Source organism: Mesorhizobium sp. B2-3-13, assembly GCF_006442195.1.
GTDB lineage: Bacteria > Pseudomonadota > Alphaproteobacteria > Rhizobiales > Rhizobiaceae > Mesorhizobium > Mesorhizobium salmacidum.
The window spans coordinates 267501-379712 of record NZ_VFVQ01000002.1; the positions used below are offsets into that span (position 1 = coordinate 267501).

A 112212-nucleotide genomic window follows, 5' to 3' on the forward strand; every position below is an offset into this window, starting at 1 on the left:
GAGTTGATCGTCAACGGCACCAAGGTCGATTCGATGCGCGTGCGTCTGCCGGTCGGCAAGGTGCTGAAGGGCGACGATCTCGTCGCCTTCAAGCGCGAGCGCGAGCGCATCGACGATCTGCTGAAACAGGAAGACGGCAATTCGCTGAAGGTCGCCAGCGCCAAGATCGAAGGCTGAGTCAGTCGCGCGAATTCTCCGTTTGCGCCGGCCAGGGCGACGCTTGCCCAGGCACCGTAATCCAGGCGACGATCGCCGACAGCAGGCAAAGGAGCGCCGTGACCACGGCAACCGCCGCAAAAGCCGAATCGCCGGCGGCAACCCTTATTGCATTGATATCCGCTGCAAGCCCGGCCGGCGGCGGCTCGCCGAAACCGGGGATTCCGGACGCGTGGCCCACGCCCAGCGCATAAACCCAAGCGGCGAGCGAGCCCATCGCCGCCACCGCGATCAGGCCGCCGACGCGCGAGACGGCGTTGTTGATGCCGGACGCGGCACCCGTATCCTTATCCTCGACCGAAGTCATGATCGCTGTCGACAGCGGCGACACGACCAGCGCCATGCCAAGCCCCATCACCGCCATAAGCGGAAAGGTGCCGGTCCAGAAATTGTGGAAGCCGGCATAGGTAAACAGCGCAAGGCCGGCAAAAGCGATGGCGACGACGAGACTGCCGGCGGCGATCGGAAAGCGGGGGCCGATCCGGTCCGACCACTGCCCGACCGGCCCTGACAGCAGCGCGATCAAAGCCGACAGCGGTAGGAAGATGAAACCGACCTCGGCCGAACTCAGCCCCCAGCCGGCGATCAAGAGCATCGGCAGGTAGAACAAATTGGCAGACAGCGCGAAATAGAGGAAGAAGGTCGCCAGGTTGGCGCCGGCGAAAGCCTTGACGCGAAACAGGCTGAGATCGATCATCGGCTCGCGCTGCCAGCGCTCGTAGAGGATGAAGACGACAAGCAGCATCACGCCGGCAACGATCGCCGGGCCCGACATCAGGCCGCCCCCCTCGGCGCTCATCGCCGTCAGCCCGTAGGCCAGCGATCCGAAGGCCAGTGTCGCGAGCCCAGCGCCGCCGAGATCCAGGTTGCGCTTTTCGGCTGGCTGGTCCGCCGGGATCTTGGCCAACAGCAGATAGATCGAAACCAGCCCGAGCGGCAGATTGATGGCGAAGATGGCGCGCCAGACGCCGTTGCCGAAGGTCGAAAGCACGAAACCGCCCAGCACCGGGCCAAGCGCCGTCGTCAGCGCCGAGGCCGCCGCCCAGATGCCGATCGCGCGGCCGCGTTCCTTCTTCGGATAGGCCTTGGCGATGATGGCGAGACTGCCTGGCACCATGATCGCGGCACCGATGCCCTGGAGAGCGCGAAACGCGATAAGCACGACAGCGTTCGGCGCCAGCGCACAGGCAAGCGAGGTGGCGACGAACAGGCCAATGCCGGCCACGAACGCACGGCGCAGCCCGAACCGGTCGCCCGCGGCACCGCCGGCGAGGATCAGCGCCGAGAGCGTCAGCGCGTAGGCATTGGAAATCCACTGCGCTTCCGCCAGGCTGGCGCCAAGATCGGCGCGCAACGCCGGCATGGCGATCGCCAGGACGGAACCGTCGATGAAGCCGAGCGCCGAAGCCAGTATCGCCGCGATCAGCACGTACCTGCGCTGCGACTGCGGACAGAACGTACCGTTCGCGGCCGGAGCGGTCAGCGGAACGGCGGCGGCTTCATTTGGCGAATGCATGCCACCTGAGTTAGACCGCCGACGCGCCGGCAACAACCAGCCAGAAGCTGTTGTCCTTGAAACCAGCCATATTGTTAGGGATCGCATCTGCCCCGATGCAAACCGCCGCAGTCATGCTAGATTTCCCAAGAGCCGCAGGCGGGAGAAATCGATGAAGCGTCCACTCGAAGCATCGGTTGAGGGGCGCGGCCGTATCGTCGGTATCACCGATGGCGTGTTCGCCATCGCACTCACCCTGATCGTGCTCGAGATCAGGGTGCCGGTACATGAGGCCATCCATTCCGAACACGATCTTCTCGTCGCGGTCGCGGCACTGGCGCCCCGCTTTCTTACCTATGCCTTGAGTTTCCTGACCCTGACCATCTTCTGGTTCGGCCAGCAGGCGCAGCATGGTTTGATCGCCAAATCCGACAGACGGCTGGCTACGCTGAACCTCTGCTTTCTCGCCTTCATCGCGCTCTTGCCGTTCTCAACCGACCTTCTGGCCGACTTCCTCGAGTTCAGGACCGCGGTGCTGGTTTACTGGCTCAACCTGTTGATGCTCGGCATCGCGCTGTTCGCCAGCTGGCGTTATGCGGAGAAGAGCGGCTTTGTCGCGGAGGACGTCGACGCGCAAACGAAGCGCACCGTCTACCTGCGCATCGTCAAGGCGCAGATCCTGTGGGCTGTCGGTGCCGCACTTTGCCTGATCACCCCGCTGCTGAGCGTCGGCTTCATTCTGGTGATGCAGTTGATCTATGCGGCAACGCCGAATGTGAAGTGGGTGCGCAGGATCATTGGTTGAAATTTGGCGAAGCTGACTTGGGATGCGTTGAGATTCAGGTCAGGCCGAGTCGAAGATGGTTGATACCGAGAACCGGAGCGGAGCGTATTTTCGGGTACGTGGACACCGGAAGTGCGGCCGGCATCACCTGACTATCGACATACCCTATTCGACGAACTCCACCGGCACGCCCGGCGAGACCAGTTTGGCGAGCTCCCGTGCATCCCAATTGGTCAACCGCACGCAGCCATGGCTTTCGGTCTTGCCGATCTTCGACGGCTCCGGCGTGCCGTGGATACCGTAGGTCGGCTTGTCCAGGGCGATCCACACCGATCCGACCGGACCATTGGGCCCAGGCGGAATGGTCAGGATCTTGTTGTTCTCGCCTTGCTTGAAGTTGATGTTGGGATTGTAAGTGTAGTTCGGATCGAGCGCGACACGCGACACGGCATGGATGCCGGTCGGGGACGGCGTGTCCGATGAGCCGATGGTAGCGGGATAGGCCGCGACCAGCTTGCCCGACGCGTCATAGGCGAAGACTTCCTTCTTGCCCTTGTCGGCAACGATGCGGGCAACCGGCGTCGAGACCAGTCTGCCGAAATTCGCGACCTTGACGATCGTCCCGGGACGATTGAAGTTGGCGTCCGGATTGAGCGCCTTGAGATAGTTCTCGTCCATGTGGAAGCGCTCGGCCAGCGCCTCGGTCACTGACGTATAGCCCATGCGGTCGAGCTGCGCCTTCTGGCTGTAGTCTTCCGGGATGGAGGCGACATAGGGACCGGCTGCGTCCTCCGCCGTGATGGTGTAGTTGGCGAACGCGTCGCCGCCGGATTGCGAGAGTGCTGACTGGATGCCGACCGCATCGGTCGATTTGAGGCTGCTGTCGTTGATCTGGTTGTAGGCCGCCAGCGCCTTGTCGACATTCGAACCAAAGCGCCCGTCGATGACGCCCGGCGAAGCCCCGCCCCGATCGAGGAGCACCTGCAGTGCTGCCACATCCTGGCGTGCGCCCAGCGAAAGCGACGGATCGAACGACGTCTTGCCGCCAGCATTTGGCGGCAGTGCCGCCTGGCCGGAGGGCGCCCCCTCTTCCGTCGGGATTGTCGGCTGGACGGGGTCTATCGACGCCTCGTTCAGCGGCTGGCGCTGAATCGTACGCGGCTCTGCCGGCGGCGGCGCGTCGGGATAATTGTCGTAACTGCCATCGTCCTGCGGCGCCGGCGGATAGGCATCGACGGAATTGTTATTGTCGGGATCATATTCATCGGCTGGCGGCGGAATGACCCGTCCTTCCTCTTCCAGCTGCTTGCGGCGGAAGCGGGCCATGTCCTGGGGATCGTCGAGATAGTAGCGGTCGTCGTCGGCGGGGACACGGCCTAGTTGACGCAGTCTTGTCTCGCGGCGTAGCGCGCGTCGGTCAAGCCGTGTCTGCGGCGGCTGGATGGCGATCACCTTGCCGGTATCCGCATCGACGATGACGCGATTGCCCCTGGCATCGTAATAAATATCGAGATTGCCGTCCTGGGCGAGCAGAATGCCGCCGCTCCCGGCCGCGCGGACAGGCTGGGCTGCGCCGTCACGCGTCGGCGCCGCGAACGCGTTGGAAAACACCAGTCCCGCAACAAGCGCCGAAAGGGTGAAGATAGTGCGCAGCATAGTGGCGAAACTCTCCGGTCCGTATGTGCCGCCGCCCGGCATTGTCCAGTTCGGCGAACCCCTTCGCCAGCAAACCAGTTACCCACCATATGGTTCCGATATGAACCGGGCATGAAGATGGCGGTTTTCCGGCGCCTCGAGGAATATTGGCTAGCCTGCGCCAAGCCCCAATTCCTTGCGCGCCTGCTTCGTCAGCTTCAGGGCAACCAGGCGGTGGCTCTCGCGCAGATAATCCTTCAGCGCACCATCATCCATGCTCTGGCTTGTCTGACGCTGGATCCACTTCATGCCGCGCGAGGCAAGATAGGGTGCGGGCCGCAGGCCCGGCTGCTCCTTGAGCACGTCATAGGCGATGTCGGAACATTTGAAGGTGACGAAGAGCTGCTGGCCCTGATCCCAGCCACCGATCGCAAACACCTTGGTCCCGACCTTCCAGACATGGGCGCCGCCCCATTGCACCACGTGGTTCGTTGCAGGCAGCGAGGCGCAGAAGCCGTTGTAATCGTCCAGCGTCAATCCTGCCCCCCCAACTTCTCATAGAAACGCCGCGCATCCGGAACGGACGCGCGGCACTCCAAAGCGCGGCGCGCTTCAGATCTTTGTCTTGTGCATGTCGTTGTCCCAAAACCGTGGTCACTTTTGGGCGACATGCATCGATCAGGCCGCCACCTCGGCCGCCACGATCGTCGGCTTGGAGCGGAAATTCAGCCGGTCGGAACCGGCCGTGACCTTGACCGTCGAGCCGTCCAGGATCTCGCCGAGCAGGATCTTTTCCGCCAACGGATCCTGCAGTTCCTTCTGCATCACCCGCTTCAGTGGCCTCGCACCATAAGCGGGGTCGTAACCCTTGGCGGCCAGCCACTCGATCGCCTCGGGATCCAGCGACAGCGTGATCTTGCGATCGGTCAGCAGGCTCTCCAGCCGCTTGAGCTGGATCTCGACGATACGGTCCATGTCCTTGCGGCGCAGCCGGTGGAACAGGATCACCTCGTCGACGCGATTGAGGAACTCCGGCCGGAACGACGCCCTGACCACGCCCATCACTTCGTCTCGCACGGCATCGACATCCTGGTCCTCGCCGAGATTGACCAGATATTCGGCGCCGAGATTGGACGTCATGATGATCAGCGTGTTGCGGAAATCGACGGTGCGGCCCTGCCCGTCGGTGAGCCGGCCGTCATCGAGCACCTGCAACAGAACGTTGAACACATCGGGATGTGCCTTTTCGATCTCGTCGAACAGCACGACCTGATAGGGCCGGCGCCGCACCGCTTCGGTCAGCGCGCCGCCTTCCTCATAGCCGACATAGCCGGGAGGCGCGCCGATCAGCCGGGCGACGGAGTGCTTCTCCATGTACTCGGACATGTCGAGGCGCACCAGCGCCGTCTCATCGTCGAACAGGAAGTTGGCCAAAGCCTTGGTGAGCTCCGTTTTGCCGACGCCGGTCGGGCCAAGGAACATGAACGAGCCGATCGGCCGGTTCGGATCCTGCAGGCCCGCACGCGCGCGCCGCACCGCCTTGGAAACCGCCTGCACCGCCTCGCCCTGGCCGACGACACGCTTGCCGATCTCGTCTTCCATGCGCAACAGCTTGTCGCGCTCGCCCTGCAGCATCTTGTCGACCGGAATGCCGGTCCAGCGCGACACGATATGGGCGACGTGGTCGGGCGTGACCACTTCCTCGACCATGCCGGCCTTGCCGTCCTGGGCCTCGGCCTCCTTCAGCTTCTTTTCCAGTTCCGGGATCTTGCCGTAGGCAAGCTCCCCGGCGCGCTGGAACTCACCCTTGCGCTGGGCAATGGCAAGGTCGTTGCGCGCCTCGTCGAGCTGCTTCTTCAAGTCGGCGGCAAGCCCAAGCTTCTGCTTCTCGGCCTGCCACTTCGAAGTAATCTCGGTCGATTCCTCCTCCAGGCCGACAAGTTCCTTTTCCAGCCGGGCGAGCCGGTCCTTCGAGGCTTCGTCCGTCTCGACCTTCAGCGCTTCCCGCTCGATCTTGAGCTGCATGATGCGGCGGTCGATCTCGTCCAGCGCCTCAGGCTTGGAATCGACCTGCATCCTGAGCCGCGAGGCGGCTTCGTCGACGAGGTCGATCGCCTTGTCAGGCAGGAAGCGGTCGGCAATGTAGCGGTTGGACAGCGTCGCCGCCGCCACCAGCGCCGAATCGGAGATACGCACCTTGTGGTGCTGCTCATATTTCTCCTTCAGGCCGCGCAGGATCGAGACCGTGTCCTCCACCGTCGGCTCGTCGACGAAGACCGGCTGGAAGCGGCGGGCGAGTGCGGCATCCTTCTCGACATGCTTCCTGTATTCATCGAGCGTGGTGGCGCCGACGCAGTGCAGTTCGCCGCGCGCCAGGGCCGGTTTCAGAAGGTTCGACGCATCCATGGCGCCGTCCGCCTTGCCGGCACCGACCAGCGTGTGCATCTCGTCGATGAACAGGATGATGTTGCCACTTGCCGAGGTGACTTCGGAGAGCACGGCCTTCAGCCGCTCCTCGAACTCGCCGCGATATTTGGCGCCAGCGATCAATGCGCCCATGTCGAGCGCCATCAGCTGCTTGTCCTTCAGCGATTCCGGCACGTCGCCATTGACGATGCGCAGCGCCAGGCCTTCGGCGATCGCCGTCTTGCCGACGCCCGGCTCGCCGATCAGCACCGGGTTGTTCTTGGTGCGGCGCGACAGCACCTGGATGGTGCGGCGGATCTCGTCGTCGCGGCCGATGACCGGATCGAGCTTGCCCGCGCGTGCGTCAGCAGTGAGGTCGCGTGCATATTTCTTCAGCGCGTCATAGCCTTGTTCGGCACTCGCCGAATCGGCGGTGCGGCCCTTGCGGACGTCGTTGATGACCTGGTTCAGCGCCTGTGCGGTGACACCGGCCTTGGCCAGGATTTCGGCCGTCTTTGCCGATTTTTCCATGGCAAGCGCCTGCAGCAGCCGCTCGACGGTGACAAAGCTGTCGCCGGCCTTCTTGGCCAGGTCCTCGGCGGTCGAGAACACCTTGGCCAGCGGCTGCGCCAGATAGAGCTGGCCATTGCCTCCCTCCACCTTGGGCATCGCCTCGAGCGCCGTCTCGACGCCGAGCTTGACGTCGCGGACACTGCCGCTGGCACGCTCGATCAGCGACGCGGCCAGGCCCTCGTCATCGTCGACGAGGACTTTCAGAATGTGTTCGGGAGTGAATTGCTGGTGGTTCCGGGAGAGCGCCATCGTCTGCGCGGACTGGATAAAGCCGCGCACGCGCTCGGAGTATTTCTCGAGGTTCATATTTGTCTCCTTCCATCACCGGCCCGCTTTGCGGCACCGGATCAGATTGCGGTGACGGACCCGCCCATTCGAGCCGGATCCTGTTCAGGCCAGATATGGTGCACGGACCCTGGCCCCTCAAGACGTCGCGACATGGCAGGCACATAATATTCCACGTCAGCCCAAACGAAAACGGCGGAGATTTCTCTCCGCCGTCCAATGTATTGAAATGCCGTTCGCTCAATTGTCGATGTCGGAAACCACGGGTTCGGCACTGCCGCTGTCGACCGGAGCCGCCGCTGTTTCGCCCGCAGCCCCATTTTCGCTGCCGCTCTCGACCTGATCGGCATTGGTGCGCGGACGGCGCGGACGCCGTGGGCGGCGGGCAGCACCGCTCTCGGCGGCCGCCTCATTGAGTTCGGCCTGGGCGGCCAGACCTGCCGGTGAAAAATTCTCGAACCGTGAAGCCGGCTCGGCTGCCGCGACAGTCTCGGACGGCGAAGCGGGCTCTGCCTGAACTTCTGTCTGCCCCGGGGCCTCGTTGCGCTGCTGCTGGCCGCCTTGTTCGGCTGAAGAAGCATGATCGCGCTGGCCGCTCTGGCCGTAGCCGCCGTTAGGGCGGCGATCGCGATGACGCCCGCCATTGTTGTCGCGGCCGCTATTGTTGCGCCCGCCACTGTCGCGGTTGTCACGACCGCTTTCCCGGTTCAGCGTAACTTCCGCTGGCATGCCCTCGATCACTGGCTGAGGGCCGGCGCCATGGTTGACCACCGGAATCTGCGCATCGGAACCGGCATTGCCGCTGCTATTGCCTGCCCCGCTGTTGCCTGCCCCGCTGTTGACGGCCCCGCTGTTGACGGCATTGTCAAACTCGTCGCGATCCTCATCGCCGTCCTCGTCGAACTCGTCGCGCGACTGCTGGACGTTCTGGATCGGCATCTGCGCCTGCGCGGCGGCGATGATGCGGTTGTAGTGTTCGGCGTGCTGGAGATAGTTCTCCGCCATCACCCGGTCGCCGGAGCTGTGCGCGTCACGGGCAAGGGTGGCGTATTTTTCGGCGATCTGCTGAGCCGATCCACGGATTTTCACGTCCGGGCCGTTGCTCTCGTAATTGCGCGTTAGCGGATTCGGGCCCTTGCGGTTGTTGTTATTGCTATTGTTATTGTTGTTCCCACCGCCGCCGCCATTGTTGTTGCGACCGCGCATGCGCCTGTTCTGCTGTTGTGGCCTCATTCGACTCTCTTCATCTTGAAATTTTCGAAAAACTCTTCACGAACGGAGGCGCTCATGCAGCCGACCGTTTCGTCTCTTCACCGGCGTTCGCCCGCATCGATTGCGTTGGCGCCACGTGTCATCCTGTTCCGGTTACATCACTTGCCGGACGATTCCCGCACGAAGCTTGGGCGTCGTTTGCGCAAGAAGGCAGCTATTTCCAAGGAAACCGAATCGCTAAGAGCACTGCCTGCTTCGTCTCATCCGGTAAGGCGACCCTAGCCGCATTCCCCGGTATTGCCAAGCGCTTTTTTTGCACTGCGTCAAGACGTTGCCCGTTGAAAAACAAGAACCCTGTCGTTTCCGCCGAGATCGCCAAACACCTCGCCGCCCGTGTAACCGGCCGCGCGAAATATATCGATGACGTCGTTGCTTTGTGTGTGGCCGATCTCGACCGCAATCCTGCCTTCGGCTTCCAGAAACCTTGCCGCCTCGGCGGCGATGATCCTGTAGGGGTTCAGCCCATCCACGCCGCCATCCAAGGCAATACGCGGGTCGAAATCGCGGACTTCGTCCTGCAGATTTCCAATCTCTTGAGTTGGTATATAGGGAGGGTTTGCGGCAATTACATGGTACCGGCCGGAAACTTTTTCGAACCAGTCCGATTGAACCGTCGTGAACCGGCCGCCGAGCCCGAATTGCCCGGCATTGCGGGCTGCCATTGCCAGCGCGCCGGCGGAAATGTCGACACCGGTGGCGGTCGCGGCCGGCACGACGCTCAGCAGCGCCAGGGCGATCGCGCCGGTCCCGGTGCCGAGATCGAGGATGCGGCATGCCCCCTTCCGCGCGACCATTGCCTTGACGAAAGGCAGCACCGCCTCGACCAGCGTTTCGGTGTCCGGCCGCGGCTCCAGCGTCTCCGGCGACAGCGACAGGCGCAAACCGTAGAATTCGCGATAGCCGAGGATGCGATGCACCGGTTCGCCACCGGCTCGCCGTCTCAGGGCGCCGTGGATCGCGGCGATGGCGTCGCCGTCGATCTTGCGCCCGGGGTCGGCAATGGCCTGGGTGCGCGTCGTGCCGGAATAGTGCTCGACGATCAGCCGCGCATCGAGCGCGGGATCATCGATACCGGCTGCGGCAAGCCGGGTCCGCGCTTCCCGCAGCAGTGGCCCCAGCGCCTCGGGCAGATGGTCAGCCATCGAGGCCGATATCGGCCATCAGCTTCGACTGGTGATCGGCGATCAGCGCGTCGACGATTTCGTCGAGTTCACCCATCATCACCCGGTCGAGCTTGTAGAGCGTCAGGTTGATGCGATGGTCGGTGACGCGGCCTTGCGGAAAATTGTAGGTGCGGATGCGCTCCGAACGGTCGCCCGAACCGACCTGCGACTTGCGCGATTCGGAACGCTCCTCGTCCGCCTTGCTGCGCTCCATGTCGTAGAGCCGGGCACGCAGGATCTGCATGGCCTTGGCCCGGTTCTGGTGCTGCGACTTCTCCGCCTGAACCACCATGATGCCGGTCGGCAAATGGGTGATGCGGACCGCGGAATCGGTGGTGTTGACGTGCTGGCCGCCGGAGCCGGAGGCGCGCATGGTGTCGATGCGGATGTCCTCGGCCTTGATGTCGATGTCGACCTCTTCCGCTTCCGGCAGCACGGCGACGGTGGCGGCGGACGTGTGGATGCGCCCGCTGGCCTCGGTTGCCGGCACACGCTGGACGCGATGCACCCCGGACTCGAATTTCAGATGGGCGAATACACCCTTGCCTGAAATCGTGGCGATGATTTCCTTGAAGCCGCCTGCATCGCCGTCGCTCGCCGATACCGTTTCGAACCGCCAGCCGCGTTCGGCGGCGTAGCGCTCATACATGCGAAACAGGTCGCCGGCGAAGAGTGCTGCCTCATCGCCACCGGTGCCGGCGCGAATTTCGAGGATGGCGTTCTTGTCGTCGGCGGCATCCCTGGGCAGGAGCAGGATCTGGATGTCCTTCTGCAGCGCCTCGATGCGCTCCTCGACGCCGGGCAGATCGGCTTCGGCGAGCGCCCGCATCTCGACGTCGGTGCCCTTGTCGGCGAGCATCGCTTCGAGATCGGCCTGCTCATGCTCGGCCGAGCGCAATTCCCTGACCTTCGCCACCATCTCCTGCAACTCGGCATATTCGGATGCCATCTTCACATAGGCATCCGGCGCCGGTCCGGCCGACATCTGCGCTTCGAGCATCTCGAAACGCTTGACGACTTGATCCATACGATCGCGGGGCAAATTGACCATGATGAGGGTGCTACAACGGGATCGAGCGGTCGTCGGCGAAGGCCTGCAGCAGCGCCCGCATCGGCAGCCCTTGCGCCGGCGCCATCAGATTGTCGTCGAAGAAAGCCTCCAACTCCTCCAGCGGCAGCTCCGTCAGCATCGCCTTGACCGGACCGATCGAGGCTGGCGACATCGAGATCGAGCGGAAACCAAGCCCGATCAGCGCCATCGCCGAAATCGGCTTGCCGGCGAGTTCACCGCACAGGGTGACGGGCGTATGATTGCGAACGCCGGCGTCGGCGATCTGCTTAAGCACGCGCAGGAACGGCGCCGACAACGTATCGAAGCGGTTGGCCAGTTGCGTGTTGCCGCGGTCGACCGCCATGACGAACTGGAACAGATCGTTCGACCCGACCGAGACGAAGTCGACCGCCTTCATCAATTCGTCGAGCTGGAACAGGAGCGACGGCACTTCCAGCATGGCGCCCAGTTTGAGACTGGTCGGCAGATGATGGGCGAAGCGTGAGAGGTGCCGCACCTCCCGGTCGATGATTTCGCGCGCCTGGGCGATTTCGCCAAGCTCGGTCACCATCGGCAGCATCAGCTTGAGCTCGCGCCCGCCGCTGGCCTTGAGCAAGGCGCGGATCTGGGTGCGCAGCAAGCCCGGCCGGTCGAGCGTCAGGCGGATCGCCCGCCAGCCGAGCGCCGGATTCTCTTCCTGGATCGCGCCCTTGAAGTAGGGCAGCACCTTGTCGCCACCAATGTCGATGGTGCGGAAGGTGACCGGCTTGCCGCGTGCGGCCTCGAGCACGTCGCGATAGAGCTTTTCCTGGGCTTCGGCGCGTGGAAAGGTCGAGGCGACCATGAACTGCAGTTCCGTGCGAAACAGGCCAATGCCGGCAGCGCCCGCCTCCGCCAACTGCGGCAGGTCGACGGCCAGCCCGGCATTCATCAGCAGGTCGACCTGGACACCGTCCCTGGTCGTCGATGGCTTCTTGCGCAGCTCGCGGTAGACCTCCTGCCGGCGCGCCCTGAACCGCACTTTTTCGGCATAGGCGGCTTCGAGATCGGATTGCGGCCGCAGATGGATCGCGCCTTCCTCGCCGTCGACGATGATGGCATCGCCGTTTTCCGCCATGGAAACGGCGCCCTTCATCTGGCCGGCGACGGGAATGCCCATGGCGCGCGCGACGATGACGACATGACTGGTCGCCGCGCCATCCTCGAGCACCAGGCCACGCAGCTTGTCGCGGGGATAGTCCAGCAGTTCAGCGGCGCCCATCGAGCGGGCGACGATGATGGCGTCCTTCGGCAGCGAGGCCGCGACATCCTCGGGTCCGCGTCCCATCAGCTGGCGCAACAGCCGGTTGGCGAGATCGTCGAAATCGCTCATCCGCTCACGCAGGTAGGGATCGGTCATGTGCAGCATGCGGGCGCGCATGTCGCTCTGCACCTTTTCCACCGCCGCTTCCGCTGTCAGGCCGTTGCGGACCGCCTCTTCCAACCGCCGGACCCAGCCGCGGTCGTTGGCGAACATGCGGTAGGCTTCCAGCACCTGGCGATGCTCGCCCTCGAAGGCGACATCGCGGCGCTCCAGCATGTCGTCGATCGAGAGCCTGAGCGAACCAAGCGAGGCTTCGAGCCGCCGCACCTCTTCCTCGCTGTCCTCGTTGAACAAATTGGTGACGACGATGCGCGGCTCGTGCAGCACGACATGGCCAAGCCCGACGCCGTCGTTGAACGACAGGCCGGTGAAGCTGACAGGCCGGCGCAGGTCGAGTTCGAGACCAGGCCGGGTCAGCCGCGCCAGATCGCCGGTGGCGATCATCTCGGCGATGACCATGGCCGTGGTTTCCAGCGCCTCGACCTCGTCGTCGCGGTAGTGGCGCATGGTCTTGTTCTGCACAACCAGGACGCCCAGCGTGCGCCCTGCCCTGAGCACCGGCACGCCGAGGAAGGAATTGTAGATCTCCTCCCCGGTCTCCGGCAGGTAGGCGAAGGCCGGGTGTTCCTGTGCGTTGGACAGGTTGAGCGGCCTGGCACTCGCCGCGATCGTGCCGACCAGGCCTTGCCCCAGCCGCAACTGCGCCAGGTGGACGGCGTTCGGGTTCAGACCTTCGGTGGCGTAGAGTTCGAGCACCGAATCGGCGCGCAGCACATAGAGCGAGCAGACTTCGGCGACCATGTTGGAGGCGATGTCGCGCACGATCCGGTCAAGCCGCTCCTGCGGCTCCAGCGGCTCCTGCATGAGCTCGCGGAGCCGTTTCAGCAAAACGCGCGGGCCGCTGGCCTGGTCACGCATCGCGGCTTCTTCTCCAATAAACTTCTTGCCGGCGCAGTTTCCGCCGCGGCCGGCATGCACGCAACAACTGATTCAGTCTTGCTACTGCTTATCCAGACCGTAGACGGAATGCAAAGTGCGAACCGCAAGTTCCGTATACGGACCGTCGATCAGTATCGAAATCTTGATCTCGGAGGTGGTGATGGCGCGGATGTTGATTGCCTTGTCAGCCAGAGCCTTGAAGGCGGTGGCGGCAACACCCGCATGGCTCCTCATGCCGATGCCGATGACCGAAACCTTCGACATGCCGGCTTCCGACTGCACGACATCATAGCCGATCTCGGCTTTCAGCCGGTCGAGCACGGCCAGTGCCTTGTCGACATCGCCCGACGGCACGGTGAAGGTCATGTCGGTCAGCTTGCCGTCCTCGGAGATGTTCTGGACGATCATGTCGACATTGATGTTGGCTTCGGCCAGGGGACCGAAGATGCCGGCGGCGACGCCTGGCCGGTCGCCGACACGGCGCAGCGAAATCTGCGCTTCGTCCTTGGCGTAGGCAATTCCGGTGACGACCTGCTGTTCCACGATCTCTTCCTCGTCGCAAATGAGCGTTCCCGGAGGATTGAGCAAATCCCCCATTCCGGGCGCATCGGGATCGTCGAAGGACGATCGCACGAAGGTACGCACCCTGTGCACCATGGCAAGCTCGACCGAACGCACCTGCAGAACCTTGGCGCCGAGCGAGGCCATTTCAAGCATTTCCTCGAACGATATCTTGGCCAGCCGCCGCGCCTTGGGCTCGATGCGCGGATCGGTGGTGTAGACCCCGTCGACGTCGGTGTAGATGTCGCAGCGGTCAGCTTTGACCGCGGCGGCGATCGCCACGGCGCTGGTGTCGGAGCCGCCGCGGCCAAGCGTTGCGATGCGGTTGTCCGGCCCGATGCCCTGGAAACCGGCGATGACAGCCACCTGCCCCTCGCCGAAGCGCTTGACCAGGAAGGCACCGTCGATGTCGAGAATGCGCGCCGCGCCATGCGCGTTGTCGGTCTTGATCGGGATCTGCCAGCCTTGCCAGGAGCGCGCATGCACGCCCATGTTCTGCAAGGTGATGGCGAGCAGGCCAGCCGTGACCTGTTCGCCGGAAGCGACGACCGCGTCATATTCGCGTGCGTCGTGCATCGGCGAGGCTTCGCGCGTCCAACCGACCAGTTCATTGGTCTTGCCGGCCATCGCTGAAACCACCACCGCCACTTCGTGGCCGGCGTCGACTTCGCGTTTGACGTGACGCGCCACATTGCGGATGCGGGCGATGTCGGCGACGGAGGTTCCGCCGAATTTCATCACGATACGCGCCATGGAAGCGAAATGCCTTTGACTGGAGCCGGCCCGAGGCCGAAAACGGAAGAAAAGCGCCCGGCTGGCGCCGGCCGCTCAATGCGCGGCCTCCTTAACCAAATGAGCAAGGTTTCGCAAGACTGACGGCGGATTGCGTAACAACACGACATATTGCCTTCCAGGCCGGTGCCGCTTACCAAATGCTGCCCGCGGGAATTCCTCTTGGTTCGGCATAACAGATGATTGCTCGTCTTCGGCGCGCCATGCGACTGCAACCGCTCCCGATTATCGCCGGCTTCGCCGCATTGGCGCTGATCGTCGGCGCCCGTGCCGTGCTCGTCGAGAGCCAGAGGGCCAATCGTGCCGCCGCGCGCGAGACAATTGAATACCAGGAGCAGCTTTCCGGGCTGCTTTCACTGGCGCAAGACGCCGAGAGTGGTCAGCGCGGCTACCTGCTGACAGGTGAAAAATCCTATCTGGAGCCTTATCGGAAGGCCATCGAGGCAATTCCTGGACAACTGGCGCGGATCGAGAGCGCGGCCGCTCCCGATGATCAGATCATCCAGCAGATCAGCCACATCAAGGCAGCGCTTTCGCAACAGCAGGCCGAACTGGCCGAGACCATAGCTCTCTACGATCGAGGCGACGCGGCAAAGGCCCTGCAACTGGTCCGCGGCGGCCAGGGCAAGTCAGCCATGGACGAAATCCGCGCCAGCATGGATACGATCCGGCGTATCGGCGCCGCTGCGGTGGCCGCGCGCGACGAGCATACCGATCGGGTCGAGGCCTGGTTGCGCATCGGCTCGCTGGCTGCGTTGTTGGGGATTTTCCTGCTTGGTGTCTACACTATCCGTCAATCCCGCCGCCGCTTCCGCGAGGTGCTCGTCGCCCAGGAAGAGCTGATGCGCAAGAACATCGAGCTCGGCAATGAGATCCAGACGCGTGAAAATGCCGAATCCCAGATACGCCAGATGCAGAAGATGGAAGCCGTCGGGCAGTTGACCGGTGGAATCGCCCACGACTTCAACAACATGCTGGCGGTCATCCTCAGCGCCATGAACCTTGCCCAGCGCAAGCTGAAGCGGGGCGAACATGACATTGAAAAGCTCGTCGAGGCCGCGACGGACGCGGCCAGCCGTGCGGCCAATCTGACCTCCCGCCTGCTTGCCTTCTCCCGTCTGCAGCCTCTGGCGCCGCAGGTTGTCGACACCAACCGGCTGTTGACCGGCATGTCCGATCTTCTGCGCCGTGCCCTGGGTGAAGGCATTCGCATCGAAACCGTGCTGGCGGGCGGCCTGTGGAAAATCCACGCCGATCCCAACCAGCTCGAGAACGCGATTCTCAATCTGGCCGTCAATGCCCGTGATGCCATGGACAATGACGGCAAGCTGACCATCGAGACCGTCAACAGCCACCTCGACGAGGCCTATGCATTGACGCACGCTGACGTCGCGCCTGGCCAATACGTGATGATCGCGGTTACCGACACCGGTGCGGGTATGTCGCCTGAGATCATCACCAGGGCCTTCGAGCCCTTCTTCACGACCAAGCCGGCCGATAAGGGCACGGGGCTTGGGCTGAGCCAGGTGTTCGGCTTCGTCAAACAGTCGGGCGGCCACGTCAAGATCTACTCCGAGCCCGGCGAAGGCACGACGATCAAGATCTATCTGCCCCGACTTTTCGGACCTGAGGAGCCGGCGGTTCCAGCCGGGCGCGACAAGGGCGCCGCCACTGTCACCGAGACGATCCTCGTCGTCGAGGACGACGCCCGCGTGCGGGCTTCCACGACGGACGTCATGCGCGAACTCGGCTACACCGTCATCCACGCGGCAGGCGGACAGGAGGCCCTTCAGAAGCTCGCCGCGACACCCGGCATCGCCCTGCTTTTCACCGACATCGTCATGCCGGTGATGAACGGCCGCAAGCTTGCCGAGGAAGCGCTCGCGCGCCAGCCCGGGCTGAAAGTCGTCTTCACCACCGGCTTCACAAGGAACGCCGTGGTCCACAACGGCGTGCTCGACCATGACGTGCACTTCCTGGCCAAGCCGTTCACCATCGATCAACTGGCAGCGAAGCTGCGTGACGTGCTGGACACGAAATAGGCGGCGCCGGAACTCGCATCATCCTGACGCAGTCACGCTTGTCCATAGGCCGGGGTAGTCGACAACAAAGCCGTGCGGCGAGACGCCGAGGATTTCGTCATAGCCGAATAAGGGCGCGGCGTAGGCGTAGCGCGTCTCATCAAGACGCCGATAGGTCTGTTCGGGACGCACCAGTTCCAGTCTGGGAAAGGTCAGGTAAGCAGCCGGAGCGGGCGTCGTTGCGCCGATGCCAAGATCGAACCGGCGGATCGCAAGCAGATTCGACGCGGGCGTGAAATCGAGGTCGATGTCGAGAAGACCGGTCACATCATGCTGCGGTTCGCCGTTCAGCATCCACCGGCCGTCGGAATCCCGTTCGATCGCGTTGTGCAGCCTGTTTCCGCCCAGAAAGCCGTTGACGCGCGCCGACTGAGTACGCCAACCGGTATCGCAGTCTACCCGATAGGCAAGGCAGCATGGCTTGTCGTCCTGGATGAAGATGGCCTGCCCCTCGAGGCTGTGACGGCTATCGGTCCGCGAAAGCAGGCATCCGTCATGCCCTTCGAGGTCAAGCCTCCGCCAAAGGATCGAAACCGGCGTCGCTGTCATCGCTCACTCCTCTGGTTCAAAACGATGCTTCTCATTCGTCCGCGAGCCGATCGTGTTTCATGGCGATGCTCGGCAGCTGACATGGCCTGACATGGAGCGCCGCGATGTCAGCAGGGGAAAATGTTGCCTTGACATTCGATGCCTCACGCCCGACTTCCTAGCGTCCGAGGAGACCAACCGATGCCTGAGCCCCGACGATCGACGATCGATGCCGGAGAAGTGGAACGCTTTTCCGCCCTTGCCGCCGAATGGTGGAACCCGAACGGCAAGTTTCGTCCGCTGCACAAATTCAACCCAATCCGGCTTTCCTATATCCGCGACCAGATCGCGGCGCGCTTCGGCCGCGACCCGCGCGCGGCGCGGCCGTTCGAGGGCCTGCGTATCCTCGACATCGGCTGCGGCGGCGGTCTTTTGTGCGAGCCGATGGCGCGGCTCGGTGCCGAGGTGGTCGGAGCGGACGCCTCCGAAACAAACATAGAAGTGGCGAAACTGCATGCCGCCGAAGGCAATGTGAACATCGACTATCGCGCCACGACGGCAGAAGATCTCGCCGAGGCCGGCGAGAAATTCGATGTCGTCCTCAACATGGAAGTGGTCGAACATGTCGCCGACATCGACCTGTTCGTCGCCAAATGCGGCGAGATGGTCAAGCCCGGCGGCATCATGTTCGTGGCCACCATCAACCGCACGCTGAAGGCGCTCGGCCTGGCCATCATCGGCGCCGAATATGTGTTGCGCTGGCTGCCGCGCGGTACCCATCAGTTCGGCAAGCTGGTGCGCCCGGAAGAGCTGGAAAAGGCGCTGGGCGGCGCCGGCCTGACCATCATCGACCGAACCGGCGTCACCTACAATCCGCTTGCCGACCGCTGGTCGCGTTCGAAGGACATGGACGTCAACTACATGGTGCTGGCGGAAAAGGGAGGATCGGTCTGAACAGCCAATCCTCAGCCTCAGCCGCCGCCGATACCCACAGCCCGAGCCCGGCGGCGACGCCGGCGAAATAAGCCCGAACCCCTCAGGCTTTCTGGCTCTGCGCCTTTGTGGTGATGAACACGCCGGCGGTGATGATGACGGCGCCGATCCAGGTCAGCAGCTGATAGTGTTCGCCAAGGAAGATCGTACCGGCAAACAGCCCGACGGCCGCCGCGACATAGCCGATCTGGCTGAGATAGACCGGACCGCCCACCGCCTGCAGCCGGAAGAAGAAAGCAAACATCGCCGATGCCGAGGCCATCTGCGCCACCACGGTGAGCTGCACGGTGCCGAGCTGGATGAAGGCCTTGTCGCCAAGCAAGATCAGGATGCCGACAAGCAGCATCGTCGCGGACGCCAGATGGCTGCCGACCGCGAGTTCGATAGGACCGGTTCCTTCCGGCCAGTCGATAGTGCGGTAGATGTTGCCGGCAGCGAGACTGACAGGAATGAGCAGGCCCAGGACGACCCAGAAGATTTCGGCCGGCTGGCCGGCCTCGCCGCGCGTCACCGCCACCATGATCGCGCCGACGAAGCCGACGGCGATGCCGATGATGCCCAGCATGTTGGGGCGCCGCACACCGAGCAGGATTGAAAACACCAGCGTGACGACCGGCGACAGCGTGAACATGATGCCGGTGTAGCCGGCGCCCAGATGCGGAATGGCCGAAAACATCAGGAGATTGGGGACGGCATAAGACACCGCGGCGGTGACGAAGAAATAGCGCAGTTTGTGCCCGGTGAGCCGGATGTGCTGGCCGCGCAGCAGCAATACGACGAGAAGCACACCGCCGGCGCCAAGCGATATGACGAAGGCCCAGACCATGGCTGGCACGCCGGCCGCCGTGGCGACCTTGCCGAAAGGCAGCGTCAGGCCAAGCAGGCCGCCGGTGACGACCAGCAGGCCGAGCGCCGAATCCCAGAGAAGCTTCATCGTCGAGTCCTGTAGCGTGCCGCCCTTGGCCGGCATTACATCTTCGGGTAAGATATCGGAAAGATTCTTAGCGTCAAGATACATTACGGTGAGATAGATGGACCGTGCAGGGAAAGCCATCGAGCAATGGCAGCGGGAACGACCGGACCTAGACGTGTCGCCGATGGCGGTGATCGGGCGCTTGAATGAGGTCTCCGCGCTGATCGCGCGCGAGCGCCTTGCGCCGCTCTTTGCCCGCTTCGGACTGCAGGCGGGAGAGTTCGATGTGCTAGCAACGCTGCGCCGCTCCGGCTCACCTTACGCGCTGAACCCGACAGCGCTTTACGAGGCGACGATGGTGACCTCCGGGGCCATGACCAACAGGCTGGATCGGCTCGAAACATCCGGATTGATCCAGCGCGGGCCACACCCCAACGACCGGCGCGGCATCGTCGTGCGGTTGACCGAAAAGGGGCTCGCCTTGATCGACGAAGCTGTTGCCGCCCACGTGGCCAATGAGCACCAGATCCTGTCCGGCCTGACACAGACCGAACGAGAAACACTTTCGCGTCTGCTGGAAAAACTGATCGGCAGCGTAAGCTAATTGCTAGCTAGTTCCGGTCGTCCGGAAACACCGGGATCGGCATGAAATCGACGCCGTCCTCGGCTAGGCCCTTGGCCTCTTCCAGCGTCGCCTCGCCATAGATGCCGCGGGCATCGGTTTCGCCGAAATGGATCTTGCGCGCTTCCTCGGCGAACTTGTCGCCGACATAGTCCGCATTCTCGCGCACCTTCTCGGCCATCGCCTTCAGTTGTGCCATGGCCTGCTTCTGCGCCTCGCCCATGGCAAGTGCTATGGTTTCCTGCTTGCGGGCCGTGGAAACGGCGGGCGCCATCAGGGCCTTCTCGACCTTGTGCGAGCCACAGCTGGGGCAATCGACAAAGCCGCGCTTCTTCTGCGTGTCGAAATCGTCATTGCTGCGAAACCAGCCCTCGAACTCGTGCTCGTTTTCGCAGATGAGGGAAAAGCGGATCAAGAGGCGGCACCCCTGAAACGCGGCGCCTCGCCGGCGTTGATGGTGAAATCCCGCGCATTTTTCAAATTGGGGATCTTCTTGCGCGCGGCAATCGACTGCGCCGGGTCGATCTCGGCAACGATCACGTCAGGTTCGTCATGCGCGGCTTCCGCGATGATGCGGCCCCACGGGTCGACGATCAGCGAATGCCCATAGGTCTCGCGGCCGTCCTCGTGCAGACCGCCTTGCGCGGCGGCTACGACAAAGGCGCCGTTCTCGATGGCGCGTGCTCTGAGTAGCACATGCCAGTGCGCCTCGCCGGTCTGGCGGGTGAAGGCGGCCGGCACGGAAAGCAGGTCGGCGCCGGCCATCGCCTCGGCGCGGAACAGTTGCGGAAAACGCAGATCGTAGCAGACGGCAAAGCCGAGCTTGGCACCCCCGATCCCGGTGACAACGGCCTCTGTGCCGGGCTCGTAGGCGGCCGATTCACGCCAGCTCTCGCCATTGTCGAGATCGACGTCGAACATGTGGACCTTGTCGTAGGTGGCGAGCGTCGCGCCATCGGGTCCGAACAGGAGCGCGCGGTTGGCAAGCTTGCCGTCGGCGCGCAGGATGGCGGTCGAGCCGATATGCAGGTACACGCCGAGTTCGCGCGCCAGCCTGCGCGCCGTCGAGACGATGATGTCCTTGTCCTCGGAGGTGAAGGAGGCGGCACGCGCCTGCTTGTCGCGGATCAGCGCGCCGGTCATCTCCGGCGTCTGGATATAGGTCGCGCCCTGGACTGCCGCCTCGCGCACCATCCGCTCCATATCGGCCGCATTGCGCTCGGGGCTCTCGCCTGAACGCATCTGCACTGCCGCTGCCTTGAAGACACCCATTGTCACCCCCTCAAATCGACGCGCCGTTGGCGAGCAGTTTGTCCAGCCGGCCTTCCGCCTCCAGTTCATGGAGGTCGTCGCAGCCGCCGACATGCGTGTCGCCGATGAAAATCTGCGGAAAGGTCGTGCGCCCGTGAGCCCGCGACATCATCTCCTGGCGCAGTTCCGGTGAGAAGGACGCGTCGTGCTCGGTATAGGCGACGCCTTTGCGCTCCAGCAGCCGCTTGGCCGCCGTGCAGTAGCCGCACATCATGCGCGTATAGATCGTGACATCGACCATGACGAATTCCGCTTCCGTTGCCGACTTATATAGTCGCGGACTCGTCCGCCCGGAAGTCCCCCGGCAACACGCGGGCAAAGGTCAGCACGTCGACGGCGGCAGCGCCTCCCTTTTTCAGCGCCTTGGTGGCGGCACGCACGGTTGCGCCCGTGGTGTAGACATCGTCGATCAGAAGCACCCTGCGGCCGGCAATCTCGATCTCGGCCTCGGCGGGCACGCGAAAGGCGGCGCGCACGTTCTCCTCGCGCTCGTGCCGCTCCAGCCCGACCTGCTGGCGGGTGAGTTTCACGCGATGCATGGCGGAAGGCGCGAAAGATAGCCCGCTCAGCTCGCAAACCGCGCGCGCCAGTTCCGCCGACTGGTTGAACCGCCGCCTGAAAAAACGGCGCCAATGCAGCGGCACAGGCACCACCACATCCGCGTCGGCGATGAGGTCGGCGCCCACGCGGACCATCCAGCGCGCCATCCAGGGAGCGAGATCGGTGCGATCCTGGTATTTCAGCCCTTGCACCATCTGGCGGGCGACGCCGGAATAGGCGACCGCTGCCCGCGCCCGCTCGAAGGGCGGCGGATCGGCGATCGCCTCCGCCGACAGGAAACCCTCGCCCATGTGATGGGTGAACGGCGTACCCATTATCGGGCACCAGGGCCGCTCCAAGAGCCGCAGCTTCGGCCAGCAGGCGCCGCACAGCACGCCGGGCTGCGAGACCTGCCGGCGGCAACCGGCGCAGACCGGCGGAAACAGGATACGCGCCGGCCAGCCAAGAGCCGACCGGGCTGCCGACCCGGCCAGCTTGCTGATCTCGTCGGACTTGATCTTGGGCATCGGATCGGCCACGTGGTTGGTTTCTCGTCGCCACCATACGAACCATATCAGGGCGCGGATATACAAGGACCCATCCCTTGCAACCTATAATGGATACCTCCCTGTGGCTGGCGCACAAGCGGCGTGCGCTCATCCATCCGGTTAACGGTGCCGACTTCCTCATGCATCGCGCCGCCGAGGACCTTGCCGACCGGCTGGGCGCCGTCGAGCGCAGGTTCGCCAAGGCGGCGGTGCTGTTTTGCCAGACCTCGGCCGCGGCCGACGTCCTTGCGAGGAGCGGCAAGGTAGCCGACATCGCCCGTGTCGAGGCGGATGCGGCTTTCCTGAATGGCGCCGCCGGCCTGATTGCGCCGCTGGAGACCGTGCCGTTCGAGCCGCAAGGTCTCGATCTGGTGGTGTCGCTTTTGTCGCTGCAGACGATGAACGACATTCCGGGCATGCTGATCCAGATCCGCCGCGCCCTGCGGCCGGACGGACTTTTCCTTGGCGCCTTCGCAGGCGCCGGCACGCTTGCGGAACTGCGCGAAAGCCTGCTTGCCGCGGAAACCGAACTCTACGGTGGCGCCAGCCCGCGCGTCATCCCGTTCACCGATGTGCGCGATGCCGGCGCACTGCTGCAGCGCGCCGGTTTCGCACTGCCGGTCGCCGACGTCGAGACGGTGACCGTGCGCTATGCCGACCTTTTTGCGCTGATGGCCGATCTGCGTGCCATGGGCGAAACCATCGCGCTTACCGACCGCAGCCGGCGGCCGGGGTCACGAAGGCTGTTTGCCCGCGCCTCGGAAATCTACGCCGAACGCTTTTCCGACTCCGATGGTCGCATCAGGGCAAGCTTCTCCATTGTCTGGATGTCCGGCTGGGCGCCCGACGCGTCGCAGCAAAAGCCGCTGAAGCCCGGTTCCGCCAAGGTTTCGCTAAAGACGATATTAGAGAAGCCTGAAGGACACTGACCCGTTCGCGGGCATCAGCCCCAGAGCAATCCAGGGAAACTGCGTAGCGGTTTTCCCCGGGAAAACGCGTAGCGGTTTCCCTTGCGGAATTGCGTGAAACAGGAGTTAGAGCGGTTCAGCGGTTCTATCAAACAATGACCGCCCTACTGGGCGAAGGCGTTGGCAAGTCTACTGGAATTGTCGCTGAACAACCAAGTGATCGCGTTGAAGACCTGACTGATGCCGCCGACGATCGTAAGCGACAGCACGGCAATGATCAGACCATATTCGATGGCCGTGGCCCCGTTTTCGTCCTTCAGAAAGCGTAGCAGCACTGTTTTCATCACGTTCATCCCTCTTGCCGCAACCCTACCGCCGACCTGTTAAGAAAGGTTAACGGCACAGGCTTAACAGGCGATGAAATCGCCGCCTTTCGGAAATGTCTTAACCTTGTCAGCAGTCGCCACTGCTTTTGCCATCGGAGCGGATAATGCAGACCCCGCCGGGCTCGGCCTGCAGCACGCTGCGGCGCACTGTATAGGTGCTGCGATGGCTGATCGAACCCGTAGCCGTCATGTCGAGGCCGGGGAAATCTTCGCGGGCCGATTGCGAGCGCGTCTGACTGTCGAGGAAGGGGGTCGCGATCAGCGCCAGCGCCACCGCGGCCGATCCGAACAGCAACGTGATCCGCAGGACGCCCATGCCGGCATCGGCGGCACGAAAACCGCGGTCGGGCCGGATCGTATCCCAATCCCTGTCCAGGCTCATTCTATCGCTCCCCAGCGCATGGCGGCGGCCGTACCAGAACGGCCATCCATCAATTTTCCATGATGAGATAAATCTTCCATTAATGCTGGCTGACATGGACCGTGGTCCAATCAGCTCTCAGAGGAGATCGATCAGGAACGGGATCAATGGCGCGTCGGCCGGCGGCATCGGATAGTCGCGCATCTGTTTCGGCCGCACCCATTTCAGCGCCTGGCCTTCCCTCGGCTGGGCGATGCCGCGGAAGCGGCGGCAGACAAACAGCGGCATCAGCAGATGGAAGTCGTCATAGGAGTGGCTGGCGAAGGTCAGCGGCGCCAGGCATGGGATCTCGGTTTCGATGCCGATCTCCTCATGCAGTTCACGGATGAGGCATTGTTCCGGCGTCTCTCCGGCTTCGACCTTGCCGCCGGGAAACTCCCAGAGGCCGGCAAGTTGCTTGCCTTGCGGCCGCTGCGCCAGCAGCACGCGACCGTCGGCATCGACCAGCGCGCAAGCGGCGACCAGGAGCATGCGCTTGCCGCTGGATATCACATCATTCATGTCCGGGCGGCCGGCGGTAATGATAGCGATAGACTTCCTCGAAGCCGAGCGCGCGGTAGAGCGCCAGCGCCGGCGCGTTACCCGCCTCGACCTGCAGCCAGGCTTCCCGCGCGCCGCGCAGTCTCGCCCATTTCAGCGCCGACAGGATCAGGTTGCGGCCGTGGCCCTTGTTGCGCGCCGCCTTGTCGGTGGCAACCTCGAACAGGCCGGCTAGATCGCCGTCATGTACGCAGATCAGCGTCGCCAGCGGCTCCGCCCCATCCTCGAGCGCAAACAGCCCGGCCTCGGGCTGGATAGCGCCGATGATCTCCGACAGGCCCGGCCGCAGCGATACGTCAGAGCCGCTGACCTTAAGCAATGCGACGATGAAGCGGCTAATGTCCTTGAGCGGTATCTGGTCCATGGCCGCGTCGAGATGCGCGTCGGCCAACGGCAGCCGCATGACGAGCGATTCGTCGAACCGGCTCCAGCCCTCCTTGTCGAGATGGCTGGCAAGATCGGGGCCGGAGAGTGGCGACATGCGGAACGTCAACGGCCGGCCATAGGCATCGAAACGGCGGCTCGCCCGACCGATGCGGTCGGCGATGTGCTGGATGTCGCCGGGATCGAGCGGATTGACCGAGTTCAGCCGCTTGGCCGGATGGCCGGCGGTCAGGCGCACCACCCATGTGCCGTCATAATGGACGGCGGCCGCGGGCCAGGCGCGAAAGCCGGCCGCCTCGTAGCGGCGCACTGTCGCGAGCATGCTTGCAGGATGACGCGAAGCCAAGGCGATCAGCTCCGGTAGTCGCCGTTGATGGCGACATATTCCTTGGTGAGATCGCAGGTCCAAACCGTCGCCTTGCCACGGCCGATGCCGATATCGGCGCGGATGCGGATGTCGTCGCGTTTCATGTAGGCCGAGGTCGCTTCTTCCGAATAGCCGGGGTCGCGCTCGCCCTCATGCGCCAGCCGGTTGTCGCCGAACCAGATCGACAACCGGTCGCGATCCGCGGGCTCGCCGGCCTTGCCGACGGCCATGACGACGCGGCCCCAATTGGCGTCCTCGCCGGCGACCGCCGTCTTCACCAGCGGCGAATTGGCGATCGACAGCGCGATGCGCTTGGCCGAGCGGGCCGATTTGGCCCCGGTGACGGTGACCTCGACCTGCTTGCGGGCGCCCTCGCCGTCGCGCACCACCTGCAGCGCCAGCGACTTCAGCACCTTGCCGAGCGCCCGGCGGAACTGGCCAAGGCGGGCATCTCTGGGATCGGTGATTTCAGGCGCGCCGCGCTTTGCCGCCTTGCCGGTGGCGAACAACAGCAGCGTGTCGCTGGTCGAGGTGTCGCTGTCGACGGTCACCGCGTTGAACGTCTTGGCCGTGCCGCGCGACAACAGGTCCTGCAGGACCGGTGCCGCGATCGGCGCGTCGGTGGCGATGAAGGACAGCATCGTCGCCATGTCGGGCGCGATCATACCGGCGCCCTTCGAAATGCCGTTGATGGTGACATCGGCGTCGCCGAGCTTGACCGTCTGCGTCGCCACCTTCGGATAGGTATCGGTGGTCATGATGGCCCTTGCCGCCTCGGTCCACAGGTCCGGCTTGCCGTCGCTGACCAGCCCGGCGAGCAGATGGCTGAACTTGGTTGTGTCGAGCGGCTCGCCGATGACACCGGTCGAGGCGAGGAAAACCTCAGCCGCCGTGCAGCCGGCCGCCTTGGCCGCAGCTTCGCCCGTCATCGCGGTCGATTCGCGGCCTTTCTTGCCGGTGAAGGCGTTGGCGTTGCCCGAATTGACGACCAGCACCCGGGCCTTGCCGGTGCCAAGGTTCTGCCGGCAGAAATCGACCGGCGCCGAGGGACATTTCGACTTGGTGAACACGCCGGCGACCGCGGTACCGGCGTCGAACACCATGGCCAGGAGATCCGTACGGTTCTTGTACTTTATTCCCGCTTCGGCGGTGGCGATGCGCACCCCTTCGATTTCCGGCATTTTGGGGTATTTCTTTGGCGCGAGCGGCGAAATCGTCGTGGACATGGGACCTCGGGCGGGAAAATCGCAAGGGGAAGGCCGGTTTGCCCGATACGGCGCGCCGGTGCAAGCGCCGTTTTCGTCGCTCCCGCCAGGGCAAACACGTTCAGGATTAAGCTTGCGTTTCAAATCTGTTGGCGTCGCCAGGGTCCATGGCACTATGATCCTCCCTATGGGCAGGCTTGCGATCCTCGCTTGGGCATTTCTGGGACTTTTGCTGCTACGCGCCGACGCCGAGCCGGCGCGGCGCGTGGCGCTCGTCATCGGCAACGGCACCTATGCCGAGGCCGGCACGCTGGCCAATCCCGTCAACGACGCGCTCGACATCGCCGACAAGCTGCGTTCCATCGGCTTCGAGGTCATCGAAGGCAACGATCTCGGCAAGCGCGCGCTTGAACGCAGCATTGGCGAGTTCTCAGATGCGCTCGAAGGTGCCGGCGTCGGGCTTTTCTATTATGCCGGCCACGGCCTGATGTGAGACACCGCTTGATGACCGCGGCGCCCCTGCGTCACAAAACGGGTCGTTTCGTTTCATCGCCGGATCGCTTATCATTGCCAGAGAATTGAAACGAGGACGACAGGAATGGCCGAGGAGGCTGATACGGCGCGCAAATCGATCGGTGCGCGGCGCAATCCCGACAGTGCGGATGCCATACTGGAGGCCGCCGAGGCAGTCCTTGTCGAGGCCGGTTATGCCGGTTTCTCGATCGAAGCGGTGGCGCGGCGCGCACGCGCCGGCAAGCCGACCATCTACCGCTGGTGGCCAAGCAAGGCGGCACTGCTGCTCGAGGTCTATCAGCGCCAGAAGCGCGTCGACGTTCCCGATACCGGAGGACTGGAGGAGGATCTCGTCGGCTTTTTGATGAACCTGTTCTCGCACTGGCGCGAGACATCGTCGGGCAGCGTGTTCAGGTCCCTGATCGCCGAGGCGCAGTCGGATGAAACCGCCGCCGAAGCCCTTGCCGATTATGCTGGCGGACGCCGGGCCCACACCCGCCAGATCATCGAACGCGCCAACGCAAGGGGCGAGATCGCCAGCGACATCGATCCGGCCGTGGTCGCCGATCTCGTGGCTTCCTACGCCTGGCGGCATCTCCTGACCAACCGGCTCGGCGAACCCGAAGCGACGATCCGCAAGGTGGTTCGATATCTCCTGCAAGGCATAGCAGCGCCCGGCAGGTAGGCACCGCTGGCAAGTGCCAACGAAAAAGGGCGCGGCGCCTTTCGGCTGCCGCGCCCTTTTTCGAGCTGTCGGGCTTACTTGGCGCTTTCCAGCGTATCGACGGCCTTCTTCAGCTTGGCGTCGGGGATCTCGACCTTGGCACCAGCGCGCAGCGACTTGACCAGCGCGAAATACTTGTCCCTGATGACAGCCTGCTTGGCCTGGTCCTTGACCTCGTCGAAGGCCGGCGGCTGCTTGGCGCGCTTGTCCTCGAGCTTGATGACGTGCCAGCCGAACTGGGACTGGACCGGCTGCTCGGTGTACTTGCCGACATCGAGCGCGAACGCCGCCTTGTCGAACTCCGGCACCATCTGGCCAGGTCCGAACCAGCCGAGGTCGCCGCCATTGGACTTGCCCGAGGGATCGCTGGTGTGTTCGTTGGCGAGCTTCTGGAAGTCGGCGCCGCCGTCGAGCTGCTTGATGATCGCCTCGGCCTCTTCCTTCGTCTTCACAAGGATGTGACGGGCATGCACCTCGTTGACCGGCGGCGTGTTGGCGATTTCCTGGTCGTAGCGGGCGCGAACCTCGGCGTCGGTGACCTTGTCGACGACGCCCTTCTCGACCATTTCGCCATGCAGCGCGCGCTGCTGCAGGAAGGCCATGCGGCGCTGGAAGTCGGGATCCTTGTCGAGGCCTGTGGTGACCGCCTGGGCGGCCATGACGCGGATTTCGATGGCCGCCGAAAGTGCCGCGGCGCGGCGCTGCTCGGGTGGCAACTGCGCGAACTGCTGCGACAGTTCACCCTCGGCAAGCACCAGATCGGCTTCGGTCAAGGGCTGGCCATTGACGGTGGCGATCACGGTATTCGGGTCGACCGGCGCCACGGCCGGTGTGGCCGCATCCGCCGGGGCAGCCGGTGCGGGAGCGGCCTCCTGCGCCATCGATGGCGACAGGCAAAGAGCCGACAGGCCGAGGGCAAGGCCAAGGCTGGCAAGCGATGCACGGCTGAACAACAAGGACATAAGGATGACTCCGGTGAAGGATTGTAAGGAGGGCGGCTTCCAGATCAGCCAGATTGTGGCGGAATTTGGCGCGACCGGCAGGGCCAGCGCGGCGTTGACATCAGTTGAGCCCCCTCTTATCTGTCCAACGACTTGGCGTCCAGAACCGTTTTCCGGGCGCTTTTTGTGTTTGCCCGCATTCAGGCGGTGCGTTCACGTGGATGTGATGGGGCCGGCCGGCGCCTGTCTCAAGATTGAGAATTCTATCGAAAGGACCATTGGATGGTCAGTCTCGGCGGTCTCGCCCGTAAGGTTTTCGGTTCCTCCAACGACCGTCGGGTCAAATCGACCCGCCCCCGCGTCGAGGCGATCAACGCCATGGAAAACGAGATGCGGGCACTCTCCGACGCCGAGCTTGCCGGCCGCACGAAAAAGTTCCGCCAGGACATCGCCAACGGCGCCAGCCTTGACGACCTGTTGGTCCCTGCCTTCGCGACCGCCCGCGAGGCGGCGCGCCGCGTGCTCGGCATGCGCCCCTTCGACGTCCAGCTGGTTGGCGGCATGGTGCTGCACAATGGCGGCATCGCCGAGATGCGCACCGGCGAAGGCAAGACCCTGGTCGCGACGCTGCCGGTCTATCTCAACGCGCTTGCCGGCAATGGCGTCCATGTCGTCACTGTCAACGACTATCTCGCCACCCGCGACTCCGAATGGATGGGCCGCGTCTACAAATTCCTCGGCCTTTCGGTCGGCGTCATCGTCCACGGCCTGTCGGACGAGGAGCGCCGCGTCGCCTACGCCTCCGACGTCACTTACGCCACCAACAACGAGCTCGGCTTCGACTATCTGCGCGACAACATGAAGTATGAGCGCGCCCAGATGGTGCAGCGCGGTCACAACTACGCGATCGTCGACGAGGTCGATTCCATCCTGGTCGACGAAGCACGCACGCCGCTGATCATTTCCGGTCCGCTCGAGGACCGTTCGGAAATGTACAACACCATCGACACCTTCATCATCCAGCTGCAGCCGCAGGATTATGAAATCGACGAGAAGCAGAAGACCTCGATCTTCACCGAGGAAGGCACCGAGAAGCTGGAGAACATGCTGCGCGATGCCGACCTGCTCAAGGGCGAGTCGCTCTACGACGTCGAGAACGTCGCTATCGTCCATCACGTCAACAACGCGCTGAAGGCGCACCGGCTGTTCCAGCGCGACAAGGACTACATCGTGCGCAACGGCGAGATCGTCATCATCGACGAGTTCACCGGCCGCATGATGCCGGGCCGCCGCTATTCGGAAGGCCTGCACCAGGCGCTCGAAGCCAAGGAGCATGTGGCGATCCAGCCGGAGAACCAGACGCTCGCCTCCGTCACCTTCCAGAACTATTTCCGCCTCTACAAGAAGCTTTCCGGCATGACCGGCACAGCGCTGACCGAGGCCGAGGAATTCGGCAACATCTACGGTCTCGAAGTCACCGAGATCCCGACCAACCTGCCCGTTATCCGCAAGGACGAGGACGACGAGGTCTACCGGACGGTCGAAGAGAAGTACAAGGCGATCGTCAGGGAGATCCGCGAAGCCAGCGCCAAGGGCCAGCCGACGCTGGTGGGTACGACGTCGATCGAAAAGTCCGAGCAGTTGGCCGAGCGCCTGCGCAAGGAAGGCTTCACGGATTTCGAGGTGCTGAACGCCCGCCACCACGAGCGCGAGGCGGCGATCGTCGCCCAGGCCGGCAAGCCCGGCGCCATCACCATCGCAACCAACATGGCCGGCCGCGGTACCGATATCAAGCTTGGCGGCAATGCCGAGATGCGCATCGCCGACGAGCTGGGCGACATGCCGGAGGGTCCCGAGCGCGAGGCGCGTGAAAAGGAGATTTATGCCGACGTCGAGCGCCTGAAGGAAAAGGCGCTGGCCGCCGGCGGCCTTTACGTGCTCGCCACCGAGCGCCACGAGTCGCGCCGCATCGACAATCAGCTCAGAGGTCGTTCGGGCCGCCAGGGCGACCCCGGCCGCTCGAAATTCTTCCTGTCGCTGCAGGATGACCTGATGCGCATCTTCGGGTCCGAGCGCATGGACGGCATGCTGCAGAAGCTCGGCCTCAAGGAAGATGAGGCGATCATCCACCCGTGGATCAACAAGGCGCTGGAAAAGGCGCAGAAGAAGGTCGAGGCGCGCAACTTCGACATCCGCAAGAACCTGTTGAAATATGACGACGTCTCCAACGACCAGCGCAAGGTGGTGTTCGAACAGCGCATCGAGCTGATGGACGGCGAGGGCCTCTCGGAAACCATCAGCGAGATGCGCGAAGGCGTCATCGACGAGATCGTCGCCAAGGCGATACCCGAAAACGCTTACGCCGAGCAGTGGGACGTCGCGGGCCTGAAGGCCGAGGTCGCCGAATTCCTCAATCTCGACCTGCCGGTCGAGGACTGGGTGAAGGAAGAAGGCATCGCCGAGGACGACATCCGCGAGCGCATCTCTGCCGCCGCCGCCGACGCCGCCAAGGAGCGCGCCGACCGTTTCGGCCCCGAGGTGATGACCTATGTCGAGCGCTCGGTGGTGCTGCAGACGCTCGACCATCTGTGGCGCGAGCACATCGTCAATCTCGACCATCTGCGTTCGGTGGTCGGCTTCCGCGGCTACGCCCAGCGCGATCCGCTGCAGGAATACAAGAGCGAGGCGTTCGAGCTGTTCCAGGCGATGCTCGGCAATCTGCGCCAGGCCGTCACCGCGCAGCTGATGCGCGTCGAACTGGTCCGCCAGGCCGCCGAAGCCCCACCGCCCGAAGCGCCCGACATGTTCGGCACGCATATCGACGGCACCACCGGCGAGAACGATTTCGATGGTGGTGAGACCGCCCTCCTCGTCCGTCCGGAGCAGAATGTCATCGTCGCTCCCGAAGATCGCGACCCGAATAACCCCGCAAGCTGGGGCAAGGTCGGCCGTAACGAAGCCTGCCCCTGCGGCTCCGGCAAGAAATATAAGCACTGCCACGGCGCGTTCGCCTAAGGACGCAGCTCTTTCCTCCTCCCCGTCGCTACCGTCGCTACGGGGAGAAGGTAACCCGAAGGGGCCGCGATGAGGGCGGCGCCGAGGCTTGCGATTTTGTCTGATGTCTCCACCTTGGAGATGACTTCGCAACCGCGGCTCGCCTGTAGGAGGATTCCTCCAACCTTCCCGACGTAAATCTCCAAACCCTGCGCCGCCCCTCATCCGCCTGCCGGCACCTTCTCCCCATATAGTGACGAGTAGAAGGACGCTCCCCACCCACGCTTTCTTAAGGTGTCTTCGCTACACCAAAGCCTGAAAAGAGGCGGGAAACGGAGAGAAATCGGGGTGCGCTTTTCCGCGGCCACGACTGTCGGGCGGTTCTTGCCGCAGCGTTTGGCGCTGGGGCCGCTGCTTGACCGCATCGACGCCGTGCTGTTCACCGCCGACGAGCGCGTCGCGGCGCGCGCCGCCGTCGGTCCTTGCGAAAGCCTGCTCGCCATCAGCGGCAATCAGAATGTCTGCGCCGCCGTCCATGCCATGACACTGGCCTTCAACGTCGCGCTCAACGTGGTGCTGATCCCGTTTTTCGGCCTGTGGGGCGCGTCCCTGGCCACCGCCTTCGCCATGATCTTCGAGGCCGGCGCGCTGTCCTTCACGGTCTGGCGCAGGCTCGGCATCGTCATGGCGATCTTCGTGCCAGCCGAAGGAGCCGCCTGATGGCCGCCATCCCCTTGCTCGAGGAAACCAGCGGCGGTTCCGCCGGCGCCATGGTGTCCGGCCTTGCCGGACTGGCGCGCGACGCCGATCCGGCCCATATCGAGATCCTCGCCAACAACCGGCCCGAGCGCAAACTCGCCATCTACCCGGCATCGGCCGGCTTCGACCTGGTCGAGGAACTGGACTATCTCTGCGCCCGCACGATCGAGCCGAACGTCTTCTTCAACCCGCGCTTTCTGGCGCCGGCCATGCCCCGGCTGGAAGACCGCGAGGTACGCCTTGCAGTGATCCGCGACGGTGACGAATACCGCAACCGGCTGCGCCTGCTGGTGCCGATCTCGGTGGAGCGGCCGATGGTGCCGCTGGGCGTGCCGGTCATGCGCACATGGTCGAGCCCGTTCGGTCCGCTCGGCACGCCGCTGATCGACCGCGACGATCCGGTCGGCGTGGTCGAGGATTTCTTCTCGATGCTGTCGCGCCCGCATTTGAAGTTGCCGAAAGTCCTGGTCCTGCCCGACATCAGGCTGGACGGTCCGGTGGCGAGCCTGATCGGCACCGTGGCCGAGACGCGCGGGCTGATGCTGGTCACCACGGGTCAGACCTCACGCCCGGTGCTGGAGAGCGAACTCGACGGCGACGACTATCTGAAGGCTTCGCTGCGCGCGCACCATTATCGCGAGTTTCGCCGCCTGAAGCGGCGCCTAGGCGATCTCGGCAAGCTCGAACACGTCGTGGCACGCGGCCCCGAGGAAATCCGCCACGCCATCGAGCACTTCCTGACGCTGGAAGCGTCCGGCTGGAAAGGCCGCGAGCGCACCGCCATGGCGATCGACCGATTCCGCGCCGCCTTCGCCCGCGAGGCTGTGCACCGGCTCGCCGAACAGGACATGTGCCGCATTCATTCGCTGACGCTCGACGGCCGCACCATCGCTTGCCTGATCGTCTTCGTCGAAGCTGGCGTCGCCTACACCTGGAAGACAGCCTATGACGAGGCGCTGGCCGTCTATTCGCCCGGCACGCTGCTGATGATCGAGGTCACCAGGCAGCATCTCGAAGATCCCAACATCATGATGACCGATTCCTGCGCGGTGCCCGATCACCCGGTGATGAGCCGGTTATGGAGCGAGCGCAAGCCGGTCGGCACGCTGGTGATCGGGTTGACGCGCGACGCCGACCGCCTCGCCCGCCAGGCCGCCTCACAGTTGCACCTCTACCGAGAGACCCGCAACATGGCGCGACTGCTGCGCAACCGGATGAAGAGTTTGCTGAAAAGGCGGTAAGGGGTCCGTCGAGACGAGCCTGGCCGCGGTCAATCAACCTGTCGCGCAGCCGGCGTATCGCGTTCAATGGAGGTCGCGGTCTTTTGACGACAGCATTAATTCAGCTTGCCAAGAGTTGTGTCCAGCGACCACTCTCGAAGTGAAAAACAGATTCAGCCATTGAGTCGCCGATGACGAAACAAGATTCCGTCCCGATGAACGACCTCAAGCGACTGTATCGACGATACCAGGTCGAAATTGAACGTGAAATAACAGGCACACTGCGCTCCGGATGGTGGCTCAATGGCGCGATGGGCAAGAAATTTGCCGCCAACTTTGCAGGCTTCATCGGCGTCTCGGATTGCGTTCTTGTGGCCAACGGAACGGACGCTCTCGAACTGGCCTTAGCTGCGGTTGTCTCACGCAATGGCGCTCGGGGACGCGAAGTCATCATGGCTGCCAATGCCGGCGGCTACGCAAGTTGCGCCTGCTGGCACAACGACCTTGTCCCCCACTATGTCGACGTCGAGGCAGCCAGCCAGTTGATCAGCGTTTCATCGGTGCTGGCCGCGGCCGGCATCGATACCGCTGCCATCGTGGTCACGCATCTTTATGGTGGCGTCGTCGATGTCGGTGCCATCAAGAGCGCGCTCGCCGAGACCGGGCTCTCACATATTCCTATCGTGGAGGATTGTGCACAGGCGCATGGCGCACGTATCGGCGGGCGCGTGGCGGGTTCGCTCGCGGACGTGTCGACTTTCAGCTTCTACCCGACCAAGAATCTCGGCGCGGCGGGTGACGGAGGCGCCATTCTGACGTCGGAGCCGGCGATCGCCAAACATGTACGGCGGCTGCAGCAATATGGCTGGATTTCAAAATACCATGTCGGCGTACCCTATGGCCGGAATTCCCGCATGGATGAGGTCCAGGCGGCCGTTCTTGATGTCTTTCTGCGTGATCTGGGCGATAGAAACGAACAGCGCCGTGCTATTCTGGGCCGCTACAAGTCGGCCGCCGGGCGGCGGCTGCAGTTCGTGGAAGGCGGTGACGGCGCGATCGCGCACCTTGCCGTCGCCCTATGCGAGGAGCGCGATGCATTCAGGATTTTCATGAAGGAGCGTGGCGTCGATACCGATATCCACTACCCCGTCCTTGACTGCGATCAGGTTGGCTGGGCAGGACTGCCGATGAAAGGAACCGAAAATCTGGTGGTCTCAAGGGCCAGCGTCAACCGTCTCTGCACCGTGCCATGCTATCCCGACATGACGAATGACGAGGTCGGCCAAGTCTGTCTGGCGCTCGCCCAATGGGAGGCAATGTGACGACACGCTCGATCGTTTTTCCGATCTACCGCAATCAGGCGAATGTCCCCTCCCTGATGCAGGCGGTCGCCAATTTTCATGCCAGATATGGGGGCGATATCGAATTCGTCTTCGTCATCGACGGGTCGCCGGATGAATCGGGGCCCCTGCTTCTCAATGCGCTGAAGACCTCCGGCTTCGACTACAAGATCATCTTTCACAGCCGGAATTTCGGCTCCTTCACCGCCATTCGAACCGGTCTCGAGCATGCTTCTGGCGATCATGTCGCCGCCATGGCCGCCGACCTCCAGGAGCCGCCGGAACTGATCGTGGAGTTCTTCTCGATCCTGGATAAGGATGGCGCAGACGTCGTATTTGGACGCAGGACCGGCCGCAATGATCCGCCGATCACACGGTTTTTGTCGAAAGCGTTCTGGGCGGCCTACCGCAGGCTCGTCCTGCCCAGCATGCCAAGCGGCGGGGTCGATATTTTTGCCTGCAACCGCCAGGTGCTGGAAGCGATCCTGTCCATCGAGGAGCCCAACTCCTCGCTTGTCGTGCAATTGTTCTGGGTTGGCTTCAGGCGGGAATTCGTGCCCTATCGCCGGCGCGAACGAGAGCACGGAACGAGTGCCTGGAGCATGGCCCGTCGGTTCAGATACATGATGGACAGCATCTTTTCGTTCTCCGACTTCCCGATAATTCTGACCCTTTGGGTGGGCTTTGCGGGCTGCCTGCTCAGCCTGATGTTTGCGGCCGTTACCGTCGCGGCGCGGTTGCTCGGCAACATTGACGCGGCGGGCTACACAACGCTGGTGCTGCTGATCGTGGGCTTCGGATCGGCCAGTCTGATGGTCCAGGGCATTCTCGGCTGCTATCTCTGGCGGGCGGTTGAAAACACCAAGTCACGGCCCCTCCGGGTGATCAGCCGCGTCGTCGAGGGGACATCGAAATGACCGGCAAGGCATTTTTTGTTCATGAGCAGGGCATCTGCGAAAGTCCGCATATCGGCCAGGGAACACGCATCTGGGCGTTTGCCCACGTTCTGCCGGGCGCCGCTATCGGTGCGGGCTGCAACATTTGTGATCATGTTTTCATCGAGAACGACGTGGTGATCGGTGATGACGTGACTATAAAAAGTGGCGTTCAATTGTGGGACGGCCTCCGCCTTGGGAACCGCGTGTTCGTTGGTCCAAACGCGACATTCACCAACGATCGTTTCCCGCGCTCGAAAGAGTATCCCGAGGCATTTCTTCTGACGACGGTGGAGGACGGGGCATCAATAGGCGCTAATGCGACCATCCTGCCAGGCATAGTCATCGGACGTCAGGCGATGATCGGCGCCGGCGCGGTGGTGACCAAAAACGTTCCCCCCAATGCCGTGGTGGTCGGAAATCCAGCCATCATCATCGGCTACCAGACCGGTCCGCAAATCCAGCCGACAGTGACGCAGACATTCCCCGATACGCCCGGCGAAAGAATGCCGCTTGGCATCGGCGGCGGCGAACTCTGGCGGCTGCCGCATTTTGGCGACCTGCGCGGCGAGATCGCACCGCTGGAGTTCGGTTCGAACCTGCCCTTCAAACCGGCACGCTCCTTTCTGGTCTACGGCGTGCCTTCCGACAAGGTCCGGGGCGAGCACGCGCATCGCGAATGCCATCAATTCCTTATCGCCGCCCACGGCCGGCTTTCGGTTGTCCTCGACAACGGCCATGACAGAAAAGAGGTTTCACTGGCCGAACCGTCGATCGGGCTCTACATGCCGCCAGGCATCTGGGGAATCCAGTACAAATTCCAGCCAGACACGGTCTTGCTGGTCATGGCTTCGCATCACTATGACGCCAGTGACTACATCAGGGATTATACGGATTTCCTCAGCGTAGTCAGACAGGACGGCCGCTGACCGAATGCGCGCAGACGCTGTCCGCTTCCTCGTCGCCGGTGGTCTCAACACAGCTTTGACCAGCCTCATCTATTTTGCCGGCCTCGTTGTCCTGCCTTCAGGTATTTCCTATACCATTGCCTGGCTGGCCGGTCTGTTGTTCGTCATGATGTTCTATCCCGAGCGTGTCTTTCCCGGAGGACGCACCGGTTTTGCCGATCGCCTGGCGATGGGGGGCTCGATCATTGTCGTCTTCCTGATCGGATTGGCGAGTCTTCACTTTCTGCGAAGCATCCAGCAGAAGACCGCGATCGCGTTCTTCCTGACCCTTGCCGTCACGACGATCCTCAACTTCCTGATTTCCCGATGGATACTTCGCCGACCATGCAGATAGGCAAACGCGCGACCAAGCCGGCGATCAACCTGTTCGCCATCTTTATTGATATGTATTTTTCGGAACTGACTTCCTTTCGCTGACCGGATTGGCGGGGGCGCGGGATGCCGCAACGGACCTGCCAAGTGCGACCTGGACGGGTTGGTCAAAACGCTGATCTTGCATCGCTGCCCACCTCCCGAAGCGCTCAATGCGACACCCGTAGCTGAATATAGGCGAGCTATTCCGGAACATTTTTGCAGAGCTGGATGTTGGATGTCATGACGGGGCGTGCTCGCCCTGCTTTCGACAGACCATCGAGGAGAGAACCATGGATTGGAACCGCATCGAAGGAAACTGGAAGCAATTCAAGGGCAAGGTGAAGGAACAGTGGGGCGATCTCACCGACGACGATCTTGACCAGATAGCCGGGAGGCGCGACCAGCTGGAGGGCAAGATTCAGGAACGCTACGGCATCGCGAAGGATCGCGTTCGCCAGGAGGTCGACGACTGGTATCGCCGCCAGAGTTGGTAGTTCGTTCAAACGTCCATTTCGTTGAGAGGCGCCGGCATGGGCCGGCGTCCTTTCTCCGTCTTGGGCAGATGGCTGCGGTGCCCTCAGCTTTGCCTTGCTGATCGAGAATTGGCTGACGCTGGCTAAACTCCGGCGACGCCTCCCGCTTTGAAAGCCTTCCGCGCGCAACCTCCGTGAATGCTTCCTAAACTTCAAACGGCGTGTTGGTCGCGATGGTCAAAACAAACGGCCATGGTCCGACCAGTTGCGAATTTGACCACGGCCTCGACCAGGGCGTCATCGCTGCACGGCCAGTCCGGCGCCAGGCGTCGAACCTCCGCGATCACTTCCCGGGTGGAGACTATCGCAAATGCCTCCCACCCCGATAGCGTCATGGAAACAAGCTCTTCGCTTGTCAGGCGGGGTAATATCCGATGCCGCGTCATGTTCACCGCGTTTCCTCCCAACGATGAACGTTAAAGATAGAGCCTAGCGCGAAGCCCTGAGGTCAGCGAGCTAAAATGTGGTCTGACCAAAATGGCTCACGCCCACGGTCTTGGGGTTGGATTTGTTGACTTCAAAGCGATCAAATGGTGCCCCTAGCCGGGGTATTTCCACCAAATCGAACTCGGTGGAAAAACGCTGAAAAGTCTAATCGAGACAGCCTCTTAGGCTCTGCCGCCCTCGCATGGGAGCGGCAGAAGCGCGTGTCTAAGCCGTCTCCTGTGCCCGCACGGGCCGGCCTGCTACACCCAACCACTCGGCACCGGGATGGCCATCACAGCTGGAGGAAGCATCAACAGGCTCGGACCCTGGCTCTTACAGGATTTTGATCGCCAGATTGTTCAGCCGAGAGTTCTCACGGTAGGTCAAACGCACCACAACGGCTCCCACGATGCCAGTGATGGCACCGCCGAGCACGTCAGTGAGGTAGTGGGTGCCGATGAAAATTCTGGACCAGCAAACCAGACATGCCAAAACGCCAAGAGCAAGCGTTCGGCGCGGCAGGGCTTGCATCGCGAACGCCGCAACGATGGCCATGGTCGCGGTCGCGTGATCTGAGGGGAAGGACCAGTCCGCGCTAGGCGCGATCAACAAATGCGTCACGCCGGCATCATAGGGCCGTATCCGATGCACGAACAACAGGATGAACTGGTTGATCGCCAGACCGAGCAAGAACGCCAGACCCGCTGACAGGGCCGCGTGTCGAACGTGGTAGCGGTCGGCCTTGACCCACCATTGCAGGACCACGGCCATCACCATGAACGGAACGCCGATCTGGGAGACCCCGATCATTACCATGTCAAGCACGGGGTGAAGCCCGGCGGCCCCGTTGATCCAGTGAGTAAGAGTTGCATCCATTCGGTCTTGCTTCCGTTACTGAGGATCGCGAGGTGAATTTATGAGAGCAGTCGACGAACGACGCATCCATCAGATTTTTGAAGTCAGCGTCTGGCTCAAGGGCGCTCACGCCGTGATCGAGTGTCTCGGTGGTGTCCTGCTCTATTTCGTCACCACAGGCGCGATTGCGTCGTGGGTCAATGCCTTCACCCAAGACGAGTTGATCGAAGACCCGCACGATTTCATAGCGGGCCATCTGTCGCAGATGGCGAGCCATTTCTCGGTCGCCAGCAAGGAGTTCTACGCCTTCTACCTGCTCAGCCACGGCCTAATCAAGCTGCTCTTGGTCATCGGCCTGCTGCGAGGCAAGCTGTGGTCGTATCCCGCTTCGCTCGTGGCGCTTGGAGCGTTTATGGTTTATCAAGTCTATCGCTGGTCCTACACGCACTCTGCCGGCCTCTTGGTTTTGACCGTCTTCGATGCCGTGGTGATGGTGCTGATCTGGCACGAATGGCGCGTGATGCGGCGGCACAGCCCAGCACAGTCACCGAGCTAACGACTTCGCCTTTGCTCAATCCACCTGATGGCAGACCAGCACAGAATTGCCCAGGCGGAACCGACACACCAGCCCGCGAGAACATCGGTGGGGTAGTGTACGCCGAGATACACGCGGCTCAATCCGACCATGACCGTCAAGAACAGGGCGAGCGAGACAAAGTAGGCTTTGGCACGGTGATCGGGGTTGGCTTTGGCGAGCAGGGCTCCGAGCGTGAGGAACGTGACCGCCGAAAGCATAGCGTGTCCGCTTGGAAAGCTCGCAGTGAAGACCCTTGCAGAATGAATAACATCTGGCCTTGGCCGGTCGAACGCGATCTTGAGTAAGGTGCTGATTACCTCCCCGCCGACCACGGCTAGGGCTACCAACGCCGCGTACCATCGTTCCCGTGTGATCAGCAGATACCCCACTGCAGCTACCGACACGAAGGCCAGGAACGCCAAGCTGCCGAGGGAGGTGACATCACGTCCCATTTCTTCCAGCCAAGGGGGGCCAATCGGATTGCTCGGATCACCGGCGCTGCGGAACGCCAGAAGCACTGTCCGATCAAAACCCTTTGTGTCGCCCTCAATGACCTCCTCCGCGAGAAGGCCGAAGCCCAGGATGAGGCCGCCGGCCACAAACAAGGAGAGGATCAGCCACATGCCGTCGCTTTGGAAGCCCCGCAGAACACCGGTGGATGAGGAAGGAGCCTTGATGTCCATGCAACTCGGCCTGTTAGGAGGGCCACACTCGGCAGCCGACACACGTCAATTCTCGTTCATTCATCTGGTTCCATGGGGCATCCTCGTCGCCTGCGTGCTGGCTTTCATACCGTGTTCGCCCCTGACCGTTAGCGCCCGGAGAACGGCAAACCCTTGAACTGTTTGATTTATTGACTTCCAAGCGCCCAAATGGTGCCCCTAGCCGGGATCGAACCAGCACTCCTTGCGGAACTCGATTTTGAGTCGAGCGCGTCTACCAATTCCGCCATAGGGGCTCAGGCCGGGCGGCCTGGATGGGCGCGGACTATACGGTCGGAGGCCTGTTCGTCAACTGGCCAATTCTCGGTATCGCATTGGATGCGACCAATCTTCGCCTTTCGATTTCGCGGCGGTGCTGCCATTGTGCAGCGCGGAAAATCTTTCTAGACAGGCGGCGCACCGAAGCGCGCCGTGTCTGGAGACATGCTGCGGCGCGCTTTGCGTCGTTGTTTTCATCCATGCCCTTGTCCCAGGGCGGCCGTGCGGTTTTGGGTCACTTGCGCTAGGAGAGCCGATGCTTCGCGGACTGTACGACTGGACCCTGTCGCTGGCGGCCCGCAAATCAGCCGAATGGTGGCTGGCCTTCATCGCTTTCGTCGAAAGCTCGGTATTCCTGGTGCCGGCCGACGTGCTCTATCTGCCGATGGCATTGTCGCGGCCGGATCGCGCCTATCGCTATGCCTTCATCGCCACCGTCGCCTCGGTGCTGGGCGGCATTGCCGGCTGGTTCATCGGCCACTACGCCTATGACGCGGTGGCGCGGCCCATCCTCGAATTCTACGGCAAGTATGACGAGTTCGAGCAGTTGCGCTCCTCTGCCGGCGTGAGCATCGAATTCATCGCCCTGATGCTGGTCACTTCGGGTGCCGCGCATCTGCCGCCCATCAAGGTCGTGACGATCCTGTCCGGCGCCCTTGGCGTCAATCTGGCGCTGTTCATCGTGCTGGCCATCATCGCGCGCGGCGGCCGCTTCGTGCTCCTGGCGTGGCTTTTGCGCCGCTATGGCGAGCCAATCCGCGAATTCATCGAAAAACGCCTGGGCCTGATCGCCGGCGCCGCCGCGGTTGCCCTGATTTTGCTCTATATACTGATCAAATACGCTCTCTGACGTTTGTCGCTCAAACCGCGCAACGGTTTTGAGTGCGTGGCAAGCAGATCTGGCAGACGGCGAACACGATGGACGAGAGACCGATGACAGCGACCATGAATGCCGATACCGGACGCCAGCGGACACGCGCTGCCTTGTTTCTCGCGGTCGCGATGGCCGCGACCGTTGGTTCGGCGCTCGGTTTCCAGCACATCGGCGGCTACATACCCTGCCATCTCTGTCTGGAACAGCGCACCCCATATTACATCGGCGTGCCTTTGATGGTGCTGGCGGTGATCGCATCGATGCTGCGCGCACCGGCATGGCTGACGCGCGGCCTGCTGGCGATCGGCGGCCTCTTGATGCTCTACGGCCTTTATCTCGGCATCTATCACTCCGGCGTCGAATGGGGCTGGTGGCAGGGTCCGGCCGATTGCACGGCGGGGGCCGGACCGGTCGACACCGGCGGCAAAGGCGTGCTCGACGCGCTCGACAAATTCGTGCCGCCCTCCTGCGACAAGGCCGCCTTGCGCATTCTCGGCCTGTCCCTGGCCGGCTGGAATGCCATCGCCAGCCTGATCCTCGCCGCCGTCGCCTTCCGCGGCGCTCTGTCTCGTGACTGACACAACAGCGCCGTCGCGAGATCATTCAAGAATTCGGCAGATTGAGTGACCCATTGTGGGTCGGAGGAGTGGGACTCGTGCGCCGGTCTGCTTGCGGGCGGGCAGCATCGTTATCCGGCCGACCGCTCAGGATTAAACGTCCATGACACGATGCGGCGCTCGGTCGATATGCCTTCGCACTACCGGATTTTAGCGCACGAGGGAGCTCCGGCTGCTGCGCGACCCTCAAGCACCGATGGCGACGATGCGTGAAATCCTTTGTTGCCCCGTTGCCGCTCAGACCCAAAAAACGCTTCAGGCGCCCAGCCTGCCGAATTCTCGACGGACTCAAGGCTCCAGTTCGACATCCCAGTAGAGATAATCCATCCAGCTTTCATGCAGATGGTTGGGCGGAAACAGCCGGCCGTTATTGTGCAGATCGTGCACGGTTGGCTGATACGGCTTCTGCAGAGGCCACATCTTTGCCTGCGACGGCATCATCCCGCCCTTCCTCAAATTGCAGGGCGAACAGGCGGCGACGACGTTCTCCCATGTCGTGGCACCGCCGCGATGGCGAGGGATGACATGGTCGAAGGTCAGGTCGTCGGGCGTGCTGCAATACTGGCACTGGAAACGATCGCGCAAGAAGACGTTGAAGCGGGTGAAGGCCGGATGCCTGGACGGCTTCACATAGGCCTTCAGGCTGACCACGCTCGGCAACTTCATCGAGAAGGTCGGTGAGGATACCGCATGCTCGTATTCGGCGACGATGTTCACCCGGTCGAGGAACACCGCCTTGATGGCATCCTGCCAGGACCAGAGCGACAAGGGGTAATAGCTGAGCGGACGGTAATCCGCATTCAGCACCAGCGCTGGAAGCCCATCCGGAGATACGGCAACCGTCACCTTGTTGACCTCCTTGGTTCGCACATGATCCCGAAAATCGAATTCGACTTTCGGAAAGGATCATGCGCTGCTTCAAAAGCCCGACCGTTCGGCGCGGATACTGTAAGCCCGACATGACAGGGATGTGAAGCGGATTGTCGCTCGCGCGCGGTGCCAAAAACGTATGATTTTTATGCTTTTGCAAATTCAGGCCGGCGGTGCGGCGTCCCGGCCCCTGGTTTCGCGATAGTAGGACCAGAAAAGCCGCGATGCGACACCTCGCCACGGGCTCCATGATTCGGCCAATGCGATCAGTGTTTTCTCCGCTGGACGCGGGTCGATGCCCAACGCGCGGCCGACAGCGCTCTGCAGGGCGACATCGCGCGCCGGGAAAATATCGGGATGCCCGGCGGCAAACAACAGATACACTTCCGCCGTCCAGGGACCGATACCGGGCACAGCCGTCATCCTGGCGATTGCCTCCCCAGCGTCGAGCGAACAAAGGTGATGCAGGTCGAGCCCGTCGGCTACGGCCTGGGCGACCGCGACAAGGCCACGCTGCTTGGGCCGCGACAGGCCGGCCTCGCGAAACATGTCCTCGCCGGCGGCCAGGATCGCTTGCGGCGTCAGCGGATCGACCAGTTTCGTCAGCCGGCCGAAGATGGCATCGGCGCTGGCCCGCGACACCTGCTGCGAGACGATGATCGAGGCCAGGCTCCTGAAGCCGGGCTCCGAAAGCCTGAGCGGCACCTCGCCGGCCATGCCGCGCACTTTTTCCAGGCGCGGGTCGAGCGCGCAAAGTGCATCGAGCCCCTGCTCAACGTCGTCCACTGTCGCGATGCGCTGCATGATATCCTTGTCCGAAAATGTGCCGCAACGTAGCAACGGCCAAAACCGCAGCACAACCCGATTGCCGCCTGAGACATGACGCTCCTGACATTCCGCTTCGCGCCCAGCCCCAACGGCGAACTGCATCTGGGCCACGCCTATTCGGCGCTGCTCAATCAGAAGCTGGCGATGCATATGGGCGGCCGCCTGCTGCTTCGTGTCGAAGACATCGACACCACGCGCTGCACGCCGGAGTTCGAGGCGGGCATGTTTGCCGACCTGAAATGGTTGGGCCTAGGCTGGGAAGAGCCGGTGCGCCGGCAATCCGAGCATTTCGCTGACTACGAAGCGGTGCTGGAACGGCTGATCCGCGAGGAACTGGTCTATCCCGCCTTCATGAGCCGTGGCGAGATCAGGGCTTTCATCGCCGGCAGCGAAAGGTGCGGACGCGAATGGCCGCGCGATCCCGACGGTGTGCCGCTCTATCCGCCGGCCGACAAGGCATTGCCGATGAAGGAACGCAAACGGCGCATCGCCGAGAATGCGCCTTTCGCCTGGCGGCTGGACGTCGGCGCCGCCATGGCGCGGGCCGGCAAGGACCTCACATGGGCCGAATTCACCGATGAGACGCTATCGGCGACGCGCCCGGTCGAAGCCCGTCCGCAGGACTGGGGCGACGTGATCGTGGCGCGCCGGGACATCCCGACCAGCTACCACCTCGCCGTCGTCATCGACGACGCGCTGCAAGGCGTCAGCCATGTCGTGCGCGGCCAGGACCTGTTTTCCGCGACCGGGGTGCAGCGTCTGCTCCAGGAGATTCTGGGGTTACCACGGCCGGCCTATTTCCATCATCCGCTGATCCTCGGGCCGGACGGGCGAAAACTGTCGAAGAGCCTCAGGGATACCAGTCTGGCCGCCTTGCGCGAAGCCGGCGCTTCGCCGGACGATGTCAAAAGGATGGTCGGGCTTTGACCAGTATACCGTCAGGAGAAATGCTCTCCAGACGCGTGACCCGTTGAATTCCCGTGACGCATGGATCAATCGTTTCGTTTTGCGCGCCGGGTTGAACAGGACTAGAGCATCGTCACGGTTAATTCTCACCCAGCGCGGCGGTCCCCGGAAAATGTCCAGCCTCAAGCGGTTCATCCCCGCCACCTTCGTCGTCCTTTGGGCGACCGGCTTCATCGGCGCGCGTTACGCCATGCCTTGGGCGGAGCCATTCACCTTCCTCGCGGCGCGTTTCGTGCTGGCCGCCATCCTGCTGGCTGTCCTGATGCTGGTGCTTGGCTCGAAACCAGCCACCCGCACCGAGGCGCTGCATGCCACCGGCGCCGGCGTGCTGATGCATGGCGTCTACCTCGGCGCCGTCTTCTGGGCCATTCATAGGGGCATGCCGGCCGGTTTTTCGGCCCTGATCGTCGGCCTGCAGCCGCTGATCACCGCGATGCTCGCTGGCAAGTTCCTGGGCGAGGCCATCCTGCCGCGCCACTGGCTTGGCCTTGCTATCGGCCTTGTCGGCATCGTCATCGTGCTGTGGCCAAAACTCGGCGCGCTCGGCGGCGGCGTGACGGCGGCCACGCTGATCGCCTCCCTGGTCTCCGTGCTCGGCATGAGTGCCGGCACCATCTGGCAGAAGCGTTTTGCTTCCGGCGGCGACCTCGTGGCGGCCACCATGTGGCAATATGTCGGCGGCGCTTCGCTGATGATCCTGGCTTCGCTTGCCTTCGAAACACAAACCGTCGTCATCAATGGCGAATTGATCTTCGCCATGGCCTGGCTGCTGCTGGTGCTGTCGCTCGGCGCCATCTTCCTTCTGATGGTGATGATCCGCGACGGCGAGATGTCGAAAGTGGCGTCGTTGTTCTACCTCGTGCCGGCGGTGACGGCCATCATCGCCTGGGCCCTGTTCAACGAACAGCTCAACGCACTTCAGAGCGCCGGCATGGCGATCACCACGTTCGGCGTTGGGCTGGCGACCGCCCGATCGGGCAAACTTCAACCTACCCGGGCGCGCGCCTCCAGATAGCGGCTGATCGCGGCGTTGAGCTCGCCGCCGAGGATGAAGATCGCCGAGACGATGTAGAGGAAAACCACCGCGATCATGATCGAGGCGAGACCGGCATAGGTCGTCACATAGGACGAGAAATGATCGAGATAGGTGGCAAACATCGTCGAGCCGATAAGCCATGCGGCCAGTGTGAAGATGATGCCGGGTATCAGCGATACGAAACGGCGCTTGCCGGCCGGCAGCCAGTAGTGGACGGCAAAAAGTCCGCCGATGATGACCGTTGAGGCAATGACGTAACGCCACAGCGTGCTCGTGCCCGTATAGGGTTTGATCCACTGGAAATGGGCCTCCGCCAGCCGCGCCAGCAGGGGCGCGAACACCAGGAGCACGCTGATAGCCAGGAACCCGGCGGTCGCGATCAGCACGAAGAAGATGCTCTGCACCCGGCGATAGATGATGCCGCGCGTCTCGGTGACCCGATAGGCGCGGTTGAGCGACGTGCGCAGCGCCTCGATGCCGTTGGAGGCAAAATAGGCGGCAAGCAGCACGCCATAAGTCAACAGGTCGGTGCGCCTGACAGTCAGCACGTTCAGCACCTCGCGCGCGATCGGCTTGGCGATCTGCTCGGGCCATGTGTCGAAGACCAGATGCACGGCTGTGTCGGCAAAGGCCTGGGCGCCGAGGAAGCTGGCCAGCGTCGTGGCGAAGATCAGGAACGGAAACAGCGCCATCAGCGAGGTGATCGCCAGATGGCTGGCCATCGCCCAGCCGTCATCGGTGTTGAAATGGCCGAGCGCGTCGTAGAGCACGCGGCGCAGGGCGACAATATTCCGCAGCAAGAAAGCGCGCTCCCTTCGATTGTCTCGACGCCGCGAATATGGGAAGGGAATGCGACAAATGGCAACCCTTCGTCAAACCTCGAATTCTTCAGCGGCGGAGTTGCGCACCATCATCGTCACCGGTGCGTCTTCCGGCATAGGCGCCTATTGCGCCCGCGCGTTGAAGGCCGAGGGCTGGCGGGTGTTCGCGACGGCGCGCAAGCCGCAAGACATCGCCGCGCTCGAAGCGGACGGCATCGAGGCCTTCTATCTCGATTACACTGAACCGGCATCGATCGCCGCCCTGGTGGCGGCAGTGCTCGACCGCACCAGCGGCAGGCTCGACGCGCTGTTCAACAACGGCGCCTACGCGCAGGCAGGCGCCGTCGAGGATCTGCCCGTCGCGGCGCTCAAAGAGCAGTTCGAGGCCAATTTCTTCGGCTGGCACGACCTGACCCGCCGTCTGGTTCCGGTGATGCGCCGCCAGGGCCACGGCCGCCTCGTCCATTGCTCGTCGATCCTGGGTCTCGTGCCTGTGCGCTTCCGCGGCGCCTATTCGGCGTCCAAACATGCCTTGGAGGCCTTGATGCTCTGCCAGCGCCAGGAACTGGCCGGCAGCGGCATCCATGTCTCGCTGATCGAGCCGGGGCCGGTGAAATCCAAAATCGCCAGCAATGGCCTGCCCTGGTTCCTCAGGAATATCGATCACGAGAATTCCGTGCATCGCGCCGACTATGCCGCGCAGCTGGAACGCATGCGCGCCGGCGGCAGCCAATCGGCACTGAAGCCCGGGCCGGAAGTGGTCCACAAGGTGCTTTGCCATGCACTTCTGTCGCGACGCCCGCGCCCGCACTATGTGGTAACAACATCGGCCAAGATCGGGGCCATGCTCAAACGCATCCTGCCTGCCTCGATGCTCCACCGCCTGCTCGCCAAGCGCGCCTGAACAAGCAAAGAACTGGAAACACAAAATGGCTACTGCCTTCAACATCCTTGCCATTCTGGTCATGGCCGCCGTGGTGGTCGTGCTGATCAGGGGCCTCATCAACATGATGCGCGGCGGCTCCGGTGTGACCTCCAACAAGTTGATGCAGGCGCGCGTTCTGCTGCAGGCCGTGGCGCTGGCGCTGATCCTGCTGGCCGTGTATTTCACCCGCAAGTGAGGGCCTTCGGGAGGCGATGTGGTCAAGCTCAACAAGATCTACACCCGCACCGGCGATGACGGCACCACCGGGCTCGGCACTGGTGAGCGGCGGCTGAAATCCGATCTCAGGGTGGATGCGTATGGTACGGTCGACGAAGCCAATGCCTGCATCGGCATGGCTCGCGTGCATACCGCACAGAGCTATCAGGCGATCGACGCCATGCTTGCCCGCATTCAGAACGACCTTTTCGACCTCGGCGCCGATCTCGCCGTGCCTGATGACGGCAAGCCGCTTGGCTACGAGCCGCTGCGCATCGTTGCCGCCCAGACCAGCCGTGTCGAGCGCGACATTGACCTCCTCAACAAAGACCTTCGGCCGCTGAAATCCTTCGTGCTGAACGGCGGCACGCCGGCGGCGGCCGCCCTCCATCTTGCCCGCACCGTGGCCAGGCGAGCCGAGCGGCTGATGGTCGCCCTGGCTCAGGACCCGGCCGAACACGTCAACCGCGACGGGCTGAAATACATCAACCGCGTCTCGGATTTCCTGTTTGTCGCCGCCCGGGCGGTCAATGACAATGGAAATGCCGACGTGCTATGGGTTCCCGGCAGGAACCGCTGAACGGACTGAAAGGCGGGAGGAGGCCAACGACAAATGTTCATCCCGCTTTACGACACCAACAGGCTGCGCCACATCAGGCTGCAATATGTGACGATCGGGCTGATCGTCGCCAACGCCGTGGTCTATTGCGCCACGGCGCTCGGCGGCGAGAACTTCACCAATGCCGCCGTGCTTGGCCTCGGCTTCATCCCCTCCGTCGTTCACGACACGGCCGAGCTTGACCCTCGCTTCATCATCATCCCCGAGAGCCTGAGCTACCTCACCTACTCCTTCCTGCATGCCGACATTTTCCACCTCGGCGGCAACATGCTGTTCCTTTGGGTGTTCGGCGACAATGTCGAGGACGCGCTCGGCCACATCCGCTACCTGATCTTCTATCTCCTCTGCGCCATCGCCGGAGCCGCTTTCCAGGGGCTCATCGCCTGGGATTCGCAAGTGCCGCTGATCGGCGCCTCGGGCGCCATTGCCGGCGTGGTAGTCGCCTACCTGATCCTCTACCCCAGGGTGAAGGTGTGGGTGCTTGCCTTTGCCCGCATCCCCTTGCGTATTCCAGCCTTCATTCCGCTCATCCTGTGGGTGCTGTTCCAGGTCGTCATGTTCGCGGCCGGTGGAGAGGATCAAATCTCCTGGGCCTGCCACATCGGCGGCATCATTGCCGGCGCGGTCCTGGTGCTGGTCCTGCGCAGTCGCGGCGTGCCGCTGTTTGCCCCCGCTGACGAGGACGCCGTGGTTCCGACCCCCGAACAGCCGCCGGCCGTTGGCGAACCAGCGACACCCCAAACGTCCGTCACTGCGGCGCGCTGGGGCCGCGGAAACCCTTCTGGCCCGAACTGAACCGATTTGAGCAGCTTCCAGCGTATTGACGACAAGGGTTGCCACAATTACGGAAACGTCTCCGTCGCAGCCCAAGGCGGTTAAGGAGCAGCCGCAAGGCGGGCAAAGACCAGAATTTCCATCCGGCCAGAATTCCGTCTGGCCGGAATTCAGTCCGGAATGTCGGCTTTCGACAACTCAGAAAGGGCGCAGGCTGCTATAGCGCGCCCAACTAGCGTAAAGAGGTGACAGGCAAATGAAGATCCTTGTGCCCGTGAAGCGGGTTGTGGACGCGAATGTGAAGGTTCGCGTGAAGGCCGACGGTTCGGCGGTGGAACTCGCTAACGTCAAGATGGCGATGAACCCGTTCGACGAGATCGCGGTCGAGGAAGCGATCCGGATCAAGGAAGCCGGCAAGGCCGAAGAGATCATCGTCGTGTCGATCGGCCCGCAGCAGGCGCAGGAAACACTGCGCACCGCGCTCGCCATGGGCGCCGACCGCGCCATCCTGGTCAAGACCGACGAACAGACCGAGCCGCTCGGCGTCGCCAAGGTGCTGAAGGGCGTGGTCGAGGCGGAGAAGCCAGGCCTTGTCATTCTCGGCAAGCAGGCGATCGACGATGATTCCAACCAGACCGGCCAGATGCTGGCCGCCCTGCTTGGCTGGGCGCAGGGCACCTTCGCATCCAAGGTCGTGCTCGAGGGCGACCATGCCAAGGTGACGCGCGAAGTCGACGGCGGCTTGCAGACGGTGGAGTTGAAGATGCCGGTGATCGTCACCGCCGACCTTCGCCTTAACCAGCCGCGCTATGCCTCGCTGCCCAACATCATGAAGGCCAAGAAGAAGCCGCTCGACGAGAAGTCGCCCGCCGACTACGGCGCCGACGTCACGCCGCGCCTCAAGGTCATCAAGACCGAGGAGCCGGGCGGCCGCAAGGCGGGCGTCAAGATCAAGAGCGTCGCCGAACTGGTCGACAAGCTCAAGAACGAAGCCGGCGTGCTGTAAGGCTGGGAAGGGATAAAAAGATGGCAATTCTCCTCATCGCAGAACACGACAACGCAACGCTTTCCGACCAGACCGCCAAGGCACTTTCGGCTGCGCTGCAGATCGGCTCGGACGTTCATGTGCTGGTGGCCGGCAAAGGCGCCAAGGCTGCTGCCGACGCAGCCGCGAAACTGAAGGGCGTGAGCAAGGTGCTGCTCGCCGAAGCCGACGAGCTCGCCGAGCGCCTGGCTGAGCCGACGGCGGCACTGGTCGTCTCGCTGGCTGGCGCCTACGACACGATCATCGCGCCGGCGACGTCCGCGGGCAAGAACGTCGCGCCGCGCGTCGCGGCCCTCCTCGATGTCGCGCAGGTCTCCGAGATCATCGAAGTGGTCTCGCCGGATACCTTCAAGCGGCCGATCTATGCCGGCAACGCAATCCAGACGGTGCAGTCGAGCGACGCCAAGAAGGTGATCACCGTGCGCACCGCCTCCTTCCAGGCGGCACCCGAGGGTGGCTCGGCTTCGGTCGAGACGGTTCATGCGGCTGCCAACCCCGGCCTGTCCACCTTCGTCGAGAACAAGCTGTCGGAGACCGACCGTCCGGAGCTGACCTCGGCCAAGATCATCATCTCGGGCGGCCGTGCGCTCGGTTCCTCGGAAAAATTCCAGGAAGTCATCCTGCCGGTCGCCGACAAGCTCGGCGCCGCCGTCGGTGCTTCCCGCGCCGCCGTCGACGCCGGCTATGCGCCGAACGACTGGCAGGTCGGCCAGACCGGCAAGGTCGTCGCCCCCGATCTCTACATTGCGGTCGGCATCTCCGGCGCCATCCAGCACCTCGCCGGCATGAAGGACAGCAAGGTCATCGTCGCCATCAACAAGGACGAGGAAGCGCCGATCTTCCAGGTTGCCGACTACGGCCTCGTCGGCGACCTCTTCGTCATCCTGCCGGAGTTGCAGAAGGCACTTTGACGCTTCCGCGCAACCGTATTAAATTGCCAGGGGTGGGGTAGACGAAGTCGCCCCACCCTTTTAGTTTGCACCGCACAATAAGCAGGCCACAAAGGCTGAGAGCAATTCCAGCGGCAGTGCGCAGGTTTTTTGCGCCGGGAATTGCGGGAAAACAAAGAGATGGGGCGGTTCGCGATTCTGGCGAGAAACGCTCCGGACGGGATCGGGTAATGAGCAAGATCGAGACGATCGGCATCATTGGTGCGGGCCAGATGGGCGGCGGCATAGCGCACGTCTCCGCGCTTTCGGGTTACAAGGTTCTGATCTACGATATATCGCCCGACCGTATCGAGAAGGGCATCGCCACCATCAGCGGCAACATGGCCCGTCAGGTGGGATCCGGCAAGCTCGACGAGAAGCTCCGTAATGAGGCCATGGCACGCATCGCGTCGGCGCCGACGATGGCCGATCTTGCCGGCGCCGACCTGGTGATCGAGGCGGCGACCGAGGACGAAACCGTCAAGCGCAAGATCTATGCGCAGCTCTGCCCGCAGCTTAACCCCGAAGCGATTCTGGCGACAAACACCTCGTCGATCTCGATCACGCGGCTTGCCGCGCAGACCGACCGGCCGGAGCGGTTCATCGGCATACACTTCATGAACCCTGTTCCGCTGATGAAGCTGGTCGAACTGGTGCGCGGCATCGCCACCGAGGACCAGACCTTCGAGGCGGCGAAGACCTATGTGAAGCAGCTCGACAAGACGATCACGGTCTCGGAGGATTTCCCGGCCTTTATCGTCAATCGCATCCTTCTGCCGATGATCAACGAGGCGATCTACACCCTCTATGAGGGCGTCGGCTCGGTCGATGCCATCGACACCGCCATGAGGCTCGGCGCCAACCATCCGATGGGACCGCTGCAGCTTGCCGATTTCATCGGCCTCGATACCTGCCTGTCGATCATGCAGGTGCTGCATGACGGCCTGTCCGATTCGAAGTACCGTCCCTGCCCGCTGCTGGTCAAATATGTCGAGGCCGGCTGGCTCGGCCGCAAGACCGGACGCGGCTTCTACGACTATCGCGGCGAGCACCCCGTTCCGACGCGCTGACGCGTCCGGTCACGAGGCCGCGGCGAGCGGCTTGGGTGGTTCTGACCTGTCGTCGGCGGTTTTGCCGTCGGGTGCCACGCAAACGCATCCGCGCCCGGCCGCCTTGGCCGCATAGCAGGCGGTATCGGCCCTCGCGATGATCTCGTCGACTTCGCCGCAATTGGCGCAGATCGCCGTCAGCCCGATGCTGGCGCCGATCGCGTGCGGCCGGCCTTCCCAGGTGAAGTTGAGGCCGGCTATCGCATCGATGATGGAACGCGCCGCGAGCCGCGCGTCAGCGGCAGAACCGGACTTCAGGATAACAGCGAATTCGTCGCCACCCAGACGCGCGACGATGTCTTCAGAACCAAGCACGCCGCGCACTGCCTCCGCGACCCGCTTCAGCAGGGCGTCTCCGGCAGCGTGACCGCCCGTGTCGTTGACCAGCTTGAAATGGTCAAGGTCGATGAACATGAACTGATGGCGGTCCCCGGCCATCGTGCCGTCCTTGCGCGCCTGATCGACCAATCCCTCCATGGCGCGGATGAAGCTCGAGCGGTTGGCGAGCCCGGTGAGCGCATCGTGCGCGGCGGCATGGGCAAGCTGGCGCTGCAGGGCGCGCGCATCGGTGAAGTCCTGGAAGACGATCACCAGCCCGCCGAATTCGTTGCGCTCGTTGATGATCGGCGACACGACTTGGCGGATGCTGCAGCGTGTGTCGTCGCGCCGGATGAGGACCGCGCGGCTGTTCTGGTCGGAGCGCGCCTCTTCGCCTGTCACGGGCCGCGTCATGCCGATCCTGTGGCCGGTCTCCTCGTCGACTGCCCAATAGACATGGCTCAGCGTCTTGCCGAGTGCCTCGTCGCCGGAAACGCCGGTCAGCTTTTCGGCCACCGGGTTCATGAAGGTGACGCGGTTCGCGGCATCGGTGCAGATGACCGCATCGCCGATCGATTGCAGCGTCACCCTCAGCCGCTCCTTCTCGTCGGCCAGCATCGCCGCCGAGACGATGAGCCGTTCTTCGGCCTGCTTGCGCCGGGTGATGTCGGTCAAGCTGCCGATCGCTCTGATCAGCTGTCCGTCCGCATCGCGCTCGATGGCCTTGCCGCGGTCGAGAATCCAAACCCAGCGGCCATCCTTGTGGCGCATCCTGAACTCGGCCTCGAAAAATTCCGTCTGGCCATCGAGATGGGCGCGATCAGCCTCCGCGACCGCGGCGGCGTCGTCGGGATGGATCATCGTCAGCCAGCGATTGGGGTCGCCATCAAGCTCGCCATCCCCATAACCCAGCATCTTGACCCAGGTGGGGGAATAGGTGGTGCCCCCCTTGCGCATGTCGAAATCCCAAACACCTTGACCGGCGCCGGCCAGCGCGAAATTCCAGCGCGTTTCCGCCTCCGTGATGCGCGCCTCGGCCTGCTTGCGCGCGTCGATGTCCTCGATCTGCGAAACGAGATAGAGCGGCCGGCCGCTTTTCTCGTCTCGGATGACGGAGCCGGCAAGATTGGCCCAAATGGGCGCGCCATCCTTTTTGAGGTAACGCTTCTCGAATTGGAAGGCGTTGATCGTGCCAGCTCTCATGCTTTCCATGGTTTCCCACCCGAGATGCAAATCGTCGGGATGCGTGATCTGGAAGAAGGTCAGCGCCTCGATTTCCTCTCGGCTATAGCCAAGCATGGCGGCGAAGGCTGGGTTGGTCTGGAGAATACGCCCATCGAGGCTGACGATGGCGATGCCGATGGCCGAATCTTCCATGGCTCGGCGGAACCGCTGCTCGCTCTCCGCAATCTGCCGCCGGTCATCAGAGATGCGCGTGATGAACAGATAGGCCAGGAAAAGCGCGCAGACCGTAACCGCGACCGATATTTGAAGGCAAAGTCTGAATGCTTCCGCGCCAAGGTCCAGCCTCGACGGCACAAGCGAGGCGGCCACCACGGCAAAGCCGGCCACAAGCAGCGCCAGAGCTGCATGCTTGTACTGTCCCGGCCCGATGATACTTCGCAATGTCACGATTTATGCCACCCCCGTGTGCAATCGCTTTTTCCGTTAAGACCCTCAAGGATCGGTTTTAAGGAAAGGTTGCGACCGGGGCATCGGCGACATGGGAAACCGGCAAACAATTGCCGGCATGATTAAGGACCGGTATTGACGGGGTGTGGGCGCGGGTATCCTGTTACCATCGCACGAAAAACCGCCCGCCGAGCGCGCCGAGCAAAGCGAGGGCCGCGATGGCGATCGTGTACCAGGTGGCAACGAAAAGCGGCGAATCGTCGAAGCAGTGCGCTGCATAGAAGGTCGCCGCCAGCCCGCCGGCAAGCAGCCCCGCGACGGTGCCGGCAAGCACCGGCCGGGTAGGCGCACCATAGCGCAGCATCCACAGGAAGATGGCCAGCGGGCCGATGCCGATCAGCGGGATGAAGCTCATGCAGATCATCATGTTCGATCCGATCATGCGCGTGCCCCATAGCGCCTGCGGCACCATGAAGAGTTCCAGCACCACGGCCACCGCGACCAGCAGCGGCGCGGCGATCATCGCCGCCATTGCCCGGCCTGTCGCCGCACCCGGCGTCGACAGGGCACGGATCAGGGCGAAGGCGCTGATGGCGAGCACGACGGTGAAAACAAACTTGGACAGGAAGCGGATCGTATGCGCGGCAACCATGAAGTCGGGGCGCGGCCCGATTGTCATCATGAAAACAGCGGCCGCGGCGACGACGGCCGCACCGGCCGCCAGCCACCAGGCCGAACGCAATGGCATCGCCTTGCTGCGAGCATCGGCGTCGAGCGCCTTGATGAGATCGTCGGTCTTCATGTCATTCCCGTCCGAACCGCCCCTGTCCGAATCGCCCCTGGCCGAATCGCTTGGCTATGGCGGTAAGTCCCCGGTGCAGCGACACACGCACCGCCGTCTCGCTGATGCCGAACTTCGCCGCTGTCTCACCGATGGAACGGCCCTCCACGGACACGGCCGAAACCACGGACCGCTGAGCCGGCGGCAGCCCGTCGAGCGCCCGGTTGATGTCGCGCTCGCTGACCGTCTCGGTTTCCGGCTCGGCGAAAGTCTCGGCGATGTCGTCGACGTCGATTTCGATGCGCCGCCCGCGTCGCCGGAATGCATCGATCAGCTTGAAACGGGCAATCGCATAGACCCATGGCAGCACCGGCGCGTCCTGGCGCCAGGTGTGTCGTTTGACATGAATGGCCAGTAAGGTTTCCTGCACGACATCCTCGGGATCGACCCCGCCCTGCACTATCTTGCGCCTGACAAAGCCGCGGATCAGCGCGGCAATCCGGCGGAGAAAGTCGGCATAGGCCTTTTCATCTCCCGCGATCGCGGCCCGCATCAGCCGGGAAAATTCGGCCTCGTCCTTGCCGCTCACAAGAGTTCACTCCCCGATCTTCGCGCCTCGGCACTGATTTGTTACGTGGCCGGCGAAATAATGTCCAAGCCAAACTACGGGCAAATCACGAAAGTTTGCGGGAGGGCCCCGCGAAATTCCCTGACGGTTTCCCTGTTCCCGGCCCGTGCATTGGGAACGGCGCGGACCAAGCCTTGATTGACGTAAGGTAAACCCTTCTGTAGCGTCAAGGATCGGAGGGAGGCCGAAATGGATTTCATTGAACGCATTTTTGGATTTTCTCCCGACAATGGCTCGGGAACTTTCGAGGGCAGCCTTGTCATTGCGGCCATAGTCTTTGTCGCTGCCATCTACTTCTACAGAAGACGGGGATCACTGAAGAAATAGCCGGGAGAACCGGCGGGGATACGTCGCCAGGAAAACACTACCGTTGCGTCCTCTCAGCGTGGGAAACACGACATGGCAGGATCTCTGGTCAACCACGTCAGAACCGCGGCACTGCTGTTGTTCGCCGCCGAATTCTGGAAGCGTCTTGCCGTCGGGCTGAAGGTGCTGTTTGCGACGATTCGCATGCTGCTGTGCCGGTTGGCCAAGCGCCAGCGGCTGCCGAGCCCTGCGCAGAACGATTGCTGTATCCAGCTGCCGCCCGACATCTACAAGCGCGCCGATCCTCTTCTCTATGCCCAGTACTATCTGATGGCGCAGGGTCTCGCGGTCACTTGGGACAATCCCGACATCGACATTTTCGACGGCGCCGCGCCAGTCACCGGTGCGCTGCAGCCCTCTCGCACCTATCGCGTTCGCGTGCGTGTCTGGAACGGGTCCTATGATGCGCCGGCCGTCGGCGTCGGGGTGGCGCTGTCCTACCTGTCCTTCGGCGCACAGACCGTTTCCCGACCGATCGCCAATGTCGCCGTCAATCTCGGGGCCAAGGGCACGATCGATTGCCCTGCCTATGCCGAATTCAGTTGGACCACGCCCGCCACCGGCGGCCATTACTGCCTGCAAGCACAGCTTTCCTGGGGCGATGACGCCAACCCCGGCAACAACCTCGGCCAGAAGAACGTCAACATTGCCGAGATGCGCTCACCGGCAAAGTTCTCCTTCAGCGTCCGCAACGAGGCCTCGGTCGTCCGGCGTTTCCAGATCGAGGCGGACTGCTACGGCCTGCCGAAGCTGCAACCATGTACCCCGCCACGCGGCCAAGGTCGAGACGAACGCACGGACACCCCGCAGCCGAGGCTCGCGGAGAGCAAGGCGCGCTGGGCCAAGGCGCTGGAGGAACAGGCCTATGGCCGGTTTCCCGTTCCCGATGACTGGTCGGTCAGGATCGTTCCAAGAACGCTTTCACTGCAGCCGCGCCAGATAACCGAGATCACCGTCGAGATCGAACCGAGGGACGCCGCCTTCCGTGGCTCAAAGGCCTTCAACGTCCATGTCTTCACGATCGGCGAAAGCGGATCACGCACCTTGACCGGCGGCGTGACGCTCATCGCCACGAAAGGCTGAGGCGCTCCGATGGCCTACAAGCACTATACGAGCTGCTTTCTCTATCCGGCCGGTGGCAAGCCCTACAATGAGGCCGACCGGCTGGCTTTCCTCGCCGGCCAGGCGCTGCAGATCATCGTCATCACCGGGCTGGCGGCCGCCTTCGGCTTGCTGCTGGGGCCGGTCGGCGCAGCACTTGCCGCGGCAATCGCGTTTCTGGCGTCCGCCACCGCGACGATCGACAAGGCCGCCGGGGAATGGCTCAACCATCGCCTGGTCTGTCTCGACAGGGACAATCCGAAATGCGCCGTCGGCATCGTCTCCTACAATCCGTTCCGCAGCGATCTCGGCGCCTTCGACAACGACCAGTATTTCGACATCATACTGATGCCGCATCCGACGACTGAAATTCTCAACGCCGAAACCAATGAGGCGGCTTTGGCCGCCGCTAATCGCTACAATGGCGACGGCACCGTCGTCGCGGAATTCGCCGCCAACATCACGGCCCATCCGGCGAACGACATTCTCAATGACGGCTTTCAGGGTCATGAACTGCTGTTGCCGCGCGATGACCTGAAGGCGGATCTGGGCTACGCACCCGCCGACGATCATGCCCGCTGGGCCCTGCACTGCGAGGCCGAGGGTGACTTCTGGATCAAGATGCGCCAGTGGGCGCCGGCCATCATCATCCTGCTGACGGCGGCTCTGGTCGTCACGGCGGCCGCGGCGGCCGCCGGCGCCAGTGTTGGGGCGGCTGTCGGCTGCGCCATAGGGTCGTTCTTCCTGGGTGCGCTGGGCTGCGCCATCGGCTCGTTCCTGGGAGGATTGCTCGGAGCGGCCATTGGCGGCGCCATCGGCGGAGCGGCGTCCTATTTCGGCGGGGTCAAGCCGGTCCTGCAGGGACTGTTCAACTGGAATCCCGGCAATGTCGAGGACGCCAATGTCGGCGACAAGGCGCTCGGCCCCATCAGGATGGGCGATCATGTCGCCGTCCTCGGCGAACATGTCTATGACGGCTATCACAAGGGCTGGCACGAATTTCATCCGCTGATGGCGGTGGTCAAATTCGATGCGGCGGCCGGTGTCGACGCAAGACACTATCTTCAGTGGAATCCGGATTTTCCCGACACGGGGGAGGTCCCGCCCAAACCGCCAGGCGAGGCCATCGACCTCACCGCGCAGGATATGCGTGACGGGCTTGGCAGCGCCGCGTTCAGGACACGCTGCGAGAATCTGCGCAGAACGTGGTGCGCCATGCTGAACGAAGCGTTCGATCCGGAGACCAAACGAGCACAGCAGGGCCTGGACCAGCGCTGGACCATTCATCCGATGGTCGATGGTTGCATTCTGCAGGAGCAGCCACCAGCACCGCATGTCGGATGATGCCATCAGCGTCCGATACGCGAAACCGTGATGGCGCCGATTGCCTTTTAATCTTGACTAACCCATTCATGAATTGATACTCGGACGCACCCGCAGTGCGGGCAACCCCGAGGAGTACCTTATGAAATCCCCCCTTCTTGCCCTGGCCAGCGTAGCGGCGCTTGCAATCAGCCTGGCCGCCGGTCCGGCGACGGCCGAAGATGCCGGCATCATCGTCTATAACGCCCAGCATGAAAGCCTGGCCAAGGATTGGGCCGAAGGGTTCACCAAGGAAACCGGCATCAAGGTTACCTTGCGCAATGGCGGCGACAGCGACTTCTCCAACCAGATCGTCGCCGAAGGCGCCTCCTCGCCCGCCGACGTGTTTCTGACGGAAAATTCGCCGGCCATGGTGCTGGTCGAGAATGCCGGGCTGTTCGCGCCGGTCGACGCCGACACGCTCGCACAGGTCCCGCAGGACTATCAGGCCGCCAGCGGCAAATGGGTGGGCGTGGCCGCGCGCAGCACCGTCTTTGCCTACAATACGACCAAACTCAAGGCCGACCAGTTGCCCAAGTCGATGCTCGACCTCGCCGACCCGAGTTGGAAGGGCCGCTGGGCGGCCTCGCCTTCTGGCGCCGATTTCCAGGCTATTGTCAGCGCATTGCTGCAGCTCAAGGGCGAGGCCGCCACGGCCGATTGGCTGAAGGCGATGAAGGCGAACTTCACCGCCTACAAGGGTAACAGCACGGTGATGAAGGCGGTCAATGCCGGCGAGATCGAAGGCGGCGTGATCTACCACTATTACTATTTCGGCGATCAGGCCAAGACCGGCGAAAACTCCAAGAACGTCGCGCTGCACTATTTCAAGAACCAGGATCCGGGCGCTTTCGTATCGGTCTCCGGCGGCGGCGTGCTGGCCTCGAGCAAGCACCCCAAGGAAGCTCAGGCCTTCCTGAAATGGGTGACCGGCAAGGGTGGCCAGGACGTGCTGAAGAACGGAACCTCCTTCGAATACGCGGTCGGCAAGGGTGCGCAGTCCAATCCGAAGCTGGTGCCACTGGTCGACCTGCAGGCGCCGAAGGTCGACGCCGCGACGCTGAACTCCAAGAAGGTCACCGACCTGATGACCGCAGCCGGCTTGCTTTAGTCGTCGTTCTTCCTAATAAGGACGTCAAACCGTGCTCCTGCGGGAATTCACCTTCCGCAGGAGCGTTTTGTTCCGAGATGCATTCGTCCATGACGACACGCTTCGTTCCTGACCGCGACCGTGGTCCCCTGATTGCCGCCGCCGCGCCGCGATGGCATGGCGCCTGAGCTGATGCAGCCCGCGGTCGATCTCGCGCGCCCTGGCCTGCCGCCGAAGATGCGCCGAAGAACGCAGCGGCGTGTGGCGCCCTGGCTTGTCATCGCCGCCATATCAGTCTCCCTGCTGGCATTGGTGCCGCTTGCCTTCATCATATGGATCGCGGTGCAGACCGGTTGGGACACTGTCGCGGCATTGGTCTTCCGGCCACGTGTCGGCGAACTGCTGGTCAACACCGGCCTGCTGGTGCTGCTGGCCGTACCGATCGCCATCACCTTGTCGGTGACGCTGGCCTGGCTGACCGAACGCAGCGACCTGCCTGGTGCCCGGCTCTGGTCCTGGCTCTGCGTGGCGCCGCTCGCCATCCCCGCTTTCGTACACTCCTATGCCTGGATCACCATGGTGCCAGGGCTTCACGGCCTCTGGGCTGGCGTGCTGGTATCCGTCATCGCCTATTTTCCTTTCCTCTATCTGCCGGTGTCGGCGGCGCTGCGCCGCCTCGATCCTGCCCTGGAGGATGCCGCGGCGGCACTTGGTCTCGGACCCTGGCGTGCGTTCTGGCGTGTCGTGTTGCCGCAGCTCAGGCTCGCCATCTGCGGCGGCTCGCTGCTGGTCGGCCTGCATCTGCTGGCCGAATATGGCCTCTACGTCTTCATCCGCTTCGACACCTTCACCACCGCGATCGTCGACCAGTTCCAGTCGACCTTCAACGGTCCGGCCGCCAACATGCTGGCCGGCGTGCTGGTGACCTGCTGCTTCGTGCTGCTCGGCCTCGAAGTGCTGGTGCGCGGCGAGGAGCGTTATGCCCGTGTCGGCTCGGGTGCCGCGCGATATCAGCGGCGGATGAGCCTCGGTCGCGCCACCCTGCCCAGCTTGCTGCTGCTCGTCGTCACCACCCTGCTGGCGCTTGGCGTGCCGTTCATCACCATCGGCCGCTGGCTCATCGCCGGCGGCGCCGATGTCTGGCGTCTCGATGAGATTGGCCTGGCACTCGGCCAGACACTGTTCCTATCGCTCGCCGGCGCGTTGCTTGCCACTGTCGCTGCCATGCCGATGGCCTGGATCTCGATCCGCGCGCCCGGTCCGTTGCAGCGCCTGCTGGAAGGATGCAATTACATTGTCGGCTCGCTGCCGGGTGTCGTCATTGCGCTGGCGCTGGTCACCATCACCGTGCGCATCGCCCTGCCGCTTTACCAGACCCTGTTCACCATCCTGCTCGCCTACTCACTGATGTTCCTGCCGCGTGCCCTGGTCAGCCTGCGCGCGTCGATCGCCCAGGCCCCGGTCGAACTCGAGCGCGCCGCCTCCAGCCTCGGCCGGCGGCCGCTCAACGCGCTGTGGTCGACGACAATCCGCCTGTCGGCGCCGGGTGCCGCGGCCGGCATGGCGCTGGTGGCGCTCGGCATCATGAACGAATTGACCGCGACGCAGATGCTGGCGCCGAACGGCACCCGCACGCTGGCCATGGCGTTCTGGTCCTATAGCGGCGAGATCGACTACGCCTCGGCGGCCCCTTACGCCTTCATCATGGTGGCGATGTCGCTGCCCCTGACTTGGCTGCTCTATGTCCAGTCGAAGCGGATGGCCGGACGATGAGCTTTCTCGAACTCGGCAATCTGCACAAGCGTTACGGCCCGGTCGCGGCACTTGCCGGCGTCGACCTGAACGTAGCCAGCGGCAGTCGCACCGCGATCGTAGGACCTTCCGGCTGCGGCAAGACAACCTTGCTGCGGCTGATCGCCGGTTTCGAGGCGCCCGATCAGGGCCGCATCGTGCTCGACGGGCAGGTGCTGGCCAATGGCGGCGCCGCCGTTCCGGCGCATCGCCGCGGCATTGGCCTGGTGGCGCAGGACGGCGCCCTGTTCCCGCATCTGACCATCTCGGACAATATCGGCTTCGGCATGGCACGGGACGACGACAAGCGCGCCGAGCGCATCATCGAACTTGCCTATATCGTTGGACTGGACAAGGCGATCCTCAAACGCCGTCCGCACGAGCTCTCCGGCGGCCAGCAGCAACGCGTGGCGCTAGCCCGCGCCATGGCGATGAAGCCGCGGCTGATGCTGCTCGACGAGCCGTTCTCGGCCCTCGACACCGGCCTGCGCGCCTCGATGCGCAAGGCGGTGGCCGAGCTTCTGGAAGGGGCCGGCATCACCACCATATTGGTGACGCACGACCAGGCCGAGGCGCTGTCCTTCGCCAGCCAGGTGGCGGTCATGCGCGACGGGAAATTTTCCCAGGTCGGCACGCCGCGCGAGCTTTATCTCAAGCCGAAGGACAGGATGATCGCCGAGTTCCTCGGCGATGCCATCATCCTGCCCGCGAGCATTTCGGGCGGCTTCGCCAGTTCGCCGCTGGGCCGCATCGCGGTCGACACGCCGGACAGCCGCGATGTCGCCCGCATCATGTTACGGCCGGAGCAGATTGGGCTCAAACGCACCTCGCGCGAGGGCATGTCGGGCACACCAGACATGCCCTTCGGCGAGGTGACGGAATCGGAATTCGCCGGCTCGACATGCACGATCGCGGTGCGGCTCCTGAACAATTCCGATCCGCCGGACGCCGCCGCGATCGGCGGCACGCCGCTGATCCTGCGCAAATCCGGCATGGACGCGCCGGCGGTCGGCGAGATCGTGCGGCTGACCGTATCGGGCAAGGCGCACGTCTTCGCTTGAGGCCTTAAGGCGCTGAACCCACGCGAAGTGGCCGGTTCACGCCGTGACGCGTTCGCCGGTTTCCGCTGAATAGATCGGCCATTGCTCGAGAAAATCGCAACCGTGCACCACCACGCACTCGTTGGCGCTGTCGATGAGGATGACGGCGTAGGACGGCGGCGCCTGTTCGACGACCTCGCTCGATCGGTCGAGGGCAAGCTCGAACCGCACATGCAGGCCGCGCTGCGCCGAGAACGGAATGCCGGCGACGGTTCCCGCGATGTCGCGGTGAACGTGGCCGAAGAAAATATGGCGAACGTTGCCATGATCCCGCAGCAGGCCGAGCAACCGCTCGGGCCGTTCGAGCGCCAGCGGATCGAGCTGCGGCAGGCCGAGCGCGACCGGCGGATGATGCAGGAAAACGTAGGCGGGCCTGCCGCCTGATTGTTCGAGCCGGGCTTCGAGCCAGGCAAGCCGGCTGTCGCACAGTTCGCCCTCGATGCGTCCTTCCGCCAGGCAGTCGAGAAACAACAGCACTTCGTCGCCGGTATCATGGACCGACTGCACGAAGCCGTTTTTGTCGACCGGAACTTCGGGAAACGCAGCGATGAGATTGGCCCGCCGGTCATGGTTGCCCGGCAGCAGCCTGAAGGGCATCGATAGCGCGCTCAGGGCAACGCGCAGATCGGCATAGCTCTGCGGCGCACCGGTCTCCGTCAGGTCGCCGGTGAAGACGCAAAGTGCTGCGTCGGCGTGATGCCCATTGATGTGCGCGATGCACTGATCGAGCCGCTGATGCAGGTCCGCCCCATAGCGGCGCTCACCTCGCCGGCCGAGATGCACATCGGTGACCTGGATGATTTTCATGTGCGCCTCTTTGGCCGCGCGTTTCGGAAATCAAAGCGCCGGTTCGGGCACGGAAGCCTTGAAGACATCGAGACGGGTGCCTGTCTCCGACGAGAAGAAGTGCATGTCGTCCGGCGAGATCTTCAGGCCGACGGTGCTGCCGGGCTCGGGGTGAACGGCCTCCGGGGTCATCACCGAGAACGGCGCGCCGTCGAGGTCGACATAGATGACCCGCCCCGCGCCCAGTTCCTCGACCAGATCGACAGTGGCATCGAGCGCGCCGGCCGTGCCTGGTGCCACCAGCCGCACCGCTTCCGGGCGGATGCCCATCGCGACCTTCGTGCCGACCGGCAGGCCGGCGCGCGCCATGGGCAGGCGCCGGCTGCCGCCGGGCAGCGACAGCCCGTCGAGTTCGACCGTGCCTTCGAGGATGTTCATGGCCGGCGCGCCGACGAAAGTGGCGACGAAGCGGCTGGCCGGGCGGGTGTAGATTTCACCTGGCGTGCCTACCTGTTCGACCCGTCCGCCATTCATCACCACCAGCCGGTCGGCCAGCGTCATCGCCTCGACCTGATCGTGGGTGACGAAGACGGAGGTGGCATTCAGCCGGCGATGCAGCTTGCGGATCTCCGAGCGCATCTGGACGCGCAGCTTGGCGTCAAGATTGGACAGCGGCTCGTCGAACAGGAAGACTTTCGGCTCGCGGATCATGGCGCGGCCCATGGCGACGCGCTGCCTCTGGCCACCCGAAAGCGCCATCGGCTTGCGATCGAGCAGCTGCTCGAGCTCCAGCGTGCGCGCAACCGCCTGGATGCGCTGGTTGCGCTCGGCCGAGGGAACACCGGCGACCTTGAGCGAATAGCCGATGTTCTGGGCCACGCTCATATGTGGATAGAGCGCGTAGTTCTGGAACACCATGGCGCAGCCGCGTTCACGCGGCTCGAGCTTGTTGACCACCATGCCGTCGATGGCGATCGTACCGTCGGAAATCTCTTCCAGCCCGGCGATCATCCTAAGCAGCGTGGACTTGCCGCAGCCGGACGGCCCGAGAATGACGACGAATTCGCCAGAGGCGAAGTCGAGATCGACGCCATGCACGACCTGCGCCTTGGCATAGTTCTTCTTGACGCCGCGTATTGCGATGGAGGCCATTTTTGTCTCCTTGTTACTTCTCGGTGGCGATCAGGCCGCGCACGAACCAGCGTTGCATGAGCACCACGACGATCAGCGGCGGCAGCATGACGATAAGCGTTCCGGCCATGGCGATGTTCCATTCCGGAATGCCGCCGACATTGGGGATGAGCTGCTTGAGCTCGGTGACCGCCGTCGCGTGCGACTGGTCGGTGGTGATGAGCAGCGGCCATAGATACTGGTTCCAGGCCCACAGGAACATGATGGTGCCGAGTGCCGCCATGTTGTTGCGCGACAAGGGCAGCAGGATATCGATGAAGAAACGCAGCGCGCCGGCACCGTCCATACGCGCCGCTTCGGTCAGCTCGTCCGGCACGGTCAGGAAGAACTGCCGGTAGAGGAAAGTGCCGGTGGCGGTGGCGATCAACGGCAGGATCAGTCCGGTATAGGAATTGAGCAGCCCTAGGCTGAGCGAAACCTGCACGCCCGAGACCTTCTCGATCAGCCAGCTCAGCCCGGTGATGTCGAGGATGGTCTGGTAGGGCGACAGCACATTGGCGACGACCGCGTAGGTCGGCACGATGCGCACTTCCAGCGGCAGCATCAGCGTGACGAAGATCAGCCAGAAGATGAAGGTGCGGCCGGGATAGCGGAAATAGACGATCGAGAAGGCGGTCAGCGCCGAGATGATCACTTTGCCGGCCGCGACGCCGGCAGCCATGATGAAACTGTTGAGCAGCTTGGGGCCAAGGTCGGCCGTCGTCCAGGCCGTCTTGATGTTTGTCCAAAAGTCGCTTCCCGGCAGCAGCGACATCGGCACGTCGTTGACATCCCTAAGATTATGCGACGCGGCCACGGCCACAACCACGAACGGCGCGATGCAAAGTACAAAGCCGACAAACAGGATCAGATGCGTGAAGAAGTTGAGGAACGGAGTGCGCTCGACCATTCAGTCTCACCTGTAGTGCACGCGCCGCTCGATGAAGCGGAACTGGAAAATGGTCAGCACCACGATGAGCAGCATCAAAATGATGCTCTGCGCGGCGGCGCCCGAATAGTCGAGGCCTTTGAAGCCATCGGAATAGATCTTGTAGACCATCAGATTGGTGGCGTTCGCCGGGCCGCCCGACGTCATGATGTCGACGATGCCGAACGAATCCTGGAAGCTCTCCGTGATGTTGATGACCAGCAGGAAGAAGATTGTCGGCGTGATCAGCGGGAACTGAATGTCCCAGAAACGCCTCATGACGCCGGAGCCGTCCATCGCGGCGGCTTCGATGAGGGAGCGCGGGATAGCCTGGAACGCGGCAAGGAAGAAGATGAAGTTGTAGCCGACATATTTCCACGAGAAGGCGATGATGATCGAGGCCATGGCATCAGCGCCGTCGAGCCCGGGATCCCAGAAGCCGGGCCAGACTTGGTTGACCACGGCCATGAAGCCGGCTTCCGGCGCCAGGATGAAACGGAACGCCATCGCCAGAGCCGGTGCGGCGATACCGTAAGGCCAGATCAGCACCACGCGATAGAGACGCGAGCCGGCAAGCTGGCGGTCGGTGAGCGCGGCGAGCACAAGCGCGACGAACATTGCAAGTCCGGTGCTGATGCCGGCAAAGACAAGGCTGGCGGTGATCGAGTTCCAGTAATCGGCGTTGGCCAGGATCGAGCGGAAATTGTCGAGCCCGACCCAGATGTTGCCGCCGCCCCAGGGCTGCTGCAGCGTCAGCGACCAGTATACGGCCTGGCCGGCAGGCCAGTAGAAGAACGTAAAGATCAGGAGGAGCTGCGGCACCGCGAAAAGGATGCCGATTGTCCAACTGCTGAAGGTAACGCGTTTTTCCATCGGTCCGCCGTGGCCGCGGAACGGCCAGCCCAAAGCAAGATAAGATTATATACGAAACGGCCGCCCGTCGAATCTCGGCGGGCGGCCTCGGCAATCTTCGAAATCAGGGCAGGGTCTTGCCCGGATAGGTCTGCTGGAAGCGGTCGAGGATGGCGTCGCCATTCTTGACCAGCGTGTCGAGGCCCTGCTGCACGCTGACCTTGTTGGCGAAGATCGCCTGCATCTGCGCGCCGAACTCGGCGCGGATCTGGGTGAAGTTGCCCAGGCGTATACCACGGGTGATTTCGGTCGGCTCCGACGCGGTCAGGCTGGCGATGGCGACTTCACGGCCCTTGTAGGGCGCCTTGTCGTAGAAGCCGGTGGACTTCATGTAGTCGAAGCCCGACTTGGTCACTGGGATGTAGCCGGTGTTGGTCGACCAGAACAAAGCGGTCTTGGGGTCGTGGATGAAGTTAAGGAACGCGGCCGCGCCCTTGTACTCAGCGTCCGACTTGCCGGAGAGCACCCACAGCGAAGCGCCGCCGACCAGCGAATTCTTGCGCTCGGTACCGGCATAGGCCGGCAGTTCGGCGACATCCCACTTCATGCCTTCCTTCTGCGTCTTGCCGACCGTGCCGTGATCGCCGACCGAGGTCATGATCACCTGGCAGGTGCCTGAGGCGAAGGCCTGGACCATATCCTGGCCGAGATCCTTGGACTTGATCTTGATCAGGCCGGCGTCATACCACTTCTTGAGATCGGTGACGTACTGGACGAACTTGGTCTTGTTGACTTCCAGACGCGCGTCGAGACCGTCATAGCCGTTGTTCTTGGTGGCGATCGGCTGGTTGTGGATGGCCGAGAACTGCTCCATCAGCTGCCAGCTTTCATTGGCAGAGATGTTGATCGCCATCGGGCATTCATAGCCGGCGTCCTTCATCGCCTGCAGGTCGGCGCCGACGTCTTCCCAGGTCTTGGGCGCCTCGGTCTTGCCGATCTTGGCGAAGGCGTCCTTGTTCCAGTACATCAGCGCGGTCGAGGAATTGAAGGGGAAGGACAGCATCTCGCCCTTCGAGGTCGCGTAGTAGCGGGCGATGCCTGGGAAATAGTCGGCGTAGTCGATCTTGTAGCCGTTTTCTTCCATCAGCTTGTCGGCGGGCTTGTAGGCGCCCGACAGCATCATCGTGGCGGTGCCGACGTCGTAGACCTGCACGACGGCGGGCTGTTTGCCGGCGCGGAAGGCGGCGATGGTGTTCTGCAGCGTGGCGTCGTAATTGCCCTGGCTGGTGCAGACGACTTCATAATCCTTCTGCGAGGCGTTGAAGTTCTTGCACAGCGTGTCGACGACGCGGGCGAGGTCGCCCGACAGGCCGAACCAGAAGTCGAACTTTACCGGCTCCGCAAAGGCAGGAACCGCCAGCGCGGTGCTGAGCGCGCCTGCGGCAAGGGCAGCGAGGCCCCGCTTGATGATCGTCATGGTTTCTTCCCTCTTGAATGACTGTTGACAAGGGTCTTGCGCAAGTCCTTGCCCGCTCTCTTAGAGAAGGTATGTGACAGTTCTGTTGTGGCCTCCCGGGCCTGTGGACAGCTGGTCTTTCCTCCCCCTCGGCGGTGGCGCCGGCATGAAAACGTCACACCGGCGCTCTAGGTAGCTAGGGCGGCTCTCGAGAACGTAAAGGTCGTCATGGTTATCCGGCTAAAGGGGTGATGAAATGCGGGTGGAGCAGCTGACGAGACCTGACCGCCGGTCACGGCAAGCGCATTGCGATGCGCACCGACCGCCAGGATGTCAGGCTCATATTGCTCAAGCCGAGCGTTCACTCGGCCTGATTGCTCACGACCCGAGCGCCGTCTCGACCAACCGCTTGGCGTCGGGCCCCGACCATTCGGCCGGACCGTTCATACGGGCGATCAGGCAGCCTTCGCCATCGATCAGCATGGTTACGGGCAAGCCGAGCGCCAGACCGCGCGCCTTGAGGTCGTTGAACAGCGTCATCGTCGAATCCCGGTAGTAGCCGAGCGTGTGCACACCGGTATCGGCGAGAAACTTCTTCGGCTTCACATCGTCGCCGGCATCGACGTTGACGGCGACGACCTGAAAGGCGTCGCTGCCTTTCTCCTTTTGCAGCGCGTCGAGCGCCGGCATTTCGGCACGGCATGGCGCGCACCATGTGGCCCACAGGTTGAGCAGCACCGTCTTGCCGGCATGGTCGGCGATCGTCATCGGCTTGCCGTCCGGGCCGTTGAAGGCGAGGCTCCTCATCGACTGCGGCGGATCGGCCGGCAAAAGTGCCGCGACCTCGCCGGTGGCCGCGGCCGCGATCTTCTTGGCGCGGTCGCTCTTGGCGGCGCAGGCGACGTCGTCTTTGCTGTCGCCCGCCGCCACTTGGGTCGCGGCGTTGTTGCCAGACCGGCTCTCGCTGACATATACCGCGACCGCGCCGGCCAGCGCTCCCGCCACCAGGGCGGCGAGGATTAGGCGCGGGGCCGGGAAAAATCTGTTTCCGTCTGCCATTTTCTCAAAACTGCTCCGAAGCACGGGTTATAGCCATGAGCGACAAGAAGACCAGCAACCAGATGTGGGGCGGACGATTTGCCTCGGGTCCGGCCGCGATCATGGAAGCGATCAACGCGTCGATCTCGTTCGACCGCAAACTCTATGCGCAGGACATAAGAGGCTCGATCGCCCATAGCGAGATGCTGGCGCAAACGGGCATTATTTCGGCGGCCGATCAAGAAAAAATCGCTCACGGACTGAACACGATCCTGAAAGAGATCGAAGCCGGCAGCTTTGAGTTTTCGACGCGGCTGGAAGACATCCACATGAACGTCGAGGCCCGCCTCGCCGACCTTATCGGGTCGGCGGCCGGCCGGCTGCACACTGCCCGCTCGCGCAACGACCAGGTGGCTGTCGATCTGCGGCTCTGGGTCAAGGACGAATGCTTTCATGTCGCCGAGGCGTTGAAAGGCTTGATCATGGCCCTCCTGGCGCGAGCCGAGGAACATGCAGCGACCGTCATGCCGGGCTTCACCCATATGCAGGCGGCGCAGCCGGTAACCTTCGGCCATCACTGCATGGCCTATGTCGAGATGTTCGCGCGCGACCTGTCGCGCGTTCGCGACGCCATCGAACGCATGGACGAGAGCCCACTCGGTGCCGCGGCCCTTGCCGGCACCAGCTTCCCGATCGACCGCCATCAGACCGCCAGGGCGCTCGGTTTCCGCGAGCCGATGCGCAATTCGCTGGACAGCGTCTCCGACCGCGATTTCGCGCTGGAGTTCCTCGCCATGGCCGCGATCTGCGCCACGCACCTGTCGCGGCTCGCGGAGGAGATCATCATCTGGTCGACGCCGCAATTCGGCTTCATCAGGCTGTCGGACAGCTTTTCCACCGGCTCCTCGATCATGCCGCAGAAAAAGAACCCCGACGCCGCCGAACTCGTGCGCGGCAAGACCGGCCGCGTCAACGGCCATCTGGTCGGCCTGCTGACGGTGATGAAGGGCATGCCTTTGACCTATGGCAAGGACATGCAGGAAGATAAGGAATCGGTGTTCGATGCCGCCGAGACGCTCGACCTGATGCTTGCCGCGATGACCGGCATGGTCTCGGACATGACGGTCAATGCCGCCGCGATGAAGAAGGCTGCCGGCTCCGGTTACGCCACCGCCACCGACCTCGCCGACTGGCTGGTGCGCACTTTGGGCTTGCCGTTCCGCGAGGCGCATCATGTCACCGGCCGCGCGGTGGCGCTGGCCGAAGACAAGAAGGTTAGCCTGGAGAAGCTTTCGCTGGAGGATCTGCAATCGATCAACCCAGGCATCTCGGCGGACATATTCTCGGTGCTGGCGGTGCAGAACTCGGTCAAGAGCCGCACCAGCTTCGGCGGCACCGCGCCATCGGAAGTGCGGAAGCAGATACGCGCCTGGAAAAAGCGCATCGCCAAGGCGTGATGCCGGATATTGCGATCAGCAATATCCCGATATTGCGATCAGCAATATCCGGGGTGCAATGCGCTGAGAACTCGGCTAAAAGCGGCGGCTGGCAAACGTTTCGGACGGATGGATCGATGACCGGAAGCAGGATTTTGGTAACGCTGACGCTGCTTGCGGCGCTTGCCTTCGTGACCGCCTGCGGCCGCAAGGCCGGTCTCGACACGCCCTACGAGGCGGCCGTCCAGGCACGCAAGGATGCCGAGAAGGCCCACCAGCCCGTGCCGCCGGAACCGGAAAAACCGGTCGCGGACAAGAAGTTCATCCTCGACCCGCTGATCTAGCTCCGATGAAGGCGGGATTGGTCTTTCCAAACCCGATCGCATCGTGCCCCAACTTCCGGAACCACTCTCGTGAACCATTTCGACTACCGCGACGGCGTGCTGCATGCCGAGGACGTGGCGATCCCTGATATCGCCGCGCAGGTCGGCACGCCGTTCTACTGTTATTCGACGGCGACCTTGAGCAGGCACTACCGTGTCTTCGTCAAGGCCTTTGCCGGGCTCGACACGCTGGTCTGCTACGCCATGAAAGCCAATTCCAACCAGGCGGTGCTGCGGACCCTGGCCAAGCTCGGCGCCGGCGCCGACGTGGTCTCGGAGGGCGAATTGCGCCGGGCACTGGCCGCCGGCGTCCCGCCCAGCAAGATCCTGTTCTCCGGTGTCGGCAAGACGGCGCGTGAAATGGACTTTGCGCTCGAAGCCGGCATTCTCTGCTTCAACGTCGAATCCGAGCCGGAACTCGAACTCCTGTCGGCCCGCGCCTCGGCTCTCGGCAAGATGGCGCCGGTCTCGCTGCGCATCAATCCCGATGTCGACGCCAGGACCCACAAGAAGATCTCAACCGGCAAGGCCGAGAACAAGTTCGGCATTCCGTGGCAGCGTGCGCGCCAGGTCTATGCCCGCGCGGCAACGCTTCCCGGCATCAAGATCACCGGCATCGATACCCATATCGGCAGCCAGATCACAGAACTGCAGCCTTTCGACGACGCCTTCGCCCTGCTGGTCGACCTGGTCGGCGCGCTGCGAGGCGACGGCCACGCCATCGAGCATATCGACCTCGGCGGCGGCCTCGGCATTCCCTACCGCGTCGACAACAACCCGCCCCCCTTGCCCGACGCCTATGCCCAGATCGTCCGCAAGCATGTCACCAAGTTGGGTCTGAAGGTGATGTTCGAGCCAGGCCGATTGATCGTCGGCAATGCCGGCATCCTGGTCTCGGAAGTGATTTTCGTGAAGGAAGGCGACGCCAAGAACTTCCTCGTCGTCGACGCCGCCATGAACGACCTGATCCGACCGACGCTCTACGACGCCTTCCACGAGATCAGGCCGGTCGTGCAGCCGCCCGCCGACAGGCCGCGCATGATGGTCGACGTGGTCGGCCAAGTCTGCGAGACCGGTGACTATCTCGGGCTCGATCGCGACCTGCCCCGGCTGAAGGCGGGCGATCTGGTCGCCGTTTCCACCGCCGGCGCCTATGGCGCGGTCCAGGCCGGCACCTACAACACCCGCCTGCTGGTGCCGGAGGTGCTGGTCGACGGCGACCGTTTCCACGTCGTGCGTCCGCGGCTGACCTATGAGGAGCTGATCGGGCTGGATTCGGTGCCAGACTGGCTTGCATAAAAGCCGCCTGGCCGCGACGCTATAGCCGGTTCTGGATGAGCGCCCTTGCGTTGGCGATCCTGTCCTCGTCGCGGCGGTAGAAGGTCCATTGTTTGATGCGCTTGGTTCTGAGCAGGCCGGCCTGGGTAAGCACACGCATATGCTCGGAAAGCGTTGCCTGCGTGATGCCGAGCTTCTCGGCAATCAGCAACGCGCAGACGCCGTCCTCGACCAGATCGCCATCCGCCTGTGCCCGGAAATGCGCACGCGGATCCTTGAGCCAGTCGAGAATCTGCAGCCTGCGTCCGTTGGCGATCGCCTTGAAGACATCAACCTCTTGCATTTAGGCATTTTGCCAAGTTACTAATTATTGTCAATCCCGAGGAGATCTTGATGTCGCAGGACAACACCATCACACGCGAACGCATCGCCGCGATGGAACCGCGCATCCGCCCCTATATCAGGCACACGCCGGTGCTGCGCGTCGACATGGCCGACTTCGACCGGCCGCCATTGGCGGTCGACCTCAAGCTCGAATGCCTGCAGCATTCCGGCTCGTTCAAGGCGCGCGGCGCCTTCACCAATCTTTTGGAGCGGCCGGTTCCCGAGGCCGGCGTCGTCGCCGCATCGGGCGGCAATCATGGCGCCGCTGTCGCCTACGCCGCCATGCGGCTTGGCCACAAGGCGACCATCTTCGTTCCCGAAGTGAGCCCGCAGGCCAAGCTCGACCGCATTCGCGGCTATGGCGCCGACCTCGTCGTCGGCGGCGCCCGTTATGCCGAGGCGCTGGCCGCCAGCGAACGTTTCGCCGAGGAAACCGGCGCCTTGCAGATCCACGCCTTCAACCAGGAGGAAACGCTGATCGGCCAGGGCACTCTCGGGCTTGAGATCGAAAACGATCTGCCTGAGATCGACACGCTGCTGGTTGCCGTCGGTGGTGGTGGCCTGATCGGCGGCGTCGCCGCCTGGTACGCCGGCCGTATCCGCATCGTCGCCGTCGAGCCCGAGGGCGCGCCGACGCTTCATCGCGCTTTCGAGGCCGGCCATCCGGTCGACGCGCCGGCCGAAGGTATCGCCGCCGATTCGCTGGCGCCGAAGCGCGTCGGCGAAATGATGTTCCCGATCGCCGAAGCCTTCGTCGAACGCTCCATCCTGGTCAGCGACGACGACATCATCGCCGCCCAGAAGGCGCTCTGGAACAGCGTGCGCATCATCTCGGAACCAGGTGGTGCGGCCGCCTTCGCCGCGATCCTGTCCGGCCGCTACGCGCCGGCGCCGGGCGAACGGATCGCCGTGCTGGTCTGTGGCGCCAACGCGAACCCCGCCAATTTCTGATTGCAACCATTTCGGCAGGCTTCACGTTTTCTCAAACTGCCTCGCCTTTGCCGTGTTTGCTGGTATTCTTCGAGTCGTGAGGCTTGGGCTATCCCGCCCCGCCTCGCAGCATGATCCCCGAGAGTGGTCCGGTTTTCGGAACAGATCATGCTCAAAGAGATAGAGCCCCATTCCGGTCCTTTCAGGGCGGAACAGGCTCTGGGAAGGGCCGATGACGCAACGACCCATCTTCAGCAACGATCGCGGCCTGGCCGGACGCCTTGCCTTGAGCCGGATGGCGACGCGCGTCGCGATGACCGTCGAGCGCGGCTGGCCGCTGCTGCTCCCGCTCATTGTTGTTGCCAGCCTGTTCCTCAGTGTCTCCTGGTTCGGTATTTTCCCCCGGCTGCCGGAAGCGGCACGCATCGGCCTTATCGCCGTTTTCGGCCTGGCGGGGCTGGCCGCGCTTTATCCGCTGCGCTTTTTCCGCATGCCTGGTGCTGCCGAGGTCGATCGTCGCATCGAGGCCGCCAACAGATTGCTGCACAGCCCGGTACAGGTGCAGAGCGACCGGCCCAGCGGCCAGGAAAGCAGTTTCTCGCAGGCTCTCTGGCGCGAGCACCAGAAGCGCATGGCGGGAAAGCTCGACAGTCTCGGCGCCGACCTGCCGCGCACGCGCGTGCCGGAGCGCGACCCCTGGGGACTTCGCGCCGTGGCGGCGCTCCTGCTGGTCACCGCCTTCGCCTTCTCCTTCGGGCCGACCGGCGGCAGGATAGCAGACGGTTTCAGCGCACACGGCACACTCGACACCGTGCCGCCGCGCATCGACGCCTGGGTGACGCCGCCGGCCTATACCGGCAAGCCGCCGATCTTCTTGACCGCTGATGCCAACCAGGCGACGCCGACCTTCACCATTCCGGAAGGCAGCGATGTCTCGCTGCGTGTGACCGGTGGATCGGGCGAGGAAACGCTTGCCTATGCCGACAAGGATGGCAACGCGCGCTCTATCGACCCGCAAGCCGTCGCCAAGCCGGCGGCAAGCCCGGCGGTGCCGGCCCCCGCCTCATCCTCGACGATACGCCAGTTCATCGGCAAGCTGACTGGCGACGGCACGCTGACGCTGAAGTCGGGCGACGACCAGCTTGCCCGCTGGGCCTTTGCCGTGCTGCCGGACAAGCCGCCGCAGATCCGCTTCGTCGGCGAGCCCAAGCGCGCCGCCAACGGCGCCTTCGAGCTCAACTACCAGATCGACGACGACTACGGCGCCGCCACCGCCAAGGCGGTGTTCGCGCTGGCCGATCCGCAGGCGCCAGATGCGCATCCGCTCTATGGTCCGCCTGACATGCCGCTGACGCTGCCGCGCCGCGGCGGCAAGGCGAATGCCGCCCGCACCACGAAGGATCTGACCGAGCATGTCTGGGCCGGCGGCAGCATCAAGCTGACGCTGGTCGCCACCGACGATGCCGGACACACCGCGTCCAGCGAAACCAAGACGCTGGTGATGCCCGAGCGGCCGTTCGCCAACCCGCTGGCGCGCGCCGTGATCGAACAGCGCCGCCTGCTCGCACTCGACGCCAATGCCAAGCCGCACGTGCTCGACCTGATGGACGCCATCACGCTGCGGCCCGAAGACACGTTCGACAACATGTCCCACTACCTCGCCATCATGAGCGCGATGAGCCGGCTGAAACTGGCCGGCAACGACGATCAGCTGCGCAGCGAGGTCGCTTATCTCTGGGAGATCGCGCTCGGCATCGAGGAGGGCAACCTCTCGGCCGCCGAAAAGCGGCTGCGCCAAGCGCAGCAGGCGCTGCAGGACGCCATCAAGAACGGCGCCAGCGACGCCGAGATCGAGAAGGCGATGAAGGAACTACGCGAGGCTATGAACCAGTTCCTGCAGGAATTCGCCGAACGCGCCAAGCAGAACCCGAACGCGCCGCAAATGCAGCAGAACGGCCAGGAACTGCGCCAGAGCGATATCGACCGTATGATGGACCAGATCGAGAACCTGGCCAAGTCGGGCGATCGCGACAAGGCGCAGCAATTGCTGTCGCAGCTGCAGGACATGATGAACAACCTCCAGGCCGGCCGCCAGCAGCAGGGCGGTGAGCAGGACAGCCAGATGCGCCAGCAGATGGACAAGCTCGGCGAGATCCTGCGGCGCCAGCAGGAGATGATGAACGACACGTTCCGCATGGACCAGATGCAGCGCGGCGAGCGCCAGCGTGGCGAGAACCGCGACGAGCAGCTTGGCCAGGGCGGTGGCGAGGACCAGGACAAGCCAGGCGTTGGGCAGGACCGCGATCCGCTTGCCAGGCCGAAGCCGATGACGCCGCAGGAATTCGCCGATGCGCTGAAGCAGTTGCAGGAAGGCCAGGGCCAGCTGAAGAGCGATCTCGAGCAGCTGAAGAAGGCCCTCGAAGGCATGGGCATGGAGCCCAATGAAGGATTTGGCGAGGCCGGCAAGTCCATGGGCAGCGCCGAGCAGGCGCTTGGCGAGGGCCAGGGCGACGAGGCGGTCGGCCACCAGGGCCGGGCACTCGAGGCGCTGCGCAAGGGCGCCAAGGACATGATGAAGCAGATGCAGGCCATGCAGGGCGACCAGGGCGGCAGCCAGCAAGGCGGTCGTCAGCAGGACGCCGACCGCGACCCGCTCGGCCGGCCGCGCGCCAGCCAGGGTCCTGATTTCGGCGATTCGGTGAAAGTGCCCGATGAGATCGATGTGCAGCGCGCCCGCCAGATCCTGGAAGCGATCCGCAAGCGGCTCGGCAACGCGCTCAGCCCGGACATCGAGCGCAGCTATCTGGAACGGCTGCTGGAGCTGAAATAGGGATTGCTGTCCGACCTCCACCCCACCCGAAAGCCCTATCGAACGGCTGCAATACCATGCCAAAACTCGGTGCGACTACCCCATCCTGCGCATCTTCGACATCGCCAAGGCGCATGAATTCTATCTCGGCTTTCTCGGTTTCGAAGTGCAGTTCGAACACCGCTTCGACGACAACGCGCCGCTCTACACAGGCGTTTCCCGCGACGGCTGCATCTTGCATCTGAGCGAACATCATGGCGACGGCGCGCCGGGCTCTCACATCCGGATCGAGACGGCGGACATCGCGGGGCTGCACCACGAGTTGACCGCCAGGAAGTACCGCTTTGCCAGGCCGGGGCTGGAGCAGACGCCTTGGAAGACGAAGGAGATCACGGTCGCCGACCCGTTCGGCAACCGCCTGACCTTCTATGAGGATGTGAGAGACTGACCTTGCCCGTTGGAGAACGCCTCGCGGATAGCCTCTTGCATGCCGTCGATCGCCTCGCCGGAGGCATTCGGGTTGCGGTGCATCACCACATTCGAGGAATCGATATCGCCAAAGCCGTCCGCGGATGTCAGTTCGCGACAGCCGGCCGGAATGTTGCTGCGTGAGATCGGCGCAATCGCCAGCCCCGAGGTGACGGCGAGCTTGAGGCCGCCGGTGGTGTCGCTGGTATAGGCGACACGATAGGCAAGACCGCGCTGCTCAAGTGATTTGACGGCAAAATCCTTGCACCAGCCGGCCCGGTTGTAGAGCGCGATCGGCACCGGCCGTTCCTCGTGCATGTAATGCAGGGCCGATGTCACCCACACCGTCGGATCGTGCATAAGCACCTCGCCGCCTGACGGGTCCTGCCATTCGAACACCACGCAGAGATCGAGTTCGCCGGCGGCGAGCGCTGCCATCTGGGCGCCTGAATGCGCATACCGCACGGTGACCTCGACCTGTGTGTGGCGTTTCGAAAAAGCGCCGAGCGCGCGCGACAGGATGGCGTGGCCATATTCCTCCGGAATACCGATGCGCACCGGCCCGCCCAGCGGCGCCGCCGCCATTGACGCCGCCGTCTCGTCGAGCAGCGCGACGATGCGGCGGGCATTGACGATAAGTTCGCCGCCACGCCGCGTCAGGGCGACGCCACGTGAACCGCGCTCGAACAGGCTGTCGCCGACCAGCTCTTCGAGCTTCTTCATCTGCATCGATACGGCCGACTGCGTGCGGCCGGCCTGCTCGGCGGCCCTCGTGAAATTGCCGGCCTCGGCGATGGCGACAAAGGTGCGCAGGAGATCGCTGTCGAGGGTTGGCCGCATCGCATCCGTCATAAGAAAAGTTGATTGCTGGTATCATTCCAATTCGTTTGCAACATGTCAAACACCGGGCGATAGTCGCCTCACCCATTGGACATGCGGCCGCGAAATCGGCAGCGGACCAATCAAAGAGTCCTCACTCGTGCCCGCTGCCCGAAAACGGTGGCGGGTTCTTTTTGATCTGGAGAGGGTCGCCGGATCGGATGCGCGGGAGCCTGAACGCGGATGCAGAATAGGATGGTGCGCGGCATCCTGAGCCTGTGCCTGGGCGTGCTGGTCTTCTCGCTGCAGGACCCGCTCGTCAAAGCCGTGTCGAGCGGCTACCCGGTGAGCGAGGTGATGGCGATCCGCTCGATCATCGCCCTGCCGATCCTGATCCTTCTCGTCCATGCCGATGTCGGGCTCCGTGCCATCCTGTCGCGGCGCTTCGGCATGCTGACCATGCGCGCCTTCATCCAGTTCACGTCCTACACCGTCTATTACCTGGCCATCGCCGCCCTGCCGCTGGCCGACGCCGTGGCGCTCTATTTCATGGCGCCGCTCTGCATCATGGCGATGGCCGGCCCCTATCTTGGCGAGCGCGTTTCCCGGCAGACGCTGGCAACCGTGCTGATCGGCATGCTTGGCGTCCTGGTGATGCTGCGCCCCGGCGCCGGACTGTTCGACTGGGCGGCCTTGCTGTCGCTGGGCTCGGCTGTGCTCTACGGATTTTCGCAATTGATGGCCCGCAAGATCGGCAACACCGAATCCTCCACCGTGATGGCCTTCTACCAGAACGGCGCCTATCTGACCGGCGCGGTCGTGGTCGCCGGCACGTTCCACCTCGCCGGCATAAACCACGCCGTCCACCCGAGCCTCGAATTCCTGGTGCGGCCGTGGATCTGGCCGACACTGCCGGATTTCCTCAAGATGGCGGCGTGCGGTTTCGTCGCCTCCGCCGGCATGATCCTGCTCTCGCAGGGGTACCGGCTGGCGCCGGCCAACCGCGTCGCCACCTTCGAATATACCGGCATCCTGTGGTCGCCGCTGTGGGGTTTCCTGTTCTTCACCGAGGTACCACGCCCGACGACCGTGATCGGCGCGGCGCTCATCATCGGCGCCGGCCTGCTGGCGCTCAACACCGACCGGCGAACCAGCCCAGCGCCGGCGCTTGTCGCCAGGGATCCGGCCTGATCAGGCGAAGCAGATCAGCGCCCGTTCGACGCGCGAACGGATCTCGGCCAGCGTGAAGGGCTTTTGCACGACATCGAGGATAATGCCGTTCAATTCCTCGGCGCGCTCGCGCTGGTCGGCATAGCCGGTCATCAGCATGATCTTCATCGACGGGAAAAGCGCCGCGGCCGCAACCGCCATCTCGATGCCATCCATCTCCGGCATACGGATGTCGGAGACGACGAGATCATAACCGCCATGCGCGGCCTTGATCAACGCCAGACCTTGCGCGCCGTCGGCGGCGATATCGATTGCGTGGCCGGCGCGTTCGAGCGCGCGGGCTGCGAGGGTGCGGACGGACTCATCGTCCTCGACGATCAGAAGCTTTGCCATGGCCGGCATATTTGCCGGGCAAAAGTTGACTTTTCCTGAAAGCGGAACCGGTCGCCAAGTCTTTTTGGAAGCCGCTCAAACGTCGCCCTTGACGACGCCTACGAACGGCAGTTCGCGGAAAGCATGCGAGACATCCATGCCGTAGCCGACGACGAAATAATCGGGGCAGTCGAAGCCGACATAGTCGGCATTGAGCGCGGTCTGGCGGCGCATGCGCTTGTCGAGCAGCACGGCGATGGAACAGCTCTTCGCGCCACGCGACAGCATCAGGTCGCGGGTGAAGCTCAGCGTCTTGCCCGATTCCAGAATGTCGTCGATCAACAGCACGTCGCGGCCGGCAACCTCGTTGTCGATGTCGCGCAGCACCCTCACCTCGCCGCTGGTGGTGCCGGCGCCATAGCTGGAGATGAAGATAAACTCGACTTCCGGCGACAGGCCGACATCGTGCATGGCCCGGATCAGGTCGGCGGCGAAGATGAACGAGCCCTTCAGCACCGAAATCACCAAGAGATCGTGATAGTGATGCCCGGCGATCTCCTTGGCGAGTTCGAGATTGCGCCGCGCGATCGCCGATGCCGAAAAAAGGACTTCGATGTCCTTGCCGCGTACGATGGGCATAGATGGTCTTCCCCGGTGATCGCCTACTCGGCGAAAGTAACCAAAACGGTTCTTACGCCGTTCTTAGGCATGTCGAGCCGGCTGGCAAAGCCGAATCTTTCGCCGGATGCCAGCAAGCGGCCGGATGTCCCCAACGTATAGCGGGTTGTGCGCCCGTCTTTGCCCGTCACCCGGATCTCGAGCGGCGGCAGGGTCGCGGGGCCCGTCCCGTCGTTCGCGGCCTCCCCATCGACGAACAGCACCGGGTTCGTGCCGGAGGCGTCGACACGTGACGAGACGCCTGAAATGGTCAGCGCCGACGCTTGCGCGCCGGCGAGGAACGGCGCCTGGCGCACCAGCGCATGGCCGCCGGACACCCAGAAGGCGGCAAGAGCGGCACCGACGCCGGCGATCCAGAAGATCGGCCCTCCACGTGATGCCGGCGGCCGTTTCGCTGGCGCTTCCGGCTTGCGCAGCATGTCCATGCCCTCGATGGGCGGGGTGACGATCGCACGCGGCGGTGGTGAATCGTTTTCCACCGCAGGAGCAAGGCGCGGCATCACTTCATAGTCGGCATCGATGATATCGGCCGCCGGACCGCGCACGATCCGGTCCGCCACGGCAATTGCCGGTGGATCGGTCATGATTTCGCCGGAAACCGGGCGCGCGGTTCGCTGGTCAGCCATCATGGCCAGTATTGCACCTGTTCGCTTTTCGTTTCTTTTGCGTAAACACAAATGGTTAACGCTTCCCCACCGGAGCTGTCGTGACAAGCCGAAACAACCCAGGAATTAACCGCTGGTTAACCATGCCGGCCGATGGTCTTTTCGCAGAACAGGCCGGCTCGCCGCCGGCAGGAATTTCAGGTCGCCGAAATTGATTCGCTTCGAAAATGTCGGCCTCCGCTATGGCATGGGTCCGGAAATCCTCCGCGACATCTCTCTGCACATACCGGAGCGCTCCTTCCAGTTCCTGAGCGGGCCTTCGGGTGCCGGTAAGACGACGTTGCTGCGCCTTTTGTTCATGTCGCTGAAGCCGACGCGTGGACTGATCACCATCTTCGGCAAGGACCGCTCGCGCATCTCACGCACCGAACTGCCGCATCTGCGGCGGCGCATCGGCGTGGTGTTCCAGGATTTTCGCCTGCTCGACCACATGACCACCTATGAGAATGTTGCTTTGCCATTGCGCGTGCGCGGGCGCGAGGAAGCGAGCTACCGCACCGATGTCACCGAACTGTTGAAATGGGTGGGGCTCGGCGAACGCATGCATGTGCTGCCGCCGGTTCTGTCAGGCGGCGAGAAGCAGCGCGCCGCGATCGCGCGCGCCCTGATCGAGCAGCCGGAGATCTTGCTGGCCGACGAGCCGACCGGCAATGTCGATCCGCCGCTGGCGCGGCGGCTGCTGCGGCTGTTCATCGAACTCAATCGCCTCGGCACCGCCGTGGTGATCGCGACCCACGATCTTGGCCTTATGGAACAGGTCGACGCGCGCCGCATGATCCTGGCCGGCGGAAGGCTTGATATCTATGACTGAGCTACCGGCTGACCATTTCGAGGAGCAGGATGCCGAGGCGGTCGAGGCACGACCGCGCGCCCAGCGCAAGATGGCGCCGATCGTGCCCGCGCAGAACATTGCCGGCCGCGCCCTGGTGCTGGTCATCGCTATCATGACCTTCCTGTCCTGCCTGACCTTCGGCGCGGTGACGCTGGTGCGCGACACGGCCTCGGTTTGGGAAAACCAGATCTCGCGCGAGGCGACCATCCAGATCAAGCCGGCCGACGGCCTCGACATGGAGGCAGCGCTTAGCCAGGCCTCACAGATCGCCGGCGAATTCCCCGGCGTGAAATCGACCCGGATCATCGACCGCGAAGCGACCGCCAGGCTCTTGGAGCCCTGGCTGGGATCGGGCCTCAACATCGACGAACTGCCGGTGCCGCGGCTGATCATCGTCACCATCGACGAGAACAGTCCGCCGGACTTCGCCGCCATGCGCGCCGCGATCACGCCGAAGCTGCCGAGTGCATCGCTTGACGACCACCGCACCTGGGTCGACCGGCTGGTGGCCATGGCCCGCACCACGGTGACCATCGGCGTCGCCGTTCTGGCCCTGATGCTGTCGGCAACGGTGCTGACCGTGGTGTTCGCGACCCGTGGCGCCATGGACGGCAACGGCCACATCATCGAGGTGCTGCATTTCGTCGGCGCCGAAGCGCGCTTCATCGCGCGCGAATTCCGCCGGCATTTCCTGGTCACCGGCATGAAGGGCGCGGCCGCCGGCGGAGCCGCGGCGGTGCTCGTCTTCATCGTTTTTTCCTGGTGGTCGTCGCGCAATATGGCAACGCCGCAGGCCGATCAGGCGACCGCTTTGTTCGGCAACTTCGCCATCGGCTCCGCGGGTTACCTAGGTGTCGTCCTGATGGTGCTGGTGATTGGCGCGCTGACGGCGGCAACTTCGCACGCCACCGTGGTCGCCTATCTCAGCGACATCGACGTTCGCCAACCCGACGCATGAAAGGAATTCGTCTTGGCGTGGATGGAAAGAGCGCGATCACGGATGGAGAATTCGCGTAACGCAAAGTGTGTCTTTTACCTATCAAAGGCCGCATTTCGGGATTAACCATATGGCTATGGACGTGCGGGACTCGACCGGGACGGCTGGACAGTTGCCAGTGGTGGTTGCCCGTTGGCGCGGCCATCGCAGGATTAGCCATTTAAGGACCGCCCTGCGTCTTTCCGCTGTCTCCCTGTTTGTGCTCGCAACAGTGTTCGCTGGCGGCTTCGGCTGGTTTGCCAGCAAGGTCAGCCATTTGACCACGCCCGCCAACCCGGCCAAGGCCGACGCCATCATTGTGCTGACCGGCGGCCAGTCGCGCCTCGACGCGGCGATGGAGCTGCTGGCTTCCGGCAAAGGGGAGCGGCTTTTGATCAGCGGCGTGCATCCCTCCGCCAGCCGTCGCCAACTCCAGGCGGCGACCGGCGGCGACAAGAAGCTGTTTTCCTGCTGCGTCGACATCGACCGCGCCGCGCTCGACACGATCGGCAATGCCGAGGAAAGCGCCAAATGGGTGGAAAACCACGCCTATGGCACTGTGATCCTGGTCACCAACAATTATCACATGCCGCGCAGCCTGCTGGAGATGGGCCGGCTGCTGCATGGCGCCAAGCTCGAACCCTACCCGGTGGTCAATTCCAACCTGGATAATGGCAATTGGCTGACCAAGCCGCGGGCGGTACGCGTGCTTTTCACCGAATACACCAAATACCTGCTGGCGCTAGCTCGCGGCATTATCCCGGTGAAGCCGACGCCCGACGGCATCGCGCTGGCCGAGACCGCCGCCGGCGGCTGAGCCCGTGTCATTGCTTGGCGCCAGCCCCTGAAACGCCCTTGAGGCGCGCGATCTCCTGCTCAAGGTCCTGGATGCGCCGGTCGCGCTCGCCAAGCGCCGCCGCCACATCAGCCGCCTCGAAGCGCTGCGGTATATGTTGCGGGCAATTGGCATCCCACGCCGAGACGGTGAACAGGATGACCTGTTCGGGACGCGCCTTGTAGTCCGGCGGCATTAGCCGCGCCGTCAACCCGGCGTCGTTTTCGACAACGCGTGCCGTGCCCCAGATCTTGATGCGCTGGCGCATCATGTAATCGATCAGGAACAGGAAGGCCCTCGGATTGTCGGCCAGATTGCCCTGCGTGATGAACTGCTTATTGCCGGAAAAATCCGCGAAGCCGATCGTCTTCTCGTCGAGCACCTTGAGAAAGCCGGCAGGGCCGCCGCGGTGCTGGATGTAGGGCTGACCGTCGCCATTGGCCGTCGACAGGAAGACGCTGGTCTGCATTTCGATGAAGGCGGCGAGGTCCGGTGAGATCGCCGACTGCCAGCCGCCGCGCTCCTCGACGCGGGCGTAGGACTGACGCGAGCCCTTACGCGCCTGGATCGCCTTGACCGTCGGCGTGAAGGCGACATCGCTCGCAAAAGCGTGTGCGTTCATCGAAACCTCCTTGCATGAAACGTTTCTAAAGGCCGAGCTCCGACAACGTCGGATGGTCGTCCGGCCGCCGGCCGAGAGGCCAGCGATATTTGCGCTCGGCCTCGGCGATCGGCAGGTCGTTGATGCTGGCGATGCGCAGCCGCATCAGCCCGTGCTCGTCGAATTCCCAGTTCTCATTGCCGTAGCTGCGGAACCATGAGCCGCTGTCGTCGTGCCATTCATAGGCGAAGCGCACGGCGATGCGGTTGCTGTGGAAGGCCCAGACCTCCTTGATCAGCCGGTAGTCGAGTTCGCGTACCCATTTGCGCGTCAGGAACGCCTGGATCGCATCGCGGCCTTGCAGGAACTCGGCCCGGTTGCGCCAACGGCTGTCCGCCGTATAGGCGAGCGCCACCCGCGCAGGATCGCGCGAGTTCCAGGCATCCTCGGCCATGCGTGCTTTCTGTGCTGACGTCTCGGCGGTGAAGGGCGGAAGCGGCGGGCGGCTCTCAGACATGGGATTTCCTCTGCGGCATGACGGGTTGGGGCCGGCGGGCACCGTTCGCCCCTTTTCCGGATTCAGGCAGCATCGCGGGCGGAAACAACCGGAAAATCGATCTCCGTCTGGGCAACCTCGTTGATATAGTTGGTCCAGACGTTCAGGGCGACATGCTGGACGATCTCGATGATCTCCCCGTCGTCATAGCCCGCGAGCCTGACAGCGGCGAGATCCTCCTGGCCGACATCCCCGCGGCTTTGCGCTACTCTGGCGGCAAAACGCACCGCCGCGGCTGCTTTGGGATCCGTGGAGCAGCCATGGCGGTTGGCGATCATCTCGGCGGCGTCGAGCCTTGCGAGTGTCTTGCCGAGATAGGTGTGGGCGGACAGACAGTAGTTGCAGCCATTGATCTCGGCGATCGCCAGTGCGATGCGCTCGCGCGTCGCCGCCGGCAGCCGGCCCTTGGCCAAGGCTCCCATCATGCCGAGATAGCCTTCTAGCGCGGCCGGCCTGTTGGCGACCATCCGAAACAGGTTCGGGACGACACCAAGCTGTTTTTCCACCGCCTGCAGCAGGGGCAGCGCGGCGGCGGGAGCGTTTGCGATGGACGAAGGCGTGGTAATGCGGGGCATGGAGATTGCCTTGTTGAGGTACCCCGCCTATATGCAGCCTTCCATCTTGGGGATGTAGATGCCATATTTGCAATCAACCCTTCCATTTTCTGGAAGAACTGATGGATCGTCTCGAAGCCATGTCCCTTTTCGTCGCGGCAGCAGAAGGCGGCAGCCTTTCCGCCGCCGCTCGCCGTTCGGACGTTCCGCTGGCAACGGTCAGCCGCAAGGTCTCCGATCTGGAGCGCCACCTGAAGACACGCCTGTTGAACCGCTCGACGCGGCGGCTGACACTGACCGATGCGGGCCATGCCTATCTCGCTGCCTGCCGCCGCATTCTCGACGAGGTCGGAGACGCCGAACGCACCGCCGGCGGCGAATACAGCGCCCCGACAGGGGAACTGATCATCACCGCGCCGATCGTCTTCGGCCGCCTTCACGTGTTGCCGGTTGTCACCGAGTTCCTCGCCGCCTATCCGCTGGTGGATATCCGCCTCACGCTCGGCGACAGGATAAGCCAGTTGGCCGAAGACCATATCGACCTCGCCGTCCGCATCGGCAGGCTGCCGGATTCGCAGATGGTCGCCATCAGGGTCGGCTTGATCGGTCATGTTGTCTGCGCAAGCCCGGCCTATCTGGCCGGACACGGCATTCCTGGGACGCCGGGAGAGCTCGATACGCACAGCTGCATCACCTTCGAGGGCCTTGGCTCGCTTGCCACCTGGACCTTCACCGTGGACAAGGCTGATTTTGTCGTACCGGTCCGCTCAAGGCTTCGGGTCAACACCGCTGAGGCGGCGACTGAAGCGGCGATCGCCGGGGTCGGGTTGACCCGGGTGCTTTCCTACCAGATCGTCGCCGCCGTACGATCAGGAACACTGCGCCCCGTGCTCAGGGATTTCGAACCCGAGCCTTGGCCGGTAAACCTGGTGCATGCGGGCCAGGGTCGGCTGCCGGTAAAATTGCGCGCCTTCCTCGACTTCGCCGCCCCACGCCTGAGGGAACGGCTGGCGCAGGCGACCTGGTAGTACGGGCAGTATCGCACCGTTTCCTTTTTTCCCGCGCTTGGTGTAACCAACGCACACTTCCTCACCGGACCTCCCCCATGCTTTATGTCAGATCGCTGGCGTTCAATTTCGTCTTCTACGTCAATCTGATCGTTCAGATGATCCTCTGGACCCCGTACTATTTCCTGTCGCCCCGCCACCGCGCCTGGTTCGTGCCGAAATTCTGGTCGCGCACCTCAATGTGGCTCTATGACAAGATCGCCGGAACGACAAACGACATCACCGGGCAGGAAAACCTGCCCGAGGGCTCCTTCATCCTGGCGCCCAAGCACCAATCGTTCTGGGACGCTATCGCCTTCTTTCCTTACCTCCAGGACCCGCTTTACATCCTGAAGCGCGAGCTGACCTGGATCCCGTTCTTCGGCTGGTATATCTTGAAGATGCGCATGATCCCGGTTGATCGCGGCAGCCGCTCCAAGGCGCTGAAGGCCGTGGTCGCAGCGACCAAGGAAGAGATGGCGCGCAACCCGCGCCAGTTGATCATCTATCCCGAGGGCACGCGCCGGGCGCCGGGCGACGAGCCGGCCTACAAATACGGCATCGTTGAAATCTACACCCAGCTTGGCGTTCCGGTGGTGCCGGTCGCCCATGTCGCCGGCCTCTATTGGCCGCGCCGCAAGTTCCTGCGCTATCCCGGGACCGTCAAGGCGCGTTTCCTGCCGCCCATACCGCCTGGTCTGGGCAAGGACGAGTTCATGGCGCGGCTGATCGGCGAGACCGAGGCTGCCTGTGACCAGCTTCTCGTCGAGGCATCGCGCGCCCCCAATCCGCCGGCCCTGCCGCCAACGGCGGTGAAGCGGCTTCGGGAGCTGGGCACGAAGGCCTGAAGGCTCTCCGGCCAGGCGTCAACCGTGCACCGCCAGCGCCGTGGTCAGCAGCAGCGTCGCGGCAAAAGCCAGATTGATGATCCGCGAGGCGACAGGCCGGCGCAGGAAGCGCGAGAACGCCGCACCGGCAAGAAGCCACACGGCGTGGATGACAACGATCATCACCGCGAGAACAGTCAGTTTCGTCCACAGCCGGAGCTCGGCATCGCCCGCGCTCGACGAAGCACCCGCGAACACGGCGGCGATCGCCACATACGCTTTCGGGTTGGCCACCGCGAGGAGAAAACCGGCCAGCCATGTCGGGCGCGACGCGGCGGCGGCGCGTACCGCCAATGGCGGGGCGGTGGCGATCTTGAAGGCGAGATAGAGGATGTAGGCCGCGGACGCGCCAACCAGCAACGGCGCCAGCTTCGGCATCGACCCAAGCACCGCCATGACACTGGTCGCCACGACCAGCAGCACGGCGATCGTGCCCAGGACGATGCCGCCGGTGTAGCGCAGCGAATCGCGCAGGCCGAAGGCGGCGCCAACGGCGGTGACGCTTATCGTCGCCGGCCCCGGGCTACCCATGACCACGGTGGCGGCCAGCAACAGCGCAAGCAATTGGCGCCAAAGCTCCGGCTGCGAAACAAGCGATCCGGCCATCTGATCCTCCGCCCTGCACCCCGTGCGAAGGACGGTATGGCAAGGCATGAGGATCGTCTTGGACGTTCGTGCGCCCCGCGCTGCCGGCCGCCTCAGGCGCTGGCTTTGTCGAGTTCGGCCATGTCGTCCGCGCTCAATTTCAACGACACCGCCTTGATCAGGCTGTCCATCTGGCTCGGCTTGGTGGCGCTGGCGATCGGCGCGGTGACGCCTGGCCGTGCGATAACCCAGGCAAGCGCCACTTCCGCCTGCTTGGCCGAATGCCTGGCGGATACGGCGTCGAGCGCCGCCAGAATGCGCATGCCGCGTGGATTGAGATAGCTGCCGACATCCTCCCCGCGCTCGCTCTGGCCGAGATCGGCTTCCGTGCGGTACTTGCCGCTGAGAAAACCCTTGGCCAGACTGAAATAGGTGATGACGCCGATATCCTCGGCCACGCAGAGGTCGCGTAGCGGGCCATCGAAGGAGGAACGGTCGTAGAGATTGTATTCCGGCTGCAGCACCTCATAGCGTGGCAAGCCGCGCAGGCTTGCGACGTCAAGTGCCGCGCGCAACTGACCGGCATCGAGGTTAGAACAGCCGGCATAGCGGATCTTGCCCTTGGCGAGCAGTCTCTCATAGGCGCCGAGGGTTTCCTCATAGGGCGTGGTCGGATCCGGCCAGTGCGATAGATAAAGGTCGATGAATTCTGTCCGCAGCCGCTTCAGCGATGCGTCGACGGCCTTTTCGATATAGGCGGCCGACAGGTCCTTGTGGCCCTGCCCCATGTCCGAGCCGACCTTGGTGACCACCACGACCTTGTCGCGATTGCCACGATCCTTCATCCATTTGCCGATGATGGTTTCCGATTCGCCGCCCTTGTTGCCGGGAACCCAACGCGAATACGCGTCGGCCGTATCGATGGCATTGAGGCCCGCGCCGACGAAGCGGTCGAGCAGGTCGAAGGAGGTTTTCTCGTCAGCGGTCCAGCCGAAGACATTGCCGCCCAGAACCAGCGGCGCGATGGAAAGGTCGGTGCGACCGAGACGGCGTTTCTGCAAGGCGGATCTCCGTGATGATTGGGACCGGGCGATGCCGCCCGCTGGCTGGGTTCGGAGCCTAACCTAGGTCCTGCCGCATCGAGGTCAAAGGCCTGGCCGCCTTTTTCCGCAGAGCCAGCGCTTCACGAAGTCGCTATCCGGCGCGCCACATCCTCCAGCCAGTGGTCGCGGATATCGAGCGCTTCCAGATGCTTCAGCGTGCTCAGCACATAATCCTCATTGTTGCCGGATCGGCCGACTGCGCCGCGCACCAGGGCCGCCGCATCCGCCGCATCCAGCGCCCCGGCATATTGCTCATGCCTGCGGTCGACGATGTAGGCCATGGCTTCAACCGCGGCGCCGCCGTCGAGGCGCACCTTGAGCGTGCGTTCGAGATAGACGCTTGTGACGAGCTCGCGCTCGCGTAGATACGCAATGACCTCGTCGCGCAATTCGCCAGGCACGCGGAAAGCAAGGCCGACGCAGGAACCACCATGGTCGAGGCCAAGCACCAGTCCGGGCCGCTGACGCGTGCCGCGGTGCACGAAGGAATAGACGCAGAGCGAGCGGCGATAGCCATGCAGGTGGGCGCGTCGTGTCTCGACATGCGCGAAACCCGGCCGCCAGATCAGCGAACCGTAGCCGAACACCCAAAAATCGCCCATATCAACGCGCCTGATTGCAAAAAGAATGGCAACACCGCACCGGAAGCCGGTGTTTTTTCCGCCCGTGTCCGTTTACCTATTCGTCTCTGTCCCCTGGTGTTGTCGGAATCGAGAATCCGTCCACACCATCCATGCGTTAACGAGAGCCAAAGCATGACGTCAAGTGACGAACGCCAACCGCGTAGCCGTCGCCGCCTGTGGTGGCTTGCCGCGTTCATCCTGGTGCTGTTCGCCATTTACAGCGCCGGCTGGTTCTATATGGCCGACAGGGTGAGGTCCGAGGCCGACAGGGCTGTTGCCACGCTCAACAAAAGCGGCATCCAGGCCGGCTGCGCCAATCTCCAGGTCGGTGGCTATCCCCTGAGCTTTGCCGTCTCTTGCGACAACCTCGCTTACGAGGACGACGCCAAGAACATCGCCGCCTCGGCCGGTAGTTTCAATGCCACCGCCCAGATCGTCCAACCCTTGTCGCCGGTTGCCAGTCTGCGCGGTCCGCTCCGGACCTCCGTCCCGGGCATGATGCCGCTCTGGATCGACTGGGACAATCTGCAGGCCAAAGTCAAACTGTGGTACCCGCTGCCGCGGCGTATATCGCTGCAGGCCGAGGGCCTGTCGGGCCAAACCGACCCGGCGGACGACACAGATCCGGTCGAACTATTCAGTGCCGGCAAGGCATCAGGCCAGTTGCAGCCGAATGGCGGGAATCTCGACTATGTCGGCAGCTTTGGCGATCTCGAGATCGATCCCGACGCGATCGGCGGGCGCGTGCTGCCGGCGCTCGATGCCAGCGGCGACGTGACACTGAAGAACGGCGTCGCGGTGATCGGCACGCAGGTGAAAAGCCTGCGCGGCCAGAGCATCGAAATCCGCACCCTCGATCTGTCGTCGGGAACGGCGCGTGTCACCGTTTCCGGGTCGCTTTCGGTCGATGCCGAGGGCCTGGTCGACGCCGATCTGATGATCAGGATCAAGGATCCCAAGGCCGTGGCATCCATTCTTGCCGGGGCTATACCCGAGCAGAAGAATGCGATCGAGCAGGGTTTTGGCGCCCTGGCGCTGCTTGGTAGCGAACCGTCGATGCCGCTGAAAGTGGTCAAGGGCAAGGCGTCGCTCGGCTTCATCCCGCTGGGCAAGATCAAGCCGGTGCAATAGTCCCGCCATGGCAAGACCCGTGAAGCTCCTGAGTGTCGGGGCGCTGACGCTGGATACGATCCTGCGTGTCGATGCATTGCCCCATCATCAGGGAAAGTTCATCGCCTCCGACGGCATCCAGATCGCCTCGGGCATGGCCACGAGCGCGGCCTGCGCCGCGCATCGTCTCGGCGCTGAGGTATCGCTATGGGCGAGCGCCGGCGACGATCCGGTCGGCGATCAGCTGATTGCGGGAATAGAGGCCGAGGGCGTCGATTGCGGCCATGTGCGCCGCGTCAGTGGTGCGCGCTCGGCACTGGCCTCGATCCTGGTCGATGCGCATGGCGAGCGGATCATCGTGCCTTTCTACGACACACGCGCTCAGGCTGATCCCGACGCCTTGCCGTTCACCGACGTCACGGCATTCGATGCCATTCTGGCCGACGTGCGCTGGCCGGGTGCCGCTGCCCTGGCCCTGAAGGCGGCGCGCGCCGCTGGCCGGCCGGCTATCCTCGATGCCGATACCGCGCCGCTTGCGGTGCTGGAACAATTATTGCCGCTGGCCTCGCACATCGTCGCCTCCGAACCGGCAGTCCGCATCATATGTGGCCACGCGCTGGATCTGGAGACCGCCTGCACCGACCTTGCCTCCCGCACCGATGCCTTCGTCGCGGTCACCGGCGGTGCGGCGGGAACCTGGTGGCTTGATCGAAGCGCTGGATCAGCCCGCCATGTCAAGGCACCGAGGATCAAGGCGGTCGACACGCTGGCCGCCGGCGATGTCTTTCATGGCGCCTTTGCCGTCGGACTGGCGGAAGCCATGCCGGTCGAACAGGCCTTGCGTCTCGCAAGTGCGGCCGCCGCGCTCAAATGTCTGCGCTTCGGCGGCAGGCTGGGCGCGCCGGATCGGGCGGAGACGCTCGCCATGATGGAAGCGACCTGGCCTGAAACAGCTTAGCTCTTTGCCGGGTGCTCGACCGCCTGGCGGCCGAAATCGGGCGCGTCGATATCCTGGCCGGCTTCGATGATCGAGCGGCGCACGGCGCGGGTACGGGTGAACAGGTCGAACAGCTTGTCGCCGTCCCCCCAGCGGATCGCGCGCTGCAGGAAGGCCAAATCCTCCGAGAACCGCGCCAGCATTTCCAGGATGGCATCCTTGTTGTGCAGGCACACGTCCCGCCACATGGTCGGATCGGAGGCGGCCAGACGCGTGAAATCGCGAAAACCGGAGGCGGAATATTTGATCACTTCCGTCTTGGTCACCGATTCCAGATCGTCGGCGGTGCCGACGATGTTGTAGGCGATGATGTGCGGCAGATGCGAGACGATGGCCAGCGTCATGTCGTGATGCTGCGGGTCCATCGTGTCGATGTTGGCGCCGCAGCGGCGCCAGAATTCCGAGAGCCTTTCCAACGCTTCCGGATCGGTGCCCGGTACCGGCGTGAAGATGCACCAGCGATTGTCGAACAGGTCGGCGAACCCGGCATCCGGGCCGGATTTTTCGGTGCCCGCCAGCGGGTGGCCGGGAATGAAATGGACGCCATCAGGCACATGCGGTTGCATCTGCGCGATGACCGACGCCTTGGTCGAGCCGACATCGGTGAGGACCGCCCCCTTTTTCAGCGCCGGCGCGATTTCCTGCGCCACCGCGCCGGACGAACCGACCGGCACCGAGACGATGATCAGATCGGCATCGTGGACCGCTTCCCTGGCAGCCGTGGTGTAGGAATCGCCGAGGCCCAGTTCTTCGGCTCGCTTGAGCGTTGCCGCGCTGCGGGTCGAGATGGCGACTTGGCGAGCCAAACCCTCACGGCGAATGACGCGGGCGAGCGACGAACCGATCAGGCCAATGCCGACCAGTGCGATTTTTTCAAACATCGGAGATGCCATGGTTTCTAGCTTTTCAGGAATGTCGTGAGCGCGGCGACAACGCCGCGATTGGCCTCTTCAGTGCCGACCGTCATGCGCAGCGCGTTGGGAAAGCCGTAGCCTGAAACGCGCCGCAATATATAGCCGCGCGCGCTCAGATACTCATCAGCAGCCGCCGCCGAATGCTTCTGGTCGTCGGGAAAATGAATGAGCAGGAAATTGCCGACGCTCGGCGTCACCCGCAGTCCGAGCCCGGTCATCTCTTCGCTCAGCCAGGCGAGCCAGGTCTCGTTATGCGCCACGCTGCGCTCGACATGGGCGCGGTCGCGGATCGCGGCGATGCCGGCTTCGATCGCCGTCGCATTGACATTGAAGGGCCCGCGCACGCGGTTGATGGCGTCGACAATGTGCATTGGACCATACATCCAGCCGATGCGCGCGCCGCCGAGGCCGATCTTGGAGAAGGTGCGCGTCATCACCACGTTCTCAGCGCTGCCGACAAGTTCTATGCCGGCTTCATAGTCGTTGCGGCGGACATATTCGGCATAGGCCGCGTCGAGCACCAGAAGCACGTTTTTCGGCAGTCCGGCATGCAGCCGGCGCACCTCCTGGAACGGCACGTAGGTGCCGGTCGGGTTGTTGGGATTGGCCAGGAACACGATTTTCGTGCGCGGCGTCACGGCCGCCAGCATCCCATCGATGTCGGCGCGCTCGTCGGTCTCCTTGACCACCACCGGGGTGGCGCCCGCCGACTGGATATAAATCTTGTAGACCATGAAGGCGTGTTCGGTGAACATGGCCTCGTCGCCGGGCGCGAGATAGGTCTGCGCCAGCAGGCCGAGGATCTCGTCGGAACCATTCGAGCAGATGATGTTCTGCGCGTTGAGGCCATGCACCTCGGCGATCGCCTCGCGCAACCGCCTGGCGGTGCCATCGGGATAGATGTCGAGTTTGCCGGCGACCTCACGCGCGGCCTCGATCGCCTTCGGCGAGGGCCCAAGCGGATTCTCGTTCGACGACAGCTTGTGGACCTTGGCGACACCGGCCGGCGCCGTGCTCTTGCCGGGCACGTAGGCGTCTATGTCCATGATGCCCGCGCGCGGGGTCGGACGTGCCTGATCAGATGTCTGGTTCATTTTTGCAAAATCCGTCGAAAACGCCTCCATCCGGAAGCCGCTGCGGAAATACAAGCCACGGCAGGCAATGTCGAGGGGCGGCAGTGGTGCCGGCCGCCGGCATTGACGGCGAGGCGGGCGGGTTCTAGAAGGACAGGGACAGTTCCGTGGTGATTTGGCCGGTCGGCTTGCAGCCACGTTAAACAATTCGCTAAAGGGCCGTTTGCGTGACGTAACCGGCTTTGCGAAGGCAATGCCGGTTTTTTATTGTCCGCGACCGGCCGGACGAACGCATCGGCGGCGCGGAGATCGGCAGCGATTTCCGCAAAAGCACGGTGCAGCAAGAGAGACGTGATGGCTGTTCTGCGTGCAGGAAAGACCAACAACGAGGCCGACCAACCGTCGAGCCCGGTGTTGCGTTTTGGGCCCGACAAGCCGCTCAAGCTCGACGCCGGCACGCTGCTGTCGCCATTCCAGATCGCCTACCAGACCTATGGCACGCTGAACGACGCCCGTTCCAATGCCATCCTCGTCTGCCATGCGCTGACCGGCGACCAGCATGTCGCCAGCACCAATCCGGTGACCGGCAAGCCAGGCTGGTGGGAAGTGCTGATAGGCCCCGGCAAGATCATCGACACCAGCCGCTTCTTCGTCATCTGCTCCAACGTCATCGGCGGCTGTCTTGGTTCCACCGGGCCGGCCTCGACCAACCCCGCCACGGGAAAGCCATATGGGCTCGACCTTCCGGTCATCACCATCCGTGACATGGTGCGTGCGCAGCAGATGCTGGTCGACCATTTCGGCATCGAGAAGCTGTTCTGCGTGCTGGGCGGTTCGATGGGCGGCATGCAGGTGCTGCAATGGGCGTCGAGCTATCCCGAACGGGTTTTTTCGGCACTGCCGATCGCCACCGGCGCGCGCCATTCGTCACAGAACATCGCTTTCCACGAGGTCGGGCGGCAGGCCGTGATGGCCGATCCGGACTGGCATGGCGGCAAATATTTCGAGCACGGCAAGCGCCCGGAAAAGGGGCTGGCGGTGGCGCGCATGGCCGCCCACATAACCTATCTGTCGGAAGCCGCCCTGCACCGCAAATTCGGCCGTAACCTGCAGGACCGCGAAGCGCTGACCTTCGGCTTCGATGCCGATTTCCAGATCGAGAGCTATCTGCGCCACCAGGGCATGACCTTCGTCGACCGTTTCGACGCCAACTCCTACCTCTACATGACACGGTCGATGGATTATTTCGACCTCGCCGCCGACCATGGCGGCCGGCTGGCGGACGCCTTTGCCGGCACCAAAACCCGCTTCTGCCTGGTGTCCTTCACGTCGGATTGGCTGTTTCCGACCGAAGAGAGCCGCTCCATTGTTCATGCGCTCAACGCCGCCGGCGCCTCGGTATCCTTCGTCGAGATCGAGACCGATCGCGGCCACGACGCCTTCCTGCTCGACGAACCGGAACTGTTTGCCGCCATCAACGGCTTCATCGGCTCGGCCGCGCGCGCCAGGGGGCTCGGCGCATGACCCCGAAGAGTTGCGGACTTTCCGGACCATGGTCGTGCGCCGCTCAGGAGGCGAAACCATGAGCGTCAACGGCAGCCAGCGTGTCGACCTCGAGGTCGTCGCCAACCTCATCCCGCCGCAATCGCGCGTGCTCGACGTCGGCTCCGGCGATGGCTCCCTGCTCGAATTGCTGCAGGAAAGCAAACAGGTCGACGGCCGCGGGCTCGAGTTGTCGCAGCGCGGCGTCAACGAATGCGTGGCGCGCGGCCTCTCGGTCATCCAGGGCGATGCTGACAAGGATCTCGAATTCTATCCCGACAAGGGTTTTGACTTCGTCGTCCTGTCGCAGACCCTGCAGGCCACCCGCAATCCAAAACTGGTGCTCGACGAACTGCTCAGGATCGGCAATCGGGCGATCGTCTCTTTCCCCAATTTCGGCCATTGGCGGGTGCGCCTGTCGCTGTTCGTCAAGGGCCGAATGCCGGTGACCAAGGATCTGCCCTATTCCTGGTACGACACGCCCAACATCCACTTCTGCACCATCCGCGACTTCGTCAATCTGTGCGAAGAGCTTGGTGCGACGGTGGAAAAGGCGACCGCGCTTGACGCAAACGGCCAGAAGATCGGCCTGTCGATGCCATGGTGGTTCTGGAATTTCTTTGGCCAACAGGCTGTGTTCCTGCTGAAGCGGTAGTGGTTGCCATGCATCTCTTTCGCAGACGGCCTCTTCCGGTTGAAATACCACCTGACATCCTGTCTGGCATAAAAGCTGGAATTCTGGTCTGCACGTCACCGCGCAGCGGCAGCAATCATCTCGCTGGATTGATGGCAGCCGCCGGGCTTGGCAACCCTTTGGAGTGGTTCGGCGGCCGCCGTCTTCTTGAATTGCCGAACTATCCTCGCGATCCCCGCGCTCAAGTCTTGCGGGCATTGAGGGATGGGCGATCCCCTTCCGGAATTTACGCAGTCAAACTGTTTGCCAGCCAATTTTCCCAAGTGGCTAGAACCATCGACCTACCAGCCACCCTCCCAGAATTGCGCTATGTCCGTTTGACGCGCCGCGATCTCCTTGGCCAGGCAATCTCCTGGGCGCGCGCCCGTCAGACCGGCCGATTCCGTTCTACCGAGACCGCCAACAATGCGCCACGTTACGACGGCGCGGCGATAGCACAGTCGCTTGATAAACTTGTGCTGGAAAATCTGGTTTGGGACCTCTGGTTTGCAAAAAACGGTGTGCCTTTCCTGTCGTTGACATATGAGGATCTTTTGCAAGACCCACAGACCAGCCTTAAGAAAATCGCTGGTCTCGTTGACGCCAAGCTTGCCCGTGACGTCGGATTTGGCTTTGCGTCCGGCCTCGCAATTCAACGAGACACCGTCAATGTAGAATGGCGGCAGCGTTTCTTGGCGCAATATTCAGACACTTCAAGATTCCCGGTTGACCGCACTCGCGGTTCCCTTTGGTCCCGATTTGGTGGCGGTGGCTGATCGTCAGTATTGTTGGGAAACACCCCCGCGTGATCTTGAAAGGGTTGCCTTTAGGCCGACTTGCAGGGACTATCGCCAGTGCGACGCAGCGATATGGTCCATGCGGAAATGGTTGAACCACACCCAACATATTCCCTCGTGGTGGAGATGGAGAACGCCAAGTCCATCGATTGGGACGAAGTCGGCATTGGCCTGAAGGCCTTGGCACGTGAAATCACCACGGTTCCTTCAGCCGGCTTGCACAGACCCAAGGTTGTTATCTCTCACGGCGGCACGGACGCCGACGCTGGATCGCTTCGTATCGACGTCAGGGCGGTAGCGCCACAGCTGGAACAAGTTGCCGATCTGATCTTTACCGCTTTTCCCGGGGGCCGATACTACGATCTAAAAAACAACGGCATATTGGCAACGGACGGAGATATCATCATTTTCACCGATTCCGATGTAGTGGCCGAACCAGGCTGGCTATCAGGTTTGCTTGAGCCCTTTAACGATCCAGAAGTCATGTGTGTGAATGGATATACTTATCTTTCATACGATGATTTCTTTTCGAGGACGTTTGCACTGATCTGGTTTTTCCCAATGGCTCACGGGGACAAGCGGTTTGCCTCGAAACGAGCGATGAACGCCAACAATGTAGGGTTTCGGCGCGACTGGATCGTCGATCATCCTTTTCCAAGACACAATGGCTTCAAGGTCTCGTGCACATTGCTGATGCGCGAACTGCAACGCGAAGGCCGCACAATTCGTAATGTCAACGCCCGCGTCTACCATTACTCACCGCGGGGCTGGCGATTTTTTTTCTGGCGCGCCCTGGTCACGGGCAGAGACGCCGACCGAAAGTTCGTGGAGCTCAAATCGCCTGGCCGCACGCAACGGGTCGTCAAGTGCTTCAGCCGTTGGTTCACCATGTCATGGCGCACCACAAGACGGATTATCGGCCATGCAGGGCGCACCGGGATGCCGCTTTGGCAGACTCCGTTTTCCCTTCTTGTCGGCCTTGCATTCTACAGTTTGGCGTTTTGGGGCCAGTTCAGTCTCGCTACAGGCCTGGTCAGCGACGACATCGAGATCGTGCCCGACTATGTCGGGCACAGCTAGCAGATTTTAGCGGTGGATTAGATCGCCCTTGCGAAAATTGATCGTCAACGCCACTTCGCAAGCATGGAAGGCAGCGATGGTGTTGCAGTTAAAGCTTCAGGAGCCGGAATTCATCACGCCTTGTCGGTCGAACGACAGCAGAATAGGATGACACAACAGGTTGTTCTTTGTAGCGTCGCGCCGAATCCGATGAGGGCCATCCAGGGGGAAGTCCGATCCGTTCAACCATCCTGAGGATCAAAGGACCTGGCGCGAAGTGTGTTTTTGCGCTCAAGACGGCTGACGCGATATGACCGGGAAGACGGAGCAGGCGCCCCTCATCACGGTCATCACACCGACCCACAACCGGCGCGAAACGGTGCTCCGCGCCGTCGAAAGCGTGCTTTCCCAGAGCATGCCGCGGTTCGAGCATATCGTCGTCGACGATGGCTCGACCGACGGAACCGAGGCGGCGCTCGCCCGCGTCAGCGATCCGCGGCTGATCTATGTCGGCGCGAAATGGCGCGGCGCCAACGCCGCCAGGAACGCCGGCATCGAACGTGCGCGGACCCCCGTGGTGACATTTCTCGATTCCGACGACGTCTACCTGCCGCACCGGCTTGAGCGCACGCTGGCCCGGTTCGATGACGATCCGTCGCTCGAAGTATTGCTGAGCTCATACGTCTCGCTGAAGAGCGGCCGCGCCACCAACTGCATCAATCCCGAGGCATTCGTGAGTTCCATGGTACTGGAGCGCACGCTTGTGGCGCAGACGATCTTCATCGCCGGCTCGGCGATATCGGCCCGCCGCGAGGCCCTGCTGGCGGTTGGCGGCTATGACAGCGACATCACCCGGATGCAGGACCGGGAGTTGCTGCTGCGCCTCGCGCAGCGGTTCGGCGCGCAATTGTCGGGAGATATCGACTGGACGAAATACAATTCGGAGAATTCGATTTCGGGCCGCAGGACAGGCTATGTCGAAGCCTATGCCAATCTGATGGGCAAGCACCCGCATATCGCCCGCTCCTACCCGCACATTCCGCCCTACATGATCTCACGGCAGATCATCGCCGATATTCTCAGGGGCCGGATACCGGAGGCGTTCGAGGGCTATATGGCCAATCGGTCGTCGAAGGCGCTCGGCTACTCCTTGCCGGAACTGGTCAACGGTTATGTCCAGGGCCGGCGCTGGCGCCGCGATCTCTTCAACACGTTCCGCAACGAGTTTGGCGCCCGGCCTGCCTGACCCACGGCCTATCGGTCCAGTTCCGGGAAATAGGGATCCGACAGGAACCGCCTGTCCCGTTCCCCCAGAAGGCAGTCGATCGGGGCGTCCATCTCGACAGGCGTGATTTTGGGCTTGTCCTGAATGCCGCTGACTTCCAGAATCAGCTTGCGCCGGATCGCCGTCGAGAATTCGGCGGCCGCATGGATCGGCAGCACGAAGGAACCAGGTCCGCCGGTCACGCACTGCGCATAATACTGATCGAGATGGCTGAAGGTCGGCGATGGCTTGATCAGGATCGGCAGGCCGTTGACGACTATGCCCTTGGCAATGGCCGCATCACGCGTCACGGTGACCGGCGGCCCGATATTGTTGGGGCCGTCGCCAGATATGTCGATGACGCTGCGTTCGCCCGCGAAATTGGTGCCGTCGAAAAGCTCGGTGCCGAAAGCAAGCGCGCTTGAAATCGAGGTGCCGCGGAAACTCCGGAAGGGGCGGGCCGCAAGCTTGTCGGCAAAGCTGTTGGCGCTCTCGGCGCCGTCGATGATCTGCCAGCCGATGACCGCGTCGTCGCGCACCGTGCCGGCCCACTCGAAATAGGCGAGCGCAATGCGGCCCGTATGGCCGGAACGGACCGCCTCGATGAAATCGGCATGCCGCAGCGCCTCGACGTAGCCGGCGCGTTGAAGGGCGAACTCGGTCTCGTCCATCGACAGGGAGATATCGACCGCCAGCACCAGTTCGACGTCGACGGTCAGCGTATCCGGCGCCGAAGGAACCGGAGCGGCCTCGGCGCAAGCCAGGCAGGCAAGCAGGCTCATCGTATCAAGCATGGCCAGCACAAGCGATGTTTCGATCGCAACATCGCTCGCGATCACGGCGAAATAAAGCTTGTGGCAGGCGCGCGCCCGGCCGGTCCGAATGCCGGCTGTTCTATGCCTTGCGCCGTACGGCGACTGGCGGCGGTTCGATCGCACCTGCCCGGACAGGGGCGGGTTTCAGGGCGGGCGCGCCGGTATCCTTCACGATCGTCAGGGACCGCGGGAAGAACTGATTGTTGTGCAGGCCGCGTCCGATATTGATGATCGCGGCGTCCTTCAGATGCTTATCCAGCAGCGACAGCACGCGCCTTAGCGACGGGCCGTCGAATGCATCCATCGCTTCATCGATAACCACCCATTTCGGCTTCCGCAAGGCGAGCCTGGCGAAGGCGAGCGATCGCTGTTCGTCATCGCCCAACTCCCGCTCCCAGCGGGCCGACCGGTCGAGCGAGGATGACAGCCGCCCGAGGCCGACTTCGCCAAGCACCGCCGAGATCTCTGCATCGCTTGCCGGAGCAACACCATAGGGATGGTCAAGAACCTCGCGCAGCGTGCCAGCCGGGAAATACGGGACACGAGGCACGAAGATGGGGGCTTCTCCCGCCGGCATGCCGATCTTTCCGCTCCCCCACGGCCACAGGCCGGCAATGGCGCGGAAGAACAGCGTCTTGCCGGCGCCGGGCTCGCCGGTGATCATCACACGCTCGCCGGCATGGATTTCGACATGCTGGTCGGAGAGCTTCGTACAGCCCTCCGGCGAGGCCACCTGGAGTTTCTCCAACGTCAGGCTGCCATTGGCGTTCTGATCGAAGGAGATACGCTTCTCCTTGTCGTGCAGCACATCGGTTTCATCGAGCGCGATGCGGAAGTCGGCGACACGCATCAGCGTGGCACGCCAGTCGGCGATACTGCCGATGTTGTTGATGAACCAGCGCAACGACGAATGCACCTGGTTGAAGGCGCCGACCGCCATCATCAGGCCGCCAAAGCTGATATCGCCCGAGAAATAGACCGGCGAGGCGACCAGGATCGGCGCCACGACGGTGATCCAGCCATAGGTGTCGGTTACCCAGGACAGGTTGATCTGGGCGGTGTAGATGCGGCGCATGGCACCCAGCACCGTGCCGAGGTCGAGTTCGAGCCGTCTCTTGGCATCATTCTCGCCACGGTACAGCGCGATGGCATCGACATTCTCGTTGACGCGCACCATCGAGGAGCGCAGCTCCGCTTCGCGCGTGTAGCGGTCGCTGTTGAGGCGGATGAGCGGCCGCCCGACCAGCCAACTCAGCCAGGAGGCGGTGCCGGCATAGAGGAACGCCGCCCAGACCATGTAGCCCGGTATCGCCAGCGACCAGCCGCCAATGTGGAACACGAAACCCGAAGACAGCTCCCACAACACGCCGACGAAAGACACCAGCAGGATGAAGGACTGCAGCAGGCCGACACCAAGATCGGTCGACAGGTCCGACAGATGCGCGGCATCCTGCTGCATGCGCTGATCGGGATTGACGCCGATGGCGCCGGCATTGGCCAGCCGGAAAGCACGCGCCGGCCGCATCCACTGGTCGATCAGATCCAGCGTCAGCGCCTCGCGCAACTTCAGCCGGATCATCTGGTTGAGCCAGGTCTGGCCGATGTTGAGCACCAGCAGCCCACTAGCGATCATGGCAAAGACGAGAAGCTGATGCAGGAAGGCGGCCATGTCGCGGCGCGCGAGCGCGTCGTAAAAGGGTTGGTTCCAGCGATTGAGCAGAACCTGGCCAATCGACGTCGCGACGATGACGGCCATGATCCCGGCCGACGTCCACAGCAACCATTTGCGAACCGGCGATTCTATCAGCGCCCGCTTGATCGCCGCCACCTGATCGCGCAGGCTGCTGACCACGGCGACCGGCTGAACGGTGGCCTGATTGTCCAGTTGATCAGCCATAGCCAAAGTCCTTGCGTTAAGTAGCGAAGCTGAAACCGGATGAGATGAAGAGCGCCGACGGCGGCAGCCCCTCAACCACTTTGCGAGCCCAGCACGACAGATAGGTCGGAAAGATGCCGCGCGATGCAAGTTCCATCGCGATCACGACGGTGTCGCTTGCCGAGCCGACGATGCCGTACCGCTACCCTCGGCCTGCCGGCCGAGCCGTGTCGCGCCATGTGGCGACAGCACCGGCACGAAGACGCGACGAGACGCGCGCTGGGCCACCGGCACGCCTTGATAAAGTCGCTTCTGCGCTTCCACGACAATGACGCCGGAGAAAATCGGCCACAGCCGCCGGCCGGCGCGCTCCAGCACATTGTGGAAGCGCATCATGAAGCGCCGTCGCGATGGCGGGAAAAACAGCGCATCGGACCAGGCGGCGGGCGTGAAATTCGCCTCGCGCAGCAGCTCGGTGAGCTGCCCGCGTGAGAAAGGCCGCCCGTTGCCGAACGGCGTATGTTCGAAGCGTGCCCAAACGCCGCGCCGGTTGGGCACGACGATGACGACGCGCCCCGCCGGCGACAGCACCCGCCAGATCTCGTTCAGCGTCTCGCGCGGGTTCTCGACATGTTCGAGCGAATGGACGAGCAGCATGCGGTCGATGCAGGAATCGACCAGCGGCAGCTCCTCGTCGAAGACCAATGCCGTTGCCGTCGGCCCCGTCGCCGGCCAAACCACGGCGCCCTGGGTCGCCGGCATGAAGGCGAAGACCCGCTCGGCGTCGGAGCCGAAGCGCTCCAGCCAGGGCAAGGTATAGCCGAGACCGACCAGCCGCTCATTGGGCACCGCGGCCCATATCGACGATAGCGCCATGGTTATCGAATGCTCGGCGAACCGGCCGAGCGTTGTCGAATAGAAGGAGCGAAGGTCGACGATGTCGGAGTGCATGTCAGGGATGTAGCCGTGATGTCGGGCGGATTCAACAAAAGGTCCACAGCGGGCGGCACGGCGGATGTCAATTTGACATCCCAGGATGACATTCGGATGTCATTCGCTTTGACATCCCGGATGTCATTCGCTTTGACATCCGGGATGACATTCACGCAGCGGCACCCTATGTCTGCAGCGGTAAATGGAGAGATGCGATGCCGGTCGAAATCGAACAGTTCATGTGCCGCACCGACAATTTCGGTGTGCTGGTGCATGATCCCGAAAGCGGCCAGACCGCAATCGTCGACGCGCCCGAGGAGGCGCCGATCCTCGCCGCGATCAAGCGCACCGGCTGGACGCCGACGATGATCCTGACCACGCATCACCATGTCGACCATGTCGAGGCCAATCTGGCGCTCAAGGAGCGCTTCAAGCTGCGCATTGTCGGCCCGGAGGCGGAAAAGGCCAAGATTCCCGGCATCGACGAAACCGTCGAAGAAGGCTCCATCCTTCATCTCGGCGATGAGCGCATCGAGGTGATCGCCACGCCCGGACATACCGCCGGCCATGTCTCCTACCATCTGCCGGCATCGAAAGTGGCGTTCACCGCGGATACGCTGTTCGCGCTGGGTTGCGGACGGCTGTTCGAATGCAAGCCGCCGGTGATGTACGAATCGCTGAAGAAGCTCGCGGCCCTTCCGGCCGAGACGACAGTCTATTGCGGCCACGAATATACGCTCGCCAATGCCCGTTTCGCGCTGAGCGTCGACCCCACCAATTCGGCATTGAAGGAGCGTGCCGCGCGGATCGAGGCGCTGCGGGTCGACAACAAGCCGACGCTGCCGACGACGATCGGCGAGGAACTGTCGACCAATCCCTTCCTGCGCTGGCACGATCCGGCAATCCGCAAGCATCTGGGCATGGAGAAGGCTGGAGATGCCGAGGTCTTCGCCGAGATCCGCAAGCGCAAGGACAATTTCTGAGCGCCGTGTTGGCTTTCTGCCGATGACCAGTTCCGCGGAAATCATAGCAACGCTCGCACTGAAGCCGCATCCGGAAGGAGGCTGGTACGCGGAAACTTTTCGTGACGAAGCCGGCGGCGTGCGGGGTCATTCGACCGCCATCTATTTCCTGCTGGAACGGCACCAGCTTTCGGCCTGGCATCGGGTCAGGGACGCCGCCGAGGTCTGGCATTTTTATGCCGGTGCCCCGCTGGCGCTGTCGATGTGGGAAGAAGGCGGCGCCATTATCGAGCAGGTTCTCGGCATCGACCTCGCGGCGGGCGAACGGCCGCAAATCGTCGTGCCGGCAGGCTGGTGGCAATCCGCGCGCAGCCTGGGCGAGTGGACGCTGGTCGGCTGCACCGTCGCGCCGGGTTTCGATTTCGCCGCCTTCGAACTCGCCGAGCCGGGCTGGCAGCCCTAACCCAGCAGGAAACCCAGGGTAATCGCGAACTGGGCGGCGTAGTACAGCACCCAGACGGCGAGGCGCATCAAGGCACGCTGCGGTGATATGGCGGCGACCAGGAATTTCTCCGTGGCGAGCAGCCCGTCCGATGCCATGAACAGCACCACGCCGCCGATCACCCAGCTACTGTTTGTCGTCAGCGCCGACATGCCCATGGCCAGGATCGCAAGGATATAGGCCGCGATCGGACTACGCAGGCCGGGACCGACACGGCGCCAGAGCGCCGCCAGCATGACAATCGCGAACACCGCCATGGCCAGTGCAATCGCGCCCAGCCAGGATCGGCGGCAAGCAACTCCAATCCGCCACCGCTACGCAGGAACAGCGCGGCATAGATGATGTGGGCGACGAGAAAGCTCGCCAGCCCGCCGAGAAATGCCTTTTCCCCGTCGCGCGACAGGAAGGCGTCACCAACCGCGCTCAGCGCAAGGGCGGCGACCAGCAGCAGCGGGCCGCCCTGGATTGCGGCGAGTACGGCGAGCATGGCCACGGCGAGCGTCTTTGCCGCCGAGCGGGCCAGCGTCGGCCGCATGCCAAGCGTGAATGCATAGATCACCGCCGCCACCAGCGAAAAGATCAGCGTTGCATTGGCATTGGCGTCGATGCCGCCGGCAAACGGCATCGTCATGCCCTGGCTCCGCCTTCGGATGCCCTGGCTCCGCCTTCGGATGCCCCGGCCCCGCTTTCGGATGCCCCGGCTTCGCTTTCGGATGCCCTGGCTCCGCTTTCGGATGCCTTGGCTCCGCTCCCGGTCGCCGCTGGCTTGCGCAAGAAGAGCGACTTTGCCGCCAGCGCCGCGCCGCCCGTGATGAGCACGCAGGCGGCCAGAATGCGCAACGAAGGCTCGGCGGCACCGGCCGCGATCAGCACCAGCGTCGACAAAAGCGGTGCCGCGTAGCTTGCGGCACCCAGCACCTGGATGTTGCCGCTCTTGACGCCGATGTCCCAGGCATAGAAGGCAGCGCCCACCGGCATCAGGCCGAGCCCGAGCACGGCCAACCACTGGCCGGCGCCGTCAGGCAGCACTGTTTCCTCGAGCGCCAGGTGGCAGGCGAGCGACAGCACGGCGGTTGCCGCGCAGAACCAGGTGACGATGCTGGTCGGCACCGACGGGAAACGTCGCGACAGCAGTGAATAGGACGACCATAGCAGGGCGCAGACGGCGGCCATGGTATAGCCGAAGGCATAGCGCGCGTCGAAGGCCAAGCTGCCGCCCTTGGTGACGATCAGCACGGTGCCGGCAAGGCCGAGCAGCGCGCCGACGACATGATTCCAAGCCAGTTTTTCGCCCGGCATCAGCGCCGAGCCCAGCACGATCAGCAGTGGCCAGAGATAAGCAATCAGGCTCGCCTCCACCGCCGGCGCGTTGCGCAGTGCGGTAAAATAGAAGAAGTGGTAACCGAACAGGCCAGCAATACCGACCACCCAGACCTGGGGAGGGATTTTCTGGCTCCTATCTGTGGCCGGCATGAACAGTCGCGCGACAAGCCCTACGCCTGTGCCGATCGAGAAAGTGATCGCCGACAACAGGAATGGCGGCACCTTGCCGGACGCATCCGTCAGCAACGCAAGCAACGCCCACATGGCGACCGCCGAAAAGCCAATCAGTGTTGCGCGCGCCATTTTGTCTCCAGCGGCGCGCCCCATCCTGTCCCCGGTGGCGTGCCTTATTGTACTGCTTCGAACCGCCTGGCGCTGATGGTCAAGGTACCGATCTGCGTTCCGACCGTGGCGTGGATCGGCGCATATACTCCGGTTTGGCCAAGCGGTGCAAACGTCACCATCATGCGACTTTTGTTCTTGAGGTAGTTGAGCGCCTTGCGGCCCTTGCGATAGCCCGCTACCGGCTCGAAACCCATCTGGCAGGTAACGGTGTCGCCCTTGTAGCCCGGCACCGAGATCGTTCCTTTCGAGGCGTAGGTCAGTGTCAGGTCCGCGCGCATCTCGCCATCATAGAACTTGACCTTGCGGCCGCAGACCTGGTCCAGGCTGTCGGCATGGATGACGGTGGCGGCCATCGGATCGAGCACCGATGCCAGGTCGCCGGCGCCGATCGGCACCCAGGCCTCGGGGTCGCGCTTGCCGGGGGCGGGGATGACCTGCGTCGAGGTCACGTTACCGTTGGTAAAGCGAATGTCGATCGAGGATGCCTTCTTGCCGGAAGTGTAGTCGGCACGGAATGCCTCCGGCACCATCTTCTGCCCGGAGATCGTACCCTTGGACGAGATCGTGCCCCGCGTGTCGTCGAACAGCTTGGCGAGACCCGCCGCGGAGACACTGCCTTCGATCGCGTAGGCGCCATTCTCATAGTGGCTGGAGAAAGTCGACCTCGCGATCGAGAGACCCAGAAACGACACCGTGTACTCGCCCTTGAACGACTGCGGCGAGGCAGCGGACGCGGCGGACGGCAAGGCGACGGCAAGCGCGGCAACAAGCGCGTGAGACGAACGAGGCATGGCGGGATCGGATCCTTGATTTTCGGCCGGAGGCGGGCGACTCCGGTCTGGCATGTCCCTGTGAGACCGCTTATAGGGTGAAATCCGGCCTTAATATGAAATGCCGGGCGCTTCCGTGGGGAAGCCGGAGCTTGACGCCCCGGTGAAATGCAACTAAGGAACGCCAACTTTTCCATAAGGCCGCCTGACCAGAACCGCGCGCCGCCCGGCGTGGGCACAAAAGTTTGGCAGGCCACGAGAGAACTGAAGGTTAGAACCATGTCCCGCACCTGCGAACTCACTGCCAAGGCAGTCCAGACCGGCAACAATGTGAGCCACGCGAACAACAAGACCAAGCGTCGTTTCCTGCCGAACCTCGTCAATGTGACGCTGATTTCGGAAGCGCTGAACCAGAATGTGCGCCTGCGCATTTCTGCCAACGCGCTGCGTTCGGTCGAACATCGCGGCGGCCTCGATGCCTTCCTGGCCAAGGCCGACGTCAAGGAGCTGTCGCAGCGCGCGCGTCTCTTGAAGAAGCAGATCGCCAAGAAAACCGCCGAACAGGCTGCCGCTTAATTCGTCTCTCAGGCGGGGGAAAACCGCCCTGGCCAACCTCTTGTTGGCCACTGAGCATCGGATAGATCCGCAAGGTTCGACAACCCGATGCTCGACTACGAAGCGAGCGTGATCCGGTTTTCGGCAAAACGCTCCGCTGGTTCCATTACCCAGGATAAAAAAATGTCTTCCTTTTCGCGATACCTGCCCTTTGTGGCCGCCATGGCGCTTGTCGTCGTGGCTTCGAACATCCTCGTCCAGTTCCCCATGCGGGGCCAGATCGGCGGCCTGTCGCTCGCCGACGTTTTGACCTGGGGCGCCTTCACCTATCCCTTTTCCTTCCTGGTCACCGACCTTGCCAACCGCCGCTACGGACCTGCCGTGGCGCGCCGGATCGTCTTTGTCGGCTTCATGACGGCGGTGGTGTGCTCGATCCTCGTTCCGCCCTTCCTGTTCCGTCATGGCCTGATCGAGTTCGAGACATCAGCCGACCGGCTGGTGCGCATCGCGGCCGCTTCGGGCGCTGCCTTCCTGACCGCGCAGTTGCTCGATGTCACCGTGTTCAACCGGCTGCGTCGGCAGAGCTGGTGGCGGGCACCGATCATCGGCACGCTGGCCGGATCGGTGTTCGACACCGTCGTGTTCTTCGGTGTGGCTTTTTCGGCCGCCTTTGCCTTTGTCGGTCCAAGCGATAGTTTCGCGCTCGAAAGCACCCCATTGATTGGCGTGTTTCATGTCGATGCCATGCGCTGGGTGTCCTGGGCGCTCGGCGACCTCAGCGTGAAGCTGATCATCGCCGTCGTGGCACTGATTCCCTACCGGCTGCTCGCCGCCCGCTGGAGCCAGCCGGCCATTGCCGCGGCCTAAGCGGTGATTCCCTGGATCCAGCTGGACTCCGCGAAAACGCCCGACGGCCAGCAGGAATTGCGGCTGAAACGGCGCGGTTCCGAATTCTCGATCATGCTCGGCACCAACGAGCTGATGAACAGCCGGCTGAACGGCTCCGAGGAAGCGCTGGCGAAACTGTCCTGCCAAAGGATTGCGGGCCATCGGCAGCCGAAGATCCTGATCGGCGGGCTTGGCATGGGTTTTACGCTGCGCGCTGCTCTCGCCGAACTGGGCGACAATGTCGAGGTCGTTGTCGCGGAACTGGTGCCGGCCGTCGTCGCCTGGGCGCGCGGCCCAATGGGCCGAGATTTTCGCCGGGTCGCTCGATGATTCCCGCGTCACCATCCGCGAAACCGATGTCGGCCAGTTGATACGGTCCGGGGCCGGAGCCTGGGACGCCATCCTGCTCGACGTCGACAATGGCCCCGAGGGCATCGTCCACAAAGGCAATGACGCCCTCTACAGCGTGGCTGGCCTCTCCGCCGCGCGTACCGCCCTCAAGCCGGGCGGCGTGCTGGCGGTGTGGTCGCAGGGACCTGATGCCGGCTTCACGCGGCGGCTGAAACAGACAGCTTTCGCTGTCGAGGAAGTCAACACGCGCGCCAACGGCAAGCGCGGCGCGCGTCATGTCATCTGGATAGCCACCAAAGCCTCATGATCTTGACCAAGATCGTCGGCAGCCGGGGCTAGTTTGACCGCTGAAGTTCGGCGGCAAGGGCCTCCAGCAGCCCGCGAGTCCCCTCCTCCCGTCCCTTGGCGGAATCGATGCCGTCGAAGAAAGCGCCCTGTTCGGTGTAGGTCAGCCTTGTGCCATCGCCTGAAGGCGTCAGCTCCACGGTGGTCAGCGATGCCGACATGGGCTGCGGCCCGACCGCCATCCTGTAGGAAAACACGATGCGCCGGTCGGCGACGATGTCCTGGAATTGCGCGTCGAGCCTGATCTCCGGGCCGCCGCCATAGCTGAAGCGAGACACCTCGCCGCCGCCGACGCGAAAGTCGAAGCTGAACTCGGCGACGGCAAAACCATCGCCTTCGATGCGCCAACGCCGCACCGTCGCTATCTCAATTGTCAAGTCCAGACTAAAGTTTTTTCGCAAACACGGTCACGGTCGATAAACTCATTCAGATTTAGTGGTCTGTCAGGGAGAACGCTGGGATGGCCGACGCATGGACCAAATCGCCAATAGGCGTCGCGGCGGAGCTGCCACTCAATCCTGGTGCAGAATGAATTCCAGATAGAGATTGCGCTGCAGGATCGACTGGTTGTCGTCGGAGATCAGCGAAACCATCAGCGCGCCGTCATCGCGGGTCCAGACGTCTAGCCCTTCCATATTGTCGATCTGGTAGCCCATGTCGGCTTGCAGCAGCACCGGCCCGTCGGCAACGGCGCCCTTCTCGACGCTCTCTCCATAAATGCGCCGCAGCCGCATCTTGAGGCCGCCCGTCATGGTGAAGCTGCGCTCCAGCAGCAAAAGGTCGCCATCGGGCAGAAAGGCGCCATCGGTGATATCGAAATCGCCGCTGCGCTTGACTGTGAAGACGCCCTTGCGCGGCCCTTCGATGATGGCGGCGTAGATGTTGCCGGTCTTGTCGAGGCTCCTTTCCGAGACCACGACAAGGCCGCCCCGATGCTGGCCGTTGGCATTTGAATGGGTGACTGTCTCGAAGCCGCGGTTCTGCCGCAGTTCCCGCGCCGGCACCAGGAAATCCAGCTGCCTGAACGGCGCCTTCATATTGTCCGGGTCGATCCGGAACTGGACGACGCGGTGGTTGCGCTCGAAACCGACGGTGGCAATGCCGTCCTTGACCGCGAGGCCCTCGGCATCGATTTCCCGTTTTTCGTCGATCGGCTGGCCGCTCTGGTCGACCATTTGCTGCATGCGAAATTTCTGGATGCCGACGGGTCGCCCGTCGGCGTCTCGGGCCACCGAGCCGAAGAACCAGTAACCGGTATCGGCCACACCGATGAAATCGCTGCCGGCTTTCAGAAACCGGAAGGCCGACAGCGCGCCGAAATCGTGTGATGGCGAGGTCATCTCCAGCCCGCCGACGAATTCGAGTTGGCCAAACTGCTTGTCGGTACCGCCAATATGGAATTCGGTGATCGGGCGGGCCGAGATTGCGACAGGCTCAACTGCGGCCGAGCCGGCCGAACCGGCTGGCGCCGAAGCCATGCCGGCAAGCAAGGCGATGGCGGCGAAAAGCGTGTCCCGAAGCCCGCGCCGCGAAAGGATCATCCGGCGCGTCGTGTGCCGCCGCGCCGCGTATCCTTCGCGCTTTCCTCGGCAAACAACGAAGCCAGTTGCTCGGTCATGGCGCCGGCCAGTTCCTCGGCATCGACGATGGTGACGGCGCGCCTGTAATAGCGGGTCACGTCATGGCCGATGCCGATGGCCAGCAGTTCGACCGGCGAACGGGTCTCGATCAGCTCGATGACGGCGCGCAGATGGCGTTCGAGATAATTGCCCGGATTGACCGACAGCGTCGAATCGTCGACCGGCGCGCCGTCCGAGATCATCATCAGGATCTTGCGCTGTTCGGGCCGGGCGATCAGCCGGTTGTGCGCCCACAGCAGCGCCTCGCCGTCGATGTTTTCCTTGAGCAGGCCTTCGCGCATCATCAGGCCGAGATTGCGCCGCGCCCGCCGCCAAGGATGGTCGGCCGACTTGTAGATGATGTGGCGCAGATCGTTGAGCCGGCCGGGGTTCGGCGGCTTGCCGTCCTTCAGCCATTTCTCGCGCGCCTGCCCGCCCTTCCACGCCCGCGTGGTGAAGCCGAGAATCTCGACCGAGACACCGCAGCGCTCCAGTGTGCGCGCCAGGATATCGGCGCAGGTGGCGGCGACGGTGATCGGCCGGCCGCGCATCGAACCGGAATTGTCGAGCACCAGCGTCACCACCGTGTCGCGGAATTTGGTGTCGCGCTCCTGCTTGAACGACAGCGGCTGCATCGGGTCGATGACCACGCGCACCAGCCGCGCCGGGTCGAGATAGCCCTCTTCCAGGTCGAAATCCCAGGACCGGTTCTGCTGCGCCATCAGGCGGCGCTGCAGCCGGTTGGCGAGCCGACCGACGACGCCCGACAGATTGGCGAGCTGCTTGTCGAGGAAGGCGCGCAGCCGGTCGAGCTCTTCCTCTTCGCAAAGCTCCTCGGCGCCAACCGTCTCGTCGAAAGCTGACGTGTAGATCTTGTAGTCGATTTCCTTCGGCAGATTGGTGAAGGGATTGTCGTTGCGGCGTGCCTCGCCGGGTGTCTCGGCGTCGGCATCGTCATCGTCGGACAGATCGTCGGCCGTTGCGTCGGAGGCTTCGGTCTCCGCCGATTGCTCGTCGTCTGCCGACGCCTCGGCATCCTCGGACTGCGACTGCTCGGAGCCGGAATCGTCTTCGCCGCCCTCCTCGCTCTGTTCCTCGCCTTGCGGCTGGTTGTCGTCATTGTCCTCGGAGTCTTCGGTCTCCTGGTCGTCGCCGAGTTCCTCGGCCATTTCCATGGAGGCGAGCATCTCGCGCACGACGCGGGCGAAGGCCTGCTGGTCCTCGAGCTTTTCCGACAGGCCGTCGAGGTCGGCTCTGGCTTTCTCCTCGACCCAGGGCCGCCAGAGTTCGACCAGCCGCTCGCCGCTCTTCGGCACCGGCCGGCCGGTCAGCTTTTCGCGCACCATCAGCGCGAGCGCCTCCTCGATGGGCGCGTCGGCCTTGTCCTTGACGTCGACGAGGTTGGCCTTGGTGTATTTATCCTCAAGCATCGAGCCGATATTGTCGGCGACGCCCTGCATGGCGCGGCTGCCGATCGCCTCGACGCGAGCCTGCTCGACCGCATCGTAGATGGCGCGGGCGGCCTTGCCTTCGGGCGCCAGCTTGCTGTGGATGCGAACATCATGGCAAGCGCGCTTCAACGCCATGGAATCGCCGAGTCCGCGGGTGATCGCGATGTCGGCTTTCGATGCCTTCTTGGGCAGTTCGGGCAGCCGCGCGCGGCTGCCCGCCAGCGCCGGCCTGTCCTTGGCGAAGCCGACTTCCATCTCCTTGTCGCCGGCGATGGCGCGCATGCAGACGGTGACGGCGCGCTTGAAGCTGTCGGCTTCAGACCCCGTCTTCGACTTGTTGCGCGTGTTGTCGCCTGGACCCGCCATCGAGGCTCTGCTTAGCCCAGCACCACGTTGGCCGCGCTCTCTGGCAGATCCTGGCCGAAGGCGCGCTGGTAGAACTCGGCGACCACCGAACGTTCCAGCTCGTCGCACTTGTTGAGGAAGGTCAGCCGGAACGCCATGCCGACATCGCCGAATATTTCGGCATTCTCGGCCCAGGTGATGACGGTACGCGGGCTCATCACCGTCGACAAATCGCCATTGATGAAGGCCGAGCGCGTCATGTCGGCGACGCGCACCATCTTGTTGACGATGTCCTTGCCTTTGGTGTCGCGATAATGCTTGGCCTTGGCGAGCACGATGTTCACTTCATTGTCGTGCGGCAGATAATTCAGCGTGGTGACGATCGACCACCGGTCCATCTGCGCCTGATTGATCTGCTGGGTGCCGTGATAAAGGCCGGTAGTGTCGCCCAGCCCGACCGTGTTGGCGGTCGAAAACAGGCGGAATGCCGGATGCGGGCGAATGACCCGGCTCTGGTCGAGCAGCGTCAGGCGGCCGGACGATTCCAGCACGCGCTGGATGACGAACATCACATCCGGACGGCCGGCGTCATACTCATCGAAACACAGCGCGACATTGTGCTGGTAGGCCCAGGGCAGGATGCCGTCGCGGAATTCGGTGATCTGCAGGCCGTCCTTGACGACGATCGCGTCCTTGCCGACAAGATCGATACGACTGACATGGCTGTCGAGGTTGACGCGCACGCACGGCCAGTTGAGGCGGGCGGCGACCTGTTCGATATGGGTCGATTTTCCGGTGCCGTGATAGCCCGAGACCATGACGCGGCGGTTGTAGGCGAAGCCGGCGAGGATCGCCAAGGTCGTCGCCTTGTCGAACAGATAGTCGGGATCGATGTCGGGCACATGCTCTGATGTCACCGAATAGGCCGGCACCACCATCTTGGACTCGAAGCCGAATTTCTCCTTCACCGACACCGTCGTGTCGGGCAGATTGGCGATGTCGCGATCGACCTTGTTCATATCTCTCAACGTCTCCACGGGCGAAACGTCGCGTTGCGCCGGCAATCCATTTTGTTCGGGGGCGGTCTTAGAGCCTTTTCCAACCTTATGAAAGTTGGAAAACGACACAAACCATGGGGTCGCTCAGCACAGGCCTGCCTGTTTGAGCACGCGATAGGCCTGAAGCACATCGCGGAACCGGTCTTCCGAACCTCTGTCGCCGCCATTCGCATCCGGATGGTGACGCTTCACCAGTTCCTTATAGCGCGCCTTGATGTCCTTGCCA

At 63.3% G+C, this 112212-nt stretch carries 114 protein-coding genes, 1 tRNA gene, 3 pseudogenes and 1 riboswitch (2 of these 119 running past the window's edge); of the genes and pseudogenes, 58 read left to right on the forward strand and 60 right to left on the reverse strand.

Going from position 1 to position 112212, the window contains the following annotated elements; all coding sequences use genetic code 11:
* Positions 1-177 carry the 3' end of a M23 family metallopeptidase gene (locus FJ941_RS03785; RefSeq protein ID WP_181169706.1) on the forward strand. The gene continues 1794 nt to the left of window position 1, outside the view, so the window shows 177 of its 1971 coding nt (coding positions 1795-1971); its start codon lies off the left edge, out of view; the stop codon is at positions 175-177.
* Between the two features lies 1 nt (position 178).
* Here FJ941_RS03785 and FJ941_RS03790 read toward each other — a convergent pair whose 3' ends face one another.
* Positions 179-1732, reverse strand: a complete 1554-nt coding sequence (locus FJ941_RS03790; RefSeq protein WP_140503173.1) for an MFS transporter — start codon at positions 1730-1732, stop codon at positions 179-181.
* A 151-nt stretch (positions 1733-1883) separates the two neighbouring features.
* Here FJ941_RS03790 and FJ941_RS03795 point away from each other — a divergent pair, with 151 nt between their 5' ends.
* Positions 1884-2516 carry a TMEM175 family protein gene (locus FJ941_RS03795; protein ID WP_140503175.1) on the forward strand — a complete coding sequence of 211 codons (633 nt, stop codon included), beginning with the start codon at positions 1884-1886 and terminating at the stop codon, positions 2514-2516.
* Positions 2517-2660: 144 nt separating this feature from the next.
* Here the strand turns inward: FJ941_RS03795 and FJ941_RS03800 are convergent, their stop codons facing one another.
* The 8 genes from FJ941_RS03800 to FJ941_RS03835 all read right to left on the reverse strand — a co-directional run bounded on the left by FJ941_RS03800 (position 2661) and on the right by FJ941_RS03835 (position 14496).
* Positions 2661-4151: a L,D-transpeptidase family protein gene (locus FJ941_RS03800; protein WP_140503176.1), complete on the reverse strand. Its 1491-nt coding sequence runs from the start codon at positions 4149-4151 to the stop codon at positions 2661-2663.
* Positions 4152-4301: 150 nt separating this feature from the next.
* The gene (locus FJ941_RS03805; protein WP_027143419.1) at positions 4302-4667 is read right to left on the reverse strand and encodes an MmcQ/YjbR family DNA-binding protein; all 366 of its coding nucleotides are present in this window, start codon (positions 4665-4667) and stop codon (positions 4302-4304) included.
* Positions 4668-4808: 141 nt separating this feature from the next.
* On the reverse strand, positions 4809-7415 hold the full coding sequence (gene clpB, locus FJ941_RS03810) for an ATP-dependent chaperone ClpB (protein WP_140503178.1): 2607 nt from the start codon (positions 7413-7415) through the stop codon (positions 4809-4811).
* Between the two features lie 219 nt (positions 7416-7634).
* Positions 7635-8627, reverse strand: coding sequence for a DUF4167 domain-containing protein (locus FJ941_RS03815; RefSeq protein WP_140503179.1), 993 nt, complete (start codon positions 8625-8627; stop codon positions 7635-7637).
* A gap of 302 nt (positions 8628-8929) precedes the next feature.
* The gene (gene prmC, locus FJ941_RS03820; protein ID WP_140503181.1) at positions 8930-9808 is read right to left on the reverse strand and encodes a peptide chain release factor N(5)-glutamine methyltransferase; all 879 of its coding nucleotides are present in this window, start codon (positions 9806-9808) and stop codon (positions 8930-8932) included.
* The gene (gene prfA / locus FJ941_RS03825) at positions 9801-10880 is read right to left on the reverse strand and encodes a peptide chain release factor 1 (RefSeq protein ID WP_140503183.1); all 1080 of its coding nucleotides are present in this window, start codon (positions 10878-10880) and stop codon (positions 9801-9803) included. Before prfA ends, prmC begins: the two co-directional genes overlap by 8 nt.
* Positions 10881-10890: 10 nt before the next feature.
* Entirely contained in the window at positions 10891-13161 is a 2271-nt protein-coding gene (gene ptsP / locus FJ941_RS03830) for a phosphoenolpyruvate--protein phosphotransferase (RefSeq protein WP_140503185.1), read from the reverse strand.
* An 81-nt stretch (positions 13162-13242) separates the two neighbouring features.
* The gene (locus FJ941_RS03835) at positions 13243-14496 is read right to left on the reverse strand and encodes an aspartate kinase (protein WP_015315600.1); all 1254 of its coding nucleotides are present in this window, start codon (positions 14494-14496) and stop codon (positions 13243-13245) included.
* 242 nt (positions 14497-14738) lie between these two features.
* Between FJ941_RS03835 and FJ941_RS03840 the strand changes: the two genes are divergently transcribed.
* On the forward strand, positions 14739-16577 hold the full coding sequence (locus FJ941_RS03840; protein WP_140503467.1) for a CHASE3 domain-containing protein: 1839 nt from the start codon (positions 14739-14741) through the stop codon (positions 16575-16577).
* 18 nt (positions 16578-16595) lie between these two features.
* Here FJ941_RS03840 and FJ941_RS03845 read toward each other — a convergent pair whose 3' ends face one another.
* Complete coding sequence (locus FJ941_RS03845) at positions 16596-17165, reverse strand: putative glycolipid-binding domain-containing protein (RefSeq protein WP_140503187.1); 570 nt, start codon at positions 17163-17165, stop codon at positions 16596-16598.
* A gap of 180 nt (positions 17166-17345) precedes the next feature.
* On the opposite strand from FJ941_RS03845, the gene ubiG reads away from it, so the two are divergent.
* A complete protein-coding gene (gene ubiG, locus FJ941_RS03850; protein WP_140503189.1) occupies positions 17346-18098 on the forward strand; it encodes a bifunctional 2-polyprenyl-6-hydroxyphenol methylase/3-demethylubiquinol 3-O-methyltransferase UbiG in 753 nt (250 codons plus the stop codon).
* Positions 18099-18180: 82 nt separating this feature from the next.
* On the opposite strand, the gene FJ941_RS03855 is transcribed toward ubiG, so the two are convergent.
* Positions 18181-19071 carry a DMT family transporter gene (locus FJ941_RS03855; RefSeq protein ID WP_140503191.1) on the reverse strand — a complete coding sequence of 297 codons (891 nt, stop codon included), beginning with the start codon at positions 19069-19071 and terminating at the stop codon, positions 18181-18183.
* Between the two features lie 97 nt (positions 19072-19168).
* Between FJ941_RS03855 and FJ941_RS03860 the strand changes: the two genes are divergently transcribed.
* Positions 19169-19654 (forward strand): MarR family transcriptional regulator, encoded by a 486-nt coding sequence (locus FJ941_RS03860; protein ID WP_140503193.1) that lies wholly within the window; start codon positions 19169-19171, stop codon positions 19652-19654.
* A gap of 7 nt (positions 19655-19661) precedes the next feature.
* Here the strand turns inward: FJ941_RS03860 and FJ941_RS03865 are convergent, their stop codons facing one another.
* The 4 genes from FJ941_RS03865 to FJ941_RS03880 are packed head-to-tail and all read right to left on the reverse strand — an operon-like array spanning position 19662 to position 22062.
* The gene (locus FJ941_RS03865) at positions 19662-20087 is read right to left on the reverse strand and encodes a DUF1178 family protein (protein ID WP_140503195.1); all 426 of its coding nucleotides are present in this window, start codon (positions 20085-20087) and stop codon (positions 19662-19664) included.
* Positions 20084-20944, reverse strand: a complete 861-nt coding sequence (locus FJ941_RS03870) for a carbon-nitrogen hydrolase family protein (RefSeq protein ID WP_140503197.1) — start codon at positions 20942-20944, stop codon at positions 20084-20086. Before FJ941_RS03870 ends, FJ941_RS03865 begins: the two co-directional genes overlap by 4 nt.
* A 10-nt stretch (positions 20945-20954) precedes the next feature.
* Entirely contained in the window at positions 20955-21224 is a 270-nt protein-coding gene (gene grxC / locus FJ941_RS03875) for a glutaredoxin 3 (protein WP_027143431.1), read from the reverse strand.
* A 25-nt stretch (positions 21225-21249) separates the two neighbouring features.
* Positions 21250-22062: a ComF family protein gene (locus tag FJ941_RS03880; protein WP_140503199.1), complete on the reverse strand. Its 813-nt coding sequence runs from the start codon at positions 22060-22062 to the stop codon at positions 21250-21252.
* A gap of 65 nt (positions 22063-22127) precedes the next feature.
* On the opposite strand from FJ941_RS03880, the gene FJ941_RS03885 reads away from it, so the two are divergent.
* Entirely contained in the window at positions 22128-23000 is an 873-nt protein-coding gene (locus FJ941_RS03885; RefSeq protein ID WP_140503201.1) for a methyltransferase domain-containing protein, read from the forward strand.
* 143 nt (positions 23001-23143) lie between these two features.
* Here the strand turns inward: FJ941_RS03885 and FJ941_RS03890 are convergent, their stop codons facing one another.
* The 5 genes from FJ941_RS03890 to argJ all read right to left on the reverse strand — a co-directional run bounded on the left by FJ941_RS03890 (position 23144) and on the right by argJ (position 26303).
* Entirely contained in the window at positions 23144-23323 is a 180-nt protein-coding gene (locus FJ941_RS03890) for a Flp family type IVb pilin (RefSeq protein WP_140503203.1), read from the reverse strand.
* A gap of 109 nt (positions 23324-23432) precedes the next feature.
* On the reverse strand, positions 23433-23747 hold the full coding sequence (locus FJ941_RS03895; protein WP_027143435.1) for a hypothetical protein: 315 nt from the start codon (positions 23745-23747) through the stop codon (positions 23433-23435).
* A gap of 117 nt (positions 23748-23864) precedes the next feature.
* A complete protein-coding gene (locus FJ941_RS03900; protein ID WP_140503205.1) occupies positions 23865-24287 on the reverse strand; it encodes a (deoxy)nucleoside triphosphate pyrophosphohydrolase in 423 nt (140 codons plus the stop codon).
* The gene (locus FJ941_RS03905) at positions 24280-25032 is read right to left on the reverse strand and encodes a GNAT family N-acetyltransferase (protein ID WP_140503468.1); all 753 of its coding nucleotides are present in this window, start codon (positions 25030-25032) and stop codon (positions 24280-24282) included. Before FJ941_RS03905 ends, FJ941_RS03900 begins: the two co-directional genes overlap by 8 nt.
* A gap of 29 nt (positions 25033-25061) precedes the next feature.
* Positions 25062-26303, reverse strand: a complete 1242-nt coding sequence (gene argJ / locus FJ941_RS03910) for a bifunctional glutamate N-acetyltransferase/amino-acid acetyltransferase ArgJ (protein ID WP_140503207.1) — start codon at positions 26301-26303, stop codon at positions 25062-25064.
* A 112-nt stretch (positions 26304-26415) separates the two neighbouring features.
* Between argJ and FJ941_RS03915 the strand changes: the two genes are divergently transcribed.
* Together FJ941_RS03915 and FJ941_RS03920 are read left to right on the forward strand one after the other, a co-directional pair.
* Entirely contained in the window at positions 26416-26775 is a 360-nt protein-coding gene (locus FJ941_RS03915; RefSeq protein WP_246673681.1) for a caspase family protein, read from the forward strand.
* Positions 26776-26880: 105 nt separating this feature from the next.
* Positions 26881-27480, forward strand: coding sequence for a TetR/AcrR family transcriptional regulator (locus FJ941_RS03920; RefSeq protein ID WP_140503209.1), 600 nt, complete (start codon positions 26881-26883; stop codon positions 27478-27480).
* Between the two features lie 74 nt (positions 27481-27554).
* Here the strand turns inward: FJ941_RS03920 and FJ941_RS03925 are convergent, their stop codons facing one another.
* A complete protein-coding gene (locus tag FJ941_RS03925; protein ID WP_140503211.1) occupies positions 27555-28481 on the reverse strand; it encodes a peptidylprolyl isomerase in 927 nt (308 codons plus the stop codon).
* Between the two features lie 261 nt (positions 28482-28742).
* On the opposite strand from FJ941_RS03925, the gene secA reads away from it, so the two are divergent.
* From secA to FJ941_RS03965, 8 genes and pseudogenes are all read left to right on the forward strand, one after another.
* Positions 28743-31475, forward strand: coding sequence for a preprotein translocase subunit SecA (secA, locus tag FJ941_RS03930; RefSeq protein ID WP_140503213.1), 2733 nt, complete (start codon positions 28743-28745; stop codon positions 31473-31475).
* A 441-nt stretch (positions 31476-31916) separates the two neighbouring features.
* A pseudogene (locus FJ941_RS03935) lies at positions 31917-32174 on the forward strand (polysaccharide biosynthesis C-terminal domain-containing protein); the annotation flags it as partial.
* On the forward strand, positions 32174-33454 hold the full coding sequence (locus FJ941_RS03940) for a GNAT family N-acetyltransferase (protein WP_140503215.1): 1281 nt from the start codon (positions 32174-32176) through the stop codon (positions 33452-33454). The pseudogene FJ941_RS03935 and the gene FJ941_RS03940, both read left to right, overlap by 1 nt.
* 194 nt (positions 33455-33648) lie before the next feature.
* Positions 33649-34755, forward strand: a complete 1107-nt coding sequence (locus tag FJ941_RS03945) for a DegT/DnrJ/EryC1/StrS family aminotransferase (RefSeq protein WP_181169707.1) — start codon at positions 33649-33651, stop codon at positions 34753-34755.
* Entirely contained in the window at positions 34752-35690 is a 939-nt protein-coding gene (locus tag FJ941_RS03950; protein ID WP_210242211.1) for a glycosyltransferase family 2 protein, read from the forward strand. Before FJ941_RS03945 ends, FJ941_RS03950 begins: the two co-directional genes overlap by 4 nt.
* On the forward strand, positions 35687-36637 hold the full coding sequence (locus FJ941_RS03955) for a WxcM-like domain-containing protein (RefSeq protein WP_140503221.1): 951 nt from the start codon (positions 35687-35689) through the stop codon (positions 36635-36637). The genes FJ941_RS03950 and FJ941_RS03955 overlap by 4 nt, the downstream gene beginning before the upstream one ends.
* Positions 36638-36641: 4 nt before the next feature.
* A complete protein-coding gene (locus FJ941_RS03960; protein WP_140503223.1) occupies positions 36642-37010 on the forward strand; it encodes a hypothetical protein in 369 nt (122 codons plus the stop codon).
* 310 nt (positions 37011-37320) lie between these two features.
* Positions 37321-37524 carry a CsbD family protein gene (locus FJ941_RS03965; RefSeq protein WP_027143449.1) on the forward strand — a complete coding sequence of 68 codons (204 nt, stop codon included), beginning with the start codon at positions 37321-37323 and terminating at the stop codon, positions 37522-37524.
* 798 nt (positions 37525-38322) lie between these two features.
* On the opposite strand, the gene FJ941_RS03970 is transcribed toward FJ941_RS03965, so the two are convergent.
* Positions 38323-38865 carry a phosphatase PAP2 family protein gene (locus FJ941_RS03970; RefSeq protein WP_140503225.1) on the reverse strand — a complete coding sequence of 181 codons (543 nt, stop codon included), beginning with the start codon at positions 38863-38865 and terminating at the stop codon, positions 38323-38325.
* A 40-nt stretch (positions 38866-38905) separates the two neighbouring features.
* On the opposite strand from FJ941_RS03970, the gene FJ941_RS03975 reads away from it, so the two are divergent.
* Positions 38906-39400 (forward strand): DUF2127 domain-containing protein, encoded by a 495-nt coding sequence (locus tag FJ941_RS03975; protein WP_140503227.1) that lies wholly within the window; start codon positions 38906-38908, stop codon positions 39398-39400.
* On the opposite strand, the gene FJ941_RS03980 is transcribed toward FJ941_RS03975, so the two are convergent.
* Entirely contained in the window at positions 39397-40104 is a 708-nt protein-coding gene (locus FJ941_RS03980) for a phosphatase PAP2 family protein (RefSeq protein WP_181169708.1), read from the reverse strand. The genes FJ941_RS03975 and FJ941_RS03980 overlap by 4 nt on opposite strands.
* A gap of 190 nt (positions 40105-40294) precedes the next feature.
* Positions 40295-40379, reverse strand: a tRNA-Leu gene (locus tag FJ941_RS03985).
* 278 nt (positions 40380-40657) lie between these two features.
* Between FJ941_RS03985 and FJ941_RS03990 the strand changes: the two genes are divergently transcribed.
* Positions 40658-41251, forward strand: a complete 594-nt coding sequence (locus FJ941_RS03990; RefSeq protein WP_027143451.1) for a YqaA family protein — start codon at positions 40658-40660, stop codon at positions 41249-41251.
* An 83-nt stretch (positions 41252-41334) separates the two neighbouring features.
* Complete coding sequence (locus FJ941_RS03995) at positions 41335-41853, forward strand: disulfide bond formation protein B (protein WP_140503229.1); 519 nt, start codon at positions 41335-41337, stop codon at positions 41851-41853.
* Between the two features lie 327 nt (positions 41854-42180).
* Here the strand turns inward: FJ941_RS03995 and FJ941_RS04000 are convergent, their stop codons facing one another.
* Both FJ941_RS04000 and FJ941_RS04005 read right to left on the reverse strand, forming a co-directional pair.
* Complete coding sequence (locus tag FJ941_RS04000; RefSeq protein WP_027143453.1) at positions 42181-42738, reverse strand: HNH endonuclease; 558 nt, start codon at positions 42736-42738, stop codon at positions 42181-42183.
* Positions 42739-42924: 186 nt separating this feature from the next.
* Positions 42925-43566 (reverse strand): DNA-3-methyladenine glycosylase, encoded by a 642-nt coding sequence (locus FJ941_RS04005; protein WP_140503231.1) that lies wholly within the window; start codon positions 43564-43566, stop codon positions 42925-42927.
* A 75-nt stretch (positions 43567-43641) separates the two neighbouring features.
* On the opposite strand from FJ941_RS04005, the gene gluQRS reads away from it, so the two are divergent.
* Together gluQRS and FJ941_RS04015 are read left to right on the forward strand one after the other, a co-directional pair.
* Positions 43642-44517: a tRNA glutamyl-Q(34) synthetase GluQRS gene (gluQRS, locus tag FJ941_RS04010; RefSeq protein WP_140503233.1), complete on the forward strand. Its 876-nt coding sequence runs from the start codon at positions 43642-43644 to the stop codon at positions 44515-44517.
* A 151-nt stretch (positions 44518-44668) separates the two neighbouring features.
* Positions 44669-45571, forward strand: a complete 903-nt coding sequence (locus FJ941_RS04015; RefSeq protein WP_140503235.1) for an EamA family transporter — start codon at positions 44669-44671, stop codon at positions 45569-45571.
* Here FJ941_RS04015 and FJ941_RS04020 read toward each other — a convergent pair.
* Positions 45541-46392: a YihY/virulence factor BrkB family protein gene (locus FJ941_RS04020; protein WP_140503237.1), complete on the reverse strand. Its 852-nt coding sequence runs from the start codon at positions 46390-46392 to the stop codon at positions 45541-45543. The genes FJ941_RS04015 and FJ941_RS04020 overlap by 31 nt on opposite strands.
* Positions 46393-46450: 58 nt before the next feature.
* On the opposite strand from FJ941_RS04020, the gene FJ941_RS04025 reads away from it, so the two are divergent.
* From FJ941_RS04025 to FJ941_RS04055, 7 genes are all read left to right on the forward strand, one after another.
* A complete protein-coding gene (locus FJ941_RS04025) occupies positions 46451-47317 on the forward strand; it encodes an SDR family oxidoreductase (protein WP_140503239.1) in 867 nt (288 codons plus the stop codon).
* 25 nt (positions 47318-47342) lie between these two features.
* Positions 47343-47534 carry a twin transmembrane helix small protein gene (locus tag FJ941_RS04030; protein ID WP_015315567.1) on the forward strand — a complete coding sequence of 64 codons (192 nt, stop codon included), beginning with the start codon at positions 47343-47345 and terminating at the stop codon, positions 47532-47534.
* Between the two features lie 18 nt (positions 47535-47552).
* On the forward strand, positions 47553-48134 hold the full coding sequence (locus FJ941_RS04035; RefSeq protein WP_140503241.1) for a cob(I)yrinic acid a,c-diamide adenosyltransferase: 582 nt from the start codon (positions 47553-47555) through the stop codon (positions 48132-48134).
* Between the two features lie 33 nt (positions 48135-48167).
* Positions 48168-48968, forward strand: a complete 801-nt coding sequence (locus FJ941_RS04040; RefSeq protein ID WP_140503243.1) for a rhomboid family intramembrane serine protease — start codon at positions 48168-48170, stop codon at positions 48966-48968.
* 235 nt (positions 48969-49203) lie between these two features.
* A complete protein-coding gene (locus FJ941_RS04045) occupies positions 49204-49953 on the forward strand; it encodes an electron transfer flavoprotein subunit beta/FixA family protein (RefSeq protein WP_140503245.1) in 750 nt (249 codons plus the stop codon).
* Positions 49954-49973: 20 nt separating this feature from the next.
* Entirely contained in the window at positions 49974-50903 is a 930-nt protein-coding gene (locus FJ941_RS04050; RefSeq protein ID WP_140503246.1) for an electron transfer flavoprotein subunit alpha/FixB family protein, read from the forward strand.
* A 209-nt stretch (positions 50904-51112) separates the two neighbouring features.
* Positions 51113-51991 carry a 3-hydroxybutyryl-CoA dehydrogenase gene (locus tag FJ941_RS04055; protein ID WP_140503248.1) on the forward strand — a complete coding sequence of 293 codons (879 nt, stop codon included), beginning with the start codon at positions 51113-51115 and terminating at the stop codon, positions 51989-51991.
* Between the two features lie 9 nt (positions 51992-52000).
* Here FJ941_RS04055 and FJ941_RS04060 read toward each other — a convergent pair whose 3' ends face one another.
* The 3 genes from FJ941_RS04060 to FJ941_RS04070 form a co-directional block, all read right to left on the reverse strand.
* Positions 52001-53980, reverse strand: a complete 1980-nt coding sequence (locus tag FJ941_RS04060; protein WP_140503250.1) for a PAS domain S-box protein — start codon at positions 53978-53980, stop codon at positions 52001-52003.
* A 163-nt stretch (positions 53981-54143) separates the two neighbouring features.
* Complete coding sequence (locus tag FJ941_RS04065; RefSeq protein ID WP_140503252.1) at positions 54144-54782, reverse strand: NrsF family protein; 639 nt, start codon at positions 54780-54782, stop codon at positions 54144-54146.
* 1 nt (position 54783) lies between these two features.
* Positions 54784-55350, reverse strand: coding sequence for a sigma-70 family RNA polymerase sigma factor (locus FJ941_RS04070; RefSeq protein WP_140503254.1), 567 nt, complete (start codon positions 55348-55350; stop codon positions 54784-54786).
* A 228-nt stretch (positions 55351-55578) separates the two neighbouring features.
* On the opposite strand from FJ941_RS04070, the gene FJ941_RS28915 reads away from it, so the two are divergent.
* From FJ941_RS28915 to FJ941_RS04095, 6 genes are all read left to right on the forward strand, one after another.
* Complete coding sequence (locus FJ941_RS28915) at positions 55579-55716, forward strand: hypothetical protein (protein WP_181165921.1); 138 nt, start codon at positions 55579-55581, stop codon at positions 55714-55716.
* Positions 55717-55788: 72 nt separating this feature from the next.
* On the forward strand, positions 55789-56838 hold the full coding sequence (locus FJ941_RS04075; RefSeq protein ID WP_140503256.1) for a hypothetical protein: 1050 nt from the start codon (positions 55789-55791) through the stop codon (positions 56836-56838).
* Between the two features lie 9 nt (positions 56839-56847).
* Positions 56848-58200 carry a hypothetical protein gene (locus FJ941_RS04080; RefSeq protein ID WP_140503258.1) on the forward strand — a complete coding sequence of 451 codons (1353 nt, stop codon included), beginning with the start codon at positions 56848-56850 and terminating at the stop codon, positions 58198-58200.
* 121 nt (positions 58201-58321) lie between these two features.
* On the forward strand, positions 58322-59329 hold the full coding sequence (locus FJ941_RS04085) for an iron ABC transporter substrate-binding protein (protein ID WP_140503260.1): 1008 nt from the start codon (positions 58322-58324) through the stop codon (positions 59327-59329).
* A 171-nt stretch (positions 59330-59500) separates the two neighbouring features.
* On the forward strand, positions 59501-61081 hold the full coding sequence (locus FJ941_RS04090; RefSeq protein ID WP_181169713.1) for an iron ABC transporter permease: 1581 nt from the start codon (positions 59501-59503) through the stop codon (positions 61079-61081).
* On the forward strand, positions 61078-62160 hold the full coding sequence (locus FJ941_RS04095; RefSeq protein ID WP_140503263.1) for an ABC transporter ATP-binding protein: 1083 nt from the start codon (positions 61078-61080) through the stop codon (positions 62158-62160). Before FJ941_RS04090 ends, FJ941_RS04095 begins: the two co-directional genes overlap by 4 nt.
* A gap of 36 nt (positions 62161-62196) precedes the next feature.
* Here FJ941_RS04095 and FJ941_RS04100 read toward each other — a convergent pair whose 3' ends face one another.
* The 6 genes from FJ941_RS04100 to FJ941_RS04125 form a co-directional block, all read right to left on the reverse strand.
* Positions 62197-63006 carry a phosphodiesterase gene (locus FJ941_RS04100; protein ID WP_140503265.1) on the reverse strand — a complete coding sequence of 270 codons (810 nt, stop codon included), beginning with the start codon at positions 63004-63006 and terminating at the stop codon, positions 62197-62199.
* A gap of 30 nt (positions 63007-63036) precedes the next feature.
* Positions 63037-64137 (reverse strand): sn-glycerol-3-phosphate import ATP-binding protein UgpC, encoded by a 1101-nt coding sequence (locus FJ941_RS04105; protein ID WP_140503267.1) that lies wholly within the window; start codon positions 64135-64137, stop codon positions 63037-63039.
* A gap of 13 nt (positions 64138-64150) precedes the next feature.
* Entirely contained in the window at positions 64151-65065 is a 915-nt protein-coding gene (locus tag FJ941_RS04110; protein WP_027143474.1) for an ABC transporter permease subunit, read from the reverse strand.
* Between the two features lie 6 nt (positions 65066-65071).
* Entirely contained in the window at positions 65072-65956 is an 885-nt protein-coding gene (locus FJ941_RS04115) for an ABC transporter permease subunit (protein ID WP_140503269.1), read from the reverse strand.
* A gap of 103 nt (positions 65957-66059) precedes the next feature.
* Entirely contained in the window at positions 66060-67412 is a 1353-nt protein-coding gene (locus FJ941_RS04120; protein WP_140503271.1) for an extracellular solute-binding protein, read from the reverse strand.
* Positions 67413-67769: 357 nt separating this feature from the next.
* On the reverse strand, positions 67770-68450 hold the full coding sequence (locus FJ941_RS04125) for a TlpA disulfide reductase family protein (protein ID WP_140503272.1): 681 nt from the start codon (positions 68448-68450) through the stop codon (positions 67770-67772).
* Positions 68451-68485: 35 nt separating this feature from the next.
* Here FJ941_RS04125 and argH point away from each other — a divergent pair, with 35 nt between their 5' ends.
* The 3 genes from argH (at position 68486) to lysA (ending at position 71547) form a co-directional block, all read left to right on the forward strand.
* The gene (gene argH / locus FJ941_RS04130; protein ID WP_140503274.1) at positions 68486-69886 is read left to right on the forward strand and encodes an argininosuccinate lyase; all 1401 of its coding nucleotides are present in this window, start codon (positions 68486-68488) and stop codon (positions 69884-69886) included.
* A 116-nt stretch (positions 69887-70002) separates the two neighbouring features.
* Positions 70003-70209 (forward strand): lipoprotein, encoded by a 207-nt coding sequence (locus FJ941_RS04135; protein ID WP_140503276.1) that lies wholly within the window; start codon positions 70003-70005, stop codon positions 70207-70209.
* A gap of 69 nt (positions 70210-70278) precedes the next feature.
* A complete protein-coding gene (lysA, locus tag FJ941_RS04140; RefSeq protein ID WP_140503278.1) occupies positions 70279-71547 on the forward strand; it encodes a diaminopimelate decarboxylase in 1269 nt (422 codons plus the stop codon).
* 19 nt (positions 71548-71566) lie between these two features.
* On the opposite strand, the gene FJ941_RS04145 is transcribed toward lysA, so the two are convergent.
* Positions 71567-71869, reverse strand: a complete 303-nt coding sequence (locus tag FJ941_RS04145; RefSeq protein WP_140503280.1) for a metalloregulator ArsR/SmtB family transcription factor — start codon at positions 71867-71869, stop codon at positions 71567-71569.
* Positions 71870-71919: 50 nt separating this feature from the next.
* Between FJ941_RS04145 and FJ941_RS04150 the strand changes: the two genes are divergently transcribed.
* The 3 genes from FJ941_RS04150 to FJ941_RS04160 all read left to right on the forward strand — a co-directional run bounded on the left by FJ941_RS04150 (position 71920) and on the right by FJ941_RS04160 (position 76097).
* Positions 71920-72861: a threonine/serine dehydratase gene (locus FJ941_RS04150; protein ID WP_140503282.1), complete on the forward strand. Its 942-nt coding sequence runs from the start codon at positions 71920-71922 to the stop codon at positions 72859-72861.
* Positions 72862-73072: 211 nt separating this feature from the next.
* Positions 73073-75670, forward strand: coding sequence for a TIGR02302 family protein (locus FJ941_RS04155; RefSeq protein WP_140503284.1), 2598 nt, complete (start codon positions 73073-73075; stop codon positions 75668-75670).
* A gap of 100 nt (positions 75671-75770) precedes the next feature.
* The gene (locus FJ941_RS04160; RefSeq protein ID WP_246673687.1) at positions 75771-76097 is read left to right on the forward strand and encodes a glyoxalase superfamily protein; all 327 of its coding nucleotides are present in this window, start codon (positions 75771-75773) and stop codon (positions 76095-76097) included.
* Here the strand turns inward: FJ941_RS04160 and FJ941_RS04165 are convergent.
* A complete protein-coding gene (locus FJ941_RS04165; protein WP_140503287.1) occupies positions 76076-76957 on the reverse strand; it encodes a LysR substrate-binding domain-containing protein in 882 nt (293 codons plus the stop codon). The two genes, FJ941_RS04160 and FJ941_RS04165, sit on opposite strands and share 22 nt — an antisense overlap.
* A gap of 222 nt (positions 76958-77179) precedes the next feature.
* On the opposite strand from FJ941_RS04165, the gene FJ941_RS04170 reads away from it, so the two are divergent.
* A complete protein-coding gene (locus tag FJ941_RS04170; protein WP_140503289.1) occupies positions 77180-78127 on the forward strand; it encodes a DMT family transporter in 948 nt (315 codons plus the stop codon).
* Here FJ941_RS04170 and FJ941_RS04175 read toward each other — a convergent pair whose 3' ends face one another.
* From FJ941_RS04175 to FJ941_RS04185, 3 genes are all read right to left on the reverse strand, one after another.
* Positions 78128-78499: a response regulator gene (locus FJ941_RS04175; protein WP_181169709.1), complete on the reverse strand. Its 372-nt coding sequence runs from the start codon at positions 78497-78499 to the stop codon at positions 78128-78130.
* Positions 78500-78574: 75 nt separating this feature from the next.
* On the reverse strand, positions 78575-79117 hold the full coding sequence (gene hpt, locus FJ941_RS04180) for a hypoxanthine phosphoribosyltransferase (RefSeq protein ID WP_140503292.1): 543 nt from the start codon (positions 79115-79117) through the stop codon (positions 78575-78577).
* Between the two features lie 23 nt (positions 79118-79140).
* Positions 79141-79785, reverse strand: coding sequence for a hypothetical protein (locus FJ941_RS04185; protein ID WP_140503294.1), 645 nt, complete (start codon positions 79783-79785; stop codon positions 79141-79143).
* Between the two features lie 187 nt (positions 79786-79972).
* On the opposite strand from FJ941_RS04185, the gene ftsE reads away from it, so the two are divergent.
* The 3 genes from ftsE to FJ941_RS04200 all read left to right on the forward strand — a co-directional run bounded on the left by ftsE (position 79973) and on the right by FJ941_RS04200 (position 82446).
* Positions 79973-80632 (forward strand): cell division ATP-binding protein FtsE, encoded by a 660-nt coding sequence (gene ftsE / locus FJ941_RS04190; protein WP_010911739.1) that lies wholly within the window; start codon positions 79973-79975, stop codon positions 80630-80632.
* A complete protein-coding gene (locus FJ941_RS04195; RefSeq protein WP_140503296.1) occupies positions 80625-81611 on the forward strand; it encodes an ABC transporter permease in 987 nt (328 codons plus the stop codon). The genes ftsE and FJ941_RS04195 overlap by 8 nt, the downstream gene beginning before the upstream one ends.
* Before the next feature lie 109 nt (positions 81612-81720).
* Complete coding sequence (locus FJ941_RS04200) at positions 81721-82446, forward strand: YdcF family protein (protein WP_140503298.1); 726 nt, start codon at positions 81721-81723, stop codon at positions 82444-82446.
* Positions 82447-82453: 7 nt separating this feature from the next.
* Here the strand turns inward: FJ941_RS04200 and FJ941_RS04205 are convergent, their stop codons facing one another.
* The 3 genes from FJ941_RS04205 to FJ941_RS04215 form a co-directional block, all read right to left on the reverse strand.
* Positions 82454-83086, reverse strand: coding sequence for a pyridoxamine 5'-phosphate oxidase family protein (locus FJ941_RS04205; RefSeq protein ID WP_140503300.1), 633 nt, complete (start codon positions 83084-83086; stop codon positions 82454-82456).
* A gap of 25 nt (positions 83087-83111) precedes the next feature.
* The gene (locus FJ941_RS04210; RefSeq protein WP_140503302.1) at positions 83112-83582 is read right to left on the reverse strand and encodes a DUF1348 family protein; all 471 of its coding nucleotides are present in this window, start codon (positions 83580-83582) and stop codon (positions 83112-83114) included.
* 62 nt (positions 83583-83644) lie between these two features.
* Positions 83645-84196, reverse strand: a complete 552-nt coding sequence (locus FJ941_RS04215; RefSeq protein WP_140503303.1) for a peroxidase-related enzyme — start codon at positions 84194-84196, stop codon at positions 83645-83647.
* 101 nt (positions 84197-84297) lie between these two features.
* On the opposite strand from FJ941_RS04215, the gene FJ941_RS04220 reads away from it, so the two are divergent.
* Together FJ941_RS04220 and FJ941_RS04225 are read left to right on the forward strand one after the other, a co-directional pair.
* Complete coding sequence (locus FJ941_RS04220; protein ID WP_140503304.1) at positions 84298-85203, forward strand: LysR family transcriptional regulator; 906 nt, start codon at positions 84298-84300, stop codon at positions 85201-85203.
* 77 nt (positions 85204-85280) lie between these two features.
* Complete coding sequence (locus FJ941_RS04225) at positions 85281-86069, forward strand: 1-acyl-sn-glycerol-3-phosphate acyltransferase (protein ID WP_140503306.1); 789 nt, start codon at positions 85281-85283, stop codon at positions 86067-86069.
* Positions 86070-86087: 18 nt separating this feature from the next.
* On the opposite strand, the gene FJ941_RS04230 is transcribed toward FJ941_RS04225, so the two are convergent.
* The 3 genes from FJ941_RS04230 to FJ941_RS04240 all read right to left on the reverse strand — a co-directional run bounded on the left by FJ941_RS04230 (position 86088) and on the right by FJ941_RS04240 (position 88398).
* The gene (locus FJ941_RS04230; RefSeq protein WP_140503307.1) at positions 86088-86714 is read right to left on the reverse strand and encodes a LysE family translocator; all 627 of its coding nucleotides are present in this window, start codon (positions 86712-86714) and stop codon (positions 86088-86090) included.
* 92 nt (positions 86715-86806) lie between these two features.
* Positions 86807-87754, reverse strand: a complete 948-nt coding sequence (locus FJ941_RS04235; protein WP_140503309.1) for an aldo/keto reductase — start codon at positions 87752-87754, stop codon at positions 86807-86809.
* 122 nt (positions 87755-87876) lie between these two features.
* Positions 87877-88398: a gamma-glutamylcyclotransferase gene (locus tag FJ941_RS04240; RefSeq protein ID WP_140503310.1), complete on the reverse strand. Its 522-nt coding sequence runs from the start codon at positions 88396-88398 to the stop codon at positions 87877-87879.
* A gap of 153 nt (positions 88399-88551) precedes the next feature.
* Here FJ941_RS04240 and FJ941_RS04245 point away from each other — a divergent pair, with 153 nt between their 5' ends.
* Positions 88552-89550, forward strand: coding sequence for a DUF2125 domain-containing protein (locus FJ941_RS04245; protein ID WP_140503312.1), 999 nt, complete (start codon positions 88552-88554; stop codon positions 89548-89550).
* A 7-nt stretch (positions 89551-89557) separates the two neighbouring features.
* Positions 89558-90487: a sugar kinase gene (locus FJ941_RS04250; protein ID WP_140503314.1), complete on the forward strand. Its 930-nt coding sequence runs from the start codon at positions 89558-89560 to the stop codon at positions 90485-90487.
* Here the strand turns inward: FJ941_RS04250 and FJ941_RS04255 are convergent.
* On the reverse strand, positions 90484-91419 hold the full coding sequence (locus FJ941_RS04255) for a prephenate/arogenate dehydrogenase family protein (protein ID WP_181166620.1): 936 nt from the start codon (positions 91417-91419) through the stop codon (positions 90484-90486). The genes FJ941_RS04250 and FJ941_RS04255 overlap by 4 nt on opposite strands.
* Before the next feature lie 5 nt (positions 91420-91424).
* On the reverse strand, positions 91425-92534 hold the full coding sequence (gene hisC / locus FJ941_RS04260) for a histidinol-phosphate transaminase (protein ID WP_140503316.1): 1110 nt from the start codon (positions 92532-92534) through the stop codon (positions 91425-91427).
* 136 nt (positions 92535-92670) lie between these two features.
* Positions 92671-92748: riboswitch (SAM riboswitch) on the forward strand.
* 119 nt (positions 92749-92867) lie between these two features.
* On the opposite strand from hisC, the gene FJ941_RS04265 reads away from it, so the two are divergent.
* The 5 genes from FJ941_RS04265 to FJ941_RS04285 all read left to right on the forward strand — a co-directional run bounded on the left by FJ941_RS04265 (position 92868) and on the right by FJ941_RS04285 (position 97830).
* On the forward strand, positions 92868-94037 hold the full coding sequence (locus tag FJ941_RS04265) for a homoserine O-acetyltransferase (protein ID WP_140503318.1): 1170 nt from the start codon (positions 92868-92870) through the stop codon (positions 94035-94037).
* 58 nt (positions 94038-94095) lie between these two features.
* Positions 94096-94710: a methionine biosynthesis protein MetW gene (metW, locus tag FJ941_RS04270; RefSeq protein WP_140503320.1), complete on the forward strand. Its 615-nt coding sequence runs from the start codon at positions 94096-94098 to the stop codon at positions 94708-94710.
* Positions 94656-95504 (forward strand): Stf0 family sulfotransferase, encoded by an 849-nt coding sequence (locus FJ941_RS04275; protein ID WP_140503321.1) that lies wholly within the window; start codon positions 94656-94658, stop codon positions 95502-95504. Before metW ends, FJ941_RS04275 begins: the two co-directional genes overlap by 55 nt.
* 78 nt (positions 95505-95582) lie before the next feature.
* Positions 95583-96605, forward strand: a complete 1023-nt coding sequence (locus FJ941_RS04280; RefSeq protein ID WP_246673682.1) for a glycosyltransferase — start codon at positions 95583-95585, stop codon at positions 96603-96605.
* A 289-nt stretch (positions 96606-96894) separates the two neighbouring features.
* The gene (locus tag FJ941_RS04285) at positions 96895-97830 is read left to right on the forward strand and encodes a glycosyltransferase family A protein (protein WP_140503323.1); all 936 of its coding nucleotides are present in this window, start codon (positions 96895-96897) and stop codon (positions 97828-97830) included.
* Between the two features lie 8 nt (positions 97831-97838).
* On the opposite strand, the gene FJ941_RS04290 is transcribed toward FJ941_RS04285, so the two are convergent.
* The 3 genes from FJ941_RS04290 to FJ941_RS04300 form a co-directional block, all read right to left on the reverse strand.
* Positions 97839-98642 (reverse strand): DUF1194 domain-containing protein, encoded by an 804-nt coding sequence (locus tag FJ941_RS04290; protein ID WP_181165924.1) that lies wholly within the window; start codon positions 98640-98642, stop codon positions 97839-97841.
* A 100-nt stretch (positions 98643-98742) separates the two neighbouring features.
* Positions 98743-100560, reverse strand: coding sequence for an ABC transporter ATP-binding protein/permease (locus tag FJ941_RS04295; protein WP_140503326.1), 1818 nt, complete (start codon positions 100558-100560; stop codon positions 98743-98745).
* Positions 100561-100701: 141 nt separating this feature from the next.
* A complete protein-coding gene (locus FJ941_RS04300) occupies positions 100702-101490 on the reverse strand; it encodes a methyltransferase domain-containing protein (RefSeq protein ID WP_140503328.1) in 789 nt (262 codons plus the stop codon).
* 197 nt (positions 101491-101687) lie between these two features.
* On the opposite strand from FJ941_RS04300, the gene gloB reads away from it, so the two are divergent.
* Together gloB and FJ941_RS04310 are read left to right on the forward strand one after the other, a co-directional pair.
* Complete coding sequence (gene gloB / locus FJ941_RS04305) at positions 101688-102455, forward strand: hydroxyacylglutathione hydrolase (protein WP_140503329.1); 768 nt, start codon at positions 101688-101690, stop codon at positions 102453-102455.
* Positions 102456-102477: 22 nt separating this feature from the next.
* Positions 102478-102897 (forward strand): cupin domain-containing protein, encoded by a 420-nt coding sequence (locus FJ941_RS04310; RefSeq protein ID WP_140503331.1) that lies wholly within the window; start codon positions 102478-102480, stop codon positions 102895-102897.
* Here the strand turns inward: FJ941_RS04310 and FJ941_RS04315 are convergent.
* The 3 genes and pseudogenes from FJ941_RS04315 to FJ941_RS04325 all read right to left on the reverse strand — a co-directional run bounded on the left by FJ941_RS04315 (position 102894) and on the right by FJ941_RS04325 (position 105395).
* Positions 102894-103567: pseudogene (locus FJ941_RS04315) on the reverse strand (lysoplasmalogenase family protein). The gene FJ941_RS04310 and the pseudogene FJ941_RS04315 overlap by 4 nt on opposite strands.
* Complete coding sequence (locus FJ941_RS04320) at positions 103564-104562, reverse strand: DMT family transporter (protein WP_140503333.1); 999 nt, start codon at positions 104560-104562, stop codon at positions 103564-103566. The pseudogene FJ941_RS04315 and the gene FJ941_RS04320 overlap by 4 nt, the downstream one beginning before the upstream one ends.
* Positions 104563-104606: 44 nt before the next feature.
* On the reverse strand, positions 104607-105395 hold the full coding sequence (locus tag FJ941_RS04325) for a DUF3108 domain-containing protein (protein ID WP_140503335.1): 789 nt from the start codon (positions 105393-105395) through the stop codon (positions 104607-104609).
* A 258-nt stretch (positions 105396-105653) separates the two neighbouring features.
* Between FJ941_RS04325 and rpmB the strand changes: the two genes are divergently transcribed.
* The 3 genes and pseudogenes from rpmB to FJ941_RS04340 all read left to right on the forward strand — a co-directional run bounded on the left by rpmB (position 105654) and on the right by FJ941_RS04340 (position 107475).
* Positions 105654-105950 (forward strand): 50S ribosomal protein L28, encoded by a 297-nt coding sequence (gene rpmB / locus FJ941_RS04330; protein WP_027143515.1) that lies wholly within the window; start codon positions 105654-105656, stop codon positions 105948-105950.
* Positions 105951-106112: 162 nt separating this feature from the next.
* A complete protein-coding gene (locus FJ941_RS04335; RefSeq protein WP_140503336.1) occupies positions 106113-106796 on the forward strand; it encodes a queuosine precursor transporter in 684 nt (227 codons plus the stop codon).
* A gap of 3 nt (positions 106797-106799) precedes the next feature.
* A pseudogene (locus tag FJ941_RS04340) lies at positions 106800-107475 on the forward strand (hypothetical protein).
* A 28-nt stretch (positions 107476-107503) separates the two neighbouring features.
* On the opposite strand, the gene FJ941_RS04345 reads toward FJ941_RS04340, so the two are convergent.
* From FJ941_RS04345 to FJ941_RS04365, 5 genes are all read right to left on the reverse strand, one after another.
* A complete protein-coding gene (locus FJ941_RS04345; RefSeq protein WP_246672621.1) occupies positions 107504-107869 on the reverse strand; it encodes an SRPBCC family protein in 366 nt (121 codons plus the stop codon).
* A 156-nt stretch (positions 107870-108025) separates the two neighbouring features.
* The gene (locus FJ941_RS04350; RefSeq protein WP_140503338.1) at positions 108026-109054 is read right to left on the reverse strand and encodes an esterase-like activity of phytase family protein; all 1029 of its coding nucleotides are present in this window, start codon (positions 109052-109054) and stop codon (positions 108026-108028) included.
* Positions 109051-110949, reverse strand: coding sequence for a cobaltochelatase subunit CobT (cobT, locus tag FJ941_RS04355; RefSeq protein ID WP_140503340.1), 1899 nt, complete (start codon positions 110947-110949; stop codon positions 109051-109053). The genes FJ941_RS04350 and cobT overlap by 4 nt, the downstream gene beginning before the upstream one ends.
* A gap of 11 nt (positions 110950-110960) precedes the next feature.
* A complete protein-coding gene (gene cobS / locus FJ941_RS04360) occupies positions 110961-111947 on the reverse strand; it encodes a cobaltochelatase subunit CobS (RefSeq protein ID WP_127276014.1) in 987 nt (328 codons plus the stop codon).
* Positions 111948-112070: 123 nt separating this feature from the next.
* Positions 112071-112212, reverse strand: partial view of a J domain-containing protein gene (locus FJ941_RS04365; protein WP_032922426.1) — the 3' end only. 488 nt of this gene lie beyond the right edge of the window; the window shows 142 of its 630 coding nt (coding positions 489-630); the start codon falls outside the window, past its right edge; the stop codon is at positions 112071-112073.

Bases quoted from the DNA above. Each gene is read 5' to 3' on its own strand.
- FJ941_RS03790 (WP_140503173.1), bottom strand. From the start codon at position 1,732: ATGCATTCGCCAAATGAAGCCGCCGCCGTTCCGCTGACCGCTCCGGCC.
- FJ941_RS03795 (WP_140503175.1), top strand. From the start codon at position 1,884: ATGAAGCGTCCACTCGAAGCATCGGTTGAGGGGCGCGGCCGTATCGTC.
- FJ941_RS03800 (WP_140503176.1), bottom strand. From the start codon at position 4,151: ATGCTGCGCACTATCTTCACCCTTTCGGCGCTTGTTGCGGGACTGGTG.
- clpB (WP_140503178.1), bottom strand. From the start codon at position 7,415: ATGAACCTCGAGAAATACTCCGAGCGCGTGCGCGGCTTTATCCAGTCC.
- FJ941_RS03815 (WP_140503179.1), bottom strand. From the start codon at position 8,627: ATGAGGCCACAACAGCAGAACAGGCGCATGCGCGGTCGCAACAACAAT.
- prmC (WP_140503181.1), bottom strand. From the start codon at position 9,808: ATGGCTGACCATCTGCCCGAGGCGCTGGGGCCACTGCTGCGGGAAGCG.
- prfA (WP_140503183.1), bottom strand. From the start codon at position 10,880: ATGGTCAATTTGCCCCGCGATCGTATGGATCAAGTCGTCAAGCGTTTC.
- ptsP (WP_140503185.1), bottom strand. From the start codon at position 13,161: ATGCGTGACCAGGCCAGCGGCCCGCGCGTTTTGCTGAAACGGCTCCGC.
- FJ941_RS03835 (WP_015315600.1), bottom strand. From the start codon at position 14,496: ATGGCGCGTATCGTGATGAAATTCGGCGGAACCTCCGTCGCCGACATC.
- FJ941_RS03840 (WP_140503467.1), top strand. From the start codon at position 14,739: ATGCGACTGCAACCGCTCCCGATTATCGCCGGCTTCGCCGCATTGGCG.
- FJ941_RS03845 (WP_140503187.1), bottom strand. From the start codon at position 17,165: ATGACAGCGACGCCGGTTTCGATCCTTTGGCGGAGGCTTGACCTCGAA.
- ubiG (WP_140503189.1), top strand. From the start codon at position 17,346: ATGCCTGAGCCCCGACGATCGACGATCGATGCCGGAGAAGTGGAACGC.
- FJ941_RS03855 (WP_140503191.1), bottom strand. From the start codon at position 19,071: ATGAAGCTTCTCTGGGATTCGGCGCTCGGCCTGCTGGTCGTCACCGGC.
- FJ941_RS03860 (WP_140503193.1), top strand. From the start codon at position 19,169: ATGGACCGTGCAGGGAAAGCCATCGAGCAATGGCAGCGGGAACGACCG.
- FJ941_RS03870 (WP_140503197.1), bottom strand. From the start codon at position 20,944: ATGGGTGTCTTCAAGGCAGCGGCAGTGCAGATGCGTTCAGGCGAGAGC.
- grxC (WP_027143431.1), bottom strand. From the start codon at position 21,224: ATGGTCGATGTCACGATCTATACGCGCATGATGTGCGGCTACTGCACG.
- FJ941_RS03890 (WP_140503203.1), bottom strand. From the start codon at position 23,323: ATGAAAACAGTGCTGCTACGCTTTCTGAAGGACGAAAACGGGGCCACG.
- FJ941_RS03895 (WP_027143435.1), bottom strand. From the start codon at position 23,747: ATGAGCCTGGACAGGGATTGGGATACGATCCGGCCCGACCGCGGTTTT.
- FJ941_RS03900 (WP_140503205.1), bottom strand. From the start codon at position 24,287: ATGAATGATGTGATATCCAGCGGCAAGCGCATGCTCCTGGTCGCCGCT.
- FJ941_RS03905 (WP_140503468.1), bottom strand. From the start codon at position 25,032: ATGCTCGCGACAGTGCGCCGCTACGAGGCGGCCGGCTTTCGCGCCTGG.
- argJ (WP_140503207.1), bottom strand. From the start codon at position 26,303: ATGTCCACGACGATTTCGCCGCTCGCGCCAAAGAAATACCCCAAAATG.
- FJ941_RS03920 (WP_140503209.1), top strand. From the start codon at position 26,881: ATGGCCGAGGAGGCTGATACGGCGCGCAAATCGATCGGTGCGCGGCGC.
- FJ941_RS03925 (WP_140503211.1), bottom strand. From the start codon at position 28,481: ATGTCCTTGTTGTTCAGCCGTGCATCGCTTGCCAGCCTTGGCCTTGCC.
- secA (WP_140503213.1), top strand. From the start codon at position 28,743: ATGGTCAGTCTCGGCGGTCTCGCCCGTAAGGTTTTCGGTTCCTCCAAC.
- FJ941_RS03940 (WP_140503215.1), top strand. From the start codon at position 32,174: ATGGCCGCCATCCCCTTGCTCGAGGAAACCAGCGGCGGTTCCGCCGGC.
- FJ941_RS03945 (WP_181169707.1), top strand. From the start codon at position 33,649: ATGAACGACCTCAAGCGACTGTATCGACGATACCAGGTCGAAATTGAA.
- FJ941_RS03955 (WP_140503221.1), top strand. From the start codon at position 35,687: ATGACCGGCAAGGCATTTTTTGTTCATGAGCAGGGCATCTGCGAAAGT.
- FJ941_RS03960 (WP_140503223.1), top strand. From the start codon at position 36,642: ATGCGCGCAGACGCTGTCCGCTTCCTCGTCGCCGGTGGTCTCAACACA.
- FJ941_RS03965 (WP_027143449.1), top strand. From the start codon at position 37,321: ATGGATTGGAACCGCATCGAAGGAAACTGGAAGCAATTCAAGGGCAAG.
- FJ941_RS03970 (WP_140503225.1), bottom strand. From the start codon at position 38,865: ATGGATGCAACTCTTACTCACTGGATCAACGGGGCCGCCGGGCTTCAC.
- FJ941_RS03975 (WP_140503227.1), top strand. From the start codon at position 38,906: ATGAGAGCAGTCGACGAACGACGCATCCATCAGATTTTTGAAGTCAGC.
- FJ941_RS03980 (WP_181169708.1), bottom strand. From the start codon at position 40,104: ATGGACATCAAGGCTCCTTCCTCATCCACCGGTGTTCTGCGGGGCTTC.
- FJ941_RS03990 (WP_027143451.1), top strand. From the start codon at position 40,658: ATGCTTCGCGGACTGTACGACTGGACCCTGTCGCTGGCGGCCCGCAAA.
- FJ941_RS03995 (WP_140503229.1), top strand. From the start codon at position 41,335: ATGACAGCGACCATGAATGCCGATACCGGACGCCAGCGGACACGCGCT.
- FJ941_RS04005 (WP_140503231.1), bottom strand. From the start codon at position 43,566: ATGCAGCGCATCGCGACAGTGGACGACGTTGAGCAGGGGCTCGATGCA.
- gluQRS (WP_140503233.1), top strand. From the start codon at position 43,642: ATGACGCTCCTGACATTCCGCTTCGCGCCCAGCCCCAACGGCGAACTG.
- FJ941_RS04015 (WP_140503235.1), top strand. From the start codon at position 44,669: ATGTCCAGCCTCAAGCGGTTCATCCCCGCCACCTTCGTCGTCCTTTGG.
- FJ941_RS04025 (WP_140503239.1), top strand. From the start codon at position 46,451: ATGGCAACCCTTCGTCAAACCTCGAATTCTTCAGCGGCGGAGTTGCGC.
- FJ941_RS04030 (WP_015315567.1), top strand. From the start codon at position 47,343: ATGGCTACTGCCTTCAACATCCTTGCCATTCTGGTCATGGCCGCCGTG.
- FJ941_RS04040 (WP_140503243.1), top strand. From the start codon at position 48,168: ATGTTCATCCCGCTTTACGACACCAACAGGCTGCGCCACATCAGGCTG.
- FJ941_RS04045 (WP_140503245.1), top strand. From the start codon at position 49,204: ATGAAGATCCTTGTGCCCGTGAAGCGGGTTGTGGACGCGAATGTGAAG.
- FJ941_RS04050 (WP_140503246.1), top strand. From the start codon at position 49,974: ATGGCAATTCTCCTCATCGCAGAACACGACAACGCAACGCTTTCCGAC.
- FJ941_RS04055 (WP_140503248.1), top strand. From the start codon at position 51,113: ATGAGCAAGATCGAGACGATCGGCATCATTGGTGCGGGCCAGATGGGC.
- FJ941_RS04065 (WP_140503252.1), bottom strand. From the start codon at position 54,782: ATGAAGACCGACGATCTCATCAAGGCGCTCGACGCCGATGCTCGCAGC.
- FJ941_RS28915 (WP_181165921.1), top strand. From the start codon at position 55,579: ATGGATTTCATTGAACGCATTTTTGGATTTTCTCCCGACAATGGCTCG.
- FJ941_RS04075 (WP_140503256.1), top strand. From the start codon at position 55,789: ATGGCAGGATCTCTGGTCAACCACGTCAGAACCGCGGCACTGCTGTTG.
- FJ941_RS04080 (WP_140503258.1), top strand. From the start codon at position 56,848: ATGGCCTACAAGCACTATACGAGCTGCTTTCTCTATCCGGCCGGTGGC.
- FJ941_RS04085 (WP_140503260.1), top strand. From the start codon at position 58,322: ATGAAATCCCCCCTTCTTGCCCTGGCCAGCGTAGCGGCGCTTGCAATC.
- FJ941_RS04090 (WP_181169713.1), top strand. From the start codon at position 59,501: ATGCAGCCCGCGGTCGATCTCGCGCGCCCTGGCCTGCCGCCGAAGATG.
- FJ941_RS04095 (WP_140503263.1), top strand. From the start codon at position 61,078: ATGAGCTTTCTCGAACTCGGCAATCTGCACAAGCGTTACGGCCCGGTC.
- FJ941_RS04100 (WP_140503265.1), bottom strand. From the start codon at position 63,006: ATGAAAATCATCCAGGTCACCGATGTGCATCTCGGCCGGCGAGGTGAG.
- FJ941_RS04105 (WP_140503267.1), bottom strand. From the start codon at position 64,137: ATGGCCTCCATCGCAATACGCGGCGTCAAGAAGAACTATGCCAAGGCG.
- FJ941_RS04110 (WP_027143474.1), bottom strand. From the start codon at position 65,065: ATGGTCGAGCGCACTCCGTTCCTCAACTTCTTCACGCATCTGATCCTG.
- FJ941_RS04115 (WP_140503269.1), bottom strand. From the start codon at position 65,956: ATGGAAAAACGCGTTACCTTCAGCAGTTGGACAATCGGCATCCTTTTC.
- FJ941_RS04120 (WP_140503271.1), bottom strand. From the start codon at position 67,412: ATGACGATCATCAAGCGGGGCCTCGCTGCCCTTGCCGCAGGCGCGCTC.
- FJ941_RS04125 (WP_140503272.1), bottom strand. From the start codon at position 68,450: ATGGCAGACGGAAACAGATTTTTCCCGGCCCCGCGCCTAATCCTCGCC.
- argH (WP_140503274.1), top strand. From the start codon at position 68,486: ATGAGCGACAAGAAGACCAGCAACCAGATGTGGGGCGGACGATTTGCC.
- FJ941_RS04135 (WP_140503276.1), top strand. From the start codon at position 70,003: ATGACCGGAAGCAGGATTTTGGTAACGCTGACGCTGCTTGCGGCGCTT.
- FJ941_RS04145 (WP_140503280.1), bottom strand. From the start codon at position 71,869: ATGCAAGAGGTTGATGTCTTCAAGGCGATCGCCAACGGACGCAGGCTG.
- FJ941_RS04150 (WP_140503282.1), top strand. From the start codon at position 71,920: ATGTCGCAGGACAACACCATCACACGCGAACGCATCGCCGCGATGGAA.
- FJ941_RS04155 (WP_140503284.1), top strand. From the start codon at position 73,073: ATGACGCAACGACCCATCTTCAGCAACGATCGCGGCCTGGCCGGACGC.
- FJ941_RS04165 (WP_140503287.1), bottom strand. From the start codon at position 76,957: ATGCGGCCAACCCTCGACAGCGATCTCCTGCGCACCTTTGTCGCCATC.
- FJ941_RS04170 (WP_140503289.1), top strand. From the start codon at position 77,180: ATGCAGAATAGGATGGTGCGCGGCATCCTGAGCCTGTGCCTGGGCGTG.
- FJ941_RS04175 (WP_181169709.1), bottom strand. From the start codon at position 78,499: ATGGCAAAGCTTCTGATCGTCGAGGACGATGAGTCCGTCCGCACCCTC.
- hpt (WP_140503292.1), bottom strand. From the start codon at position 79,117: ATGCCCATCGTACGCGGCAAGGACATCGAAGTCCTTTTTTCGGCATCG.
- FJ941_RS04185 (WP_140503294.1), bottom strand. From the start codon at position 79,785: ATGATGGCTGACCAGCGAACCGCGCGCCCGGTTTCCGGCGAAATCATG.
- FJ941_RS04195 (WP_140503296.1), top strand. From the start codon at position 80,625: ATGACTGAGCTACCGGCTGACCATTTCGAGGAGCAGGATGCCGAGGCG.
- FJ941_RS04200 (WP_140503298.1), top strand. From the start codon at position 81,721: ATGGCTATGGACGTGCGGGACTCGACCGGGACGGCTGGACAGTTGCCA.
- FJ941_RS04205 (WP_140503300.1), bottom strand. From the start codon at position 83,086: ATGAACGCACACGCTTTTGCGAGCGATGTCGCCTTCACGCCGACGGTC.
- FJ941_RS04210 (WP_140503302.1), bottom strand. From the start codon at position 83,582: ATGTCTGAGAGCCGCCCGCCGCTTCCGCCCTTCACCGCCGAGACGTCA.
- FJ941_RS04215 (WP_140503303.1), bottom strand. From the start codon at position 84,196: ATGCCCCGCATTACCACGCCTTCGTCCATCGCAAACGCTCCCGCCGCC.
- FJ941_RS04220 (WP_140503304.1), top strand. From the start codon at position 84,298: ATGGATCGTCTCGAAGCCATGTCCCTTTTCGTCGCGGCAGCAGAAGGC.
- FJ941_RS04225 (WP_140503306.1), top strand. From the start codon at position 85,281: ATGCTTTATGTCAGATCGCTGGCGTTCAATTTCGTCTTCTACGTCAAT.
- FJ941_RS04230 (WP_140503307.1), bottom strand. From the start codon at position 86,714: ATGGCCGGATCGCTTGTTTCGCAGCCGGAGCTTTGGCGCCAATTGCTT.
- FJ941_RS04240 (WP_140503310.1), bottom strand. From the start codon at position 88,398: ATGGGCGATTTTTGGGTGTTCGGCTACGGTTCGCTGATCTGGCGGCCG.
- FJ941_RS04245 (WP_140503312.1), top strand. From the start codon at position 88,552: ATGACGTCAAGTGACGAACGCCAACCGCGTAGCCGTCGCCGCCTGTGG.
- FJ941_RS04250 (WP_140503314.1), top strand. From the start codon at position 89,558: ATGGCAAGACCCGTGAAGCTCCTGAGTGTCGGGGCGCTGACGCTGGAT.
- FJ941_RS04255 (WP_181166620.1), bottom strand. From the start codon at position 91,419: ATGGCATCTCCGATGTTTGAAAAAATCGCACTGGTCGGCATTGGCCTG.
- hisC (WP_140503316.1), bottom strand. From the start codon at position 92,534: ATGAACCAGACATCTGATCAGGCACGTCCGACCCCGCGCGCGGGCATC.
- FJ941_RS04265 (WP_140503318.1), top strand. From the start codon at position 92,868: ATGGCTGTTCTGCGTGCAGGAAAGACCAACAACGAGGCCGACCAACCG.
- metW (WP_140503320.1), top strand. From the start codon at position 94,096: ATGAGCGTCAACGGCAGCCAGCGTGTCGACCTCGAGGTCGTCGCCAAC.
- FJ941_RS04275 (WP_140503321.1), top strand. From the start codon at position 94,656: ATGGTGGTTCTGGAATTTCTTTGGCCAACAGGCTGTGTTCCTGCTGAA.
- FJ941_RS04285 (WP_140503323.1), top strand. From the start codon at position 96,895: ATGACCGGGAAGACGGAGCAGGCGCCCCTCATCACGGTCATCACACCG.
- FJ941_RS04290 (WP_181165924.1), bottom strand. From the start codon at position 98,642: ATGCTTGATACGATGAGCCTGCTTGCCTGCCTGGCTTGCGCCGAGGCC.
- FJ941_RS04295 (WP_140503326.1), bottom strand. From the start codon at position 100,560: ATGGCTGATCAACTGGACAATCAGGCCACCGTTCAGCCGGTCGCCGTG.
- FJ941_RS04300 (WP_140503328.1), bottom strand. From the start codon at position 101,490: ATGCACTCCGACATCGTCGACCTTCGCTCCTTCTATTCGACAACGCTC.
- gloB (WP_140503329.1), top strand. From the start codon at position 101,688: ATGCCGGTCGAAATCGAACAGTTCATGTGCCGCACCGACAATTTCGGT.
- FJ941_RS04310 (WP_140503331.1), top strand. From the start codon at position 102,478: ATGACCAGTTCCGCGGAAATCATAGCAACGCTCGCACTGAAGCCGCAT.
- FJ941_RS04320 (WP_140503333.1), bottom strand. From the start codon at position 104,562: ATGGCGCGCGCAACACTGATTGGCTTTTCGGCGGTCGCCATGTGGGCG.
- FJ941_RS04325 (WP_140503335.1), bottom strand. From the start codon at position 105,395: ATGCCTCGTTCGTCTCACGCGCTTGTTGCCGCGCTTGCCGTCGCCTTG.
- rpmB (WP_027143515.1), top strand. From the start codon at position 105,654: ATGTCCCGCACCTGCGAACTCACTGCCAAGGCAGTCCAGACCGGCAAC.
- FJ941_RS04335 (WP_140503336.1), top strand. From the start codon at position 106,113: ATGTCTTCCTTTTCGCGATACCTGCCCTTTGTGGCCGCCATGGCGCTT.
- FJ941_RS04350 (WP_140503338.1), bottom strand. From the start codon at position 109,054: ATGATCCTTTCGCGGCGCGGGCTTCGGGACACGCTTTTCGCCGCCATC.
- cobT (WP_140503340.1), bottom strand. From the start codon at position 110,949: ATGGCGGGTCCAGGCGACAACACGCGCAACAAGTCGAAGACGGGGTCT.
- cobS (WP_127276014.1), bottom strand. From the start codon at position 111,947: ATGAACAAGGTCGATCGCGACATCGCCAATCTGCCCGACACGACGGTG.